The organism is Staphylococcus sp. 231237_7MaSpsaltlick, from assembly GCF_043107035.1.
Map to the genome: position 1 here is coordinate 288358 of NZ_JBICNX010000005.1, position 114447 is coordinate 402804.

At 31.4% G+C, this 114447-nt stretch carries 143 protein-coding genes, 1 tRNA gene, 1 other RNA gene and 3 pseudogenes (1 of these 148 only partly in view); 110 read left to right on the forward strand and 38 right to left on the reverse strand.

Annotation, left to right across the window (positions count from 1 at the left end):
• The 6 genes from ACF91D_RS11985 to ACF91D_RS12010 form a co-directional block, all read left to right on the forward strand.
• Positions 1-1307, forward strand: the 3' portion of a protein-coding gene (locus ACF91D_RS11985) for a tetratricopeptide repeat protein (RefSeq protein WP_069792697.1). The gene continues 130 nt to the left of window position 1, outside the view; 1307 of the gene's 1437 nt are visible here — the last part of the coding sequence; the start codon falls outside the window, past its left edge; it ends in the stop codon at positions 1305-1307.
• Between the two features lie 64 nt (positions 1308-1371).
• The gene (gene trxB / locus ACF91D_RS11990; protein WP_039068634.1) at positions 1372-2316 is read left to right on the forward strand and encodes a thioredoxin-disulfide reductase; all 945 of its coding nucleotides are present in this window, start codon (positions 1372-1374) and stop codon (positions 2314-2316) included.
• A gap of 359 nt (positions 2317-2675) precedes the next feature.
• Positions 2676-3602 carry an RNase adapter RapZ gene (gene rapZ, locus ACF91D_RS11995; protein ID WP_039068635.1) on the forward strand — a complete coding sequence of 309 codons (927 nt, stop codon included), beginning with the start codon at positions 2676-2678 and terminating at the stop codon, positions 3600-3602.
• The gene (locus ACF91D_RS12000) at positions 3589-4593 is read left to right on the forward strand and encodes a gluconeogenesis factor YvcK family protein (protein ID WP_069792696.1); all 1005 of its coding nucleotides are present in this window, start codon (positions 3589-3591) and stop codon (positions 4591-4593) included. The genes rapZ and ACF91D_RS12000 overlap by 14 nt, the downstream gene beginning before the upstream one ends.
• Positions 4594-4627: 34 nt before the next feature.
• Positions 4628-5572, forward strand: coding sequence for a DNA-binding protein WhiA (whiA, locus tag ACF91D_RS12005; RefSeq protein ID WP_039068636.1), 945 nt, complete (start codon positions 4628-4630; stop codon positions 5570-5572).
• A 225-nt stretch (positions 5573-5797) separates the two neighbouring features.
• A complete protein-coding gene (locus tag ACF91D_RS12010; protein ID WP_069792695.1) occupies positions 5798-6643 on the forward strand; it encodes a YitT family protein in 846 nt (281 codons plus the stop codon).
• A gap of 308 nt (positions 6644-6951) precedes the next feature.
• Here the strand turns inward: ACF91D_RS12010 and ACF91D_RS12015 are convergent, their stop codons facing one another.
• The 5 genes from ACF91D_RS12015 to ACF91D_RS12035 all read right to left on the reverse strand — a co-directional run bounded on the left by ACF91D_RS12015 (position 6952) and on the right by ACF91D_RS12035 (position 11214).
• Positions 6952-7989 carry a tyrosine-type recombinase/integrase gene (locus ACF91D_RS12015; protein ID WP_107551300.1) on the reverse strand — a complete coding sequence of 346 codons (1038 nt, stop codon included), beginning with the start codon at positions 7987-7989 and terminating at the stop codon, positions 6952-6954.
• 57 nt (positions 7990-8046) lie between these two features.
• On the reverse strand, positions 8047-8823 hold the full coding sequence (locus ACF91D_RS12020) for a DUF1828 domain-containing protein (protein WP_107551299.1): 777 nt from the start codon (positions 8821-8823) through the stop codon (positions 8047-8049).
• A gap of 20 nt (positions 8824-8843) precedes the next feature.
• Positions 8844-9293, reverse strand: a complete 450-nt coding sequence (locus ACF91D_RS12025; protein ID WP_392437084.1) for a DUF6978 family protein — start codon at positions 9291-9293, stop codon at positions 8844-8846.
• A 116-nt stretch (positions 9294-9409) separates the two neighbouring features.
• A complete protein-coding gene (locus ACF91D_RS12030) occupies positions 9410-10207 on the reverse strand; it encodes an Ltp family lipoprotein (RefSeq protein WP_119584997.1) in 798 nt (265 codons plus the stop codon).
• 275 nt (positions 10208-10482) lie between these two features.
• Positions 10483-11214, reverse strand: coding sequence for an XRE family transcriptional regulator (locus tag ACF91D_RS12035; protein ID WP_107551297.1), 732 nt, complete (start codon positions 11212-11214; stop codon positions 10483-10485).
• A 153-nt stretch (positions 11215-11367) separates the two neighbouring features.
• Here ACF91D_RS12035 and ACF91D_RS12040 point away from each other — a divergent pair, with 153 nt between their 5' ends.
• From ACF91D_RS12040 to ACF91D_RS32455, 19 genes and pseudogenes are all read left to right on the forward strand, one after another.
• Complete coding sequence (locus tag ACF91D_RS12040; protein WP_107551296.1) at positions 11368-11580, forward strand: helix-turn-helix transcriptional regulator; 213 nt, start codon at positions 11368-11370, stop codon at positions 11578-11580.
• Between the two features lie 45 nt (positions 11581-11625).
• Complete coding sequence (locus tag ACF91D_RS12045; RefSeq protein ID WP_107551295.1) at positions 11626-12396, forward strand: phage antirepressor; 771 nt, start codon at positions 11626-11628, stop codon at positions 12394-12396.
• A gap of 149 nt (positions 12397-12545) precedes the next feature.
• A complete protein-coding gene (locus tag ACF91D_RS12050; protein WP_107551294.1) occupies positions 12546-12863 on the forward strand; it encodes a DUF771 domain-containing protein in 318 nt (105 codons plus the stop codon).
• Between the two features lies 1 nt (position 12864).
• Positions 12865-13044, forward strand: coding sequence for a hypothetical protein (locus ACF91D_RS12055; RefSeq protein WP_107551293.1), 180 nt, complete (start codon positions 12865-12867; stop codon positions 13042-13044).
• A 65-nt stretch (positions 13045-13109) separates the two neighbouring features.
• Positions 13110-13373, forward strand: coding sequence for a DUF1108 family protein (locus ACF91D_RS12060; RefSeq protein WP_107551292.1), 264 nt, complete (start codon positions 13110-13112; stop codon positions 13371-13373).
• Positions 13370-13609, forward strand: coding sequence for a hypothetical protein (locus ACF91D_RS12065; RefSeq protein WP_142402560.1), 240 nt, complete (start codon positions 13370-13372; stop codon positions 13607-13609). The genes ACF91D_RS12060 and ACF91D_RS12065 overlap by 4 nt, the downstream gene beginning before the upstream one ends.
• Complete coding sequence (locus tag ACF91D_RS12070) at positions 13602-13856, forward strand: DUF2483 family protein (protein WP_158262915.1); 255 nt, start codon at positions 13602-13604, stop codon at positions 13854-13856. Before ACF91D_RS12065 ends, ACF91D_RS12070 begins: the two co-directional genes overlap by 8 nt.
• The gene (locus ACF91D_RS12075) at positions 13849-14511 is read left to right on the forward strand and encodes an ERF family protein (protein WP_107551290.1); all 663 of its coding nucleotides are present in this window, start codon (positions 13849-13851) and stop codon (positions 14509-14511) included. The genes ACF91D_RS12070 and ACF91D_RS12075 overlap by 8 nt, the downstream gene beginning before the upstream one ends.
• Entirely contained in the window at positions 14508-14984 is a 477-nt protein-coding gene (gene ssb / locus ACF91D_RS12080) for a single-stranded DNA-binding protein (protein WP_107551289.1), read from the forward strand. Before ACF91D_RS12075 ends, ssb begins: the two co-directional genes overlap by 4 nt.
• A 2-nt stretch (positions 14985-14986) precedes the next feature.
• Positions 14987-15541 carry an NUMOD4 domain-containing protein gene (locus tag ACF91D_RS12085; RefSeq protein ID WP_107551288.1) on the forward strand — a complete coding sequence of 185 codons (555 nt, stop codon included), beginning with the start codon at positions 14987-14989 and terminating at the stop codon, positions 15539-15541.
• Positions 15542-16219 (forward strand): putative HNHc nuclease, encoded by a 678-nt coding sequence (locus ACF91D_RS12090; RefSeq protein ID WP_119584999.1) that lies wholly within the window; start codon positions 15542-15544, stop codon positions 16217-16219.
• Positions 16206-16967 carry a DnaD domain protein gene (locus ACF91D_RS12095; protein ID WP_107551286.1) on the forward strand — a complete coding sequence of 254 codons (762 nt, stop codon included), beginning with the start codon at positions 16206-16208 and terminating at the stop codon, positions 16965-16967. Before ACF91D_RS12090 ends, ACF91D_RS12095 begins: the two co-directional genes overlap by 14 nt.
• A 12-nt stretch (positions 16968-16979) precedes the next feature.
• Positions 16980-17762, forward strand: a complete 783-nt coding sequence (locus ACF91D_RS12100; protein ID WP_107551285.1) for an ATP-binding protein — start codon at positions 16980-16982, stop codon at positions 17760-17762.
• Entirely contained in the window at positions 17763-17933 is a 171-nt protein-coding gene (locus ACF91D_RS12105; protein ID WP_158262914.1) for a hypothetical protein, read from the forward strand. It begins immediately after the preceding gene.
• The gene (locus tag ACF91D_RS12110; protein ID WP_058625967.1) at positions 17934-18146 is read left to right on the forward strand and encodes a hypothetical protein; all 213 of its coding nucleotides are present in this window, start codon (positions 17934-17936) and stop codon (positions 18144-18146) included.
• A 10-nt stretch (positions 18147-18156) separates the two neighbouring features.
• Positions 18157-18567, forward strand: coding sequence for a RusA family crossover junction endodeoxyribonuclease (locus ACF91D_RS12115; protein ID WP_107551284.1), 411 nt, complete (start codon positions 18157-18159; stop codon positions 18565-18567).
• Complete coding sequence (locus ACF91D_RS12120) at positions 18560-18757, forward strand: hypothetical protein (protein ID WP_107551283.1); 198 nt, start codon at positions 18560-18562, stop codon at positions 18755-18757. Before ACF91D_RS12115 ends, ACF91D_RS12120 begins: the two co-directional genes overlap by 8 nt.
• Before the next feature lie 12 nt (positions 18758-18769).
• Complete coding sequence (locus ACF91D_RS12125) at positions 18770-19141, forward strand: SA1788 family PVL leukocidin-associated protein (RefSeq protein ID WP_107551282.1); 372 nt, start codon at positions 18770-18772, stop codon at positions 19139-19141.
• 42 nt (positions 19142-19183) lie between these two features.
• Positions 19184-19282: pseudogene (locus tag ACF91D_RS32455) on the forward strand (MazG-like family protein); the annotation flags it as partial.
• A 66-nt stretch (positions 19283-19348) separates the two neighbouring features.
• Here ACF91D_RS32455 and ACF91D_RS12130 read toward each other — a convergent pair.
• Positions 19349-19684, reverse strand: a complete 336-nt coding sequence (locus ACF91D_RS12130) for a magnetosome magnetite crystal formation protein family (protein WP_107551281.1) — start codon at positions 19682-19684, stop codon at positions 19349-19351.
• 118 nt (positions 19685-19802) lie between these two features.
• Between ACF91D_RS12130 and ACF91D_RS12135 the strand changes: the two genes are divergently transcribed.
• The 31 genes from ACF91D_RS12135 to ACF91D_RS12285 all read left to right on the forward strand — a co-directional run bounded on the left by ACF91D_RS12135 (position 19803) and on the right by ACF91D_RS12285 (position 50898).
• Positions 19803-19973 (forward strand): DUF1381 domain-containing protein, encoded by a 171-nt coding sequence (locus tag ACF91D_RS12135; protein WP_392437132.1) that lies wholly within the window; start codon positions 19803-19805, stop codon positions 19971-19973.
• Between the two features lie 29 nt (positions 19974-20002).
• The gene (rinB, locus tag ACF91D_RS12140; protein WP_158262913.1) at positions 20003-20149 is read left to right on the forward strand and encodes a transcriptional activator RinB; all 147 of its coding nucleotides are present in this window, start codon (positions 20003-20005) and stop codon (positions 20147-20149) included.
• 13 nt (positions 20150-20162) lie between these two features.
• The gene (locus ACF91D_RS12145) at positions 20163-20411 is read left to right on the forward strand and encodes a hypothetical protein (RefSeq protein WP_107551279.1); all 249 of its coding nucleotides are present in this window, start codon (positions 20163-20165) and stop codon (positions 20409-20411) included.
• 58 nt (positions 20412-20469) lie between these two features.
• Positions 20470-20868, forward strand: a complete 399-nt coding sequence (locus ACF91D_RS12150) for a hypothetical protein (protein ID WP_107551278.1) — start codon at positions 20470-20472, stop codon at positions 20866-20868.
• A 590-nt stretch (positions 20869-21458) separates the two neighbouring features.
• Positions 21459-21785, forward strand: a complete 327-nt coding sequence (locus tag ACF91D_RS12155) for an HNH endonuclease (protein WP_241962505.1) — start codon at positions 21459-21461, stop codon at positions 21783-21785.
• A gap of 99 nt (positions 21786-21884) precedes the next feature.
• Positions 21885-22193, forward strand: coding sequence for a P27 family phage terminase small subunit (locus ACF91D_RS12160; protein ID WP_017722721.1), 309 nt, complete (start codon positions 21885-21887; stop codon positions 22191-22193).
• Complete coding sequence (locus ACF91D_RS12165; protein ID WP_107551277.1) at positions 22183-23877, forward strand: terminase large subunit; 1695 nt, start codon at positions 22183-22185, stop codon at positions 23875-23877. Before ACF91D_RS12160 ends, ACF91D_RS12165 begins: the two co-directional genes overlap by 11 nt.
• A 3-nt stretch (positions 23878-23880) precedes the next feature.
• A complete protein-coding gene (locus ACF91D_RS12170) occupies positions 23881-25152 on the forward strand; it encodes a phage portal protein (protein WP_107551276.1) in 1272 nt (423 codons plus the stop codon).
• Positions 25103-25873: a head maturation protease, ClpP-related gene (locus ACF91D_RS12175; protein WP_107551275.1), complete on the forward strand. Its 771-nt coding sequence runs from the start codon at positions 25103-25105 to the stop codon at positions 25871-25873. Before ACF91D_RS12170 ends, ACF91D_RS12175 begins: the two co-directional genes overlap by 50 nt.
• A gap of 15 nt (positions 25874-25888) precedes the next feature.
• Positions 25889-27064, forward strand: coding sequence for a phage major capsid protein (locus tag ACF91D_RS12180; protein ID WP_107551274.1), 1176 nt, complete (start codon positions 25889-25891; stop codon positions 27062-27064).
• A gap of 72 nt (positions 27065-27136) precedes the next feature.
• Entirely contained in the window at positions 27137-27424 is a 288-nt protein-coding gene (locus tag ACF91D_RS12185; protein ID WP_107551273.1) for a head-tail connector protein, read from the forward strand.
• A 5-nt stretch (positions 27425-27429) separates the two neighbouring features.
• A complete protein-coding gene (locus tag ACF91D_RS12190; RefSeq protein ID WP_107551272.1) occupies positions 27430-27771 on the forward strand; it encodes a hypothetical protein in 342 nt (113 codons plus the stop codon).
• Positions 27758-28183, forward strand: a complete 426-nt coding sequence (locus tag ACF91D_RS12195; RefSeq protein ID WP_107551271.1) for a hypothetical protein — start codon at positions 27758-27760, stop codon at positions 28181-28183. The genes ACF91D_RS12190 and ACF91D_RS12195 overlap by 14 nt, the downstream gene beginning before the upstream one ends.
• A complete protein-coding gene (locus ACF91D_RS12200) occupies positions 28180-28575 on the forward strand; it encodes a hypothetical protein (RefSeq protein ID WP_107551270.1) in 396 nt (131 codons plus the stop codon). The genes ACF91D_RS12195 and ACF91D_RS12200 overlap by 4 nt, the downstream gene beginning before the upstream one ends.
• A 33-nt stretch (positions 28576-28608) precedes the next feature.
• Positions 28609-29241 (forward strand): major tail protein, encoded by a 633-nt coding sequence (locus ACF91D_RS12205; RefSeq protein ID WP_107551269.1) that lies wholly within the window; start codon positions 28609-28611, stop codon positions 29239-29241.
• Positions 29242-29336: 95 nt separating this feature from the next.
• Positions 29337-29867 carry an Ig-like domain-containing protein gene (locus ACF91D_RS12210; RefSeq protein ID WP_107551268.1) on the forward strand — a complete coding sequence of 177 codons (531 nt, stop codon included), beginning with the start codon at positions 29337-29339 and terminating at the stop codon, positions 29865-29867.
• Between the two features lie 67 nt (positions 29868-29934).
• Entirely contained in the window at positions 29935-30285 is a 351-nt protein-coding gene (gene gpG / locus ACF91D_RS12215; protein WP_107551267.1) for a phage tail assembly chaperone G, read from the forward strand.
• 41 nt (positions 30286-30326) lie between these two features.
• Positions 30327-30491, forward strand: a complete 165-nt coding sequence (locus ACF91D_RS12220) for a hypothetical protein (protein ID WP_182478062.1) — start codon at positions 30327-30329, stop codon at positions 30489-30491.
• A gap of 22 nt (positions 30492-30513) precedes the next feature.
• Positions 30514-36984 carry a phage tail tape measure protein gene (locus ACF91D_RS12225; protein ID WP_327620770.1) on the forward strand — a complete coding sequence of 2157 codons (6471 nt, stop codon included), beginning with the start codon at positions 30514-30516 and terminating at the stop codon, positions 36982-36984.
• Positions 36985-36997: 13 nt separating this feature from the next.
• Positions 36998-37834, forward strand: coding sequence for a phage tail domain-containing protein (locus ACF91D_RS12230; protein WP_119585005.1), 837 nt, complete (start codon positions 36998-37000; stop codon positions 37832-37834).
• A gap of 9 nt (positions 37835-37843) precedes the next feature.
• Positions 37844-39445, forward strand: coding sequence for a phage tail protein (locus tag ACF91D_RS12235; RefSeq protein ID WP_107551264.1), 1602 nt, complete (start codon positions 37844-37846; stop codon positions 39443-39445).
• The gene (locus tag ACF91D_RS12240) at positions 39438-40007 is read left to right on the forward strand and encodes a hypothetical protein (protein ID WP_107551263.1); all 570 of its coding nucleotides are present in this window, start codon (positions 39438-39440) and stop codon (positions 40005-40007) included. Before ACF91D_RS12235 ends, ACF91D_RS12240 begins: the two co-directional genes overlap by 8 nt.
• Before the next feature lie 13 nt (positions 40008-40020).
• A complete protein-coding gene (locus ACF91D_RS12245) occupies positions 40021-42651 on the forward strand; it encodes a peptidase G2 autoproteolytic cleavage domain-containing protein (RefSeq protein WP_327620769.1) in 2631 nt (876 codons plus the stop codon).
• Positions 42652-42662: 11 nt separating this feature from the next.
• A complete protein-coding gene (locus ACF91D_RS12250; RefSeq protein WP_158262912.1) occupies positions 42663-44171 on the forward strand; it encodes a BppU family phage baseplate upper protein in 1509 nt (502 codons plus the stop codon).
• Positions 44172-44182: 11 nt separating this feature from the next.
• Positions 44183-44587, forward strand: coding sequence for a hypothetical protein (locus ACF91D_RS12255; protein WP_107551260.1), 405 nt, complete (start codon positions 44183-44185; stop codon positions 44585-44587).
• A gap of 3 nt (positions 44588-44590) precedes the next feature.
• The gene (locus ACF91D_RS12260; protein WP_107551259.1) at positions 44591-44743 is read left to right on the forward strand and encodes an XkdX family protein; all 153 of its coding nucleotides are present in this window, start codon (positions 44591-44593) and stop codon (positions 44741-44743) included.
• A gap of 37 nt (positions 44744-44780) precedes the next feature.
• Entirely contained in the window at positions 44781-45089 is a 309-nt protein-coding gene (locus ACF91D_RS12265; RefSeq protein ID WP_142382777.1) for a DUF7365 family protein, read from the forward strand.
• Positions 45090-45140: 51 nt separating this feature from the next.
• Positions 45141-45452 carry a holin gene (locus ACF91D_RS12270; protein ID WP_107551258.1) on the forward strand — a complete coding sequence of 104 codons (312 nt, stop codon included), beginning with the start codon at positions 45141-45143 and terminating at the stop codon, positions 45450-45452.
• A 52-nt stretch (positions 45453-45504) separates the two neighbouring features.
• Entirely contained in the window at positions 45505-46872 is a 1368-nt protein-coding gene (locus tag ACF91D_RS12275) for an SH3 domain-containing protein (RefSeq protein WP_107551257.1), read from the forward strand.
• Positions 46873-47792: 920 nt separating this feature from the next.
• Positions 47793-49358, forward strand: coding sequence for a BCCT family transporter (locus tag ACF91D_RS12280; protein ID WP_107551256.1), 1566 nt, complete (start codon positions 47793-47795; stop codon positions 49356-49358).
• Positions 49359-50373: 1015 nt separating this feature from the next.
• The gene (locus tag ACF91D_RS12285; RefSeq protein ID WP_107552588.1) at positions 50374-50898 is read left to right on the forward strand and encodes a hypothetical protein; all 525 of its coding nucleotides are present in this window, start codon (positions 50374-50376) and stop codon (positions 50896-50898) included.
• A 471-nt stretch (positions 50899-51369) separates the two neighbouring features.
• Here the strand turns inward: ACF91D_RS12285 and ACF91D_RS12290 are convergent, their stop codons facing one another.
• A complete protein-coding gene (locus ACF91D_RS12290) occupies positions 51370-51783 on the reverse strand; it encodes an Hsp20/alpha crystallin family protein (RefSeq protein WP_107552586.1) in 414 nt (137 codons plus the stop codon).
• Positions 51784-51926: 143 nt separating this feature from the next.
• A complete protein-coding gene (locus tag ACF91D_RS12295; RefSeq protein WP_158262929.1) occupies positions 51927-52079 on the reverse strand; it encodes a hypothetical protein in 153 nt (50 codons plus the stop codon).
• A gap of 130 nt (positions 52080-52209) precedes the next feature.
• Between ACF91D_RS12295 and ACF91D_RS12300 the strand changes: the two genes are divergently transcribed.
• The 8 genes and pseudogenes from ACF91D_RS12300 (at position 52210) to ACF91D_RS12335 (ending at position 58704) form a co-directional block, all read left to right on the forward strand.
• The gene (locus ACF91D_RS12300) at positions 52210-52587 is read left to right on the forward strand and encodes an Hsp20/alpha crystallin family protein (protein ID WP_182477874.1); all 378 of its coding nucleotides are present in this window, start codon (positions 52210-52212) and stop codon (positions 52585-52587) included.
• Between the two features lie 250 nt (positions 52588-52837).
• Positions 52838-52891, forward strand: coding sequence for an erythromycin resistance leader peptide (locus ACF91D_RS12305; protein WP_107552596.1), 54 nt, complete (start codon positions 52838-52840; stop codon positions 52889-52891).
• A gap of 60 nt (positions 52892-52951) precedes the next feature.
• Positions 52952-53683, forward strand: coding sequence for a 23S rRNA (adenine(2058)-N(6))-methyltransferase Erm(44) (locus ACF91D_RS12310; RefSeq protein WP_063844521.1), 732 nt, complete (start codon positions 52952-52954; stop codon positions 53681-53683).
• Positions 53684-56134: 2451 nt separating this feature from the next.
• Positions 56135-56331: pseudogene (locus ACF91D_RS12315) on the forward strand (helix-turn-helix transcriptional regulator).
• Positions 56303-56893 carry a peptide deformylase gene (gene def / locus ACF91D_RS12320; protein WP_220453423.1) on the forward strand — a complete coding sequence of 197 codons (591 nt, stop codon included), beginning with the start codon at positions 56303-56305 and terminating at the stop codon, positions 56891-56893. The pseudogene ACF91D_RS12315 and the gene def (ACF91D_RS12320) overlap by 29 nt, the downstream one beginning before the upstream one ends.
• A gap of 637 nt (positions 56894-57530) precedes the next feature.
• Positions 57531-57734 (forward strand): hypothetical protein, encoded by a 204-nt coding sequence (locus ACF91D_RS12325; protein ID WP_107552557.1) that lies wholly within the window; start codon positions 57531-57533, stop codon positions 57732-57734.
• A gap of 98 nt (positions 57735-57832) precedes the next feature.
• Entirely contained in the window at positions 57833-58303 is a 471-nt protein-coding gene (locus ACF91D_RS12330) for a MarR family winged helix-turn-helix transcriptional regulator (protein ID WP_107552559.1), read from the forward strand.
• Positions 58300-58704 carry a VOC family protein gene (locus ACF91D_RS12335; RefSeq protein ID WP_107552562.1) on the forward strand — a complete coding sequence of 135 codons (405 nt, stop codon included), beginning with the start codon at positions 58300-58302 and terminating at the stop codon, positions 58702-58704. Before ACF91D_RS12330 ends, ACF91D_RS12335 begins: the two co-directional genes overlap by 4 nt.
• A 1235-nt stretch (positions 58705-59939) precedes the next feature.
• Here ACF91D_RS12335 and ACF91D_RS12340 read toward each other — a convergent pair.
• Positions 59940-60311 (reverse strand): DUF3139 domain-containing protein, encoded by a 372-nt coding sequence (locus ACF91D_RS12340; protein WP_119586307.1) that lies wholly within the window; start codon positions 60309-60311, stop codon positions 59940-59942.
• A gap of 108 nt (positions 60312-60419) precedes the next feature.
• Between ACF91D_RS12340 and ACF91D_RS12345 the strand changes: the two genes are divergently transcribed.
• The 6 genes from ACF91D_RS12345 to ACF91D_RS12370 all read left to right on the forward strand — a co-directional run bounded on the left by ACF91D_RS12345 (position 60420) and on the right by ACF91D_RS12370 (position 63889).
• Positions 60420-61121 (forward strand): hypothetical protein, encoded by a 702-nt coding sequence (locus ACF91D_RS12345; protein WP_119586305.1) that lies wholly within the window; start codon positions 60420-60422, stop codon positions 61119-61121.
• A gap of 867 nt (positions 61122-61988) precedes the next feature.
• Positions 61989-62186: a helix-turn-helix transcriptional regulator gene (locus tag ACF91D_RS12350; RefSeq protein ID WP_318756595.1), complete on the forward strand. Its 198-nt coding sequence runs from the start codon at positions 61989-61991 to the stop codon at positions 62184-62186.
• Positions 62158-62748, forward strand: a complete 591-nt coding sequence (def, locus tag ACF91D_RS12355) for a peptide deformylase (protein WP_220453422.1) — start codon at positions 62158-62160, stop codon at positions 62746-62748. Before ACF91D_RS12350 ends, def (ACF91D_RS12355) begins: the two co-directional genes overlap by 29 nt.
• Before the next feature lie 574 nt (positions 62749-63322).
• A complete protein-coding gene (locus ACF91D_RS12360) occupies positions 63323-63448 on the forward strand; it encodes a hypothetical protein (protein ID WP_259338871.1) in 126 nt (41 codons plus the stop codon).
• A 77-nt stretch (positions 63449-63525) separates the two neighbouring features.
• Positions 63526-63696: a hypothetical protein gene (locus ACF91D_RS12365; protein WP_182477854.1), complete on the forward strand. Its 171-nt coding sequence runs from the start codon at positions 63526-63528 to the stop codon at positions 63694-63696.
• A gap of 1 nt (position 63697) precedes the next feature.
• Positions 63698-63889 (forward strand): helix-turn-helix domain-containing protein, encoded by a 192-nt coding sequence (locus tag ACF91D_RS12370; protein ID WP_107551787.1) that lies wholly within the window; start codon positions 63698-63700, stop codon positions 63887-63889.
• A gap of 73 nt (positions 63890-63962) precedes the next feature.
• Here the strand turns inward: ACF91D_RS12370 and ACF91D_RS12375 are convergent, their stop codons facing one another.
• Together ACF91D_RS12375 and ACF91D_RS12380 are read right to left on the reverse strand one after the other, a co-directional pair.
• On the reverse strand, positions 63963-65159 hold the full coding sequence (locus tag ACF91D_RS12375; RefSeq protein WP_107551786.1) for a cation:proton antiporter: 1197 nt from the start codon (positions 65157-65159) through the stop codon (positions 63963-63965).
• Positions 65160-65404: 245 nt separating this feature from the next.
• A tRNA-Arg gene (locus tag ACF91D_RS12380) sits at positions 65405-65476 on the reverse strand.
• A 154-nt stretch (positions 65477-65630) separates the two neighbouring features.
• On the opposite strand from ACF91D_RS12380, the gene clpP reads away from it, so the two are divergent.
• Positions 65631-66215, forward strand: a complete 585-nt coding sequence (clpP, locus tag ACF91D_RS12385; protein ID WP_017722486.1) for an ATP-dependent Clp endopeptidase proteolytic subunit ClpP — start codon at positions 65631-65633, stop codon at positions 66213-66215.
• 245 nt (positions 66216-66460) lie between these two features.
• Here clpP and ACF91D_RS12390 read toward each other — a convergent pair whose 3' ends face one another.
• From ACF91D_RS12390 to ACF91D_RS12400, 3 genes are all read right to left on the reverse strand, one after another.
• On the reverse strand, positions 66461-66670 hold the full coding sequence (locus ACF91D_RS12390; protein WP_039068638.1) for a hypothetical protein: 210 nt from the start codon (positions 66668-66670) through the stop codon (positions 66461-66463).
• Between the two features lie 23 nt (positions 66671-66693).
• The gene (locus ACF91D_RS12395) at positions 66694-67590 is read right to left on the reverse strand and encodes a TIGR01777 family oxidoreductase (RefSeq protein WP_327621041.1); all 897 of its coding nucleotides are present in this window, start codon (positions 67588-67590) and stop codon (positions 66694-66696) included.
• A gap of 511 nt (positions 67591-68101) precedes the next feature.
• A complete protein-coding gene (locus ACF91D_RS12400; RefSeq protein ID WP_107548598.1) occupies positions 68102-68290 on the reverse strand; it encodes a hypothetical protein in 189 nt (62 codons plus the stop codon).
• Positions 68291-68574: 284 nt separating this feature from the next.
• On the opposite strand from ACF91D_RS12400, the gene ACF91D_RS12405 reads away from it, so the two are divergent.
• Positions 68575-69243, forward strand: a complete 669-nt coding sequence (locus ACF91D_RS12405; RefSeq protein WP_069792692.1) for a DUF4887 domain-containing protein — start codon at positions 68575-68577, stop codon at positions 69241-69243.
• 125 nt (positions 69244-69368) lie between these two features.
• Here the strand turns inward: ACF91D_RS12405 and isaB are convergent, their stop codons facing one another.
• On the reverse strand, positions 69369-69884 hold the full coding sequence (isaB, locus tag ACF91D_RS12410) for an immunodominant staphylococcal antigen IsaB family protein (protein ID WP_327621040.1): 516 nt from the start codon (positions 69882-69884) through the stop codon (positions 69369-69371).
• A 382-nt stretch (positions 69885-70266) separates the two neighbouring features.
• Complete coding sequence (locus ACF91D_RS12415; RefSeq protein ID WP_327621039.1) at positions 70267-70497, reverse strand: hypothetical protein; 231 nt, start codon at positions 70495-70497, stop codon at positions 70267-70269.
• Positions 70498-70867: 370 nt separating this feature from the next.
• On the opposite strand from ACF91D_RS12415, the gene ACF91D_RS12420 reads away from it, so the two are divergent.
• The 16 genes from ACF91D_RS12420 (at position 70868) to ACF91D_RS12495 (ending at position 85577) form a co-directional block, all read left to right on the forward strand.
• The gene (locus tag ACF91D_RS12420; RefSeq protein WP_039068644.1) at positions 70868-71884 is read left to right on the forward strand and encodes a sugar-binding transcriptional regulator; all 1017 of its coding nucleotides are present in this window, start codon (positions 70868-70870) and stop codon (positions 71882-71884) included.
• A gap of 54 nt (positions 71885-71938) precedes the next feature.
• Positions 71939-72946, forward strand: a complete 1008-nt coding sequence (gene gap, locus ACF91D_RS12425) for a type I glyceraldehyde-3-phosphate dehydrogenase (protein ID WP_039068645.1) — start codon at positions 71939-71941, stop codon at positions 72944-72946.
• A gap of 130 nt (positions 72947-73076) precedes the next feature.
• Complete coding sequence (locus ACF91D_RS12430; RefSeq protein ID WP_101050338.1) at positions 73077-74267, forward strand: phosphoglycerate kinase; 1191 nt, start codon at positions 73077-73079, stop codon at positions 74265-74267.
• A 76-nt stretch (positions 74268-74343) separates the two neighbouring features.
• The gene (gene tpiA / locus ACF91D_RS12435) at positions 74344-75105 is read left to right on the forward strand and encodes a triose-phosphate isomerase (RefSeq protein WP_039068647.1); all 762 of its coding nucleotides are present in this window, start codon (positions 74344-74346) and stop codon (positions 75103-75105) included.
• Position 75106: 1 nt separating this feature from the next.
• Positions 75107-76624 carry a 2,3-bisphosphoglycerate-independent phosphoglycerate mutase gene (gene gpmI, locus ACF91D_RS12440; RefSeq protein WP_039068648.1) on the forward strand — a complete coding sequence of 506 codons (1518 nt, stop codon included), beginning with the start codon at positions 75107-75109 and terminating at the stop codon, positions 76622-76624.
• A gap of 193 nt (positions 76625-76817) precedes the next feature.
• Positions 76818-78122, forward strand: a complete 1305-nt coding sequence (eno, locus tag ACF91D_RS12445) for a surface-displayed alpha-enolase (protein WP_101094512.1) — start codon at positions 76818-76820, stop codon at positions 78120-78122.
• Between the two features lie 631 nt (positions 78123-78753).
• Positions 78754-79215, forward strand: coding sequence for a hypothetical protein (locus tag ACF91D_RS12450; protein ID WP_039068651.1), 462 nt, complete (start codon positions 78754-78756; stop codon positions 79213-79215).
• Positions 79216-79283: 68 nt separating this feature from the next.
• On the forward strand, positions 79284-79517 hold the full coding sequence (gene secG / locus ACF91D_RS12455; RefSeq protein ID WP_039068652.1) for a preprotein translocase subunit SecG: 234 nt from the start codon (positions 79284-79286) through the stop codon (positions 79515-79517).
• Between the two features lie 134 nt (positions 79518-79651).
• Positions 79652-80392 carry an alpha/beta hydrolase gene (locus ACF91D_RS12460; protein WP_327621038.1) on the forward strand — a complete coding sequence of 247 codons (741 nt, stop codon included), beginning with the start codon at positions 79652-79654 and terminating at the stop codon, positions 80390-80392.
• A gap of 35 nt (positions 80393-80427) precedes the next feature.
• Complete coding sequence (gene rnr, locus ACF91D_RS12465) at positions 80428-82815, forward strand: ribonuclease R (RefSeq protein ID WP_039068655.1); 2388 nt, start codon at positions 80428-80430, stop codon at positions 82813-82815.
• A gap of 22 nt (positions 82816-82837) precedes the next feature.
• Positions 82838-83302, forward strand: coding sequence for an SsrA-binding protein SmpB (gene smpB, locus ACF91D_RS12470; RefSeq protein ID WP_039068656.1), 465 nt, complete (start codon positions 82838-82840; stop codon positions 83300-83302).
• A 129-nt stretch (positions 83303-83431) separates the two neighbouring features.
• Positions 83432-83792, forward strand: a transfer-messenger RNA (tmRNA) gene (gene ssrA / locus ACF91D_RS12475).
• Positions 83793-84068: 276 nt separating this feature from the next.
• Positions 84069-84356, forward strand: a complete 288-nt coding sequence (locus tag ACF91D_RS12480) for a helix-turn-helix domain-containing protein (protein ID WP_238347215.1) — start codon at positions 84069-84071, stop codon at positions 84354-84356.
• A 254-nt stretch (positions 84357-84610) separates the two neighbouring features.
• Positions 84611-84808, forward strand: coding sequence for a hypothetical protein (locus tag ACF91D_RS12485; protein WP_069792835.1), 198 nt, complete (start codon positions 84611-84613; stop codon positions 84806-84808).
• A 174-nt stretch (positions 84809-84982) separates the two neighbouring features.
• A complete protein-coding gene (locus ACF91D_RS12490; protein ID WP_327621037.1) occupies positions 84983-85411 on the forward strand; it encodes a hypothetical protein in 429 nt (142 codons plus the stop codon).
• On the forward strand, positions 85404-85577 hold the full coding sequence (locus tag ACF91D_RS12495) for a hypothetical protein (RefSeq protein ID WP_369967086.1): 174 nt from the start codon (positions 85404-85406) through the stop codon (positions 85575-85577). The genes ACF91D_RS12490 and ACF91D_RS12495 overlap by 8 nt, the downstream gene beginning before the upstream one ends.
• 711 nt (positions 85578-86288) lie before the next feature.
• Here ACF91D_RS12495 and ACF91D_RS12500 read toward each other — a convergent pair.
• Positions 86289-86750, reverse strand: coding sequence for a hypothetical protein (locus ACF91D_RS12500; RefSeq protein ID WP_107549223.1), 462 nt, complete (start codon positions 86748-86750; stop codon positions 86289-86291).
• Between the two features lie 329 nt (positions 86751-87079).
• Here ACF91D_RS12500 and tnpA point away from each other — a divergent pair.
• The 6 genes and pseudogenes from tnpA to ACF91D_RS12530 all read left to right on the forward strand — a co-directional run bounded on the left by tnpA (position 87080) and on the right by ACF91D_RS12530 (position 91066).
• Positions 87080-87564: pseudogene (tnpA, locus tag ACF91D_RS12505) on the forward strand (IS200/IS605 family transposase).
• Between the two features lie 269 nt (positions 87565-87833).
• Positions 87834-88310 carry a DinB family protein gene (locus tag ACF91D_RS12510; RefSeq protein ID WP_069792504.1) on the forward strand — a complete coding sequence of 159 codons (477 nt, stop codon included), beginning with the start codon at positions 87834-87836 and terminating at the stop codon, positions 88308-88310.
• A gap of 337 nt (positions 88311-88647) precedes the next feature.
• Complete coding sequence (locus ACF91D_RS12515) at positions 88648-89472, forward strand: alpha/beta fold hydrolase (RefSeq protein WP_039068673.1); 825 nt, start codon at positions 88648-88650, stop codon at positions 89470-89472.
• Positions 89473-89645: 173 nt separating this feature from the next.
• Positions 89646-90092: a GNAT family N-acetyltransferase gene (locus ACF91D_RS12520; protein WP_327621034.1), complete on the forward strand. Its 447-nt coding sequence runs from the start codon at positions 89646-89648 to the stop codon at positions 90090-90092.
• Between the two features lie 66 nt (positions 90093-90158).
• The gene (locus ACF91D_RS12525) at positions 90159-90665 is read left to right on the forward strand and encodes a DNA topology modulation protein (protein ID WP_069792503.1); all 507 of its coding nucleotides are present in this window, start codon (positions 90159-90161) and stop codon (positions 90663-90665) included.
• Between the two features lie 191 nt (positions 90666-90856).
• The gene (locus tag ACF91D_RS12530) at positions 90857-91066 is read left to right on the forward strand and encodes a hypothetical protein (protein WP_039068678.1); all 210 of its coding nucleotides are present in this window, start codon (positions 90857-90859) and stop codon (positions 91064-91066) included.
• Positions 91067-91272: 206 nt separating this feature from the next.
• Here ACF91D_RS12530 and ACF91D_RS12535 read toward each other — a convergent pair whose 3' ends face one another.
• A complete protein-coding gene (locus tag ACF91D_RS12535; protein WP_327621033.1) occupies positions 91273-91935 on the reverse strand; it encodes an HAD family hydrolase in 663 nt (220 codons plus the stop codon).
• Positions 91936-92151: 216 nt separating this feature from the next.
• Between ACF91D_RS12535 and ACF91D_RS12540 the strand changes: the two genes are divergently transcribed.
• The gene (locus ACF91D_RS12540; RefSeq protein WP_155278121.1) at positions 92152-92316 is read left to right on the forward strand and encodes a hypothetical protein; all 165 of its coding nucleotides are present in this window, start codon (positions 92152-92154) and stop codon (positions 92314-92316) included.
• 257 nt (positions 92317-92573) lie between these two features.
• The gene (locus tag ACF91D_RS12545) at positions 92574-92957 is read left to right on the forward strand and encodes a YxeA family protein (RefSeq protein ID WP_039068681.1); all 384 of its coding nucleotides are present in this window, start codon (positions 92574-92576) and stop codon (positions 92955-92957) included.
• Positions 92958-93239: 282 nt separating this feature from the next.
• Here the strand turns inward: ACF91D_RS12545 and ACF91D_RS12550 are convergent, their stop codons facing one another.
• The gene (locus ACF91D_RS12550; protein WP_176723090.1) at positions 93240-93413 is read right to left on the reverse strand and encodes a hypothetical protein; all 174 of its coding nucleotides are present in this window, start codon (positions 93411-93413) and stop codon (positions 93240-93242) included.
• 58 nt (positions 93414-93471) lie between these two features.
• Positions 93472-93642, reverse strand: a complete 171-nt coding sequence (locus ACF91D_RS12555; RefSeq protein ID WP_392437115.1) for a hypothetical protein — start codon at positions 93640-93642, stop codon at positions 93472-93474.
• 363 nt (positions 93643-94005) lie between these two features.
• Between ACF91D_RS12555 and ACF91D_RS12560 the strand changes: the two genes are divergently transcribed.
• Entirely contained in the window at positions 94006-94377 is a 372-nt protein-coding gene (locus ACF91D_RS12560) for a VOC family protein (RefSeq protein WP_039068682.1), read from the forward strand.
• 99 nt (positions 94378-94476) lie between these two features.
• Here ACF91D_RS12560 and ACF91D_RS12565 read toward each other — a convergent pair whose 3' ends face one another.
• Positions 94477-94968, reverse strand: a complete 492-nt coding sequence (locus ACF91D_RS12565) for a P-loop nucleotide/nucleoside kinase family protein (RefSeq protein ID WP_101094362.1) — start codon at positions 94966-94968, stop codon at positions 94477-94479.
• A 115-nt stretch (positions 94969-95083) separates the two neighbouring features.
• On the opposite strand from ACF91D_RS12565, the gene ACF91D_RS12570 reads away from it, so the two are divergent.
• The 3 genes from ACF91D_RS12570 (at position 95084) to ACF91D_RS12580 (ending at position 96900) form a co-directional block, all read left to right on the forward strand.
• Complete coding sequence (locus tag ACF91D_RS12570) at positions 95084-95620, forward strand: CHAP domain-containing protein (RefSeq protein WP_101050292.1); 537 nt, start codon at positions 95084-95086, stop codon at positions 95618-95620.
• Between the two features lie 307 nt (positions 95621-95927).
• Positions 95928-96548, forward strand: coding sequence for a CadD family cadmium resistance transporter (locus ACF91D_RS12575; RefSeq protein ID WP_198553045.1), 621 nt, complete (start codon positions 95928-95930; stop codon positions 96546-96548).
• Between the two features lie 13 nt (positions 96549-96561).
• Positions 96562-96900: an ArsR/SmtB family transcription factor gene (locus tag ACF91D_RS12580; RefSeq protein ID WP_101050288.1), complete on the forward strand. Its 339-nt coding sequence runs from the start codon at positions 96562-96564 to the stop codon at positions 96898-96900.
• Positions 96901-97009: 109 nt separating this feature from the next.
• Here the strand turns inward: ACF91D_RS12580 and ACF91D_RS12585 are convergent, their stop codons facing one another.
• From ACF91D_RS12585 to ACF91D_RS12595, 3 genes are all read right to left on the reverse strand, one after another.
• A complete protein-coding gene (locus tag ACF91D_RS12585; RefSeq protein ID WP_327621032.1) occupies positions 97010-97177 on the reverse strand; it encodes a hypothetical protein in 168 nt (55 codons plus the stop codon).
• A gap of 259 nt (positions 97178-97436) precedes the next feature.
• The gene (locus tag ACF91D_RS12590) at positions 97437-97619 is read right to left on the reverse strand and encodes a CsbD family protein (protein WP_069792497.1); all 183 of its coding nucleotides are present in this window, start codon (positions 97617-97619) and stop codon (positions 97437-97439) included.
• Positions 97620-97972: 353 nt separating this feature from the next.
• Positions 97973-98245, reverse strand: coding sequence for a hypothetical protein (locus ACF91D_RS12595; RefSeq protein ID WP_039068691.1), 273 nt, complete (start codon positions 98243-98245; stop codon positions 97973-97975).
• 276 nt (positions 98246-98521) lie between these two features.
• On the opposite strand from ACF91D_RS12595, the gene ACF91D_RS12600 reads away from it, so the two are divergent.
• Positions 98522-98899 (forward strand): DUF1722 domain-containing protein, encoded by a 378-nt coding sequence (locus ACF91D_RS12600; protein ID WP_101050286.1) that lies wholly within the window; start codon positions 98522-98524, stop codon positions 98897-98899.
• Between the two features lie 105 nt (positions 98900-99004).
• On the opposite strand, the gene ACF91D_RS12605 is transcribed toward ACF91D_RS12600, so the two are convergent.
• Complete coding sequence (locus tag ACF91D_RS12605) at positions 99005-99493, reverse strand: MepB family protein (protein WP_069792496.1); 489 nt, start codon at positions 99491-99493, stop codon at positions 99005-99007.
• A 201-nt stretch (positions 99494-99694) separates the two neighbouring features.
• On the opposite strand from ACF91D_RS12605, the gene ACF91D_RS12610 reads away from it, so the two are divergent.
• Together ACF91D_RS12610 and ACF91D_RS12615 are read left to right on the forward strand one after the other, a co-directional pair.
• The gene (locus tag ACF91D_RS12610; RefSeq protein WP_327621031.1) at positions 99695-100516 is read left to right on the forward strand and encodes an alpha/beta hydrolase; all 822 of its coding nucleotides are present in this window, start codon (positions 99695-99697) and stop codon (positions 100514-100516) included.
• A 118-nt stretch (positions 100517-100634) separates the two neighbouring features.
• Entirely contained in the window at positions 100635-100817 is a 183-nt protein-coding gene (locus ACF91D_RS12615; protein ID WP_069792495.1) for a hypothetical protein, read from the forward strand.
• Positions 100818-101031: 214 nt separating this feature from the next.
• Here the strand turns inward: ACF91D_RS12615 and ACF91D_RS12620 are convergent, their stop codons facing one another.
• Positions 101032-101232, reverse strand: a complete 201-nt coding sequence (locus ACF91D_RS12620) for a helix-turn-helix domain-containing protein (protein ID WP_052253447.1) — start codon at positions 101230-101232, stop codon at positions 101032-101034.
• A 242-nt stretch (positions 101233-101474) separates the two neighbouring features.
• Between ACF91D_RS12620 and ACF91D_RS12625 the strand changes: the two genes are divergently transcribed.
• Both ACF91D_RS12625 and ACF91D_RS12630 read left to right on the forward strand, forming a co-directional pair.
• Positions 101475-101861 (forward strand): VOC family protein, encoded by a 387-nt coding sequence (locus ACF91D_RS12625; protein ID WP_039068697.1) that lies wholly within the window; start codon positions 101475-101477, stop codon positions 101859-101861.
• Positions 101862-102076: 215 nt separating this feature from the next.
• Positions 102077-102517, forward strand: coding sequence for a GNAT family N-acetyltransferase (locus tag ACF91D_RS12630; RefSeq protein WP_327621030.1), 441 nt, complete (start codon positions 102077-102079; stop codon positions 102515-102517).
• Positions 102518-102785: 268 nt separating this feature from the next.
• Here the strand turns inward: ACF91D_RS12630 and vraX are convergent, their stop codons facing one another.
• The 7 genes from vraX to tsaT all read right to left on the reverse strand — a co-directional run bounded on the left by vraX (position 102786) and on the right by tsaT (position 106712).
• Complete coding sequence (vraX, locus tag ACF91D_RS12635) at positions 102786-102950, reverse strand: C1q-binding complement inhibitor VraX (protein ID WP_157822551.1); 165 nt, start codon at positions 102948-102950, stop codon at positions 102786-102788.
• A gap of 623 nt (positions 102951-103573) precedes the next feature.
• A complete protein-coding gene (locus tag ACF91D_RS12640) occupies positions 103574-103750 on the reverse strand; it encodes a hypothetical protein (protein WP_172643895.1) in 177 nt (58 codons plus the stop codon).
• 237 nt (positions 103751-103987) lie between these two features.
• A complete protein-coding gene (locus ACF91D_RS12645; RefSeq protein WP_256093178.1) occupies positions 103988-104116 on the reverse strand; it encodes a hypothetical protein in 129 nt (42 codons plus the stop codon).
• 234 nt (positions 104117-104350) lie between these two features.
• A complete protein-coding gene (locus tag ACF91D_RS12650; protein ID WP_327621029.1) occupies positions 104351-105313 on the reverse strand; it encodes an arsenic resistance protein in 963 nt (320 codons plus the stop codon).
• Between the two features lie 99 nt (positions 105314-105412).
• Entirely contained in the window at positions 105413-105544 is a 132-nt protein-coding gene (locus ACF91D_RS12655) for a hypothetical protein (RefSeq protein ID WP_256093177.1), read from the reverse strand.
• A gap of 133 nt (positions 105545-105677) precedes the next feature.
• A complete protein-coding gene (locus ACF91D_RS12660; RefSeq protein WP_039068700.1) occupies positions 105678-105926 on the reverse strand; it encodes a hypothetical protein in 249 nt (82 codons plus the stop codon).
• A gap of 603 nt (positions 105927-106529) precedes the next feature.
• Entirely contained in the window at positions 106530-106712 is a 183-nt protein-coding gene (gene tsaT / locus ACF91D_RS12665; RefSeq protein ID WP_039068703.1) for a type II toxin-antitoxin system toxin TsaT, read from the reverse strand.
• A 228-nt stretch (positions 106713-106940) separates the two neighbouring features.
• On the opposite strand from tsaT, the gene ACF91D_RS12670 reads away from it, so the two are divergent.
• The 3 genes from ACF91D_RS12670 (at position 106941) to ACF91D_RS12680 (ending at position 108681) form a co-directional block, all read left to right on the forward strand.
• On the forward strand, positions 106941-107444 hold the full coding sequence (locus ACF91D_RS12670; RefSeq protein ID WP_327621028.1) for a hypothetical protein: 504 nt from the start codon (positions 106941-106943) through the stop codon (positions 107442-107444).
• A 68-nt stretch (positions 107445-107512) separates the two neighbouring features.
• Positions 107513-107719, forward strand: coding sequence for a TM2 domain-containing protein (locus ACF91D_RS12675; protein ID WP_039068705.1), 207 nt, complete (start codon positions 107513-107515; stop codon positions 107717-107719).
• A 743-nt stretch (positions 107720-108462) separates the two neighbouring features.
• Positions 108463-108681 (forward strand): YozE family protein, encoded by a 219-nt coding sequence (locus ACF91D_RS12680; RefSeq protein WP_039068706.1) that lies wholly within the window; start codon positions 108463-108465, stop codon positions 108679-108681.
• Between the two features lie 4 nt (positions 108682-108685).
• On the opposite strand, the gene ACF91D_RS12685 is transcribed toward ACF91D_RS12680, so the two are convergent.
• The 5 genes from ACF91D_RS12685 to ACF91D_RS12705 form a co-directional block, all read right to left on the reverse strand.
• Entirely contained in the window at positions 108686-108922 is a 237-nt protein-coding gene (locus ACF91D_RS12685) for a hypothetical protein (protein ID WP_039068707.1), read from the reverse strand.
• 353 nt (positions 108923-109275) lie between these two features.
• Positions 109276-110571 carry a CitMHS family transporter gene (locus ACF91D_RS12690; protein WP_039068709.1) on the reverse strand — a complete coding sequence of 432 codons (1296 nt, stop codon included), beginning with the start codon at positions 110569-110571 and terminating at the stop codon, positions 109276-109278.
• A gap of 157 nt (positions 110572-110728) precedes the next feature.
• On the reverse strand, positions 110729-110992 hold the full coding sequence (locus ACF91D_RS12695; RefSeq protein ID WP_039068711.1) for a hypothetical protein: 264 nt from the start codon (positions 110990-110992) through the stop codon (positions 110729-110731).
• A 238-nt stretch (positions 110993-111230) separates the two neighbouring features.
• Complete coding sequence (locus tag ACF91D_RS12700) at positions 111231-111767, reverse strand: GNAT family N-acetyltransferase (protein WP_039068712.1); 537 nt, start codon at positions 111765-111767, stop codon at positions 111231-111233.
• Between the two features lie 490 nt (positions 111768-112257).
• Entirely contained in the window at positions 112258-112683 is a 426-nt protein-coding gene (locus tag ACF91D_RS12705; RefSeq protein WP_039068714.1) for an organic hydroperoxide resistance protein, read from the reverse strand.
• Between the two features lie 152 nt (positions 112684-112835).
• Between ACF91D_RS12705 and aroD the strand changes: the two genes are divergently transcribed.
• Both aroD and ACF91D_RS12715 read left to right on the forward strand, forming a co-directional pair.
• Positions 112836-113555 (forward strand): type I 3-dehydroquinate dehydratase, encoded by a 720-nt coding sequence (gene aroD, locus ACF91D_RS12710; protein ID WP_327621027.1) that lies wholly within the window; start codon positions 112836-112838, stop codon positions 113553-113555.
• A gap of 66 nt (positions 113556-113621) precedes the next feature.
• Complete coding sequence (locus ACF91D_RS12715; RefSeq protein ID WP_069792489.1) at positions 113622-114161, forward strand: nitroreductase family protein; 540 nt, start codon at positions 113622-113624, stop codon at positions 114159-114161.
• The last annotated feature ends 286 nt before the right edge of the window (positions 114162-114447 follow it).

Sequence of the window (114447 nt, forward strand, 5' to 3'; positions counted from 1 at the left end):
CACCTCAAGATTTTGATACAAAAGTAAAATATTCGGAATGTCTAGTAAATATAGGACTAGGTAATAAGGCGGAACATCTTTTTTATGAAAGTATAGCGCAAGATGAATTTGTGGAAGAAAGCTATTTCCAACTTAGCCAACTTAATATTACGATGAATGAAGCCAATAAAGCATTCCTATTTGGAATCAATTATATTACAATGTCTGATGATGAAGATTATAGAGATGAACTTGAAGAGATGTTTGAAGTTTCCTACCATTCTGCTGAAAAAATTGAAACAGAAAGTCAACTATTTGCCATACAACTCATTTTTCAATATTTATTCTCCCAAGGTCGTTTACCAGAAGCAAGGAATTTTATTTTAAATCAAAATGATGACATACAAGCACATCGCGTCGTACGTAATTTGTTAGCAATGTGTTATTTATATTTAAATGAATATGATACGGCAAAAGAGATGTTTGAACGCTTATTGAGTGAAGATAATAGTGATGTACATGCCTTATGTCATTATACGTTATTACTATATAACACAAATGATAAAGAAAAATATCAACGTTACTTAAAAATTTTAGGAAAAGTAATGCCGATGAATGATGACGAATCGTTCAAATTAGGTATCGTTCTATGTTATTTAAGACAATATGAAGCATCACAAAAGATACTACTGCCCCTATATAGAAAAGGAAAATTCCTTTCTATACAAATGTACAATGCACTCAGTTATAATAATTACTATTTAGGAAATTTGGAAGATAGTAAATATTTTTGGTCCAAACTACAAGAGATTACGCAAGTAGACGTTGGGCATGCTCCGTGGGTTATAGAAGAAAGTAAAGCTTACTTTGATCAACAAATCTTACCATTATTATTAAATGACGATAGTCACCATAGATTGTATGGCATTTTTTTACTTAATCAATTAAAGGGAAGAGAAGTATTATTGACCCAAGAAATTTGGGGCGTACTAGAATCTATGAATGATTATGAAAAATTATATTTAACATACCTTATACAAGATTTAAAATTAAATAAGTTAGATTTTATTCATAGAGGTTTGTTAATGCTTTATGATGTGGAATCATTGAAAAATAATGAAGAATTATTTATTATATGGATTGATCAAGCGGAAGCAATTATTTCTGAAAAAGTAGACTTAACTAATGTGGATGATTATGTAGCGGCATTTGTGTATATGTATTTTCGAAACACTGATATTAAAGTGACGAAACAACAAGTGTTAGACTGGTTCAATATCTCAGCATATCGTTTAAATAAAACAATCGATTATTTAGTGAGCATATAAGTTTATAAAATGCAAGAAATCATATATACTGCGCATAATGAATTATTAAATAGGAGGCAATTAAATGGCTGAACAAGTGGATTTTGATATTGCAATTATCGGTGCAGGTCCAGCAGGTATGACTGCTGCAGTTTACGCATCTCGTGCAAATTTAAGCACTGTAATGATAGAACGTGGCATGCCTGGTGGTCAAATGGCGAATACAGAAGAAGTTGAAAACTTCCCAGGATTTGAAATGGTTACAGGTCCAGACTTATCTACAAAAATGTTTGAACACGCAAAAAAATTCGGTGCAAAATATCAATATGGTGATATTAAATCAATTGAAGATAAAGGATCATATAAAGAAATTAATCTTGGTAATAATGTAATTACAGCTCATGCAGTTATCATTTCAACTGGTGCAGAATATAAAAAAATTGGTGTTCCAGGTGAACAAGAACTTGGCGGTCGTGGTGTAAGTTACTGTGCAGTTTGTGACGGCGCATTCTTTAAAGGTAAAAAATTATTTGTTATCGGCGGTGGTGATTCAGCTGTTGAAGAAGGAACATTCCTTACAAAATTTGCTGACAGTGTAACAATCGTTCACCGTAGAGATGAATTACGTGCACAAAAAATACTTCAAGATCGCGCATTTAAAAACGACAAAATTGATTTTATCTGGAGTCATACGTTAAAAACTATTAATGAAAAAGATGGAAAAGTCGGTTCTGTCACTTTAGAATCAACTAAAGATGGTGCAGAACAAACATTTGATGCAGATGGTGTATTCATTTATATCGGTATGAAACCATTAACAGTACCTTTCCAAGATTTAGGTATTACAAACGAAGTTGGTTATATCTTGACTAATGAAGATATGAGTACCAATATTCCTGGTATCTATGCAGCAGGCGATGTTCGTGAAAAAGGCTTACGTCAAATTGTAACTGCAACAGGTGATGGAAGTATTGCAGCACAAAGTGCAATTGCATATATTGAACACCTTAAAGATACAATTGAAGCATAATTTAAAAATTAACTGAGGCATTAGAATTAATGAATGAACCTCAGTTATGCAATTATTGCTAGGATGTCAAACTTACAGTGGATTGTAAGTGAATACATTCTAGCTTTTTTTACATAAAAAATTATACATGTCGAAATGTTGTCATGATTAAATTTTAAAAATTAAAGTCACTCAATATAAATAATCTCATATTGACAAATGCTTAGACTACTACCTCCGACCTTTTTCATGTAAAATGGTATATGATACTATAAGACTATTAGCTATAAATGAATCACTTTAAAGAATGAATATAAAGGCGATTCAACGTAACGATTGGACTATTATTATGATAAATAAACAACGGATGGTGTGAAAAGATGCAACCGGAAGAACAAGATATTGTGAAAAGTGAGTTATTAGTTGTTACAGGTTTGTCAGGTGCCGGAAAGTCTGTAGTTATACAGAGCTTAGAAGACATTGGATATTTTTGTGTAGATAATTTACCACCAATTCTTTTACCAAAATTCGTCGAACTTATGAGACAAGGTAATCCTTCTTTACAAAAAGTAGCGATTGCAATCGATTTAAGAGGTAAAGAATTATTCAAGTCACTTGTTAAAGAAATTGATTTAATCAAAGGTGATTCAGATGTTATCGTTGATATGATGTTTTTAGAAGCATCTGATGAAAAATTGATTTCCAGATACAAAGAAACACGTCGTGCACATCCATTGAACGAAAGAGGACAGCGCTCATTAATTGAATCTATTGAAGAAGAACGTGAACTATTGACTGAGATTAAAAGCTTGGCAAACTATACAATTGATACTTCACAAATGAAACCAAAAGAATTGCGCAAACGTATTGGTGATTATTTCAATCAAAGTAACTATCAAACTTTTAATATAAATGTAACTAGTTTTGGTTTTAAGCATGGTATTCAAATGGACGCTGACTTAGTGTTTGATGTAAGATTTTTACCTAATCCACACTATGTTGATGATTTGAGACCGTTAACTGGTGAAGATGAAGCAGTCTATAAATATGTCATGAAGTGGAAAGAAACAGAAACTTTTTATGAAAAATTAATAGATTTATTAAAATTTATGATTCCAGGTTACAAAAAAGAAGGTAAATCTCAACTTGTTATTGCCATTGGGTGTACTGGTGGACAACATCGTTCTGTCGCATTAGCCAAACGAATCGGAGCAGAACTCAAAGAGAGTTTTGACTATAATGTTTATGTGCATCATAGAGATGCACATGTCGAAAGTGGCGTGAAGCATAAAGATGAGAAGAATTAAACTTGTACTTATAGGTGGAGGTACTGGTTTATCCGTTTTAGCACGAGGTTTAAAAGGCTACCCTATAGATATTACGACAATTGTAACAGTTGCCGATGACGGGGGCAGTACTGGGAAGATAAGAAGCGAAATGGATATACCTGCTCCAGGTGATATACGAAATGTAATTTCAGCATTAAGTGAAACTGAATCGACAATAGAACAATTATTTCAATATCGATTTAAAGAAAATCAAGTTGAAGGACACTCTTTAGGTAATTTATTGATTGCTGCACTTACAAATATTAATAACGATTTTGGACATGCAGTTAAAGAATTGAGTGAAATACTAAATATTAGAGGGCGTGTTATACCTTCAACAAATACAAGTGTAAGATTAAATGCGGTGATGGAAGATGGAGAAATTGTCTATGGCGAATCTAAAATACCTAAAAAAAACAAAAAAATAGAACGTGTATTTTTAGAGCCAGAGGATGTAGAACCAATGGAAGAAGCTGTGGAAGCTATTGAGGAAGCGGATCTAATTGTATTAGGTCCAGGCTCACTATATACGAGTGTTATATCTAATCTGTGTGTTAAAGGTATCTCTGAAGCATTACTTAAAGTTGACGTACCTAAACTATATGTGTCGAATGTTATGACACAACCTGGGGAAACAAATCATTACACAGCACTCGACCACGTCAAAGCAATACATGATCACATAGGAAATAATTGTATTGACTACGCTATTTGTAGTACGCAAGCCTTTCATGGGGATGTAGTAGAACGTTATAGAGAAGATAATGCAGAACCTGTGCAATGTGATATAACTAAAATGGAAGCGCAAGGTATTAAAGTTTTTACACATCCAAACTTGGTTGAAGTTTCTACTGAAAATTATGTACGGCATAATACAGAAGTTCTTTCAAAGATGATATATGAAATTGCTATGCAAGAAACAGAGACAATTGAATTTACACGCAAAAAAGAAAATGAAGAAAAACATTAGGTGAGACTATAAAGTTAAGAAGGGACTGATTGTAATGAGCTTTGCATCTGATATGAAGAATGAACTAACAAGAATAGAAGTAGATGAAGAGAACGCAAAAGCAGAGCTCAGTGCCCTTATTCGAATGAATGGTGCACTCAGTCTATCCAATCAGCAATTTGTTATCAACATACAAACTGAAAATGCTACAACAGCTAGACGTATCTATTCACTAATCAAAAAAGTATTTAATGTTGAAGTAGAATTACTAGTAAGAAAGAAAATGAAGCTTAAAAAGAACAATATATATATTTGTCGCATTAAAGCACGAGCAAGAGAAATTTTAGATGAGTTAGGTATTTTAAAAAATGGTGTTTTCACACATGAAATTGATGAGGGCATGATTTATGAAGACGAAATGAAAAGAAGCTATTTAAGAGGTGCTTTTCTTGCTGGTGGTTCAGTGAATAACCCAGAAACATCTTCTTATCACCTTGAAATATTTTCATTGTACGAAGATCACTCTGAAGGTATCACACAATTGATGAATGAATACGAATTAAACGCCAAACATCTTGAACGGAAAAAGGGGAGTATAGCATATTTAAAAGAAGCAGAAAAAATATCAGACTTTCTTAGTTTGATTGGTGGTTTCCAAGCATTGTTAAAATTCGAAGATGTACGCATTGTACGTGATATGAGAAATTCTGTAAATAGACTAGTTAATTGTGAAACTGCAAATTTAAATAAAACAGTAAGTGCTGCAATGAAGCATGTTGAGAGTATCCATCTCATTGATAAAGAAATAGGATTAGATAATTTACCGGATAGGTTACGTGAAATTGCAAAATTAAGAATAGAACATCAAGAAGTATCGTTAAAAGAACTTGGTGAAATGATGTCGACTGGAAAGATATCTAAATCTGGCGTGAACCATCGTTTGCGCAAATTAAATGAAATGGCGGATAAAATACGTAGTGGCGAATCAATAGAGTTGTAATTTAGTGCAACAACAGGTTGATATACTGTGTGGAAAATTTTTCTATATATAAACAAATTATATCTGGATATTTTTTTAATAATTATGCTAATATATTATAAAAGCAATCATTTCAATTACTGACACCTTGTTTAGGTGTCTTTTTTATATGATTAGAAAATTTGATTCTAAGGTTGAATCGAGGCGAAGTTTAATTAAGTAATTTAGACAATAAGGAGGGCATACATGTTAGATTTTATTAATAAGCATTATAGAAACATTATATTTTGTTTGATCGGTACATTAATTAACGCTATAGGGGTGAATTGCTTTTTACTTGGTTCTAACCTTGGTGATGGTGGGACTGTTGGCATATCACTTTCATTACTGTATGCCTTTGGTTTATCGCCTGCATGGACCTCTCTAATTATAAATACTATTGTTGTTTTTATTGGTTGGAAATTTTTAAGTAAAACAGTTGCTGTTTATACAGTAATATCAAATACTGCTCTGTCCTTCTTTTTACATTTAACTGAAAATATTAATCTTGGTATCGATAACTTTGTTATTAATTCGGTCTTTGGTGGTGCTATTATCGGTATTGGTGCTGGTTTAGTTATCTCAACAGGCAGTACGCTTGGTGGGACATCTGTTATTGCTAAAATAGTAAATAAATATACAGAGATTAAAACATCGCAAGGTATTTTTATACTTGATGCATTAGTAGTACTTTCTTTTTTAATGGTATTACCGTTAGAAAACGTCTTATTTACAATTATTATGCTATTTGTTACTGAACGAGCAACGGCCTTTATTATTGAAGGGTTTAACCCTAAAAAAGCAGTTACTGTAATTTCAAATAAAAGTGAAACAATTAGCGATAAGATTAACGCTTTTACAGGTAGAGGTTCAACAATCCTTACTGGTAAAGGTGGATATGGTAAAAATGAAACACATATGCTTTATGTCGTTGTGCCACAGTCACAAGTGACAAGAGTGAAAAAACTTGTAAATGAAGAAGATGAAAATGCCTTTTTAGTGATACACGATGTTCGAGATGTGTTAGGTAGTACTTTTATTAATATGAGCTAAGTAATAAAACTGAAACTATGGATGCGTTGATTGAACAATGGCCAATTGGCAGATTTGCTAAACCAGAAGAAGTAATATCTGTCGTTCTATGGCTATGCCCTATATGAACGTGTTATATGATTGGAGAGCTGATATTAGAAGTTTGTGGTTTTATCATTCAGTAAGATATAAAAATGGGAATACCGTCGATTTGGTATTCCCATTTTATATGTATATAATTAAAAATTATAAGTCCCCCTCGAAGGAGATTTATAATCTCTATAATATCAGTGGTTATAGGATTTAAAGTCCCTAATGGGTCCCTAAAACTACATACTATCTAAAATATCAATAGCTTTGTCATTTTCTTCTTTGAATTTTTCTTCTAGTAAATGAGAATAAATAGAAGTAGTTATGGATATGTTTTTATGTCCTAATCTTTTAGAGATATAATATATAGATACACCTTTAGCAAGGAGATAAGAGCAGTGCGTATGTCGGATTGCATGTGAAGTTATGCTAGGAATAGCTAATTTGTCACATGCTTTTTTTAATGTCTTGTTTATGGCATTTACTGAAATAAAATAACCAGTATCTTTAAATATATATCCATCATAGCTAATTGCCAGTTCATTAATTATGCTCGTTATATGTTTCATATCAGATTTTGCTATTTCTACATGGCGAGGCGATGAGTCAGTTTTATGTTCATTGATAAACAATTGGTTTTTAAGTTGATCTATATAATCTATCTTCAAGTGTCTTACGCCACTAACACGACAACCCGTGCAAATCATAATATACAAGGCTAATGCTGAACGAGTACGCTTTTGTTTTATATATTCTTTTAAACTTTCATATTCTGTTAAAGATATATATTTTTCTTTTTCACTCTTGGTTGTATTACCAGCTTTATAACTAACTTTATAGGTAGGATTTTTATTTATTAAGCCATCATATACAGCATCTTCTAAAGCTGAACGGATAGCTCCATTAGTTTTGCGTATTGTTTCTTTTGCATGATTTTCTGAAAAATCATTAATGAATTTCTGGTATATTTGTCTGTTTAATTTAGACAATTCAATATTCCCAATTTTATGATTTTGGATGTGTTGTAACGTAAAATAATAATGTCGATAAGTTGATGTAGCAACTACTGATTCTTTATAAGTTTCAATCCAATTTTTAAAATAATCTTGTAAAGTTAAATTATTATCGTAATCAAGGCCATTTTTTAACTCGTTCAATTTATCTAACCCTGCAGAGTTTGCTTCGCGCTTTGTTCTAAATCCTTTTTTACGATAACGTTTACCTTCGTGTTTAAATTCGTATTGCCATTTTTTTTTATCATAACAACGAGTCTGCATACTATCCCTCCTAAAAAAAGATAAAAATATATAGGGCATAGTTAAATGCCCTAAAAATTATTTCTGTAGCGTTTTTAAAATCCCTTTTTTGTTTGACCAATTTAATATTGAAACTCCTTCATAATCTGCTGCTTGTTTAACTCTATTAGATATAGAATTATCAACATCGTTTGCAATTATAACCATTTTAGAATCAAGATTATTTCTACTCGGTCTATTGTGTTTAACATCTCTATATGCAAAGGCATCAGAAGTTATTTTATTGAAATCTAAATTATTAGCGAAATTAAGAAGGATTTCTGGTTTTGTTTTTGTTCCTGGCAAAATAAAATCTATAGTATATTTAATTCCTGATTCTCCAGAAACAGCTACTTTTGCTGTTCCTGTTATTTCTTCATCAAATAGAAAATCATATACTTCTTCGTAAAAAATATTAGATACATTAGATTTAGCAGTTAAAGTTAAGTCGTAGACTTTTAAAATCCCTTGTATTAAATTATGTTTTGACTGAGCAAAACTATCATTTTTTACATCTGCTATGATTTCGTCATTTTCTAATGATAAGTTAAACTGATTTAAAATTGAGTTTACTAATTTATTCCTTGTTTTTGTTTCAACGTCAATGCCATACATTTCTAATTCGCTCATTGTCAAACCATCATCAGATAAGCGAATATTACCATTAGGTAATATATCAAGATATATTCTTATAAAATCATTTAAGTGATTTCTGAAGGGAGTGGTAATTTCAGTAGAACCATCTAACTGTTTATATTTGTAATTTTGCTTAATCCACTTAAAGTACTCGTCCATTTTTTGTTCGATGATCTCCATAGAATATCACTCCTCTTCATTTATAGTAATTTCGGTTTTATTATAACATTTTCACGCTTTATATTAGTATAATTCATAAAAAATTCTAATGAGTCGATAAGTTCATCGGTTAATTCAACATCGTTTAGTTCAGATAATGGTACAGCTATACCTCCGTTGCAATATTCATTTGTAAAGATATGTAAATGAGGAGTTGGTACCCTTTCATAGTTTGGAGGATTAGAATGATCAGAACCATTCACATCAAATCTTATCATGATACCTTTTTGACTAACGCTATTGAGCAGTATCGTTAAATTGTCTGGGTTTCTATGTCCCTTCTTATTAATAATTAATGTGAATTTTTCTGTATCATCTATTATATGAATTAAACCATGTTTAGTTTGTTCTCCTAAACTAGGTATATTAATGGACTGCTTTTCAAAAACTTTGATTTTATTTAATAATTTTTCATATATTTCTTGCTCCAATTCTCTATTTCTCCTTAATCTCCTTTTTTCTTTACTATAACGGAACCTTTCAACGTCTAACTCTGTTAGGCGATTTTTGATAAAAATATATAGGGCAGTAAGGACTGCCCATTGAGTTATTCTTCTACGCCATTTTCATCATATTTAGTAACATTTCCATCATCATCTACAATATATGAACCAGCAAGGTCACCATCTTTAGTATAAAAAGCAAATCCCCAATCTCCATTTTCTCTTTGTTCTGGTTCTTTATATGTGTAGGTACCAGTGTCTAACGTTTCACCTTCGTATGTTTCTACGAAATCCATTACGTTATCTCTTGTAACTGTGTCAGTATCGTCTTCATAATCAGCATCTTGGTTAGATTGATTGTTTTCTATATTATCGATAGCATATTTAGCTTCTTCTTGAGTGTATTTTTCACCGGCATCAGAAGTCAATTGTTTAAATAATTGACTGTTAGACATAGGCATAATATCTTGATAATTTTTAGCGCTTTTTAATGCATTTTCTTTATAATCAGCGTCTAAGTTATCAATTGCATATTGTGCTGCTTCTTCTGGATATTGATCACCAGCACTAGATGTTAGTTGTTCGTATAATCCAGCTTTTGACATAGGCATAGCACGTTGATAGTTTTTAGCGCTGTTTAACGCATTTTTATATTCTCTACTAATATTATTATCTTTTTTGAATTCATTCGATGAATCAGAATTTGATTCACTGTTGTTATCAGTATCTTCTTTATTTAATTCCTCTTTTTTATCGTCATTAGATTGATTGTTTTCTTCTTTCTTCTTATCATTTTTTGACGATGGATTAGTATCTTTCTTATCCTCTGATTTGCTTTCTTCCTGCCCACATGCTCCCAAAACTAAGAAACTGACTAATAATAAAAATAATACTTTCTTCATAATAAAATCGCTCCTAATAATTAATTATGTTATAAAAAAACATTAATATTAGTTTACAAAAACCATATTATCTTTTGTAGTATGTATAACAAAATATTTTTAACATTTTACACAATTTCGTAATTAATATACAGTTTAATTAAATTGTCGTTTAATTATTTAATTCGTATAACTTTGTATTCCGAGCAACTTATTTAAACGCACACGTGTACAAGGACACGTGCATTAATTCGTATAGTATTTTTTATTAATTTTGTAAATCTATGGTTAAAAAATTAGAGGATAACTCTGCCTGCAAATTTAACATCAGAATCTCCATAAAAATTCATATCTCCATATTTAGGATTTAGAGAAACTAAACGAATATGATCTTGGTATATGAAAACTTTTTTAACGTATGCTTCGCCATCTACAACGAATACACCTAATTGCCCACTATTAATACTTGTATTTTCTTCTACAAATATAATTTCTTTGTGTTCAAAAAGTGGTTCCATAGAATCACCATTAACTTGTAAAGCAAAATCATGAGGTGGTACAACGCCAGCGGGGTAGTTCACTGTGAATTCTATATCGTCTACTAAAGTTTCACCGGTACCTGCCGACACATAGCCATTTACATTTATTTCTTCAGTTTTGGAATCTTTATATGATTGTAGGTAAATAATATTCTCACCTTGTTGCTGCACAGAGTAATGATGTTCTGCATAAGCTAAAACGCGTTTTTGCCTCTTTTCTTCTAATTTACTCGAGACTTCGTTGATTTGTGTGAGTATATTAGGTAAACTTTTTTCATCATATAATTCATTTATAGCTACATTAAAATAGTCTGCTATAACTTTAGCTGACGATAACCTAGGTTCTTCTTTTTCGTTTTCCCATTTAGATATTTTTCCTTTTGTTAGTTTTACAACGTCAGGATATTTATTGTTTAAATCATTTACTAATTCTTCCATAGTTAAATTATTTTGTTTACGTAATCGTTTTAGACCTTTTCCAACGCCCATTTTGAATACCTCCTTAATTAACATAAGTTAATTATACATGTTTCGAAATCGAAACACAAGGAATTCCTCACAAAAAGTTATTGACAACGAAACAATAGAAATGTAAACTGTAATTAAGTTATCGGAATCGAAACAAAAAGGAGGTAACTTTTAATGGTGATAAAAACAAAAGTTCAGCCATATAACAAAATAAAAAGTTATATAGCGCTTTATGATTTAACACAAAAGCAAGTGGCTGATGATATAGGAATGAGTAGAAGTTTATTAAACATTAAAATTAACAGAATAGAAGGTAGGGATTTTTCAACATCTGAGGCTAAAATTTTGGCTGATTACTTAGGGATTAAGGTTGATGATTTTTTTTGAATTAAAAGTTTCGAAAGCGATAACTTTTTTAAAGGAGGAAGCAAAATGCAAAATTTACAAGTATTTAAAAATTCACAATTTGGAAATTTAGAAATTTTAACCATTGAAGGTAAGGAATGGTTCCCAGCAATTAAAGTCGCAAAAATTTTAGGATACTCCAACCCTCATAAAGCTGTAAGAGATCATACAAAAGAAAAGGGGGTAACGATTCGTTCAGTCCTTTCAAATGGTGGAAATCAAAACAAGAAATTTATTGATGAAGGTAATTTATACAGATTAATCACTAGGTCAAAATTATCACAAGCAGAAGAATTTGAAGAGTGGGTGTTTGAAGAAGTTTTACCCTCCATTCGCAAACATGGCATCTACGCTACTGAAAGTGTAATAGAACAAACTATGAAAGACCCAGATTACATTATCAATATTCTTATGGAATACAAACAAGAGAAAGAAAATAACTTAATTTTGAAACAAGAAATTGGTGAACTTAAACCTAAAGCTGATTATGTAGACGAAATATTAAAATCGCCAGGAACTATGACGATAACACAAATTGCAGCTGATTACGGTCTGTCTGCTCAAAAATTAAATAAATTACTGCATGAAGCACGTATACAACGTCGTGTAGGTAAACAGTGGGTTTTATACACAGAACATATGAATAAAGGTTACACAAAGTCAGAAACAATTAACATTGTTCGTTCAGATGGCACACCAGATACACAACCACAAACAAAATGGACGCAAAAAGGCAGATTGAAAATACATGAGATTTTAACTGAATTTGGTTATGAAGCTCAAGTATTAGAAGTATAGCGAGTGAATTAAAACGACTTTCAGCGCTCACATAGAGCATTTAAGAGCGAGAGTAGGCGATGATATGAGCCACACCATAATACATGAAAGGTCATTGCGAAAACTAAATGTTGTATGTGGGTGCTGAAAGAGAAATGGAGAGATAGGACATGGGACAAACATTAAATGTTGAAATAACTATACCTAAAGGATATGTACTTGTTGATTCAGTTAGGTTACAAGAATTAGAAGAATCTTCATTAGATCCAGTTTGGGATATGAATGATTTAAAACAAAAATTGAAAATGTCGTCAGTTGACACTATCAAAGATAAATTATTGTATAACCCTAAATTTGAAAAAACTTTGAGAAAAGAAGGCATCGCACATTATCCAAACAGAGAGTTTAATCGTTGGAGATTTAATGCTAGAAAAATGAATAGCTTTATTAACGAAAACTTTGAAGCTATACATGGAAAGGAGAGATAACATGAACGGTATTATATCAGTTTTAACATCGATATTAGCAATGTCACTTTCATTCATATTTACAAATGATTTCATTCATTTAACAGTAATCTACTTTGCAACATTCTTCATAGCATACTGTTGGTTTTGGCCTGAATTTTTCAAGACAATAAAAAAGACTGAAAGCAACGGCAATTGCTAACAGTCGAAATATACTTATGTCATTTATCTATATAAGTATACCACCAAAAATAGGAGGTAGACAAGATGTATTACGAAACAGGTACAAGCAAAAGTAAAAAAATCCAATTATTAGGCTTTGATTTCAAAATTAATTTGTACAAACACGACGATAATATAGAGGTCACATTATTAAATGAAAATAACGATTTTATAGATGGTATTCATATCTATGACGAATATGCAGGTATGGCTACTGCGCAAGAAATATTAGAATACTCTGCTTATATATGGATAGAACAGAACACAGATGAAGCAGACAGAATAATGAATCGAGTGATGCAGTGGTGAAGAAACAAAAATTTAAGCGATTAGCCATTGATCTATTAAAAAAAATAGAATGTGAAGGCATGATTATCGAATATATAGATAATACGATTTGGTTTCATCATTCACATGAAAACTATAAAGAAGGCATGGCGAGTATCTACATGTTTAATAACACACATAAAGATACTGAAATACTAGCACGCTATGAACAAGCAAAGAAAGTTATTTCGGGTGAAAGGTTGGTTTGCGATGAATAAAAGTAAGACTAAATATACAAAAGAATATTGCTATATAGTCCATAAAGACGTTGACCATTATGTAGATAATAGACCGACTGACCGTGCACCTAAAGTTGAATACACCGATGATGTGGAAACAGCAAGAAGATTCTTTGAAGAAGACTTTGAAATATTACAAATTGACTGGTCTAAACACGACAAAATTATATGCGAATCAACTCATATAAGAATACACAGAAGTGAGAGGGTTGAATTAAATGAGTGAAACAAAAAATATACATCAACGTATCAATGAAGCTAAGCATTCGATGGAGGGCTTTATTAAAGATAAAGCAGGTTATCAATATAGTTATGTTTCAGGCTCCCAAGTACTACACAAATTAAATCCAGAATTATATAAGCATGGTATTAACATTACTTTTAAAACATCAGATGCAAAATATGAAACTGTAAATGTAGTCGTTAAAGGTAAAGAGAAAACTGAATATGTGGTATCTCTTAATGTACATTACACAATCACTAATACCGACAATTCAGAAGAGAAAATCGAATCTACGATATTCGCTATTGGTCAACAGGATGACCCAAGTAAATCTTTAGGCACTGCTTTAACTTATTCAGAAAGATATTTTTTAATGAAATTTTTCGGATTACCAACTGATGAAGACGATGCAGACGCAAAAGAAAAACAAGATAAGTATTCAAAAGTAGACCCTAAAAATGTTGAAGAACTCGAAAAAGAAATAGAAAAGTTTAGCGAATTAATGAAGTCATTAGGTACAGATGTTTCTATTGAACAAGTTAAAAACCAATTAGATATCACAAATATAAACCAACTAACAAACAATCAAATAGCTGCGTTAATAACTAAATTAAATAAATGGAGTAAACAAGCAATAGAGAAGGAGAATGACCAATGATTAACAGAGTCATATTAGTAGGACGTTTAACGAAAGACCCAGAATTCAGAACAACACCATCTGGCGTAAGTGTCGCAACTTTCACCCTAGCTGTTAATAGAACATTCACAAATGCACAGGGTGAACGTGAAGCAGATTTTATAAATTGTGTTGTATTTAAAAAGCAAGCAGAGAACGTAAATAAATATTTATCTAAAGGTAAGTTAGCTGGTGTTGAAGGTCGTATTCAATCACGTAGCTATGAAAATAAAGAAGGTCAGCGTGTGTTCGTTACGGAAGTTGTCACAGACAGTGTTCAATTCTTGGAACCTAAAAACAACGGACAGGCAAACAACGTTTCTAAAGGACAACAAACAGGCACGAATAATCAACGTTCAAGCAATGATAACCCATTCGCTAATAACAATGGACCTATTGATATTAAAGATGATGACCTCCCTTTTGATTTAGCCTCCATTAAGGAGGCCTGCTAAAAATGAAAGAAGTATGGCGCGATGTATTAGGTTATGAAAATCTTTACGAAGTTAGTAATTACGGAAGAGTTAGAACACATAAAAATAAACAAACATGGTCTAAGCAACATCAATGTTGGCGCAAATGGAAACAGCGTTATTTAAAAAATAAAACACCTAAAGGCAGAGATGTAAGAGTTTCGTTATGGAAGAACGGAGAACACAAAGACTTTCTGGTTCATAGGTTAGTTGCATTTGCATTTATTCCGATAATTCAAGGTAAAGAATGCGTTAATCATATTGATGGTAATCCTAGAAATAACCGAGTGGACAACCTTGAATGGTGTAATTATAAAGAAAATCAAAATCACGCTTTTGAAAATGATTTAGCACACACGAATTTAAAAGTTAAGTTAATTCAAATGAACACAGGTATACAACTAGAGTTTATAAGTATGGCTAGAGCTGATAAATGGTTAGAAAGGTCTACAGGTTATACAAGTGGTCGTATACAAACAGGACATAATACTTTGAACGCAAAAGATAATACTAAATACAAGGTAGAGAAGTTGATTTAAATGGCAATAATTAAAAGTTACATCCAACAAGATGACGGCACAATAACTGCTGTCATCGAGGGTGTAGAACTAACTAATAAAGATTTCCTACTACTTGATAATGGATTAGAAGTTGAATGTGATGTAGATGTGATTGATCCATACAAGATAACAGGTGAACAACGTCGTAAAGTGTTCGCGATGATAAGAGATATATTCGACCACTACGGGCAACCGATGGACTATTTAAGGTATATGTTTCAAAAACAGTTGGAGTTTTTACATGGTTATGAACCGATGTCATTAAGTAATTGTAGTCGAAGACAAGCAAGTGAGTTAATCGAACTTATATTAGATTTTATATGCCAATATGACATACCTATGAGAAAGCAAACGAGCGACCTCATGAGCAATGATAAATACTTTCTATACAAATCTACCATTAACCGAACTTGTGTTATATGTGGCGCTGTAAATGCTGATTTAACACATTATCAAACCGTAGGTAGTGGAAGAAATAGAAACAAAATAAATCATACAAATAATAAAGTATTAGCCTTATGCAGAAAGCACCATACAGAACAACATCAAATAGGCATGAACACATTTAATAGTAAATACCACTTACAAGATAGTTGGGTGGATGTAGACGAAAAATTGAATAAGATGTTGAGAGGTGAGAAACATGGCAACATTTAGAGCGATAAAAGAAAGTGGGAATTTTGTAACTGTCCATAAAAACTTTATCCATGATAATAATCTTACATTTAAAGCGAAAGGAATTTTACTTTATTTATTAAGTAGGCCAGACGATTGGCAAATATACGAGTCGGAAATACTTAAACATACTAAGGACGGCAAAGATAGTTTGAAATCGGGCATTAAGGAACTAGAAGAAGTAGGTTACGTAGCAAGAACTAGAAAACGTAATGACAAAGGACATCTTAATGGATACGAATACTTAGTTTACGAGCATCCTATCCAGAACGGAAATTCCTACCTAGGAAAATCCGACGACGGAAAATCCAACATCGGAGAATCCAACGTCGGAAAAACCGTTAACGGAGAATCCGTCCCTACTAATAATAATAGAACTAATAATGGTTTAACTAATAATAACAATACTAAGAATGACAGTAGTAGTGCACAGCTATCGCCGTTTGATTTCTATCAAGAAAATGGGTTTGGAATGCTTAAACCATATGTAGCGGAACAAATCGGTTATTGGATAGACGACTTTAAAGATAACGGTAACGAAATAGTTATTGAAGCAATGAAAGAATCAGTTAACAACAATGTAACTAGATGGAGTTATGTGAATTCGATATTAAAAGCTTGGTACAACGATGGTGTGATAACTACAGAAGATATACAAGCGAGAAATAATAAGAGAAACAGTAAACAAGATAGCGATTACGACAACAGTCAATACAACGACATATTTTAGGTGGTGTTTGATATGAACGGCTTAGAAAAATCTATTAAACAATCAGGGTTCAGAAATGAATTAATAGAAAATGAATTCGGTTTGATTTGTAACGAATGCAAGAAAAAGTATGACTATTATAAATTTGATAACGGACAAATCGTAAGAGACGGTTGCAATTGTGATAATTATGAATTTCAAAGAGAGCAAAGAAAGGCATTCGCTAAAAAGAAACAAAGAAGAAAAATCGAAAAAATTTATCGAAAGTCTATTATTCCTTATGACTTACAAGAAGCAACGTTTGAAAGTTATGAACCACAAAATGAGAGTCAGGAAAAGTTATTTAATATATGTAAAAGATACGCTGATAAATTCGATATAAACAATAAACAATCTTTATTACTGCAAGGAGATTTCGGTTTAGGAAAATCTCACTTAGCAATGGCAGCACTTAAAGTGATTAAAGCAAATGATCACAGTGTACTTTTTATGGACGTACCACAGCTTCTAACAGCTTATAAAGATACCTATAACAAAGATAGTGAAATGACTGAAAAAGAGTTAGATAAGGTTATTGATGAAGTAGATTTGCTTGTTTTAGACGATTATGGAACAACGGTGAATGATTTTGGTAACCAGAAATTATTTAACTTAATGAATATGCGTAAAGGTAAGCACAATATCATTACAACGAACAACACAGCTAAAGAGTTAACGAAAAATAAAGACTTAGCAAAACAATTTAGCAGAATGATGATGAACGCAACACCGATAAAAGTAGATGGTGATGATTACAGACTGAAAGGATTGGTTTAAATGTTAAAAATACAATACGTAAAAGACTTTTTAGAAGCTCCAAACTTAAGTGATATGTACGCACAGAAGTTCATAGATGGGGCACATGGAGACGAAACAATGTTAAATGAACTTTTATTCTCAGAGAAAGCAAAACGCGCTACAACAGACGCTATTCGTGAGGTGTGCTAAATGGGATTGAGTACAGAATATAGATTAAAACAAAGCAACAGTAATATAACTATCGATGTTATCCCACTAGATAATAATAGAAATCGTGTATTTGGATTGCATAAGTATTTTGGCATAGATGAATACATTATTAGTAACGAGAGATTAGAAGAAATCAAACGCACTTATAGATTAGAGCGTGCAGATCAAACAAGCATATTTGATTATCTATAGGAGTGAATAAATGAAACGTATAGAGCTAATAGTAGATGCACCTATGGCATCACCTAGGCCAAGGTTTAGAAATGTAGGCACATACGTTCAAACTTATATGCCTGCTAAGTATACAAACCATAAGAGAATGTTAAGACAACAGATGCCTTACATGATGATAGATAAACCAATCCGATTAACAATTGAGTTTCATTTTCCATTGCTTAAGTCATGGAGTAAAAAGAAACATGTAGCGATGGTAGGTCAATACAAGAGAACCAAACCAGATATAGATAATCTAATTAAAACTGTATTAGACGCTGCAAATGGTCGTATATGGCAAGACGATAATCAAATAGTAGAGATAAGAAGTTTTAAGAAGTATGCAGAAACTCCAAAAGTGATTATGGAGTTAGAGTATTGGAGTGATTTAAATGAGTGAAGAAACATTCAAGATTAAGTACACAATAGAATATGAAAGGCAGTATACATTTCCTGCAATTGTAGATGAAGAAAATGAAGATATAGAACTTAGAATGGCGAATCATATGTTCACAAACTTAGATGAGTATACAAGTTCGGAATTATTTAAAGATATAGATGAAGTTAGGATTACAGACAGAGGATATTAGGAGGATAAATAAATGGCGTTAAAACGTACGAAAGATAAACATGGAGAAGTGTGTTTTGTACTTAAGTTTGGGAATAATGAAAACTTAATACAAGTAGAAGATTATCAACTAGCTAAAGACTTAGGTATGGCTCATACAACTATTAGAAAACATATTAAACAAGGGCCTGAAAATTTTAAGAAATATATTGAGAAATACGACCGTGCAAAAGGATTACAACGTTTAGCTGTTAAAGACAGAGAACGAGAAGAACGCAGACTAGCAAGAATAGAAGCTAAACAACGTAAGGAACAGAAACGATTGAAGATGATTGAGGATGCGAAGTGTAGAGACCCATACTGGTTTGACATAACTTTGAATCAAATGTTTAAGGGGTGGAGTTAATGAAGATAAGAGACTTAAATTTAGATGATTACGTTATTGTGTATGACATTAGAGGAGTGTTTACAGTACGCGTATGACGAAATCAAAGGAAGAAAAGGAAAGACAATCAATGGAACGTTCATCAAAGAATCAGACTTGTAAGAAAGACATAGTACAGAGGGTTAAGGAAGTGTTGAGGAAATAAAAAAGCCCCAAAAAAGGGACTATTTAATATAAATTATCTTTCAATAAAACTTTGATACCACAGTATAAATTATATATTACGTAATAAACTGCGCCTATAAAGGCAATTACAGCAATAACAATTAAAGTGATTCCTAATGCGTTGTTAGAATTAGATTCACTTAAACCAATTAAACCTACACCTACAAAAATTAGGATATAAGGCAAGATGTGATAAGCTAAAGACTTTTTAGCGTGAGTAGAAACAGGTTTGTTGGCTAAGATCCATACAATAATAGGGAATAGGATTGGCGCAAAAAACACACTAAAATATGATAATGCAGCTAGTATTTTTTCTGATTGTGTTGATTGATTGTTCATATAAATGTCTCCTTGTTAGTTATTAATAAGAACAATATCAAATAAATGTATTTTCGTAAATATTAATTAAATAATATAACAAATTTGTTATAAGGACGGTGATACCATTCAATACCTAATACGCACACTAACAGATTCAACTGGTCACACTTTCACTCACGTTACACAAGCACGAGAAAACGAAACGTTTACTTTGGTTGAGGCAGATAGTAAGGAAGAGGCTGAGGAAATAATTAAGAGTAAAGAAGAACTTGAATTACGTATGGTTACAAGATGGGATACAGATTAAATGCATATATAAGAAAGGACAGTGAGTTAATGAAACGTATATTTAAAACATTATTAATCTTAGCGCTATACGAACTAAGTAAAGCAATCACATATGAACTCGTTGTAAGAAAACAGGCAAACGATATCGTAGTACAACCTGGTTACGATGAAGTAGATGCATGGAAGAAATATTAAGGAGGATAATAATATGTGGGTAATTCTAACCTTTGTATTCAGTATAGTAATCATAGCGTTAATTATTAGTTTAATTGTATTGAATGACAGAAAGAACGAGAAGATATTTAACCTATCTAAACAAAATATATTACTACAACAAGAGATTAAGAGAGAGCTTAATAGTAAGACATATAAAGAACCTAAAAAATTAAGTAAGTCATTACGAGAGAGATCACAAATGAAAAAGTATAACACTGATAACATACATACTCATGAATAATATGTAGATGAATCAGATGTACACAATAACCTGAATAGATAGCAAATGGAGGAATTGGATGTATAGTGAATCAGAGGTAAGAGAATTAATTACAGGGTACTATTGGAGAACTAATCTAATTGAAGACCAAGTGTATGAGTATGATAGTACATCTACTGCACAATATGGTATTGAATCTGTTATGCCTAAAGCACAAGGAGGAACTGGAGATAAGGTTTTGATTAGAGTAATGATGAATGACAAGAACAATAGGCAACTTAAGAAATTGATATCAGAAACTTCTTTTGTGGATGAGCATGAACATAAGGTTAGTAATCCTAAGAATTACCATTTGCTTCAGTTATTAAAGAGAGGGGAAAAGGTAAGTACGATTGAAAGGCTATTAGATATTAGCGAACGTAATATATATAACCGTATTAAACAGATAGTTAAAGTTTATATGGAAGCACAATTATAGTATGCAGAAAATGCAGAGATTGCAGGCTTTGCAGGTAATTATGTATTACACTGAATCATGATATATAATATCAATATACGCTAAGTTCCAGTGATTTATTATAACTAAACAATACTATATTATATCGAGACACATCCATTCCGCGGGTGTGTCTCTTTTTGTTGTAGAGATTAATAGTAAGGGAGTGAATAAGTATGAGGATAGTAGTTGTGTACGGTGCACCAATGAGTGGTAAGACGACATACGTTAATGAAGTTATGCAGGATACCGATTTAGTATTCGATTATGATGCATTAACGCAAGCAATAACGAATAGTCAGTATCAACAACATAATGATAGTGCACATAAGTTAGTCATGGACATAAGAAACAAGATGATAGACCACGCTAAACAAATAACAGAGGGTACACTTTACCTTATTACGACTTACTTATCTTACATGCTACAAGACAAGGTGGAGACACACTTTAATACACAGTACAAACAAATGGATACATCTCTAGAAGCGTGTAAGCGAAGGTTAAGCGTTAGTGGTAGACACAATAAGCAACACGTTATGCAAGTGATACATGAATGGTATGGCAAGTATATATACAACAAAGGATTAATAGATAGTGATGAGCTAACAAAGGAAACCAAGAGTTTATACAAGTCTAAAGACTGGCATACATTGAGATACATGGCATTAGAAAGAGACAATCATTTGTGTCAAATGTGTTTAAGGAAACATAAATATACAGATGCTGAGTTAGTTCATCATATCATTTATGTTAAAAGTGATTTTCAAAAAGCTCTAGATTTAGATAATCTCATGTGTGTTTGTTCGAAGTGTCACAATAGAATTCATGCGAAAGATGAAGAGGAAGTTTTTACAACAGAAAATGCAGAAAGAAAAGTGCGAACGATAAAACTTTAATGCCCCCTGGTTTTTGTTTTGAGAAAAAGAAATAAAGAGACCGCGGACAGTTGAAGCGTTCGCAACACAAACGATTTTTTCATGAAAGGGGGGTAAAGGTTGGAATTAACAAAAAAGCAATTAGTCAGTTATATCGATGGTTATCAAACTTCAGATGATATCTTAATAGATCTCTATTTAGAGACTTATAAATTTTATTGTCGATTAAGAGATGAACTCGAAGAGTCTCAGCTTATGTATGAACATACGAATAAAGCAGGCGCTACGAATTTAGTTAAAAACCCATTAAGTATTGAATTAACGAAAACGGTTCAAACGCTAAATAATTTATTAAAGTCATTAGGATTAACCGCAGCACAAAGAGAAAAAATTGTTGAATCAGAGGAGGACGGTTTTGGTGACTATTAAAGTATTGAATAAACCTTCACCTAAATTGCTCACCACATGGTATGCGCAACAAGTCGTTAGAGGTAATATTACGGCGAATGAATACGTTAGAAAAGAATGCCAAAGGCATTTAAATTACCTCAAAAATGATAATCATCGGTGGGAATTTGATGAAGAAAAAGGACATAAACCAATAAGATTTATCGAAAAGTTCTGTAAACCTTCGAAAGGCGAATACGGACAACTCATATTACAACCATGGCAACATTTTATTATTGGTTCTTTGTTTGGTTGGGTAGATAAAGAAACACGTTTACGACGCTTTAAAGAAGGCGTCGTTTTTGTTGGGCGTAAAAATGGTAAAACGACTTTGATATCAGGTTTAACAACTTATGGTGCTTCAGAAGATGGCGAACCCGGGGCAGATGTTGTTCTACTAGCTAATGGTATGAAACAAGCTCGATTATTATTTGATGAATCAACCAAGATGATAAAAGCTTCACCTAAATTAAATAAAAATTTCAGACCAAGAAGAGATGCCATATATTACGATAAAACAAATTCGAAAATCGAACCCCAAGCAGCAGATAGTGAGAAGTTAGATGGTTTAAATACACATATTGGTGTGTTTGATGAAATCCATGAATACAAAGATTATAAATTGATTTCTGTTATAAAAAACTCTCGACAATCAAGAAAGCAGCCTTTACTAGTTTATATTACAACGGCGGGTTATCAGTTAGATGGTCCTTTAGTTGATATGGTTGGTGCGGGTGAAGATACTTTAAATGGTGTGGTTGAAGATGAACGTACCTTTTATTTCTTAGCTTCTTTAGACAAAGAAGATGATTTAGATAATCCAGAAAATTGGGCGAAAGCAAATCCCAATTTGGGTGTATCGATTGATTTAGAAACGATGAAAGAGGATTGGGAAAAAGCGAAGCGCGTTCCAGCGGAACGTGGGGATTTTATAACGAAACGCTTTAATATATTTGCGAACGATGATGAAATGAGTTTCTTAGACTATGAAACACTTAAGAAAAATAATAAAGTCATTGATTTAGAAGAACTCAAAGGGAAACCTTGTACGATTGGTTATGATTTATCTGAAACACAAGATTTCACTGCGGCTTGCGCTACTTTTGCCTTAGATGATGGTAATATTGCGGTTATTTCACATTCATGGGTACCAGAAGAGCGCGTTAAATACGCTAATGAAAAAATACCCTTTAGAGAATGGCAAGAGGAAGGTTACTTAACAATAACACCTGGACAATACGTTGATTACCAACAAGTTTATGATTGGATTACAGAAATGAATCAATATTATCCTGTTGAAAAGATAACGTATGACCGTGCGAATGCTTTTAAACTCAATCAAGAATTAAAAAACTATGGTTTTGAAACAGAAGAAACAAGACAAGGCGCGATTACTTTAAGTCCAGCTTTAAAAGACCTAAATGAGTTGTTTTTAGATGGCAAAGTTATTTTTAATAATAACCCAATGATGCGTTGGTATATCAATAATGTTCAGTTAACTAAAGATCGTAATGATAATTGGTTACCAACGAAACAAAATCGTTATCGTAAAATTGATGGTTTTGCAGCGTTATTAAATACTTACACTGACATTATGAATAAAGTGGTTACAGACACAGGTAATGGCAATATTGAGTTTATTAGTATGAAAGAATTACTGAGTTAGGAGGTGAAGGCAATCGCTAAACAAAATTTACTCAGTAAGATGAAACAAAAATTGATAGATAATTGGGTAGACCAAAGCAGGCAAAAGCTTTACGACTTTTCGCCTTGGCGTAATAAAAACTTTTGGGGTGTTATTAATAACACTTTAGAAACCAATGAAACGATATTTGCGGCTATTACTAAATTATCTAATTCAATGGCTAGTATTCCTATCAAGCTTTATAAAAATTATGAATCAGTAACCAATGATATTTCTTTACTCATTACAGATACGCCGAATGGCTCAATTAGTAGTTTTGATTTCATTAATCAAATTGAAACATGTCGAAATGAAAAAGGGAATGCTTATGTATTAATCGAACGTGATATTTATCATCAACCTAATAAATTGTATTTAATTAATCCAGATGTCGTTGAAATACTAATTGAAAATACCTCAAAAGATGTTTATTACAGTATCCACGCAGCTACAGATAATAAATTAATCATTCACAATACAGATATGATGCATTTCAAACACATTGTTGGTTCCAATATGGTTCAAGGTATTAGTCCCGTTGATGTATTAAAGAATACAACTGATTTTGATAATGCTATTCGAAATTTCAATCTAAAAGAGATGGAGAAACCTGAATCATTTGTACTTAAATATGGAACTAATGTTTCACCTGAGAAAAGAAAAGAAGCTGTTGATAATTTTAAAGAGTTTTATAAAGAAAATGGCGGGGTTTTATTCCAAGAACCCGGGGTTGAAATTGATCCATTAAATAAAAATTATGTATCTGAAGATATTGTAGCTACTGAAAATTTGACCAGGGAACGTATTGCGAATGTATTTCAGATACCATCGGTATTTTTAAATGCGAATAATGCGATGACCTTTAAATCAAATGAAGAACTCGACCGTTATTATTTACAACACACGTTACTACCTATCATTAAGCAGTATGAGGAAGAATTTAATCGAAAATTATTAACTAAATATCGCCGAACAATGGGTTACTACTTCAAATTTAACGTTAAATCGTTCTTGCGTGCAGATAGTAAAACACAAGCTGAGGTTTATTTTAAAGCTGTACGTAGTGGCTATTATACGGTTAACGATATTAGGTCATGGGAAGATTTACCACCTGTTGAAGGTGGCGATGTTCCGTTAATCAGTGGTGACTTATATCCAATTGATACACCACCAGAACAAAGACACACATCGAAAGGGGGTGATAATCATGAACAAGACAAAAACTTACTTTCAGATGAACAAAAAGACCCAGAATAAAGGTGAAATTTATATTTATGGTGATATTGTTTCAAGTAAATGGGATGAAACAGATGTAACCGCTGTCGATTTTAAAAACGAACTCAATCAACTTGGTGATGTATCTGAGATAGATGTGCATATCAATTCAGCAGGTGGTAATGTTTTTGAAGGTCATGCGATATACAACATGTTAAAAATGCATAAAGCCAAAGTGAATATTTATGTCGATGCCTTAGCGGCATCCATCGCAAGTGTTATCGCAATGAGCGGTGACACTATTTTTATGCACAAAAATAGCTTTATGATGATTCATAACTCTTGGATTATGACCTTAGGTAATTCGAAAGACTTACGACAAACGGCAGATTTATTAGATAAAACAGACCAATCAAGTAATAACGCTTATTTAGATAAAGCGACGAACTTATCTGAAGAAGAACTTAAACAATTGCTTGAAGCTGAAACTTGGTTAACGGCAGATGAAGCATTAGAAAAAGGACTAGCAGATGAAATATTAGGCGCAAGTGAAATAGCTGCCAGTATTTCAAAAGATAGTTATCAAATGTTTAAACACGCGCCTGAAAACATTGAAAAAGATGTTGATAAAATTACAACTGTTTCAGATATTCAGGCAGATAATACGGTTGAAACACCTCGAGAAACGATGACACAAGTGGAAAAAGAATCAAGAGAAATAATAAAACAAAATGCAGAAAATTTAAAATTACTTTATAAATAGAAAGGAGACATATTTATGTCTACATTATACGAGTTAAAACAATCTCTAGGAGAAGTAGGAGAACAATTAAAAAATAAAAATAACGAGTTATCTCAAAAAGCTGGTGACCCAAATGTGGAGTTTGAACATATCAAACAATTAGAAAAAGACGTAGGTATTCTACAACAAAGATACGATATTCTTGAGAAACGTAAAGATGAGGTGCAACAAAAACAGTCAGAAAAAGCACAAAAAGATATGGAAAAAACTTCAGTTTATCAAACCTTAAGTGAAGATGATAAAAAAGTTAAAGCAAAAGCTGAGTTTTATCGTCATGCTTTATTACCAAATGACTTTGAAAAACCATCTCAAGAAGCACAACGTTTATTACATGCTTTACCGACAGGTAATGATACAGGTGGAGACAAATTCTTACCAACGACATTGTCTAATGAATTAGTCTCTGAACCATTTGCGCGTAACCAATTACGTGAAAAAGCACGTTTAACTAACATTAAAGGATTAGAAATCCCACGTATTTCATATACGTTAGATGATGATGAATTTATTACAGATGAAGAAACTGCCAAAGAAATGGCGTTAAAAGGCGATACAGTGAAATTTAGCCCACATAAATTTAAAGTCTTTGCTGCTGTTTCAGATACCGTTATTCATGGCTCAGATATCGATTTAGTTAATTGGGTAGAAAATGCGTTACGTTCAGGATTAGCTGACAAAGAACGTAAAGATGCCTTTGCCCTAAGTCCTAAAAATAGTATCGAACACATGTCATTCTATAATACGGGCGTGAAAGAAGTGCCTGGTGAAGATATATACGAAGCTATTGTTAATGCAATTGCTGACTTACATGAAGATTATCGCAGTAACGCTACAATCTATATGAGATATATTGATTATGTAAAAATTATCAAAATCTTATCAAATGGCACAACAAATTTCTTCGACACACCAGCTGAAAAAGTGTTTGGTAAACCTGTCGTGTTTACAGATAGCGCAGTTAACCCAGTCGTGGGTGATTTCAATTACTTCGGCATTAACTATGATAATACGACATTTGATACGGACAAAGATGTTAAAAAAGGTGAATACTTATTCGTCTTAACTGCTTGGTATGACCAACAACGTACATTAGATAGTGCGTTCCGTATCGCTAAAGTTGATGGTGGTTCTGAAGACACGAATACACCCTAACAAGCCCCAAAAGGTAGAAGTAGAGACGAGAGCAAAATCCGTCTCTATTTCTGCTGAATAGGGGTGGTTTTGATGAATCAAAATGAATTATTACGCATCAAAAGATGGTTAAACATAGATTATGACATCGAAAATGATACGTTAGAAGATATGATTCTAAGCGCTAAGTCTGAATTAAGTTTAAGTGGTGTGCCTCAGTACGATCATAGTGATGAGGCATATCCTTTATATTGCCAAGCGATTAATTATATTGTTTCGCGTGATTATGAGACTCGTGGCTTTGTTGAGTATGAACGCGATAATAAAGGATTTAATGACAGAACCTTACAATCATTTATTCTTAAGTTGAAAGTTTGGTGATTTAAGTGCAATTTAAAAACTTTAATACGTATTTAACTTTTTATGACATGGTTAAAACAGGCCCTTACCCTGATGATTTAGAAGAAAAAGAGGTTTATAGTTGTAAAGTTGAAAAATATGATAATTCCATTAAAGACAGACAAGTTCTAACGACAAACGGTAAAACCCAAGGTTTTACATTTATAATGAGAGACGCTCAACGACAATTTATCCCGAGTTATCAACATACAATTAAAGTGAAAGATTATCGATTTGAAACACAACTATTTAACATATACGACATTCGATTTGATAAACCAAAAGCAGGTTATATTACGGTGGTGGTAGCTGAAAATGAGCAAACCTAAAATTAATGGTATATACGATATAAAGCTTGAAGGTGAAAAAGAGATAATGAAAAAGATGGAAGCAAAATTTGGTGAAAAAGCGATGCAAACAAAGAATGATAAAGCTTTAATTGAAGCATCTGAATTTTTAAAACAAGAGTTGAAACATCAATTTGAAGATTTTAAAGATACAGGGGCGACCATACAAGAAATGAAACGAGGTAATCCTGAAACGGTTGCTGGTCAAAGACGGATTATGATTCATTGGGAAGGCCCTAAGGAAAGAAAAAATATCATTCATCTTAATGAACATGGCTATACACGTAATGGTAAAAAGTATACACCTCAAGGTTACGGTGTCATTGCCAAAACATTAGATGCATCACAAACCAAATACCGTGGCATCATTCGAAGAGAGTTGAACAAAAAGTGAATATACTCAATTATATTAAGAATATCATTATTAACGACCCTATACTTGCATCAGAAGTAAACAACCGCATTTATTATTACGAAGTAACAGAAGTGGATGATACGAGTGATGCGTTTGTCGTTTTAACCCCGATATTAGATCGCCCGAGCACATATGTTTCTGATAAATATCTATCGGAAACTTATTTTTTTCAAGTCGATGTTGAAGCCTATAATCATCAACAAACGATAGACATAACCAAACGGATTCGTTATTTACTATCAAATGAAAATTTAAATCAAGCATCATCACAATTAGATGACTATTTTAAATCAACACAAAGGTATGTGATGTCACGAAGATATCGTGGCATACCTAAAAATCAATATTACAAAGGTGAACGTGTCGAATAGATGCGTTCTTTTTAATTCAAGGAGGAAAAAATTATGGCAGTAGTAGGATTTGAAAAAGTACACGTAGGTATTTTTGATGAAGATGAAAAAATTAAGAAATTAATGACATGGAAAGATGAACACGGTGGTACAGTTAATCTTAATATTTCAGGATTAGCCCCTGAAAAAGTTGAAATGCGTGCTTCGAATAAGACCGTATGGTCTAAAAAACAAGGAACAGGCGAAGTTCAATCAGAACTTGATTTATTTAATGTGCCAGATAAAGATTTAGACGCCGTTTTAGGTCGTGATATGGACGATAATGGCACTTCATGGGTTGGTGAAGATTCCCGTGCACCATATGTCGCATTAATTGGAGAGTCTGCCGATTTACTATCAGGCGAACCTGTTTATTGTGCATTAACTAAAGGAACAATGAGTCTTGAATCTATTGAATGGAAAACAACAGCGAAAGAAGAAGAAGAGCCAGAACCACAACAGCTGACAGGTGATTGGATTGCGCGCACAATTGACGGTAATTCACGTATTTATGGTTACCACGTTGGTAAAAAAGGTGCAGATGAATTATTCAAAAGTGTGTTCCCTGGTTATGAAGACGTTAAAGATGATGATTCGGACAATAGTAATGAAGATTCAAACGATAACGAAGCAACAGAAACACCCTAAGGCTCCCCAAAATGTAGGGGTAACAGCTAAAAGTAAGTCGGCTGTTATTTCTGCAGAATAGGGGTTTTTATATTAAATTACTAGGAGGCTATTAAATGGCAGATATTTTAAAAATTTATAAAGATGATGAAGTAGTCGCAAGTGCTGAACGTGTTGAAGATGGCAAGGCTAACGTTACGATTGAAGGTCTGGACGCAGACACAGCATATGAAGCAGGCACGTATCAAGCTGCTTTTAGTAACGATAACGGCGAATCTGATAAAACAGAGGTACCAGGATTTAAAACAAATCCAATTAAAGTAACAGGTGTTTCCCTTGATAAAGAAAGTTTAACGCTAAATGTCGGAGATACAGAAACCATTCGACCAACGGTTGCGCCATCGACTGCGACTAATAAAGGTGTAGCTTATGCATCATCCAATAGAGATGTAGCTACAGTAAATGAAGACGGTACAATTACAGCGATTGCAGATGGTACTGCTAACATTGAAGTTACTACCGAGGATGGCAATAAAAAAGCGACATGTGCCGTCACAGTAGAAACTGAAGAAGAACCTGCACCAGAAGAACCCGATAATGTAGAAGTAGAAGCAAATGAAAACGATGCAGATGTATCAGCAGAATAGATAAACAAGGCGACTTCGGTCGCCTATTTTTGTATACAAAAATAATTAACTTTAAGGAGACAATAACATGATCAAATTTGAAATTAAAAACCAAGAAACAGGTAAAGTAGAAAGCTATTCCAAAGACGTTATTACGATGGGAGAAGCAGAGCGTTTTTATGAATGGATGGAAATCCGCGAAAAAGAAGTGAATAAAGAAAAACCGGATATGAAAAAAGTGAGAAAAATGGAACGTGATTACTTAGTTAGTTTGTTTGAAAAACAAGGATTAACAGAGGAGGACGTTTTAAACAACATGGGTACAAAAACATATTCTCATGTATTAGGTGAAATATTTCGAGAAATCAGCGGCGAAGATGAAGCAGATTCAGAAGATGAAACAAGCCAAGAGGGAAAGACAGAAGAACAAGCTCAATAAAAGAAATTTTATCCTGGTTTAGAAAGGCTTATGAATTTTGTATGAAAAACTTTGGCTGGACTTTAACAGAAGTTAAAGAACAACCTTACTTAGAATTATTTGCGTTTCTAACTGGCAATGATAACCAAGATAAGCAAAAAAACAAATCTAAAAAAGAACAAGAAGTTATTAAAGGTAAGGACTTAATCAAACTATTCGGTGGATAGGTAAGAAGGGAGGTACATATAATTGGAAAATATTCAAGGTTACGCGATAAAGAACACCATGGATAATACGGGCGTGGAACAAGGCATGAAAGGTCTTAAACGCCAAATGGGTGTACTGAGTTCAGAAGTTAAAGCAAATATGTCTAGTTTTGGGAAAGGTGAGAAGTCTGTACAAAAGTACCAGACGCGTATTGAAGGACTTAACAATAAAATGAAAGTCCAAAAGAAAATGTACGATCAATCTAAAACCAATTTAAATGACGTTAAAAGCGCTTATGAAAAAGCATCGAACAGTATTAAACAACAAGAACAAAAAGTTAAAGCGCTTGCCGAAGCACATAAGAAACAAGATGATGCGATGCGCAAATCTAATCAAGAAATGAAAAAATCTAATAAGGAATTAGATAATGCTAAAGCTAAACAATCTGTATTAAGTGCTGAAAAGGCTAAAGCTAAAACCAAATTAGATGAGTTACGTTCGGCAGAAAGACGCTTAAAAGAATCAGGTAAGGCTTCTACGGAGCAGATTAAGCAAGCATCTAATGCGACGAAACAACAACGTGAAGTCCATCAAAAATTAATTGCGAGTCATAAAGAAGAAACGTCTAATGTTAAGAAGTTAACACAGTCTCATAAAGGCATTACAGAAGAAAATAAAAAGGTTAAAGCTTCTTATAAACAGTCTAATGACGCAGTAAAAACAGCTGAAAAAGAATATGACAAACTTTCTAAAACGATTAAAGATTATCCGAAAGATTTAGCCAAAGCTGAAAAAGCTGTGAATAATGAAAAAGCTTCGATGAACGGCTTACAAAAAAATATTAATAAAGCTGAACAAGAACTAAAGCAAATGAACAAACAACAAATGGTCGCTAATAGCTCATTCACAAAACAAGCTGACCATTTAGATAAAATGTCAGAGAAGTATGGCAAAATGTCCCAAAACATGCGTTCAGTGGGACGTAATATGTCTATGTATGTAACAACGCCGATTGCTGGCGCTATGGGTTATGCTGGTAAATTAGGTGTTGAATTTGATGACGGTATGCGTAAAGTACAAGCCGTCTCAGGCGCTTCGGGTAAAGATTTAGACGCGTTGAAAGCGAAAGCACGTGAAATGGGCGCAACAACTAAATTTAGTGCGACAGATAGTGCAGAAGCTATGAACTACATGGCTATGGCTGGTTGGAAAACGCAAGATATGATGGGTGGCTTGCCTGGTATTATGGATTTAGCTGCTGCATCAGGTGAAGAATTAGGCACTGTTTCTGATATTGTTACCGATGGTTTAACGGCATTTGGACTAGAAGCTAAAGATAGTGGTCATTTTGCGGATGTTCTAGCGTCAGCTAGTGCGAATGCCAATACAAATGTTCAAATGATGGGTGAAGGTTTTAAATATGCGGCTCCCGTAGCAGGTGCCTTAGGTTATAGTATCGAAGATACTTCAACAGCAATTGGATTAATGAGTAATGCAGGTATTAAAGGCGAAAAAGCTGGTACAGCATTACGTACGATGTTTACGAATCTTTCAAAACCAACTGCAGCTATGAAAACGAAGATGGATGAACTTGGTTTATCTATCACAGATAGTAACGGTGAAATGTTACCAATGCGTGATGTTATAGATCAGTTGAGAGATAAATTTAGTGGTTTATCTAAAGACCAACAAGCTGCAACTGCAAGTACAATATTCGGTAAAGAAGCAATGAGTGGTGCATTAGCTGTTATTAATGCTTCTCAAGAAGACTATGACAAACTAGCTAATTCTATTGATAACAGTGAAGGTTCAGCTAAAAAAATGGGTGACACAATGGAAAAAGGCTTAGGTGGTAGTTTAAGAGAATTAAAGTCAGCTGCCGAAGAGCTTGGGTTATCTGTTTTTGAAACTATTCAACCTGCTTTATCTGGCATGGTTGGTGGTTTGAAATCAACGGTCGATTTCTTAAATGATTTACCTAAAGGCGCAAAAATAGCTAGTGTCGCTATTGCAGGTGTTGCAGCAGCGATTGGTCCCGTAACGTTAGGCGTGGGGCTATTATTAAGAGCAGTTCAAGCAGCAGCTGGAGGCTATGCACAACTTAACAGACGTATGGCTGAAAATTCTGCAGAAGCTGTGATTAACGCTGGGGCAACAAAAGCGAATGCAGGCGCAATTGCTGCGTCAGGCAAGAGCGCTAAAGGTTCTGCAGGTTTATTTGGACGTTTTGGTAAATCAACAGGTAAAGCAGCTGGAAAAGTTAGTTTATTAGGTCAAGCGAGTAAAGTTTTAGGTAATGGTATTAAAATTTTGGGCGGTCCCATTGGCTGGATTATTACAGGTGTTACGTTATTAGGTGGCGCGTTTACTAAAGCTTATAATAATGTGGATTGGTTTAAAAAGGGCATTGATGGGTTACTTGATGTTGTTAGAACATTTGGTGGCGGTGCTATTGATCAACTTAAAAACTTAGGTGGTTGGTTCTCGAAAACAGGAAGTAAAATCAAAGAAACTTTCTTCGATGAAATGAAACAAGGCTATAAAGACCTTGACGATGACGATTTATTAAAACAAGCTGGCGATGGCTTTAAAAAATTCATGGATAAAGTTGGTACAGCATCAGATAAAGCAACCGATACAACTAAAGTTTTAGGCAAAGGCGTTTCTAAAGAAACTGAAAAAGCGTTAGACAAATATGTGAAGTATTCAGAAGAAACGACACGCATTTTATCAGATATTAAATTAAATCACGGTAAAATCACAGATGATATGCGTGAACAACTTGAAACATCCGTACGTAAAGGCGGAGAAGAAGCCTTAAAACAAACGAAAAAGCATAACCAAAAAATGACTGATGAATTGAAAGATATGCTTGAAAATAGCGAAGCTTTTACGGCTCAAGAAAAGCAAGATATGATTCAAAAGAATCAAGAAGCATCTAATGAAAAAGTTAGACGACTTGAACAGCTTAACCAAGAAATCGAAGAATTAGAATTAAAACAGTTTAATGATGGTAAACTTACAGCGCAAGAAGAAAAAGATTTAAAAGCTAAATTAGATGAACGTAATAATATTACGACGGAAGCTTTAATTAAAGGTCAAAAAGAACAACAAGCGATATTATCAAGAATGAATGCGAATACTGGTGCTATTGATACGCAAGAAGCAAGTGACGCTATTAAAGATTCTGTTAAGGCTGAGAAAAAAGCAAAAAAAGAGGCTAAAAAACAACGTGATAAAGATGTCATTCAAGCTGATGATTTACTTGCTTATGGCGAAATTGATCAAAAAGAACATGATAAGCGTATTGGAGAAATTAAAGATGCTTATGATGAAGCTATAGAAACTGCTGAGGGAAAAACGGAAGAGATACGCAAGTCTGTTAAAAAGAACAATAAAGATATAACAGATGATATGGATATGACAACAGGCAAGGTTTATTCTAATTCTGAAAAACAATGGAATAAATTTACTGGTGATATGTCAGATGCGTTTTCTGAAATGGGCAAGAACTACAACAAATTCAAAGAAAACATGAGTGATGTAGGTGGTTCTATTTCAAGCTTTTTTACTGATGATAGTATTTGGCAAGGAATTAAAAATGGCGTTTCTGGTTTAGGAGAATGGTTCTCTGAACAAGGCCAAGAATTTGGGGGCGCACTTCATGATGGTTGGAACATTGCCATAGAAAACGGTGGCGATTTATGGAAGTCTTTAACTAGCTGGCTTGGTGAAAAATGGGAGGATACGAAAACATGGTTTTCTCAAAAAGGTCAGAGTATCTGGTCAAATATCAAAATAGGTTGGAATAACGGACTAGAAACAGGTGGTGATCTCTGGTCATCAATTACTAATAAACTCGGTGAAAGTTGGGAAAATACCAAAGGCTGGTTTAGTGAAAAAGGCCGAAATATTCAACAATCATTCAAAAATGGTTGGAATTCTGCTTGGGACACAGCAGGTGATATTTGGGGCAAAGTAACGAAAGGCGTATCTGATACCTGGGAAAATGTGAAGACATCAACCCGTGACAAACTCGAAGAAGCTAAAGAAACAGCGACGACTAAAACACGTGGTATTTGGAAAAATACATCTAAATGGTTTGGCGATACTTATAATTCAGCGAAAGACAAAGTCACAGGGGTTTATACTAAAACTCGTGATAAATTTACAGACGCTGCAGATAAAGTGTGGGATAAATCCAAATCAGCATATGATGGCACGAAAAAATGGTTTGGTGAAACTTATGAGAAAGCCAAAACCAAAGTGACAGGTGTATATAACCAAGCGAAAGGTAAATTTAGCGATACCGCTAGTACAGCTTGGGATAAGTCGAAATCAACGTGGAAAGGCACAAGCAAATATTTCGGTCAAACTTATGGTTCTGTTAAAACAAATGTAAGTAATATGTGGGGTAAAGCCAAAACAAGTTTCGGTAATATTGCTGGTGAAGGCTGGAAAAAAGCGAAGTCTGTTTATAAAGGTTTCAAAAAATGGTTAGGTGATACACTACAATGGATTAAAGATGTCGGCGCCGATATGGGTAAAGCTGCAGGCGATTTAGGAAAAAAAGTTGCTAACAAAGCTATTGGCGGTTTAAATGGCATGATTGGCGGCGTGAACAAAATATCTAAAGCGATTACGGGTAAAGATAAACTCATTAATACGATTAAACCTTTATCAACTGGAACTTATGATGGGTCATCACTTACAACTGATTCGAATGGTGGTTTAAGACAACCAATGGTTGCGATGGTTAACGATAAAGGACCAGGTAATGGACCAGGTGGACGTACACAAGAGCTCATTCAACGTAAAGATGGTTCAATCGATGCCCCACAAGGCAAAAATACGGTTGTTGGGCTAGGCAAAGGTGACGGTGTTATTAATGCTAGACATACGCACAAACTTCAAGAACAAGGGATAATACCTAAACGCTTATCAACGGGTACAGGAACTAAAATACCTCGTTTCTCTAAAGAAAACAAAAAAGATTGGTACGAAGATATTATCGATGGTGCAGCTAATATAAGTAAAAAGGTGAGCGGTAAAATATCTGATGGTTATCACAGTGCGAAAAAAGCAGGTAGTGATGCCAAAGATACTGTTGAAGATTTAGGAAGTAAAGGTTTAGAAAAAGTTAAAGATGGTGCATCATGGCTTGGCGATAAAATCGGAGATGTTTGGAAATATGTTAAACATCCTAGTAAATTAGTGAATAAAGTTATGGATAGTATAGGCATCAACTTCGGGGGCGGCGATAACGCTACCGTTAATTTAGTTAAAGCTGCCTATAAAAACTTAAAAACTTCATTGGTAGATAAAGTGAAAGACTGGTTTACAGAAGCTGAAGGTGGCGATGGTGACGCTAGTTGGTTGCCATGGAACAATATCTTGCAAACATTTGGACACTACACTAGTGGACTTATGTTCAATGGTGGTCGACACTATGGTGTTGACTTCGGTATGCCAACGGGTACTAAAATTAAGGCTTTAACCGACGGTAAGATATCACAAGCAGGTGCAGTTGCTGGTGGCGGTGGTAATCAAATCACACTTGATGAGCCTGGTGGCAAATGGTATCAGTGGTACATGCATATGAGTAAAATCATTGCTAAAAAAGGACAAAAAGTAAGCGCTGGTGATGTCATTGGCTTATCAGGGAATACAGGTAACTCAACAACACCACACTTACACATCCAACGTATGAAAGGTTATCCTTCTAATGAGACAGCTGTTGACCCAATGGGCTGGTTAAAATCACTTAAAAGTGGTGGTCAAAATAAATCAGCTAAAAAATGGTCAGGTGATATTAAAAAGGCTGCTAATCGCATGGGTGTATCTTTAAGTGGTAGCGATTTAAATGATATTATTTCGTTGATTAATACTGAATCTAATGGGAACGCAGGTGTTACACAACAAGTTCAAGACCAAAACAGTGGTGGTAATGAAGCCCAAGGCTTACTACAGTATACGCCAGGTACTTTTAGTTCTTATGCAGTTAAAGGGCACAAAAATATCAAAAACGGTTACGATCAACTATTAGCATTCTTCAACAATAAATCCTGGCGAGGTAATTTGAGCGCTTGGAAATCAAGAATGGCAAGTGGTTTAACTGGCTGGGGACCAACAGGCGCAAGAAAATATGAAAATGGTGGCATCTCTACAACACATAAACTAGCTGAAATCAGTGAACGTAATAGAGCAGAAGCTATCATTCCACTTCATAAATCTAAACGTAATCGTGCAGTTGGCTTGATGGAAAAAGCAATGACAGCGATTGGCATGGATAATGGTTCCGCAAATGTCACAGTGAACAACGATAATTCAACGATGGAAAAACTACTACAACAAGTTGTTCAATTGAATGACACCAACAATCGTATGCAACAAACAATCATTAAGTTGTTAAGTGGCAATAATAATAACATGAGTAAAAATGATGTTATGAATATCTTTAGTCAATTGTTAGGTAGTAAAGCTAATTTAGACAATTTTAACCAAGGTTTTTAAATAGGAGGTTTATATGATAGACGGCAAATGGATGAAAATCATAACCCAAGAAGGCACTTATGATATCAACGATATCTTATCTAATTTCATTTTCTTAGAAGCTAAAGCTTCATATCCAAATGAAAATAATGAAAGTAACGCATTTCAAGGTGTGGACGGCGAGCTACCAACAGTAGCCACGTTCGCACCTTTTAATTTAGAAGTAAGTTGCGGTTTTGATGGTATTGATGAAAATGACCGTAATTTAGCAGAATTAAAATTAAGACAACTGTTTTTTAGACGACAACCCTATTACATTATTACATCAGACAATCCAGGATTGAAATATTGTGCAAATAACCCAGATGTGAATCCTGATTATTTAGATTTCTCGGCTATTAAGTTCGATATGACTTTTAGTTGTCGAGATGGCTATGCCGAAACGGTCAAAGAAACAGATGAGTACAGTTTATCAAATGGTAATTGGCAATTCGGTGTCGATTTATTGGCAGATGATGAAATTAAATATAAACACGATACCACAAGCTTTCGGATTTACAATGGTTCTTCAGATACAATCAATCCTTTATTAAGACATAAATTTAATTTATTGATTAATATTGATGCACCTAAAGGCTTTAAAATTATTAATCATACAACAGGTAATACATTTCAATATAAAAAAGGGATTAAGCAAAACCAACAACTTATATTAAAAGGTGTACACCCAATACTTGATAACCAACGTGTAGGCATTGATACAAATCGACAGTGGTTAACACTTAAAGAAGGTTTTAATGATATTGAAATTACAGGCGAGAATATTGGTAAAACAACAACTCAATGGATATTCCCGTTTATATTTAAGTAGGTGAATAACTTGGATGCATTAGTTTTAAAAAATAAAAAAGGCACGTTTGCGGAGATAATCACAGATTTTGATTTCGGTTCTTTTAAATATGAATATGAAAAGAATAATGAGCGTTCGATTAGTTTCACTTTATATAAAACGTCTAATAACGCAGATATATTTGATCATTTAGTTAATGAAGCTTTTATAGAGTGGCAAGGGCAATTATACGTCATTAAATCAACATCTATAAAATACGATGGCCTTAAACTTACGAATGAAGTTGTAGCTAAACATATTTTTATGGAATTTCAAAAACACTATATTCAAAAACACTATATTCAAAAAGATATGGATGTCGAAAGTGAAAGTAGTGATGAAGATGAAGACGATAGTACACCGACCATGACTTTAGAACAATATCTTGATTTTGGTTTTAAAGACAATAAATTGGGTTTTGAGTATGAAATTAGAGGTCAATTTCAAAAACGTGTACCTGTCGATGATTTAGGCGATAAAAATGGTGTTGAACATGTATCAGAAGGTGCAGATTTATTTAACTATATTTATTTTGCTGATAATAAAAAATATTATATTTATGATGAAGCAACCTTTTATGAAATGTCCGATATTCCTTTAATCTACTTATACAATTCAAGTGAAGCCACAGTAACAACGACGACCACGGATATATTTAATTATATTCAAGGCTACGGTAAGAAAAAGACTAAAAAAGAAACACAAAATTATAACCCTATTAAACCTAAAGACTTAAATTACTCAGGTAGCTTTATTAAAGAAGGTACTTGGCGTACAGAAAAAGTAGGCGCAAGTTATACGAAAACATTCGAGTGTAAACATGGTAATGAAACGCTTGAATGGACATTAAAGAAAATGTCTAAAGGCGGTATGCTTGATGTTTATTTAGATGGTGAAATGGTTGATACTTATGAGTGTTATAGTAAAAACGCAAAAAGTGAAAAAATTGTAATTGCGCAAAATCTAGCGACAGGCAAACACACATTTAAAGCCATATTTAGAGGTGCGAAAAAGGGTATTGATTACAAAAAATCTGAGCCATGTATGTATGTCGGTACTGAGAAATCCACTGTATTAAATTTAACAGCTAAACTTAAAGGTAAAGACGCTTATCATACGTATGCCGATTACACATCACCTAATTATGATGGTGGCGACATTGCAGAAGCACCTACCATATTTGATGATAATATCACAAATAAAGATGAATTACGTGAAAGGCTTAAAGAAGAACTTAACGATCAACCAACGGTTGAAGTTTCTACGAACTATCTCGGCAGTGTAGAAGACAAACAATACATTACAAACGATGATATTAAAGAAAATAATAAGATACGTTTTATTCATCAACCATTAGGTTTTAATTTAGATTTAAAAGTCGTGAAAATTACTGTGTCACATCCACTACTTGATGAACCAGTAGAAGTCGATTTTAGTAATTCACCTAAGGATATTTTGAAAATGCAGCAACAAACAACCAAGGCTATTAGAAAATTTAATAAGCAAGGCATAGGCGGGTCAAATGTTGATTCGTCTTTTTCTATGCCTCAATTAGCTTCAGATTCAATAGGGAGCGTGTTAATCGATGAATGAACCAACCGAAATTAAATACCCATTAGATGAAAATGGCGAACCTTATTATGCCGCAACGCATATAAGCGGAGTTCAAGGGATAGATAAAGATAGCATAGATACTGATTTAACAGAACTCGACCATAAGATAGCAGAACTTAAAAATTTGATTCAAGAGCAAGATAAAGCTTTGAAACTACTTAATAAGAGATTATCGGACGTGATAGGTGATACAGGTTGGATTGAATATCAAGTACCACCAGACATGAAAAATAAAGCTGTTAGCTCAGGGTTTAAATGTGCCATTCGTGAAGTAAGAGCTGGTAACGACCTTATCGGCAAACATTTTGTGGTGCGTTCAATCAGGTTGAATGTGTCAGAAATAACAGGGGGATCTATGCAGATTGCACAACTACCTACAGGCTTTGTCACGGATAATCAATCCTTTATCGCAAGACAAAATGGCTATCGTCACCCAATTACAATTGAATGCTTAAAAAATGGCAAGGTTATGGCTTTCGTACATCCAGATGACCAAAACAAAACGAATTGGGTGTATCAGGAATTCACATGGTTAGAATAGGAAGGGTGAAAAGATGAAATTAAAGAAAATGAAATTAAAAATTAATTTTCCAATTGATCTAGGTCAAAAGTTTAGACAAATGGTCATTGAAAACTTTAAAGATGTGCAATATTTTTATGGTCAAGTCATAGATATTATTAAAGACCATCAAACCACTGATAAACACGCACATAATGCAAAACAAATTGATTATAAATCAACCAATGTTCATAACGAACTACGCTATCAAGACGGACGTATTGAAACATTACTTGTAGGTCATAACGGTGATGGGATAGAAGAAGTTAAGGATAGTAGAACGGCTTTAGATGGTACTAATCAAAATCTATTATCTAAGCGTTTAAAATATGATTTTGAAATCATTAAAAACAAGATGGAAGAAAACTTTAATTACCTTAATAAAAAGATAGAACGTATTGTAAACGTCAATGATTACGGGGCAGACCCTACAGGAGAACAAGACTCAACTCAAGCATTTAAAGAGGCTGTAAATGGTGGCAATGTACATGTTCATATGACTGCAGGGATTTATAAAGTAACAGGAATTAAATTACCTAATAACACTGTTTTGTCTGGCGAAGGTAAAGATATCACGACAATTAAATTTGCAGATGAAACACCCGCCGAAAATATCGTAATTACTAACGAAGATATGACTGGTGACGCAAAAAACATTGGAATTAAAGATTTTACAGTTAACGGCAATAAATGGAGACAAGATAAAAAATTCAAAGCTGCAGGTGGCTCACGTTCTTCTAATGTGAGATTTGCAGGTGTTAAACATGCTTTTGCGAGTAACATAAAATCAGTTGATGCCTTACTACATGGTATTGATGTTACTTACGCTAGTGATACTTATTTCTATGAAGGTGATGGTGTAAGAGTAAATGAAGATTTAGAAAGTAGATACATTCATATTGATAACTGTGAAGCGAGTGGCTTTGGTGATGATGGTATTACGACTCACCATTCAAGATACTTAGTTATTACTAACAACTATTGTCATCATGCTACAGGTGGCGGTAATAATAACGGTATTGAAATTGATGACGGTTCACAACACATCATGTTAGATAATAACATTACTGAAATGAACTATGGCGGTATAGAGGTTAAAGCCCATGCTCCTACATCAGCTCCTAATAACATTTTAATTAGTAATCACATGAGTATTCACGATTCACGTGCTTACAACTTAAGACATATCGGACATCATAGAGCAGGAGACCCTAAATCTAAAACAGCGCATAGTTTACTATTAAGCAATTGTACAGCTCTAGAGCCTTATGATAATAAAGTTTATCCTAATACAACACCAAGAGCATTAGTTATTTCCGCATATAGAAATGTACAAGTGAATAATTTTTCAGCAATCGGTGATGGGAGATATGTTTCAAACCAACCTGTTATAGCTGTTCAATTTATGAGTGAAAACGTCATGCTAAATGGTATTAATGTGACTGGATTTAAGAATGCTTCGTGTGATGTTAAAGTCTTTGGCGGCGCAAATAGAGGTAAGAAAATAACCTTAAGCAATATTAACATTTGGAATTCTTCTGCAAATAGAGGTATTGCAGGCGGTGGCGGCATATATGATTTACGTATTATTAACGCTAACCTGCAAGGTCAAGGCACAGGAAACGGTTTAGAACTATATAATAATACCGCTGAAATCGTTGGCGTTAATGCTGATAACTATAAAAATGCCGCATATATTACAGAAAAAGCTTACAAAGTTGTTCCGACGGTAGTCAAAGGTGGATTCAGTGCAGGTTCTACAGGTTCAGCAGCTATTGCACAACGTTCAGCTGTTATTGCTTCTACAGGTAATTCGTATGCTTACAGTGACAGAAGTTGGCTTGCAGGTGTAGGGATGAATTCTAAAGCCTACGGTTCACGTAGTGCAGTCATCAATTCGCTTGAATCTGAAACTTCTCAAAGTAATCATACGCAAACCATCTTTAACTCGCGTAATGTCAAGACAAATAAAAATTATTCATGGGTAATGGGTTATGGTACAGATAAACCATCAACTGAAAACGTAAGCATTGAAATGCGAAGTATTAGTGGCAACATCAACACTAAAGGTAAAATCACTTCTGGGCAAGACTTCGGTGACTATGCAGAGTATTTTGAATCACAATCAGGACAAGAAATACTCAATGGCTACATGGTTACACTTGATGGCAGATATATTAGAAAAGCTAACTCTAATGATATACCACTAGGCGTTATCTCTGGTACTGCTGGCGTCATATTAGGCGATCAAATGTTTCATCATAAAGAGAAGTTTTTAAAGGATGAATTCGGTGTAACACAAACCGAATGGGTTACTAAAGAATGGCTAGATGATGATGGAGAAACCTATACAGAAGAAGTAGAGGTACCAATTCCAAACCCTGATTATAAAGAGTCAGATAACGAGTATTATTCACGTTCTGAACGTCCTGAATGGAATGTAGTGGGACTTATGGGACAAGTTTATACGCGTATTGATTCAACAGTATCTGCTAACGACTATATAAAAGCTAACAAAGGTATTGGAACCAAAGATAACAATAACGGTTTCTATAGAGTTTTAGAAGTAACAACACCTTATGATAGTGAAAAAGGTTACGGCGTGGCTGTCGTATTAGTAAAATAAGGAGTGATATTGTGACGAATGGTATAGATAAAAAGGCATTATTTAAATTAAAATCCGAACCTTATTTAAAACCAATCTCTGATTTAGGGGTTGGTTTTTATAATTTAGATGAAAATACAGCAATATTAAGCTTTCAATTAAGCAATACTAAAGGTCCTTTGTTAATTCACAAAAATAACTTAACAGCTTATGCTTATTTTGAATCTAGCAATGGTAGTGTATCGGATGTAATCGAATTAGAAGTCGAAGATTCAAACAAAGGTCTAGTAACCATTACCTTAGATAAAGACTTTCTGCAAGCGAGTACATCTACTAAGGTAAAGGGTCAAGTTTATATTGGCGTGAATAACGTTGATAATAAACCAGAATACAATGAAGTTGCCGTATTTAGAGAATTTAGCTTTGAAGTCAAAGATGCGCTTATCAATAAAATCTCTTCGTTTACTAAGATGGAATATATTCGCATGTTTGACCAACTTAAGACAAGAATTAAGCAACGTGTTTTAGATATTGAAGAAGCAATAGCCAACGGTGAAGATTATGTAGCTGAAATGAAATCCGTATTACAAAAAGGTATCGAAACACTTAATCAAATTGTGAGTGATGGCAAGCAAGATATACAGTCCTATATTAAGGAAGCAAAATCAACTTTAGATACGATAAAAAATGATGCCGTGAATACGATTGAAAAGCTATCTAAAGACACAAAATCTAGTGTGGATTCGAAAGTTAATAAAGTAGTTGAAACGATAGAATCGACATCAAGTGAGGCTACAGAGCATATAGATGATAAAATGTCAGAATTTAAGCAAACAGTTGAAGATAATGATCTTATTACTAACGAGTTGTTGGATGAACAATTTGATAATTTAGATTGGCAGAAGTATGAATTAACCAATGATGACGGAACTATAAAAATAATGAATTTAGAATCAAACGTTGAAAAGCTTAACAAAATGACAGAAACAGGTTTTTTCTACACAACTAATACGCCTGATTTGCCTAGCGATGTGAGTTCTGATGGTTTTTTAATAGTATATGCGAGAAAGGGGAATTCTCCGATTAAGCATGTATATCAACCGTATTCCCAAAATAAAATAGTAGTTAGGAATTACTACAATGAATGGTCTGAGTGGCAAAAAATATCTCAAACTCAATCCGATACAGGTTGGGTGCCTTTCAAAATTATAAATGGTGGGCGTATGAATACAGCATACGGATATGGAGGGGACAGAAATGGTTATGGTTGTTCATATAGAGCGATTACTAACGGTTCTGTAACACAAAAATTTGTCAGGGTGAATGCAGATAATGTTGAACATAGTCAAGTCATTGCTCAATTGCCTTCTAACTTTGCGAAGAGTCCACAAGTTGGATTTATAAGAGCGCCTTTAATTCATAATGGAACAAGTCTTATTGTTGAAAATGATGGAACTGTCAAAGTTTTTATAGCGAATGAACCTGAATGGGAGAAATCTAACAACAAATACATTTATGGCACGGTTAGTTGGATAGAATAGGAGGAAAGTTAATGTTCAAACAAGTATTTTTATATGATGGCATACCCTATTTAGCCTATAAAGGTGAAGATGGAGAATATCAATATCCCGAAGAAGCATGGACTGAAACACCTCCGCCAGAAGGTATTTACAGTCCGTTTTTCTTTAATGGTAACGAATGGATAGGTGTGACTAAAGAGGAATGGGAGTCTAATAAAGTTGATGAAAATGAAGAACCACGTGTTCCTTCTGACAATGAATACATGTTAGCACAAGCACAAATGCAGGTGACTAAAACAGCTAATCAATTAGTAAAAACCCAAAATGAACAAGCAGAAACATTAAAGGAAGTAACTAAAAAAGAACAACGTATGCAAGTGTTAGAAGAACAACAAGCCAACACGATGCTTGAACTTGCCAAATTGAAAGGAGAATAAATTATGTATCCAGGATTTGAATCTATTAAATACTTTTATGACATCAATTGTTACACAAATGAGGATATACAAACGTATGTGGAGTTAGATGCTATAGATAAAGAACAATATGAAGAAATTACAGGTGAGAAATATCCAGAGTCACAGGCTGAATAGCTTGTGACTTTTATTATAGAAAGTGGGAGGTTCAATGTTGAATGAAAGCGAACTAACTTATTGGATTGTCTTTACAGTTATACCCATGATAGTAACAGTTGTGGGGTTATTTCTTAAAGTAAGTAAAGACAAGAAAGATAATGAAAATAGAATTACACGCATAGAATCAGAGGTAGAAGATCATAATGCTTCATTAAAAGATATCAAAGAAGAACAAAAACAACAACGTGAAGATACAAAGGTTATCTTAGAAGTTAGTTCAAAGATTGATAGTTTGAATAGTCGTTTTGATAAATTCGAAGACCGATTTTATACACATCAAAATAATCAATTAACTAAAAAGTAAGGTCGTCACAGAGCAGTGACGGCTTTTTATATTAATTAGGAGGAATTATAAATGGAACAAATTATCGCATTCGCTGCAGTCATTGCAGTTATTACAGGAGCACTAACGGAAGTTATCAAACGAACAAAAAAAGTGCCTAAGAACTTTATACCATTAGTATCAATGGTCATTGGTTTAGTTACTGGTGGCATTACGATATTCATTCCAGAAATTGTAAGTGAGTTATCGGTAGCTGGGAGATTACTAGCAGGGTTAATAAGTGGTCTTATGGCCACAGGTATTTGGGAAACGTTCAAGAATAAGAATGGTAAAAATCCAAATAAACTCGGTGGAGGAGCTGAAGCAAAACAACCTAAAAAATAAAACTAATTAAGTCGACTTAATGGTCGGCTTTTTATTATGGAGGTATTTTTAAATGAAAAAACAAGAAGCCGTTAACTGGGCAGTAAAAAACATCGGTAAAAGTTTAACAGCTGGACAATCAAATGGGGCTCAATGCGCAACGTTTATCATAGAATTCTTAAAAGCACATTTTGATGTACACCCAACGGGTAATGCAGTTGATTTTATTGATTATAAATATCCGGAAGGATTCCAAGTCATTAAAAACACAAAAAAATTCATCCCACAAAAAGGAGATGTTTTTGTATTAGATGATGGAAGTTATGGACATACAGGCATGATTACTAATGCGAATCAATACTTATTTGATAGTATTGACCAAAATTGGTATAACGCTTCAAATAATGGAAGTCCTGCAGCATTTATTCAAGATCATGTATATGATGATTTTGTAGGTGTCATTCGTCCACCTTATAAAGACGCAGAAAAGGGCGTTACTACAGAATCAACAAAAATTGAAACAATCAATCATTCTATTAATTATACAATGAATGAACGTGTTGGTTCTATTGATGGTGTTGTTATTCACAATACAGCTGATAGTATTTCTGCAAAAGAGCAATATAACCGTTTAAGTAATGCATCTGTAGCTCGTTATGAGGGAGGCGTTGCACATTATTATGGAGATAGAAAGACAATGTGGCGAGCTATTGATACATTTCGTATCGCGTGGCATGTGGCTGATAATTATGGCAATAGTCATTATTTAGGTTATGAAGTTTGTGAGTCAATGAGTGCTAACAATAAAGACTTTGTGAAAAACGAACAAACTATATTTAAACAAGCAGCCATTGATATGTTGTATTACGGTTTAAAACCTAATAGAAAAACTGTGAAGCTGCACAATCAATTTGTAGCGACGGCATGTCCACATAGAAGTATGGCATTGCATGTGGATTTTGACCCTATTATTAGTGGTGCGCCATCGACAGCAAAACAACATGAGATGCAAGATTACTTCATTAAAGAAATCACTAAATATTATAAAAATCCAACTTTAGATGTTGGTGTACCAGATAATTTTACAGATGGTGTAACAATACCTACTGATGAACAAAAGAAAAACCCAGTCAAAGATAAAGGTGAAAAAGTCGGTAATAAATGGCGTAGAAATCAACATAATATTTTGTGGAAACCTGAAAAGGGAACATTTACAGCAAATTCTAATATCTATACAAGATATAATGGACCATGGACAGGTTGGGGAATTGCAGGCATGTTATATGCAGGTCAATCCGTAAATTATAACGAAATATATGATTTTGATGGTTATATTTGGATTGCATGGACTGTAGACAGTGGTGCACGTGTTTATATGCCAATCGGTGACTCAAACGGAAATGGTAGCAGAATAGGAGATGCGTGGGGGACCTTTAGTTAAAGATTATATTACAGAAAGTTTATAAGATTAAAAGGAAATACATGGGGTAAGTAAATAGTGGGTATACTCCAATTTACCTTAAGGTAGTAAAATTATATTGGCACCTCTTTACGGGGTGTCTTTTTATTATAATATAAATTATGCGTATGTTGCATGTGCGACCTTCTATGAAATTATTTCAATTTCAACGTAACTCTTTAGAAGTGTCTTTTTTTTATGTTAAAATACATTTACGCCATAACCTATTATCCTTGAAAAGCAGTTACAAACTGACAATAGGTATTTATTTAAAATTATTCAGGTCGCTACTCAATAATTTAAAAAAATGAATAAGCTTAAATAATCACCTATACTAGTTACTAGGTGATTATTTTTATGTTAATATTGAAATTAAATAAATCTTTTGATAAATTAAATTTAGGCTCTTGAAGGAGCCCCGTATCCTAATAAATCAACACTTTTATGCTCACTTATATTAGTGGGCATAAAAGTGTTTATTAAATAATTACAAGGGTATCTTACATCTATAACTCTTTTGCCAGATTAGTTATTGTATTCCATAAGTTAAAGGCAGTCGTTAAGTCGGCTTTTTTTTGTGCTATAATATATTTCTTAGAATTTATTTCACTTATTTATTGACAATTAAATTTTTAACAAATAAGAAATCGTAGTTCCTTCTACAAAACTTCCTGGAAAGGCACAATTATAGTATTCAAACGCATATTATAAATGTTTTCAACCTCTTATAACTTATCATTAACATATACCTTTTCTAACTTTAGCTGTTTTTTTAAAAATGAATTTACTGTATTATAGAATTTGTCGTTTCAAACCAGTAAGTTTAAAGGAGAGTTATAAATTTGAAACAAAAATATTTGAATACTAACAATAAAAAATTATCTTCAGTTTTTACTTTTAGTATGATTATAACTGCACTTGTAGTAATACTTGGCGCAATATTTCCGAACCAATTTAATAGTATTGGATCAAGTGTTACACATTGGATAACTGAACATTTTGGTTGGTATTATATGATTATAACTGCAGTAATGATATTCTTCTGTATATTCTTAATTTTTAGCCCGATTGGAAAATTAAAATTAGGAAAACCAAGTGATAAGCCAGCATTTAATACTATCTCATGGTTTGCAATGTTATTTAGTGCAGGAATGGGTATCGGACTTGTTTTCTATGGTGCAGCAGAACCAATCAGTCATTTTGCTAGCCCAGCTACAGGTGACCCTAAAACCACACACGCCTATACCGAAGCATTGAGAGGTGCTTTTATGCAATGGGGATTCCATGCATGGGGAGTTTACGGTATAGTTGCGCTTGCTTTAGCTTATTTTCAATTTAGAAAGGGAGAACCTGGACTCATTTCAAGAACTTTAAGACCTATTTTGGGTGATAAAGTAGAGGGTGGAATAGGTACATTGGTTGATGTAATCGCTGTATTTGCAACTATAGGTGGTGTAGCAGTTTCATTAGGTTTAGGAGCTTTACAAATATCTGGAGGGCTCAGTTATTTATTTGATATCCCTAATAATATTACTACACAAGGTATTGTAATTATCATAGTTACAATTTTGTTCCTTGCTAGCGCATGGTCAGGTCTAGATAAAGGAATGCAATATATTAGTAATATAAATATCGGATTAGCAGGGATGATACTTATAATTGTAATGATTATTGGGCCTACTGTATTAATTTTAAACATGTTAACTACTTCAACAGGAGAATATTTAGGTACTTTTTTATATAATATGTTTGATACCGCTCCTTTAAATGAGCAGAAACATCAATGGATGTCACAATGGACATTCTTTCAGTTAGCATGGTGGATTAGTTGGAGTCCTTTTGTAGGTATATTTATAGCACGTGTATCTAAAGGCCGTTCAATAAGAGAATTTGTTTTAGGTGTTTTATTAGCTCCGGTATTAGTGAGTATTGTTTGGTTTTCTGCTTTTGGAGTGCTAGGAATTGAAACAGCCAAAAGTCATCCAAAAATATTTGATATGCCTTCTGAAACAATGTTATTTGGAGTGTTTGATCAAATTCCGTTAGGTTTTATTTTATCCATTATTACATTAGTCTTAATTGTCACATTTTTTATCACGTCAGCTGATTCAGCAACATTTGTTCTAGGTATGCAAACTACATTTGGGTCATTGAATCCATCAGTGACAATCAAATTTATCTGGGGCATAGCTCAAGCGTTAATTGCTTTTGTATTACTTTTTTCAGGTGGGAATGATGGTTTAAGTGCGTTACAAAATATGGCTATTATGACCGCCTTACCATTCTCTGTGATTATTTTATGTATGATGATTAGCTTTTATAAAGATGCGAATGAAGAACGTAAATTTTTAGGACTAACATTAACACCAAATAAACATAGAATGAAAGAATATATAGCATCACAAAGAGAGCAGTTTCACGATGAAATTATTGCCGAGAGGAAAAGAAATAGAAATTTGAAAAAGTAATTGACCTCTAATATTTTAGCGTGTTAAATTTTAAGCATACTCTTTTTCAAGGTGTATTATTTTCAAGCCAAAACCGCTAGGCATCTCTTTACGAGATGTCTTTTTTAATGTATTATAATATCAGTTACAACACTTATAGGCTTAGAGTAGACACCATTTCCCGTGTTTGCTCTTTTTATTTATGTGTTAAAATATATTTGTAGGTTGCCCCTTTGTTAACCTATTATCTAAAAAGTTTATTCCATTGCCACCCTTCGGGGTGGTTTTTGTATCATATTAAGTTATGTTGTAAAGGGTTCCAAATTTTACTATTAAATTATATTTAATTGTCTTGCGCGTGTTTTATTTGTATGCTAAATTTATGATAGTAACCATTCGGTTATAAAATAAATATATAATATATAGTACAGCCACCTTTTTAGGTGGCCATTTTTTATTTATATGATACAATTGTATTGTTTCTTGAAAATATAGAAACTTCCTTTAAGAAGGCAGTCGTTAATTCAGCTGTCTTTTTTGTTTATTAATATTTTAAGTGGGTATTTAGCTAATAGAAATTCCAAAGTAAAATTATATTTTTCACTTATTCAACTCTGCTAATAGTTGATGTCATCCAGCTACCTACTGGATGGCTGTTTTTTTATTTTATGGTAATTTAGGTGTTGCACATGTATGCTGTGCACCAACTCTAAATGTTTAACCTCTTAAACGTATGACCTTTTAGCTACCTTTATAGGTGGCCATTTTTATGTTGGTTAATTTTAAATAAAAGTGTATAATAATAATGGACGTATCAATCGTCTATATTAAGGAATCATCTTATGTGGCAGGCGCTTATGTGTCTGTCTTTTTATTTATATGATATAATTTATTAATAGGTTACCCCTTGGTAATCTATTACCCAGAATTTACTTTTCACAGCCACCCTTATGGGTGGTTTTTGCAATTTTACATATGAAATAGTATTATTGAATTCCTACTTCTGTCTCCCAAAAATAAGAAAAGGGGATTTAATATGATAAATATTATTTCAGCAATCGGATCATTAGGTACTTTTATTATGGCATTGTTTTATTTTGTTTCTGTATCAGTGCAACTTTATCAAATGAAAATTAGTTTTATCCCGGCTTTAGGATTTAATCAAATCCTTTTAGAAAAAGACAGAAATAAAAAATTAAATTTAAGAAATACTACTTCTGAAAATGAGGAACACGAAGATTATTTAAAGTTATATAATCTGGGTGGAGGAGCTGCTAAAAACATAACTGTTGAAGTTATGTTGGGTAAAGACAATGTAATTCAAAAGAAATACATTAATATGCTACCTAGTAAAGAAAGTTATATGTTGCCTATTAATAAAACTGTATTCGATGAACTAGATGACACTATTCAAAATAATGGTTACGAATCAGATATGAATATTAGGCTAACATATTATCACAATGTGAGTAGAAAAAAACAAGAAGTATTATTAAAAGGTCATATTGATAATTTTAATACTTATGAAAATAAAGAAATATACGAACTACAATTTATTTAAGATTTTTGTTATATATGAGTGTAAAACTATTGAGCGATATCTATGTTTAACAAACTTCCTTTTCAAGATAATCTAATTTCTTTAAATTAGGTTGTTTTCTATTTATATGATATAATTGCATTGTTTCTTGAAATATAGAAACTTCCTTAATTTTTAGGCAGTCGTTAATTCGGCTGTCTTTTTTTTGTGTATGAATATTTTAAGCGGGTATTTAATTAATAGAATCTCTATAGTAAATTATATTTTTTAAGTTTTAAATCTGCTAATAGTTGATGCCATCCAGCTACCTACTGGATGGTAATTTTTTGCTAGTATTTAAGAAGTAGATTATGTATGTTTTTAATACAGTTTAACCAGTATATTATATTTCATCTTTGATTGATAAAAATCAATATACAAAGAAAGACTACAATTCTAAAGATAGAATTGTAGTCACAGAGGTCATCCTACAAAGTTTTAAATGATATCTCTTTATTCAATCTCTATGCGTTTAGTAGGTTTTACATATTGCTCATCTTTTTTCAAATTTAAGTGTAATACGCCGTTATTATATTTTGCATTAATATTATTTTCGTCTACATTTGGCAATGTGTAAGTTCGATTTATATATGATGCATTTCTTTCTTGTCTAATAATATTGCCTTCTTGATCTGTTTCATTGTTTTCATTAGATTGTTTAACTTCTAAATATAAAGTTTCCCCTTGATAATCCAAGTTGATATTTTCTTTTTGAATACCAGGTAACTCGATATCAAGAATATATTCTGAATCTGTTTCTTTAATGTCAGTGTTTGGAAAATTAGGAAAAATTGGTCTCGTAAAGTTTTCAAAAAATTTTGAAGGTGATAAATCAAAAAAGTTATTATTTGGTAATAGGTTACTCATAATAAAATTCCTCCTCTGATTTTGCAATTCTTAATTTTAGTATGGAAATTAAATTAAAGATTTAAATATCACAATTAAACTAAGAATATCGCCTCCTATAAATATTTTTATCATATGGTAATCAGAATGCTATATGATAAGTTTTAGCTAACTTTCCTTTTATTGTCGTTTAATGAATTTTTGAAAGTTTCATAGTTTCCAAGATTCATATACTTATATAAATCAAAGTATTTATTGTCTAATAGATTAGGTAATTTACTATATTTTAATTGTTGAACTACTTGATGTAAAATCATAATTATCACACTCCCACAAAGATTAAAAGTCTGTATCTTTGATTACCATATGATAATTTACAATTATTATATATCATGTTATAGTTTGTTTGTCAATAATAAATAAAGAATTTTGTGAAGGATGATTATTATGACAAATAAACGATTTAATTTAGAGACTTTTAATCATTACTTTAAAAACTTTCAAGAAAAATTGGCCAGTGAAATATTTAATGTTTCTATTGATAGTGACATTAAAGAAGAATATGATCAGTACATTTTGATATCTAAAATACCTAATTCATCAAAAAATCTTTTGAACTTAAAATTTTTTAATAATATATTAACGCTTAGAGGAGAAAAATACGATCATTTAGAAAAAGAGAAAGTCCCTATATTTGAACAATTTACTTTTAACAATGTTGATGTGCACAATATTTACGCTGAATACAGCAATGGTATTTTAGAAGTTAGATTACCTAAATTAACACCTGGTAAAAATGTTGTTCAAAGTATAGATGTGCATTAAATAAAGCCTTCCCTTTATTAAGGGAGGGCTTTAAGCATGAAGTAAATTAAAAATATTTTGATATTATGTATTTATCCATATTCTAATGTTTTAGATTAGTATGAAAAAACTAATTTTATACTCATTCAATTGTTTTTTATGTTATTATACTGTAAATTTGAAGGAGGTATTGTTTATGTGTACGAGTATCGCTGTGGTAGACCATAGTTCTTTTCATTCATAATAAGTAAGGGTGAAAGGAGATAAAGGTATGGGTATTGTTTCAATTTTTGTTATTAACCAAGTTCATTATATTTCAGACTAATCTACTGATCATAATGAACTTTGAAATCTGTTCGTTATGATAAATAAGGAGCAGAATATAATGAATAACAAAAATCCTAAAAACTCACAAAATTTTATAACATCTCAAAAGCATATTAACGAGATATTAAATGAAACAAACATAGGCATTGATGATAATATAATTGAAATTGGAACTGGAAAAGGACACTTTACAAAATACATGTCCAATATAGCTAGATTTATAACTAGTATAGAAATTGACAAGGCTTTATATTGTAATTTGAAAAATGATATTAGTTTGTCAACTAATATTGAATTAGTGAATAAAGATATACTGATATATGAGTTTCCTAAATACAAGCAGTATAAAGTTTTTGGTAGCATCCCATATAATATAAGTACTGAAATAGTCAAAAAAATCTTATATGAAAGTAATGCTGAATATAACTATCTTATTGTAGAATTCGGATTTGCTAAACGAATTATGGATAAAAAAAGAGCGTTAGCCTTATTACTTTTACCTAAAATTGATATTGAAATTTTAAAAGTAATTCCCAACTCTTATTTTCATCCTAAACCTAAAGTAGATTCAGCGTTAATCTTACTAAAGCAGCACAAATCTTTAATCTCAAAAAATGATGAAAATGCATATCATTTTTTTGTATATAAATGGATAAACAAAGAATATAAACAGCTATTTACAAAGAATCAGTTTAATAAAGCGTTAAAACATGCAAAGGTACAGAATATAAATGAAATATCAAAAGAACAATTTATATCAATTTTTCATAGTTATAAATTGTTTAATTAAATTCAAAGAATATTTTATAAGCTTCCGCGCTCCACTATATATTTTACTGGGCGAATATTATTTTATATTAGCATTAAACGAAAAGAATGTGTTAAAATACACTTGTGATTGGTAAACAATCGTTCTATTTACACATGTTGAGGCCTTCATTGAGGCACCTCTTTACAGGGGTGTCTTTTTTATACTAGAATCCAAACAGGTTTTAATTAAACCTAATAAGCATATTAAGTTGTATTATATAGTTAACACATACTCCGGTTATAACACATCCACCTCCACTAGTCATGGGGTGGGTTTTTTTTATTGAAAAGAATTTTCTGATAAATTTAAATCATCCTTTTTAACAACCTATTAATTAAGAGATTATTTAGCATATTTAAGTGTCATTTCGGTGGCGCTTTTTTTATTTAATCATTGTAACAGTGAGAAAATTCTGATAACATGTAATTACTCTCTCACTAAGAGTAATTATTCTTTATAGTTTTTAATATTTGTATTTAAATCTATATGCCACTCTTTGGAGTGGTTTTTTATTTATTCTTGAAAAAAGCTAAATATTCTGATAAAATTAATTTTCCTTTCCCATATGATTTTCAATCAAATAGAATTACATATTTAAGTGTCACTTCGGTGGCACTTTTTTGTATTTGCAAATAATAGAATATTCTGATAATATTACATTAGCCTAATTTTAATTCCTTTCAACGCAACAAATTCTCGTATGCTTTAGTACCACCTTTTGGGGTGGTTTTTTGTTTATAATGAATAATGAAAGTGTTGGTATTTGTTGATAACAAACATTTCATTAAAAACAATATTTTGATAATATAAAGTTGCTCTTCTATAGAGAGTACAATTCCTGTTTTTACAATTTCTTATATTTATGTGCCACTCTTCGGAGTGGATTTTTAATTCTTGCAAAAAACTAAAAATTCTGATAAATTTAACTAACTCATATAAATATACTTTATTTTTATGAGCGCTAGAGCATGTTTTGCACAAAATACACACTTCCCCACCTTTAGGGTGGGTTTTTAATTTATCTATTGAATTAGAACGAATATTCTGATAAATTAATGTTAGTTCATGCCAGAAATGTACTCCTTTTCAAAAATTATAAAATTTGTTAACGCCCATCATAAAGGTGGGTGTTTTTTTATTGAAAAGAAAAGAATATTCTGTTAAATTTAAATTATCCTTTTTTAACAACCTATTAATTAAGAGATTATTTAGCATATTTAAGTGTCACTTCGGTGGCACTTTTTAAATTTTTATGATAATTTGTAATTGCACATATTCATTATGTGTACATACTCATAAGCTATCACCTTACTAAAAGAAGTAGACACATTGTCCCGTGTCTGCTTTTTTATTTATCCATTGTAATATATAGAATATTCTGATAATATAAACGTTGTGAACTTCATACCTTTCAAAAAATATCTCTATATTATATCTATTTGACAGGCACTTATGTGTCTGTCTTTTTTATGTTATATTGTATGTATAGGTTGCTTCCTTGTAACCTATACATCTAAAATTTTATTCCATTACCAGCCTTATGGGTGGTTTTTTTACTTTAATATGATATAGTTTTATTAGTTTCTTTTTTAGACAGAGAAACTTCCTTTAGTATTTAGGCAGTCGTTAATTCGGCTGTCTTTTTTACTTTACAATATATACCTATACAGGGTATAATAGCTATATGAAATAGTTGTTCTATGAAACGACTAAATACACGAGAGATACCGCGTATTGCCTGGCAGAGGCTTTATATCTGACTGTTGGTCTCGGCTGGTGACATCCTTCCAGTTCAGTATCTATAATTCACCCCGCCATAGTGGGCTTGCTTCTTGTCTGAAGGTTGTATAAGACTATGACTTTGGCAGTAAGATAGAAACTGCAAATATGGCACACAACCGTATAAGCTACGCTTTGTAGTCGCGAATATAAAGTGTAGTAGTGGTTGTGATACATAATGATCTGTTGGAACAACTCTTTTGAGAATGTTCCCGCATGTCCTGAGTACGCAAAACTTATGTACTGACCTAGGCAGTATTCATAAGCTATCTAAGTTGCAGGTTAGAAGATAGCATATCGGGAGGTCACCAGTAATCTGCGGAGCTGGTCGGCGTGACTGTTGCGACGGATAGCGCGTTAACCTCCAATGCATAATGATTAAATAGAGAATTCTAGTGTATCTTGAATATATGAGGGATTCTTTCAACCACCCACAAATGTCACTGAGTGGTTATTTTTTATGTTATAATTTAATTGTATTCATACTATAAGGGTAGGCACTTATGTGCTTGCCCTATTTTTTATAGGATATTATATATGAATTTTGGTATTATTAAGGGTTCCAAGGCTCAACAGAAAAAAATTGGAATAAAATATAAAAATATGTTATTTTAAATGTAAAGTAAGTTTTACATTTAAGGAGTTTAAAGTATGAAAAATAGAATAAAGGAATTTAGAAAGAAATTTGCTATTAGTCAAGATTATTTGGCAAAGAAATGTGATGTTAGTAGACAGACAATAAATGCTATTGAAAATGATAGTATGATCCTGAATTGAAATTAGCATTTAAAATATCTAAAATTTTTAAGAAGAAAGTTGATGATATATTTGAATACAAAGCTTTATAAGAGTAATTATATAATTAATATGAAAGATATTGTAAAAGAAGATAACGAGATGCTTTATAAAAAGACAAAGCCTTTAGAAATGCCACTAAGTGATAGTGATTTTACGCTTTTGAACAACATGATGCTTTTTTTAAAAAATAGTCAAAATGAGCAAAAAAGTAAAAAGTATAATTTAAGACCTGGAGTAGGTCTATCAGCTAATCAGTTGGGGTTAGATAAAAAAATGTGTGTTATATATTTAGTTGATGAACATGGTATAGAGCATGAAAATTTTTTTATAAACCCAAAAATTATACGGGAATCTGTTCATAAAATTTACCTTCTACAAGGTGAAGGGTGTTTGTCGGTAGATAGACCTATTTACGGAATAGTGCCTAGAAATGAACGTATAACTGTTAAATATAAAAATTTATATGGGGAAGAAAAAATATTGAAGCTTAAAGGACATGCTTCAATTGTAGCTCAGCATGAAATAGATCATTTGAATGGAGTAATGTTTTTTGAACATATTGATAAGGTAAGTCCTTTAAGCCCGCCTAATAATGCAACATCAATTTATTAATGGAGCAAACTTCCTGTCCTTATGCATAGTCTACCCACACATGTCACTGGGTAGTTATTTATATTTACATGTAAAAAATAAATAAATTATATATTTTAGGTTTGAAATTAATTGATATGGGATATATTAAAGTATACTCCTGAATGTTTATTTCAAACACACTTTTATGTCCCTTTTATCGTTTTAAGTCCCCAGCTTTTAATGATAAAAGGGATTTTTGCGTTTATTATGGAGAGGCTGGATTAAGTAAAGTGAATTTGTTAGATATTGTGGAGATGAAATAAATTGAAAAAAATTTAAGAAAACACTTGATTATATAACTCAAATGAGCTATAATATAATTAGGAGGTGAGGGAATGAGGCGAAAAGAAAGAACAAAAAAAGAACATCGCGAAGACGTTGAGTATTACTTGAAAATTGCAACCTTCTCAATACTACTCATCGAATTTCTTCGCAAGATGTTCTAAGGTAAGACCCCGAAAGGGGTTCCTTACCTCTTATTATAATAGGAGGGGATAAAAATGAAAAGAGAAACAAAACAAAAGATTTCATTCGGTTTATCAATAGGAATATTAATCTTAGTTATATTACTGTTAATATTTTAAATAAATTTAAAAATTCGCCTCATTCTTAATAAATGAATTGTTATGATGAATTGTTTAACACAATTAAGAAATTGATAGAAACAAAAGAAATATCAAGCTATCAAATCAATAAAGATACTGGTGTAAGCTATGGAAATATAAATGCTATGCGTCGTGGAGAAAGAAGTATAGAAAATTTAAGCTTAAAGAATGCTAAAGTTTTATACGAATATGCAAAAGCCCACCTAAATGAATAGGTGGGTATTTTTGTCATTGATTCGATTTTATTGTAAGTGAAAAATAGATGTGCTAATATATTTGGATAATCAAGTATTTTGATAATCAAGGTAATGAGGTGATTAGAATAGAAAAAGAGTATGAAGAAATAACCTCTCTTGTAAGAAGTTTAGGAACTCGTGTAGTGTTATACCAACAATATATTTCTGAACTTTTAAATGTTTATAGTCATGATTTTACTACTATAGATATATTAAAAGAAACGGGGCCTATTACTGCTGGTGAATTGGCTCAAAGAGTAGGATTAACCACAGGTAGTGTAACCTCTTTAGTAGACAGATTAGAAAAAAGAGGGTATGTAACTAGAGAAAGACATCCAAGAGATAGAAGAAAAGTTATTATAGTTCCACATTACGAAGAGAAAACAGAAGTTCAAAATGTATTTTCAAATTTAAATGAAAATATGTTGAGTTTAAGTGCACAATACACTGAAAAAGAATTATTGATTATTAAAAGGTTTTTAAATGAGGCAACAAGTGTCATAGAAAATCAAATTATACGTTCGCATAGTGAGGGAGATAAAAAATGAAACTTAATCATATAAATATAGCTGTTAAAGATGTTATTATTACAAAAGAATTTTTAGAGAATTATTTTGAACTGGTATGTATTGGTTCTGCAGGAAATAAATTTGCAGCATTGAACGATGATGATGGATTATTATTCAATTTAATACAAGATGAAAATGCTGTTTATCCAGAAACATTCCATATAGGTTTTCCTCAAAAAGATGAAAATAGCGTAGATAAAATATATGAAAGATTAAAAATAGATGGATTCAAAGTTTGGGAACCTTCATTAGCTCATGGATCATATACGTTTTATTTTAAAGCCCCAGGAGATTTTACAATTGAAGTTTATACTCAAGTCGAAAAGAAAACTAAAACAGTAGTACATCCATATTTTAATGATTTCTCACATGGAAAATAGATAAATAAAAGCCCTGAAATTTTTCGTAAACGCCAAACCTTATAAGATGCCTCTTTACAGAGGTGTCTTATTACTGTATTATAATATCAGTTACAACACTTATAGTCTTGGAGTAGGCACCATTTCCCGTGTCTGCTCTTTTTATTTATTACTTGTAATATATAGAATTTTCTGATAATCTGTATTTAGAATCCTTTATTCTCTAATTAAATTTCAAATCAATATATTTTTAGATGTCACTTCGGTGGCATCTTTTTTGTTTATTAAATAGAAATATGTGGTAATTTAAGATTATAATTGTTTTTAGACATATTGTCGCTTCTCAATGATATGTTTTTAGTAGCTACTGTATGTGGCTACTTTTTTATGTTAGTATATATTTGTAAGCATAATCCTTGTCTTACGTTATTAAATATATTTTTCACAGCCACCCTACGGGGTGGTTTTTATTTATCGAATTAAGTTATAAATATATACGATTATTAGATATATTGTACGGAATTTTGAAATATTACTGTTGAATTCTGTTTAATGTCCTTGCATGCATTTTATTTATGTGCTAAATTAATGACAATAACCATTCGGTTATAAAATAAATATATAATATATAGTACAGCCACCTTTATAGGTGGTTATTTTTATGTTGGTTAATATTAAATAAAAGTATATAATAATGATAGACGTATCAATCGTCTATATTAAGGAATCATCTTATGTGGCAGGCGCTTACGTGTCTGTCTTTTAATTTATGTGTTAAAATATATTTGTAGGTTGCCCCCTTGGTAACCTATTATCTAAAAAGTTTATCCCATTGCCGCCCTAAAGGGCGGTTATTCTTTATTTTTAATGGAGACGTTTACATTATATATTATATTGATTTAATGTTAATTTTATATTAATCTAATATTAGACATATTTTTACAGTTTTCTATCTATTTTGGGGTAAGCATATACAGTTGCTTACTCCTTTTTTAATGTTGTAATAAACACGATATTCTGATAATATAAAATTACTTTACTTTGTGTGGGAAACCAAATCCGAAAAGACACCTCTTTACAGGGGTGTCTTTTTTATGATATAAGTAATTTTAGCAATACTATTGCTAACCAACGCAAGTATACCTTACTAATGGAAGCAGACACATTGTCCCGTGTCTGTTTCTTTTTACTTAATCATGAAGTAATTATATAACAATTAAATCCACCTATATGATAAAAAGGTGGATTATTGAGTGCTAATCTATTTGGTATTTAGTATGTCTTTGTATTTCATTACCGTGTTTATCAACAGGGTATGAATAGATTTCATGGCTTTTATTTTTGAAACTTATTATATTCATTACGGTAGGATCTTCATCTAATTCTGTTATGTAGGTAATATTGTTTTCCTTTTTATATACTATGGAATAGTAATATACTCCTCTTTTAGAATCATATTGTTCTTTTTTCTTTACTATATCCTCCTCAAAGTTCTTTTTTTCTAATTGAAGATTGATTACTTCAAAAGTTACCTTTTTTTGATAGTGCTTAAATCCTTTGTAAAAACCAAAAATCAATAAAATTAATATTAAAATAATTAATATTGTAATTACATATTTCTTTTTCATAATTTATATAGCTCCTTTTATTTACTCGTGTTTTATTATAGTATATATAAAGTAATATATTAACCCTATAATAATATATTTCTATAAAAATAAAAGGTGGTACATATTTTGAAGAAGTTTTTATATTTATTTGTCGTATTATTGTTTTTTGTTTCGGCGCTTTCTAGTACATTCGTAGATATAGCTAAAGCAGAAGAAGAACAAGAAAACGAACAAAATTATAACCAATTAAAGAGCGAGAATATTATCGATGATTCTGTTTCTGAAGAAGAATGGAATGAATATTTAAAAGAGGACAAAACTGAAAAAGAGAACATTGAAAGTGAAAAAGAAATAACATCTTATGCTAAGTCATCATTTAAATTAAAAAAAGGAGATGTATTAATAACAAATGGTACGAGTTCTAAAGGTTTAACAGGTCATGCTGCTATTGCTATTAGCAGTAAGACAGTTTTACATATATCTGGTTCCGGTGCACATCCTAGCACTAAGTCTTTCGCCTCTTTCAAAAAAGATTACGGGAAAGGCAAAAAATGGGTGAAAGTTTATCGGTCTAAAAAAGCAGGGGCAGGAACAAAAGCTGGAAATTGGGCTATCAAAAACTATAAGGGAAAAAAATACAAATATGGAATAAACACAAAATTATCTAAGAAAAATCCAACATATTGTTCTAAAATAATCTATCAAGCTTATAAATATGGAGCGAGTAAAAAATCTATTTATGATCCTGGTTCTCATATAATCTCACCGTACGCATTGCCTAATATTTCTTCTAATGCTTATAAATTGAAAAAGGTTAAAACATTTTAGTATATTATAATATCAGTTACAACACTTATAGGCATAAAGTAGAAACCATTTCCCGTGTCTGCTCTTTTTGTTTATCATTTGTCATATATAGAATATTCTGATAATATGAACTTATCCTTTCATTATATATATATATATAAATTTCTATTAAGTATGAAATTATATTAGTAATTACTTCAGCTCAGGGCAGGCACTTATGTGTCTGTCTTTTAATTTATGTGTTAAAATATATTTGTAGGTTGCCCCCTTGGTAACCTATTATCTAAAAAGTTTATTCCATTGCCACCCCTCGGGGTGGTTTTTGTATCATATTAAGTAATGTTGTAAAGGGCTCCAAATTTTACTATTAAATTATATTTAATTGTCTTGCGAGTGTTTTATTTGTATGCTAAATTAATGATAATAACCATTCGGTTATAAAATAAATATATAATATATAGTACAGCCACCTTTATAGGTGGCCATTTTCTATTTATATGATATAATTGTATTGTTTCTTGAAAATATAGAAACTTCCTTTAAGAAGGCAGTCGTTAATTCGGCTGTCTTTTTTGTTTATGAAAATTTTAAGTGGGTATTTAATTAATAGAATCTCCTTAATAGTATTCATATTGATTGTATGATTACTCTGCTAATAGTTGATGCCATCCAGCTTCCTACTGGGTGGTTTTTTATACTATAATTTAATTTTATTCATACTATAAGGGTAGTCACTTTGTGCTTGCCCTATTTTTTATAGAATATCATATATGAATTTTGTGATTATTAAGGGTTCCAAGGCTCAGCGGCAATAAAACAATTGGAATAAAATATAAAAATATGTTATATTAAATGTAAAATAAGTTTTACGTTTAAGGAGCATAAAGTATGAAAAATAGAATAAAGGAATTTAGAAAGAAATTTGCTATTAGTCAAGATTATTTGGCAAAGAAATGTGATGTTAGTAGACAGACAATAAATGCTATTGAAAATGATAGGTATGACCCTGAATTGAAATTAGCGTTTAAAATATCTAAAGTTTTTAAGAAGAAAGTTGATGATATATTTGAATACAAAGCTTTATAAGAGTAATTATACAATTAATATGAAAGATATTGTAAAAGAAGATAACGAGATGCTTTATAAAAAGACAAAGCCTTTAGAAATGCCACTAAGTGACAATGATTTTACGCTTTTGAATAATATGATGCTTTTTTTAAAAAATAGTCAAAATAAGCAAAAAAGTAAAAAGTATAATTTAAGACCTGGAGTAGGTCTATCAGCTAATCAATTGGGGTTAGATAAAAAAATGTGTGTTATATATTTAGTGGATGAACATGGTAAAGAGCATGAATACTTTTTTATAAACCCAAAAATTATACGGGAATCTGTTCATAAAATTTATCTTCCACAAGGTGAGGGATGTTTATCGGTAGATAGACCTATTTATGGGATAGTGCCTAGAAATGAACGTATAACTGTTAAATATAAAAATTTATATGGGGAAGAAAAAATATTAAAGCTTAAAGGACATGCTTCAATTGTAGCTCAACATGAAATAGATCATTTGAATGGAATAATGTTTTTTGAGCATATTGATAAGGTAAATCCTTTAACCCCGCCTAGTAATGCAACATCAATTTATTAATGGAGTAACGAAGGACTTTCTGTTCTGATGCATAATTAACCACCCACACATGTCACTGGGTGGTTTTACATAATCTTAATAAAAGGATCACATTGAATTTACAATTTTGCTGTATGCTTAAGTAAAATTATGTTAGTAGGTGTAAGTATTATAAAACATAGAATAAAGAAATATGTGGAGAATGGAAAGCTTGAAAAAATACTTCATAAAATAAATAGTAAAGTTAAAGAGAAAAGGGGTAAAGATTATTCTAAACACATAGATAAACTAATAATTAAATTAAAAAAATGGTAGCTTGAATATAGCCCATTTTTTTGGTAAATTACTAAGTAGCTCTGAAAACGAGCAAAAATCAAATTTGTAAACTCCCTACCGTTATGGCGGGGAATTTTTTTATGCCTACATTTATATGAAGAAAGTGGTTTGAGTAAAGTTAATTTATTAGATATTGTGGAGATAAAATAAATTGCAGAAATAAGAAGAAAACACTTGATTATATACCGTTTGGGTGATATAATTGCATATGTAAGGTTGAGATATACCTTACTGACACTCTTGAAAAGGGGGTGTTAAGATGGACGAAAGCACAAAAATGCTGATAGCCTTGTTTATATACAGACTACCAGCACTTGTGAAACAACTAAGAGTATTGCTTTTCGGTGTGATAGACCGAATAGCAAACAGCAAAGAAGATGAGTAATTCATTAACATTACCCCGTTAATTCGGGGCACCCTTTTCAACTATTATAATAATACAATGTAGGAGGTAATGCAAATATGAATAATTATTTAACTGTAGCAGTAATTTTATTTATACTTTTAATACCTGAATTTATACGTATTATGAGAATCTTACATTTAAAACGTAATGGAATTAAATATATTGGAAATGGTCAATACGAAAAAATTGGTGATAAAAAATATAAATGGTATGAATGGATGAGGTAATATGAGTGAATATAAAAAAACAATACAAAAATTGATAGATAGTGATATTTCATCATATCAAATTCATAAAGATATTGGAGTAGCAACTAGTAGGATTTCAGATTTACGAACAGGTAAAAGAGACCTTGGGGGTATATCGTTAGATACTGCAGAAAAGCTATACGAATATGCAAAAGCCCACCTAAATGAATAGGTGGGTTTTAATTACATGGCTTATATTAATTTATAGATTTATAATCATCTGTAGTAATAATCGATAAGTTGATTTAATTGTTTTGTCTTAGAATAAGGTTAGCTATAAGTGGAAAGATTAATACAGTTAGTGCACCGCTCATAACCAATACTCCTGACATCGCAGGGGTAATGATGTTTGAAGTTTCGGCTATTCCAGCTACAGCTACAATAATTGGCAAACCAGTAGCAGAGTATAAACTTAAGGCTAACTGTTCTTTTTTATTATTTAGATTAGAATGTGTATTTGTAAATCTTTCTCTAAGATAAACAATTACTCCACGTATGATGGCGATGAAAGCAAATAGAACAAGAACTAATTGCCAATTTTCAAGTACTTTTAATAAGTTAATATTCATGCCACTTGTAATGAAAAAAACTGGTATTAGAAAACTAAAGCCTACTATTTCAACTTTATGTGCAATTTCTTCACCTTGTTTAGGAGAAAACGCCTTTAAGATTACATTAAGTAAAATTCCTGCTAAAAATGCACCTAGAGCTATATCTAATTTTAGAACCGCAGTAAGTAACATTAAAGTTATTAAACTAAAAACTGTCATTCTTAATGTAGTTTGCATAGTTGTATTTGATGCTGATAAAATTGCTTTTCCCAATAAAGGAGTTTTACGAATAAATCTAATAGGCAATGTAACGACTATTATTGATATAATTGAGAATGATATTAAAATAATTGAAGCTTGCCAGGTTGCAAATGTTGAAAGTAATAACGACATAGCGATAATTGGTAAAAGTTCACCGTAGGCACCATGTGTTATTGTAGCTTTTCCTAAATTAGAATTTATTATTTTAGAGTCTTTTAATATTGGTAACAACGTACCTAATGCAGTTGATGTACAGGCTATAGCAATAACTATAGAAATATTAATGTTCCCATTAGTGAATAAAAAACTAATAACTATTGCAGATAAAAAACTAATAAACCAAGTAAGCAAAGCTTGTTTTCCTTGCTTATTTCGCATATCTGAAGTATTAACTTCAAAACCTGCTAGCAAAAATAGAAAGCCCATGCCGAGTTCACGTATTATTTCTATTGATTCTGTGAGTTCTGACAAGCCTAGTATATGAGGACCTATTACTATTCCAAATATTAAAAGCCAAATGACATCAGGTATAAATCTACGTGTTATAAGAGCGAAAATTGGCGCAATCATTGCTGATAAAATAATCCACCACAAGGAATATAAATTTTCTACCAAAAAACTATGAGACATATAATTCCTCCGTATTAATTTAATTTACAGACCTATAAAATAGACCTTGTTTATACCTACTATATAATACCACTTCGAATAAAAATAACCCACCTAAAATAATAGGAGGGTTGTTTTGTCATTCGGGTCCCTTAAAAGTCCCTGGAATTTAGTTTTATATAGTTAGTAATGTTAATGCCATGTTGAAAGGGTGCCGTCATTACAACATTCTTAATTTTGAAAATTGCATAATTATATCTTATAAGTCCCCTCGAAGGGAATCGAACCCCTATCTTAAGAACCGGAATCTTACGTGTTATCCATTACACTACGAGGGGATAAAAAACACATTAATCTTAGTGTACAAATCAAAATGGCTCCGGTCAATAAGAATAATTTAACTTTCATAAAAAAAGTGAGCGTTATTCTTTGACCATGTTTGACTTTTGAGTTAAAATAAGTTTATCAATTAGAAATAAGGAGGCAATATTAATGAATTTAATACCTACAGTAATTGAAACAACAAACCGTGGGGAACGTGCCTATGACATTTACTCACGTTTATTAAAAGATCGTATTATTATGTTAGGTTCACAAATCGATGATAATGTAGCAAACTCTATTGTTTCTCAATTATTATTCTTACAAGCGCAAGATGCTGAAAAAGATATCTATCTTTACATTAACTCACCAGGTGGTAGTGTAACTGCTGGTTTCGCAATTTATGATACAATCCAACACATCAAACCAGACGTACAAACAATTTGTATTGGTATGGCTGCGTCAATGGGTTCATTCTTACTTGCAGCTGGAGCAAAAGGTAAACGTTTTGCACTTCCAAACGCAGAAGTAATGATTCACCAACCATTAGGTGGCGCACAAGGTCAAGCTACAGAAATTGAAATTGCTGCTAACCACATTCTTAAAACACGTGCTAAATTAAATCAAATTTTAGCAGAACGTACAGGTCAATCAATCGAAAAAATTGAAAAAGATACTGATAGAGATAACTTCTTGTCTGCTGAAGAAGCAAAAGAATACGGTTTAGTTGACCAAGTAATGGTTCCTGAATCATAAAATTACAAGTTGGTAGATAAGCCACAAATAGAATTATGGCTTATTTCATACAATCCGGGACATAAATAGGTGTTCCGGATTTTTTATGCGCATTGTAATCTTGAACACTATAAATTTAACCGTTGCAAGATTGATTATCTTTCTTTAAGAATTAATAGTAATCAAATCCAAACATAATAATTAAGTAAATAAAAAACCAATCAAATGCAAAGATAGCACTTGGTTGGTTTTAGTTAAAAAGTATATTAAGAATCTTGGAATGTATTACTTTTTGAAGTGCTTTTACTGTTAAAGAAGAGTTTTAGTGCAAACACAGTAATAATTACTCCGGAAATGATTAAAAAGGATGAAACAACGAGCATCGGTATAGATTTCTCAAATGCAAAGCCACCATTTAACAATAGTAATAAACCAGAGATTAAAAGTAATACATGTGATAAACGATCATGTTTCATTTTTTAAATTCAGTCCTGTTCAATTAGTGTACTAAATCTTCTAAAGCTATTTTTAAATCTGGATATTTGAATTTAAAGTCAATTGCCTGTAGTTTATTAGGGATAACTTTTTGCGTATCAAGAATAACTGTAGACATTTGACCTAAGATAATTCGTAGTGCTAATGATGGTACCCATGTGTAATGAGGGCGATGGGTTGCGCGCGCCAGTGTGTAACCAAATAAATTTTGGTGTTCTACAATAGGCGCAGTAAAATTAAATACGCCTTGTGCTTCTTCTGTGTTAATAGTGTGAAGAATTGCTCTTGTTAAATCGTCAATGTGTATCCAAGAATACCACTGTCTTCCAGAGCCAATCTTACCACCAACGTATAATTCATATGGCAGTTTCATCATTGGTAAGGCACCGCCTTCTTTAGATAGTACCATACCAAATCTACCTATAACTACACGTGTACCTAATGATTCGAATTGACGAGCAAGACGCTCCCATTGATAGACTACTTCTGATAAGAAATCAAATGGTAACGTTTTGTATAATTCAGTATATGTGCGATATAAATCGGGTTTGTAATAACCGACAGCACTTGCGTTGAAGAATACTGAGGGTTTCTGCTCGCGCTCTTCAAACAATTCAAATAAGGCTTGCGTTGATTGTAATCGACTCACCATAATTTTTTGTTTATAGCTTTTAGTCCAACGCTTATTTAAACTTGCACCCGCAAGATTGATAACGATATCTATGTCAGGTACTCGTGCTTCCCAATCAGATTTTGACCAATTTACATAAGTGATTTTGGGATGTGATGTTGTTTTATCTTGTCTTGTTAAAATTGTAATATGTGCGTCACTTTGGACAATGGCTTCTACTAATTGTGTACCAACCATGCCTGTGCCACCTGTAATTAAATAGTTTTTCATTTTATCACCTCATAAATAGTAATGCCTAATGTTGCAATGGTTTTAAATGAAACAATCGCATCGCATTTGAAGGTCATAATTTTTTCAAAGATTGTTCAAGAATATGTCATTTACTTACCTTAAGAAGTATTTAAAACAAAGGAGTTTCGATTTATAATAAAAGTACCTTCGATATTAATTAATCATCTCTTAATTATTTCGAGTATACCCCATAATATACTAACGAAGGTAAAATTTTGACTCCCTTTAGTAGCGAGGCTGGGACATAACTGTGTGTCTCGGCCTTAAGTACGTTATTAGCAGAAGTTAATTAGATTTTATCTATTTTATAATTCTATTTCGTTGCTAGTCATTTTATCGGTATGGGGTTATAACAAAAGCGTTTTGAAAAAGCATCTTTCATTTATACCTTCCTCTAAATCTATGTTAACGCAATTAATGGCATGTAACTATCTTTTTACGTATTTACGCTTTTACAAAGGATTAATACGTTAGAAAGTTATATTTGTATCTACAGAAATAATAAAATAAAGCCTAAAAGACTAATTAATATTAAACTAATAAAAATTGTGAATGCAAAACGTGATTTTGAATGTTCTCTAGTCTTATGATTATCATTTTCCAACATAATTTGTCTAAGACCAGTGTTCGTATTTTTTGAGTGTTGATCTAAGTCATCAAAGAGTTCATGTTTTTTCAATTTAGAACACATCCTGTTATGATAATAGATATAAGCTAATCTTTTGAATTACTTTCTCTAAAGTATTGAAAGTGCAAATAAAATTAGATTAGTATTAAAGTAAATCATAAAATTTTATCATACACATGTATTTTACTATATATATGACTTTAAGATAACAACTAGATTAAAAAATTAGTTAATAAGTTTAATTAGCATATGAAATAGTGTAAAATATATATTTGATATTGAACGTATACACAGTAATTTTAAATGTATGATATAAATTGAAGTGAGGGGAGCATATGCCAAAGCATAATCAAAATAATAACTTTGATGACCAAGATAACAAGAAAATGAGTGGTTTTGCGAAAATAGTTAGTGGAGTAATTGTATTACTATTAGTAGGTGGACTCATATTTGCTATTTTTGCATTTGTAGATCATTCCAATAAAGCTAACGAACGTTTAGCGGATCAGAAACAAGAAGAAAAAGAGAAACAAAAAGAGAAAACAAAAGAAGAAAAAGAGAAGAAAAAGAAAGAGAAATCTACTGAAGAATCTCAACAAACACAACAGACGCAGCAAACACAACAAGCTCCTCAGACGCAGCAAACACAACAGACGCAACAAACGCAACAAAGAACTCAACAACCTGCTACTGCTGAACGCACAACTGAAGAAAAGAAAAAACCAGAAAAAACAAAAGAAGCAACAACTGAGGAAGCAACAACTGAAGAAAGAACAACTGAAGAGCGTACGACAGAAGAAAAAACGACAGAAGAAAAAACACCGGAGCCTTCTACTGAAGAAAGAACAAGAGAACCATCAACAGAAGAAAAAACATCTGAGCCTACTACAGAGCAAAAAACAAGTCAAAGAAGCGCACAAAACAGCTCTCAAAATAGTACCCAAGAAAGATCGTCACAAAATAGCACTTCAAATAGAAGCGCACAAACATCTGAAGAAGACTAAAATACAGTTGAACAAGGATGCATCAATGCATTTGTTAATACTGAAAAGCCGGGCTGATAAGTAATCAGTCCGGCTTTATTTGTGTAAAATCATTTCAGAAATTAATGTTAGTTAGAGTTTTTAAATTATTTAGAAATAACTGTTCCTAAAGTCACTTCTGTCACGTAACCATTTTGGATATCAAATTTAATATTGTTACCATTTAAAATATATGAAATAGATTGACCTTTTGCTGTATTAACAACTTTACCTTCTCCCCATACTTTAACCAATTGTTCTTGAGAAATATGGTTTTTCTTAACAGGGAATTTAGCTTGGATTGCTTTGTTAGAAGCAAATTTCATTACTTTTTGGTCATGTACTTTAACTTCTTTTGAATATTTTTGGTAACTTAAAGCGCTTTGAGTATCAGCGTATATATTGTAACCATTAAGCTTAACATTATTATGCTTTACAGCATTTTTAAAATTAGTATCTAATATGAAGTTACCATTTTGACCAGTCATACCAGAGTATGCGTACCAAGGTTTTGTCGCTGCCTCAGCAATATTATTTTGTGATGCAAATTGTGTTACTGTAGTCCCTAATAATGTGCTCAATGCGATACTGCCAGCTAAAATAACTTTTGTGAACTTTTTCATTTTTTAAAACTCCTTTTAATAATTTTGTAATTGAGTTGTTTGTAATCTTATTGCTATAAATATATTACTATAAGATTACAAATATTACAAGTGTGTTACGGTATTTTTTGATTAGTTAGTAAAATTTTGCCTAAGAGCGGGGAATATTCAAAGAAGTTAAGTTGTTTTGAGAGGATAAAGAATAAACTGTCGCATAGCTTAAGTTACTATACAACAGTTATGAATATATAAGCATTATAATGAATTGAGAAGTTAGAATATAGATAGAAGCGTTTATTATTAAAAGGTAGATTCTATGTGGAAAGCATGTAATCAGGACTCAATAGTATAGTAGTTGAACGATGAAACATAACTTATAATCATCATTTTTGAAAATATAATTTTAAAATAAAAAACTGAGTAAGTAAGACACTAACGAAAATATAATGATTAAAGTAAAACAACCACCAAAACACCCTAAGGGGCCACAACCACAGCCGAAACGTTTTGTGTAATTTAAAGAGTGATGTTGATTGTTTGTAGGGATGTCTTGATTTTTTTTATTAAAGTAATCCTTATCCTTATAACGTTGATCATCTGGGTCAATAACTTCTGGATTATTATTGTTAGACATGCGTTTCTCTCCTCGACTTGTTTAATATATATTTATTTTAAAGATTTAATACATAGTATTCAATTAGAGTTGCTCAGTGTAGTGGTCGGATTTAGAGAAAATGTGACAAACTCATTGATCCAATTAATTTAAGTATTGATGATTAACAAATTATATAGCGGGTAAATTGTTACTGTACGCAGATAAAAAATATTTGATTTTAATAGTAAATGTAGTTGATAAGATAAGGACTATTTTTGCTTGCAATTTCAAAACGATAGTAGTATTATTGCAAATATAAGAGGTTATATTTTTTTGTCCCGCTAGGGACGAAAAAAGTCAATCTATGGTTAGAACTTGACCCTTTATAAAGAAACGGAGGAGGATAGTAGTGAAGGATTTGATAAAAGTTCAACAAAAGCTTGTGCCAGAAATTGTTGAAAAAATGTATCGTCGTTTCTCGATTCTCACTACTATTTCAAAGCATCAACCCGTAGGTAGACGTAGTTTAAGTGAATATATGGATTTGACTGAACGTGTGCTTCGTTCTGAAACGGACATACTAAAGAAACAGGATTTGATTAAAGTTAAACCCACAGGTATGGAAATAACAGAAGCAGGTGAATTAACGGTCAGACAATTGAATGGTTATTTTAATGTCTATTCTGATGACCATCATCTTGCTCAAGTTATTAAAGAACAGTATGGAATCAAAGAAGTCTATGTCATTCCAGGGGATTCAGACGCTGATCAAACAGTTAAGATTGAATTATCCCGTCAGGCAGGACAACTCGTTGAAGATGTACTTTATGAAAATGCAATTGTTGCAGTAACAGGTGGTTCAACAATGGCCTACGTTAGTGAAGCAATGCATCATCAACCATACAATGCGTTTTTCGTTCCTGCGAGAGGCGGACTTGGTGAAAATGTTGTTTATCAAGCAAACACAATTGCAGCTAGTATGGCACAGCAAACAAATGGTGATTACACAACGTTATATGTACCAGATAATGTAAGCGAAACGACGTATAATACGCTTATGTTAGAACCCTCCGTAATCCAGACGCTAGAAAAAATCAAACAATCCAATATTACAATCCATGGCATTGGTGATGCGCTGAAGATGGCGCGAAGACGTCAATCACCTAATGAAGTTATAGAAAAACTTCAACATCACAATGCCTCGGGAGAAGCATTTGGATATTATTTCGATGATCAAGGCGATATCGTACACAAGGTAAAAACGATAGGACTTCAATTAGAAGATCTTGAGTCGAAAAAGTTTATTTTTGCTGTAGCAGGGGGTAAATCAAAAGGAGAAGCAATTAAAGCTTACCTTTCAATTGCTCCTAAAAACACTGTATTAATTACAGATGAAGGTGCAGCAAAAGCAATCGTAAACATATAGTAATAAAAAGTGATAACACTTTTTAAATATCATTTATTAAAGGAGGCCATTATAATGGCAGTAAAAGTAGCAATTAATGGTTTTGGTAGAATTGGTCGTTTAGCATTCAGAAGAATTCAAAACGTTGATGGAATTGACGTAGTAGCAGTAAATGATTTAACAGATGACGAAATGTTAGCACATTTATTAAAATATGACACTATGCAAGGACGCTTCACAGGAGAAGTTGAAGTTGAAAATGACGGTTTCCGTGTTAACGGACAAGAAGTAAAATCATTCTCTGAGCCAGAACCAAGTAAATTACCTTGGAAAGACTTAGACATTGATGTTGTATTAGAATGTACTGGTTTCTTCGCTGATAAAGAAAAAGCAGAAGCTCATATTGAAGCAGGTGCTAAAAAAGTATTAATCTCTGCTCCAGCTACTGGTGACTTAAAAACAATCGTTTATAACACAAACCACCAAGAATTAGATGGTTCAGAAACAGTAGTTTCAGGTGCTTCATGTACTACTAACTCATTAGCTCCAGTTGCAAAAGTATTAAACGATGACTTCGGTTTAGTAGAAGGTTTCATGACTACAATCCATGCTTACACTGGTGACCAAAGCACACAAGATGCTCCACACAGAAAAGGCGACAAACGTCGTGCGCGTGCAGCAGCTGAAAACATTATTCCTAACTCAACTGGTGCTGCTAAAGCAATTGGCCTAGTAATCCCTGAAATCGATGGTAAATTAGACGGTGGAGCGCAACGTGTTCCTGTAGCTACTGGTTCTTTAACTGAATTAACAGTTGTATTAGAGAAAAATGTAAGTATTGAAGACGTTAATGCTTCAATGAAAAATGCATCAAACGAATCATTCGGTTACACTGAAGATGAAATCGTTTCTTCTGACGTAATTGGTATGACTTACGGTTCATTATTCGATGCAACACAAACACGTGTAATGACAGTTGGCGACCGTCAATTAGTTAAAGTAGCAGCTTGGTACGATAACGAAATGTCTTACACTTCACAATTAGTTCGTACATTAGAACACTTAGCAACTCAAGCTAAATAATTCGATGTAAAATTAATTTAGCAAGCGCATTGTGCTGTTAAATTTAAACAATATGCTTAGGAGTAAGCGGGGAGCACAACGCTTCTCCGCTTATTTTAATTTATTGTTCCATTCAGAGGAGGAAGCTTACATGGCTAAAAAAATTGTAACTGACTTAGAATTAAAAGGTAAAACTGTACTTGTTCGTGCTGATTTTAACGTACCGATGAAAGATGGAGAAATCACTGACGATAACCGTATCGTTCAAGCATTACCAACAATTCAATATATTATTGAACAAGGTGGAAAAGTCGTATTATTCTCTCATTTAGGTAAAGTGAAAGAAGAAAGCGACAAAGCAGAATTAACTTTAAAACCAGTAGCTGATGCATTAACAGAAAAATTAGGTAAAACAGTTACTTTTGTACCTGAAACACGTGGTGAAACGTTAGAACAATCTGTTAAAGACCTTAATGAAGGTGATGTACTGTTAGTCGAAAATACACGTTTTGAAGATGTAGATGGCAAAAAAGAATCTAAAAACGATTCTGAATTAGGTAAATACTGGGCTTCACTTGGTGATGTATTCGTAAATGATGCTTTTGGTACAGCGCACCGTGAACATGCATCAAATGTAGGTATTGCAGCTAACTTAGAAACAGTAGCAGGATTCTTAATGGAAAAAGAAATAAAATATATTGGTGGCGTAGTTGAAAACCCAGATAAACCAGTAGTTGCAATCCTTGGTGGCGCAAAAGTTTCTGACAAGATTGGCGTTATTACAAATTTATTGAAAATTGCAGATAAAGTACTTATCGGTGGCGGTATGTCATACACATTCTTTAAAGCACAAGGTAAAGAAATTGGCTTATCTTTATTAGAAAAAGACAAAGTTGATTTTGCTAAAGAATTATTAGACCGCGCCGGCGATCAAATCGTATTACCAGTTGATTGTAAAGTCGCTAAAGAATTTTCAAATGATGCAGAAATTACTGAAGTAACAGTAGATAATATCCCAGCTGACCAAGAAGCAATGGATGTTGGACCGAAAACGGTTGAATTATTCAAAGAACATTTACAAGGTGCACATACAGTAGTATGGAATGGACCAATGGGTGTGTTTGAATTAAGCAACTTTGCTAAAGGTACGATTGGCGTTTGTGAAGCAATCGCTGAATTGAAAGATGCTAATACTATTATTGGCGGCGGCGATTCAGCAGCTGCAGCAATTTCATTAGGTTATGCGGATGACTTTAGCCATATCTCAACTGGTGGTGGCGCATCATTAGAATATCTTGAAGGCAAAGAACTACCAGGCGTAGTTGCAATTGCTAACAAATAATCGCACGACTAAAAACAGCAACCCATGATTATATAGACAATATTTAATCATAATTTACTAATAGGAGTGTAATATAATGAGAAAACCAATTATCGCAGGTAACTGGAAAATGAACAAAACTGTTCAAGAAGCTAAAGATTTTGTAAATGAATTACCAACATTACCAGATACTAAAGAAGTAGAATCTGTTATTTGTGCACCAACAATCCAATTGGATGCATTAGTAACGTTAGTTAATGAAGGTAAAGCACAAGGCTTACAAATTGGTGCACAAAATGCATATTTCGAAGATAACGGTGCTTTCACTGGTGAAACTTCTCCAGTAGCGTTAGCTGACTTAGGTGTTAAATATGTTGTTATCGGTCACTCAGAACGCCGTGAAATCTTCCATGAAACAGATGAAGAAATTAACAAGAAAGCACATGCAATCTTTAATCATGGCATGACTCCAATCATTTGTGTTGGTGAAACTGACGAAGAACGCGAAAGCGGAAAAGCAAATGAAGTTGTTGGAAACCAAGTTAAGAAAGCAGTAGAAGGTTTATCTGAAGAACAACTACAACAAGTTGTTATCGCATATGAACCAATTTGGGCTATTGGTACTGGTAAATCATCAACTGCTAAAGATGCAAATGAAATGTGTGCATTTGTAAGACAAACAGTTTCAGAATTATCTAGCCAAACTGTAGCAGAAGCAACACGTATTCAATATGGTGGTAGTGTTAAACCTAACAACATTGAAGAATACATGGCAGAATCAGACATCGATGGTGCTTTAGTAGGCGGCGCATCACTTAAAGTGGATGATTTTGTACAATTGTTAGAAGGTGCAAAATAATATGGCGAAACAACCAACTGCATTAATTATTTTAGATGGTTTTGCAAACAGAGAGAGCGAGCACGGTAATGCTGTAAAACTAGCTAACAAACCTAATTTTGATCGTTATTATAGTAACTATCCAACTACACAAATCGAAGCAAGTGGTTTAGATGTGGGACTACCTGACGGTCAAATGGGTAATTCAGAAGTTGGGCATATGAATATTGGTGCTGGTCGTATTGTTTATCAAAGTTTGACGCGTATCAATAAATCAATTGAAGATGGAGATTTCTTTGAAAATGATGTGTTAAACAACGCTATGAAACATGTTAGAGATAATGATTCAGTACTACATGTTTTTGGTCTGTTATCAGACGGCGGTGTACACAGCCATTACCAACACCTTTTTGCTTTATTAGAATTAGCTAAAAAGCAAGGTCTTGAAAAAGTGTACGTCCATGCATTTTTAGATGGACGTGACGTTGATCAAAAATCAGCATTAAAATATATAGAAGAAACTGAAGCTAAATTTAATGAACTAGGCATCGGTCAATTCGCTTCTGTATCTGGACGTTATTATGCAATGGACCGTGATAAACGTTGGGATAGAGAAGAAAAAGCATATAATGCTATCCGTAATTTTGGTGGAGAGACATTTGAATCAGCAAAAGCTGGCGTTGAAGCTAACTATGCTAAAGATTTAACAGATGAATTTGTAGAACCATTTATCATTGAAGACCAAAATGAAGGTGTTAATGATGGCGATGCAGTAATCTTCTATAACTTCCGTCCAGATAGAGCCGGGCAACTTTCTGAAGTGTTTACAGATAAAGCATTTGACGGGTTTAAAGTAGAACAAGTCAAAGATTTATTCTATGCAACATTTACAAAATACAATGACAACGTAGATGCTGAAATTGTTTTTGAAAAAGTCGATTTAACTAATACAATCGGTGAAGTTGCACAAGATAACGGTTTGAAGCAATTACGTATTGCTGAGACAGAAAAATTCCCACATGTAACTTATTTCATGAGTGGCGGTCGCAATGATGAATTCGAAGGTGAACGTCGTCGTTTAATTGATTCACCTAAAGTCGCAACTTATGACCTTAAACCAGAAATGAGCGCATATGAGGTAAAAGATGCTTTAATCGAAGAACTAAATAAAGGTGACCTAGATTTAATCTTATTAAACTTTGCGAACCCTGATATGGTTGGACATAGTGGTATGTTAGAACCGACGATTAAAGCGATTGAAGCCGTAGATGAATGTTTAGGTGAAGTTGTTGATAAAATAACTGAAATGGGTGGCCATGCGATTATCACTGCTGACCACGGCAATTCAGATATGGTATTAACAGATAAAGATGAACCTATGACTACGCATACAACTAATCCAGTTCCAGTAATTGTTACAAAAGATGGTGTGACATTACGTGAAACAGGTCGTCTTGGTGATTTAGCGCCAACACTATTAGATTTATTAAATGTTAATCAACCTGAAGATATGACTGGTGAATCATTAATAAACCGCTAATATAATGAATTAAAATTTTGAGTGAAAACTGGTGCTACAGATATAAATAGAAAGGTTTCTTATTCTGACAATTTGTAGCATCTTATAAACAACACAAGAGAATTAAATTACTTTGTATTTATAGTATTTAAAGCTATAATGAAGATGAAATTTAATATTTCTAAACTACTTATTTATAAAGGAGATTATAAACATGCCAATTATTACAGATGTTTACGCTCGCGAAGTCCTTGACTCACGTGGTAACCCAACAGTTGAAGTAGAAGTATTAACAGAAAGCGGCGCTTTTGGTCGCGCATTAGTTCCATCAGGTGCGTCTACTGGTGAACATGAAGCAGTAGAATTACGTGACGGTGATAAATCACGTTACTTAGGTAAAGGTGTTACTAAAGCAGTTGACAATGTTAACGAAATTATCGCACCAGAACTTATCGAAGGTGAATTTTCAGTATTAGAACAAGTATCAATCGATAAAATGATGATCCAATTAGACGGTACTGAAAACAAAGGTAAATTAGGTGCTAACGCTATTCTTGGTGTTTCTATTGCAGTAGCACGTGCAGCAGCTGATTTACTTGGACAACCACTTTACAAATATTTAGGTGGATTTAATGGTAAACAATTACCAGTACCAATGATGAACATCGTTAATGGTGGTTCTCACTCAGACGCTCCTATCGCATTCCAAGAGTTTATGGTATTGCCTGTAGGTGCAGATACATTTAAAGAATCATTACGTTGGGGAACTGAAATCTTCCACAACTTAAAATCAATCCTTAAAGACCGTGGTTTAGAAACAGCAGTAGGCGACGAAGGTGGCTTTGCTCCTAAATTTGAAGGTACTGAAGATGCTGTGGAAACAATCTTAGAAGCGATTAAAGCAGTTGGTTTAGAGCCAGGTAAAGATGTATTCTTAGGCTTTGACTGTGCTTCTTCAGAATTCTTTGAAGATGGCGTTTATAATTACGCTAAATTCGAAGGTGAAAATGGTGCCAAACGTACTGCTGAAGAACAAGTTGACTACTTAGAGGAATTAGTTAATAAATATCCAATTATCACTATTGAAGATGGTATGGATGAAAATGACTGGGACGGCTGGAAAGTATTAACAGATCGTATCGGTGACAAAGTACAATTAGTTGGTGACGATTTATTTGTTACTAACACAGTTAAATTATCTGAAGGTATCGAAAAAGGTATCGGTAACTCAATCTTAATCAAAGTTAACCAAATTGGTACATTAACAGAAACATTTGACGCTATTGAAATGGCTCAAAAAGCTGGTTACACTGCAGTTGTATCTCACCGTTCAGGTGAAACAGAAGATACTACAATTTCTGACATCGCTGTTGCAACTAACGCTGGCCAAATCAAAACTGGTTCATTATCAAGAACTGATCGTATTGCTAAATACAACCAATTATTACGTATTGAAGATGAATTATACGAAACAGGTAAGTTTGACGGACTTAAATCTTTCTATAACTTATCTAAATAATACAGCTTTAAAATTTAAGAGTTCACGCGCTAACACGCAAGTCATAATGACTTGCGTGTTTTTTTAAAGTCTTACTTGTTCAATTGAAAATTGAGCAAGTAGGACTTATGCAATAGCAAGCCTATTGTAAACAGTGGAAGGATTTGTTTTGATCTAAATCTTAATTATTAATATGGGCAGTAGCTGACTGGATTGAAAATTAGAACTGTCCTTCTCGTGTATTTAGTAAATGTTATTTAAGTATGAGCTTAGCTCTTTCAATCCTAGTCATCCTTGCCGGGGTGGGACGACGAAATCACTTAAAAACAAATTAGATTTCTGTCCCACTCCCTAGTAGGACTTATGCAATAGCAAGCCTATTGTAAACACTGGAAGGACTTGTTTTTGATCTAAATCTTAATTATTAATATAGTATAAGCTCAAAGCCTCAGACACTCAGGCCCTTTTGTGCGTAATGTTTACAGATATAAATAGATGAACGTTTGTCTATTTATATCTATGTGATATCAAAAGTAAAAAAGTATTACTAGTGCTTATTATTTTAGTTTACTTATTTACTTAAATTGTTCATCTTTCACTATGAAACTGATATAATTGTAAGTGTAAATTATAGAAGGAGTCTTAACTCATTATGGATGTAAAACCGAAGTCAAAAGAAATTAAGACGGCACACCTGATAGCATATAGTTCGTTAATCATTGCTATACTTTATGCTATACATTTATTTTTAGTGTTAGATGATAGTGTTATAAAACAATTGCTATCTAATAGTGGTCAAAAAACATCAGAAAACGCTGTTGGTACAATTAAAAATAGTTTTCAGTTTACAGGTATTATGTATATCTTAGCTAACTTAGCTGGTATTTTTGCAATTTGGAATCGACACAGCTATTTATGGTGGTTCATGTTTGCAGTCTTTGCATCACAAATTTTATATAATATAATTAATATTAGTGCAGTTTATCGTGCAATTTTAGATGTGAAAACTAGTTTAAACTTATTGCCACTAACATTAGTATTAGTGATGTCATTTGTACTCGGCGTATATATGTTAATCGTTTCAATAGTACGTAAGAGTACGTTCAATAGATAGAAGTTTGCTAAAGACAACGTACGTATGATATAATGCGTTTCGTATATGATGAATGGAGGACAATTTTCATGCATACATTAGTAATAGTACTTTTGATTTTAGATTGTATTGCATTAGTAACTGTTGTGTTACTCCAAGAAGGTAAAAGTAATGGACTATCAGGTGCAATCAGTGGTGGCGCCGAACAGTTATTTGGTAAACAAAAGCAACGCGGTATTGATTTATTCTTGCATAGATTAACAATTGTATTGTCTATCATTTTCTTCTTATTAATGTTAGGCATAAGTTATTTTGGTTTATAAGGTCCGACAATGTTAAAGTCGGGCTTTTTTATTTATAATAGATATGTTGGATATTAAATGAATAGTAAATTATTCAAGCATAGATAAATATAGTAATATTGTAATTAAAAGCATAAACGAAAGGATTGAATACAATGCAGATGAAACTACCAGAGCCATTCTTTTTTGAAGAAGGGAATAGAGCAGTGTTGTTGTTGCATGGTTTTACAGGAAATTCCTCAGATGTAAGACAATTAGGTCGTTTCTTACAGAAAAAAGGTTATACATCTTACGCACCTCAATATGAAGGTCATGCAGCACCACCAGAAGAAATTTTAAAATCAAGTCCTTTTGTATGGTTAAAAGATGCCTTAGATGGCTATGATTTTTTAGTGGAAAAAGGTTATGATGAAATAGTTGTAGCTGGTTTGTCACTCGGTGGCTGCTATGCTTTAAAATTAAGCTTAAACAGAGATGTAAAGGGTATTATAACTATGTGCTCTCCTATGTATATTAAGACTGAGGGCGCTATGTTTGAAGGTGTTTTAGAATATGCCCGTAATTTTAAAAAGTATGAAGGTAAAGATGAAGTAACAATTCAAAAAGAAATGGATAATTTCAAACCCACAGATACTTTAAAAGAGTTACAAGGTCAAATTGAAGATGTAAGAGAACACATTGATGAAGTGATGGATCCGTTATTGGTTATTCAAGCAGAACAAGACCAAATGATTAATACAGATTCTGCAAACATTATATACAATGAGAGCGAATCTGATGATAAAGATATTAAATGGTATGCAAATTCTGGACATGTCATTACGATAGACAAAGAGAAAGAATTAGTATTCGAAGACGTCTATAATTTTCTAGAATCATTAGATTGGTCTAATTAAAAAATAAATATTTAAAAATAGAAAGGAGGGGCATAATGAATTTAAAGCAATCCATTGAAGAAATTATTAAACAACCAGATTATGAACCAATGTCTGTGTCTGATTTTCAAGATGCATTAGGTTTAAATAGTGCCGACTCATTTAGAGACTTAATTAAGGTGCTTGTTGAATTAGAACAAACAGGTTTAATTCAACGTACAAAAACAGATAGATATCAACGCAAGGAATCACAAAAGTCCAAACAACCAAAATTGATAAAAGGTAAACTTAGCCAGAATAAGAAAGGCTTTGCATTCTTACGTCCAGAAGTAGAGGATATGGATGACATCTTTATCCCACCTACGAAAATAAACAGAGCTATGGACGGTGATACAGTCCTAGTTGAAATACACCAATCTAAAGGGGACCACAAAGGGAAGGTTGAAGGCGAAGTTAAAACTATAGAAACACATTCAGTTACTCAAGTGGTTGGTACCTATAGTGAAGCACGACATTTCGGTTTTGTACTACCAGACGATAAACGAATTATGCAAGATATCTTTATACCAAAAGGTCAAAACCTTGGAGCTGTTGACGGTCACAAAGTGCTCGTACAAATTACGAAATATGCTGATGGTACAGATAATCCAGAAGGTATCGTTTCAGCAATCTTAGGCCACAAGAATGATCCAGGTGTAGATATCTTATCAATTATTTATCAACATGGAATCGAGATTGAATTTCCTGATAATGTTTTAGCAGAAGCTGAAGCAGTGCCAGATCATATCGAACCATCAGAAATTGCAGGACGTCATGATTTACGTGACGAATTGACAATTACTATCGATGGCGCAGATGCGAAAGATTTAGATGATGCTATTAGTGTTAAAAAATTAAGTAACGGTAATACACAACTAACAGTAAGTATCGCAGATGTAAGTTACTATGTAACTGAAGGTTCAGCGTTAAATGAAGAAGCCTATAGCCGTGCAACAAGTGTGTATTTAGTTGACCGTGTAATTCCAATGATTCCACACCGTTTAAGTAACGGTATCTGTTCATTAAATCCTAAAGTAGATAGATTGACCTTAAGTTGTCAAATGGAGCTTAATGAGCGTGGTGAAGTTGTTAAACATGAAATTTTTGATAGTGTAATTCATTCAAATTATCGTATGACTTATGATGAAGTAAATGAAATTATAACGGATCAAAATGCAGAAACTCGTAATAAATATAGCGAAGTTACACCGATGCTTGACTTAGCACAAGACTTGTCTCAACGTTTAATTAATATGAGAAGACGTCGTGGTGAAATTGATTTCGACATTGATGAAGCCAAAGTACTCGTCAATGAAGAAGGTATCCCAACTGATGTTCAATTAAGAAAACGTGGCGAAGGTGAACGTTTAATCGAATCATTTATGCTAGCAGCTAACGAAACAATTGCTGAACACTTTGATCGTTTAGAAGTACCATTTATTTATCGTGTCCATGAGCAACCTAAATCAGAACGTCTACGTCAATTCTTTGACTTTGTAACTAATTTTGGTTTAATGATTAAAGGGACAGGCGAAGATATTCACCCATCCACTTTACAGAAAATCCAACAAGAAGTTGAAGGTCAACCAGAACAAATGGTTATTTCAACGATGATGTTACGTTCAATGCAACAAGCACGTTATGATGATGTAAACTTGGGCCACTTTGGTTTATCAGCAGAGTATTATACCCATTTCACATCACCGATACGTAGATATCCTGATTTAATTGTGCATAGATTAATTCGCAAGTACATTGTAGAACAGTCTATGGATAGAAAAGAAAAAAATAAATGGGAAGAAGCACTCCCTGAAATTGCTGAACATACGTCACAAAGAGAACGTAGAGCGATTGAAGCGGAACGTGATACAGATGAACTGAAAAAAGCCGAATACATGGTACAACATATTGGCGAAGAATTCGAAGGTATCATTAGTTCAGTGGCAAACTTTGGTATGTTTATTGAATTACCAAATACAATTGAAGGTATGGTTCATGTTTCCAACATGACAGATGACTATTATCACTTTGATGAACGTCAAATGGCTATGATTGGTGAACGCCAAGCAAAAGTATTCCGTATAGGTGACCCTGTAGAAATTAAAGTAATCAATGTTGATGTTGATGAACGCATGATCGACTTTCAAATTGTAGGTATGCCATTACCTAAAAATGAACGCGGCCAAAGACCTTCTCGTGGTAAGACGATTCAAGCTAATCCACGCGGTAAATCATCAGACAAATCAAAAGATGATAGAAATAGTAAAGGTAACCGTACGAAACAGAAACAGCGTAAAGGTAAAAACAAACGTAATAATGGGAAACAAGAACAAGGTAATACGAAACACAAACCATTTTACAAAGATAAAAAAGTGAAAAATAAAGCGCGCAAGAAGAAAAAATAACTCAACAAAGAGGTGAAACTCAATGCCAAAGAAAAAATCACCAGGAACACTAGCAGAAAATCGTAAAGCAAGACATGATTATAATATTGAAGATACGATTGAAGCGGGCATTGTGTTACAGGGAACAGAAATTAAATCGATTCGCCGAGGCAGTGCAAATCTTAAAGATAGTTACGCACAAGTCAACCGTGGTGAAATGTATTTAAATAATATGCATATTGCACCGTATGAAGAAGGTAACCGATTTAACCATGATCCACGTCGTTCACGTAAGTTATTATTGCACAAACGTGAAATTGAAAAACTTGGTGAACGTACACGTGAAGTTGGTTATTCAATTGTTCCATTGAAACTCTATCTCAAACACGGTCACTGCAAAGTCTTATTAGGTGTTGCTCGTGGTAAGAAGAAATATGATAAACGCCAAGCATTAAAAGAAAAAGCAGTACAACGTGATGTAGCTAGAGAGATGAAAGCCCGTTATTAAGCGGATATATTGCCAAAGACGATAATCTTTGGTAATATAATATGTGCTTTCTGAAAAAGCTTAGTAGTTACTATATAGTCGTTATAAAGTGGTTACGAAGTTAGCAGAAAGTACATTTAATATTATTCTGGGGGCGTTTTTGGATTCGACAGGGGTCCCATGAGCTAGTTAAGCGTGTCGGAGGGTTGTCTCCGTCACCAACACACACAGTTATAATAACTGGCAAAGAAAACAATAATTTCGCAGTAGCTGCGTAATAGCACTCTGCATCGCCTAACGGTATCTCCTATGTACCGTTAACGCGATTCAACCTATAGTAGGATACGCTAGGCACTGCCGTTTGAAGTCTGCCTAGAAGAGATGAATCAAACTAGCATAATGACGGATGTCTATCACCTCCCATTATGCGAAACCTATTGATAGACTACGCACGTAGAAGTGCTAGTATCAGAACCTCTGGACGCGGGTTCGAATCCCGCCGTCTCCATATAAGGAAAGCCTATGACTGAATTGGTCATAGGCTTTTTATTTTTGAGTGCACATTAAATTAATACAAAACAAGAGTAAAAAGAAGTGATGGATTTTATGCATTCTAATGGACGTATAAAGGCTTATGAGACGATTGACAAACTACAAAAAGATTTAAGTATTTTAACCGTAATAACAGTGCTAAGAAGCATAGAAGAGCAACTGTAGTGTGAGGATTGTGATAAATATATGAATTATGATAAAGCTATATTAAAGAAATTTATACTTAACTATCATAGTGTACAGAAAAAAAGATGATGTAAACGCATGTAATAATGATTTAAGAGATTTCTTTAAACTTAATAATCCAGTGGAAACAGACTTTTATGACGATAATAATATAGAAGATGTGATACTTTATAATGAATTAGAAGCGATTGTAGAAAAAGTTGGGACAGATAAAGAGCATTATATATTTTGGTTGTTAAGTGAAGGATATTCATACAAAGAAATTGGGAAGGTTTTTTATATAACTGAGGCCAGAGTAAAGCAAATATTTGATGGATTGTTGAGCAAATTAGCTTAAGTAATAGAATGTGAATTTATATGATACGTGAGAATTCTTGATATTTTGAAAAGTGAGTACGCATTCTATTGTGCGATTATTAGAATAACTGATAAATAAGAATGAATTAAATACGAAAAAGTACTGTTGACACGATTAAATAACAATAAATTGATGCAATATAATTGCACCAAGTAATCATATTACTAGGGGAGGCACTGTCATGTGCTTGCCCTATTTTTATGTTAAAATTGCTTAAAAAAAGGAGTGATTTTTTGAATAAAAACACAGTGTTAGATAAAGGATACGTTATAGCAACTATTTTAAATATTTTCTTTTTAATTGGATTAATTTTTATATCTGGTTTGGAAAATTTATACATATTAATTCCATATGTTATTTTGATGGGAATAAATGCTGTTTATTTATTTGTTAAAGCGATTAAGATTAATAAGAATAAGTCGGAGATTTAAAGGTATTTGAAACGAGTGAAAATGAGTTTCTTCTTGACTTCATATTACATATTTAAACCACCCACACATGTCACTGGGTGGTTGTTTTTTATGTTCGCTTTTATGTTCTGTCTATTCCTTTTTTTAATAAGTTGTGTATTATATATTTAATTATGTTTAAAAGGAGTAGATTTAATGGCAAGAGTAGCTTGGATAGTACCATCTAACGAAGTATTTAATAATAATGAAAAAAAACTTGTAATAGATGCGCCATTTGCAGAAGTTAATTTAATTAATATACCAAGTCAATATTCATTTACTGTTTCATTTGGTATAATTGGTTTAGATATAAATAAAGATAATATTATTAAGTTTGAAATTGGGTTTTTTAAGGACGATGATGATAAGAAAATTTTATTAGAAGCGCCTTTACACATAGGAAATCCTAAAAGTGATGAAATTAATGAAATAGGCAACCTAGGACTCGCTGAGTTCATATCAAATATATCTTTGAAAAACTTTATTTTCGAGGCTACAGGATTACATTACGTGAAAATGGAAATTGATGATAATACACAAATTAATTATTTTAATGTGAATGTATCAGGTGAAGTCAATGAGTGATGATAAAAATTTATTGCAATTTCCCAACGACAGAAAGCCGATAGATTTAAGCGGATACAAACAAGCTATAGGTCTTGAATTTTCGTCTGACTTTACTGATAAAAAAGAGGTGTCTAATATGAGTGAATTTATCGAACGAAAAGAATTTGAACAGTTTGAAAAATGAATTGATGATAATTTTAAAAACCTTAATTCTAAGATAGATAGCCTACCTGATACATTTGAAGATAAGATTGAGAAACATGTAAGTAATGCTAAGTTTCAATTGGTCATGTGGATTATAGGCACTAGTATTACAACTGGTAGCTTATTAATTGGTGCAATAGGATTAGGGGCAAAATTATTAGGATTGTACTAACACTCACCAACTGGTGGGTGTTTTTTACGTTGTTTTACATGTAATATACATCTTTACATATGCGAACAAGTGTTCTATTATGTTCATGAGGTGATAATATGAAAGTAATAAATCCAGACGCACCAGATGAATATAAATACGAAACTTGAAAATGCAAGGTTACACACAGTAAGGAAATTATACGAATACGCAAAAGCCCACCTAAATGAATAGGTAGATTTTCTGAGGTTCAAAGTCAATAAAGCAATTGAATAAAGTTGAAATTTTTAATAGACTAAAAAAAGGAGGTGTTTAAATGCTTAATGTGGTATTAAGCGTACTATTTATAGTAGCATTCATTATTATATGTTTGTTATTTCAAGTATCTGTAGGTAAGTTTCAACAAAAAAGGAAAAGTTTTTCAGATAAAGAAGTAAAGATTGATAATAAAAGCCTATGGGTAGGCTTTTATTTTTATTTGTTTCTAGGTATATTAATAGTAATAGTCCATGTATTTAATTAAATACATGGACTATTACATTATTTATGACCTGCTTCTTTATTTCCATTTGGATAAGTTGTAGAAGTTATCCATTTTGCAGTTCCTGCTTTTTTAGTTTTACTTTTGTTTTTATATAATGTTGCATGATGTTCTATTTGACCTGCTTTATTAATGTATTGTTTATCTGTTATGTATACAGTTTTTATACCACTTAGACCTGCAGACAGGTGTCCACCGACAGTTCCTGCAACTATTGCACCTGCTCCTCCGGTTGCTAAGTATCCTAAACCTCCGGCAGCTGCATATCCAACTGACTTAGTTGCAAAATCACTTGCAGCAGTAGATCCATTAACTGTAGTGAAATATTTAAATCCTTTACTGGCAGCTTGAGCTTCATGATTAGATGGAGTTATAGGGTTTGCTGGTGTTTCCGGCATAGCAATTGCTACTGAAGACAATAAAATCACACCACTAATAGTACTTATAAATTTCTTTTTCATAATTCCAACTCCATTCTTCCTTGTGTTATTTAGATTTATTTAACATAATCTTTTGTGAGTTTAACAAAACAACATATTACTTTCAATATTTAAAATAATAAATTGAGATTTTTAAGTGTTTTTTAGGAGTGTGGAAGAAGTTCTTTTTGTCTTGATTCTATTATAAATACACAAGCCCACCTAAATGAATAGGTGGGCTTGTTTTTTTATATAAAAAAACCATACGCTATGCGTATGGTGCAGTATGGTTATACCGTTGTATTAAAAATTGCATCTCTACATGCTAAAATAATATTTGGTCAGCCAACCAAAATTAACAACATGAGGAGATGCAATTTATGTCATCAGATACAAATAGTTTAGCACATACAAAATGGAATTGTAAGTATCACATTGTCTTCGCTCCTAAATATAGAAGGCAAATTATTTATGGAAAAATAAAGAAAGATATTGGATTAATATTGCGACAGTTGTGTGAAAGAAAAGGTGTAGAAATTATTGAAGCTGAAGCATGTAAAGATCATATTCATATGTTAGTTAGTATTCCACCAAAATTAAGTGTTTCCAATTTGTAGGATATTTAAAAGGGAAGAGTAGTTTTTTGATTTTTGATAGACATGCACATTTAAAATATAGATATGGAAATAGAAAATTTTGGTGTAAAAGCTTTTACGTTGATACAGTTGGAAGAAATAAAAAAGTTATAGAAAATTATATTCGTAATCAATTACAAGAGGATATCGTTTTAGAGCAATTAACGCTTGTCGAATATATAGACCCATTTACTGGCGAAGAAACTAGAAAGAAAAAATAAACAACCCTTTTAAGGGTTGCTGGGAAAGTAGTACATATGGTTGATCTTCTCAGAGCCCTTATCAGGGCTGGTCAGTAACAAAGGCTTATAGCCGCAGAACAAACCACCCGTTATACGGGTGGTTTTGATTACCTTAATTTATATTCGTATAGATAAAAATTAAAATTAACATATATTAGTTTTTTGCAATAAATAAAAATAAATGCTAGTGTTTTAACACTAAGAAGTTTATAGTAAATCCAATAATTTTCTAAGTGAGGGATTATAAAATGATTAAAGAACAATTTCAAGCATCGTATAAATTATTAAAAAAACATTTAAAAGATATTGATGAAGATAAAGCTACTTTTCAACCGAGCGTCGCTAATAATAATATTAAATGGCAATTAGGTCATTTAATTTTGTTAAATGATTTTTTAGTATTTGAAACTATTAATGGGGAAAATGCATTAAAGCAAACTGCTGCAAAATATTTTCTATGGGGTACATCGCCAACAGATTTTGATGGGAATGAGCCTTCTTTTAAGGAACTGAATTTATTGTTGGACGAACAATTTGATAGAATATTTAATAGATTAGAAGAGCAATTAATGAAAGATAGAAAGGAAGCAATTGTTCTTAAAGATGCAGACATAGTTATGGAAAATTTTAATGAATCTATTCATTTTGCTATTCTTCATACTAATCGACATTTTGGACAAATTGTATTATTAAAATCTATAATTAATAAATTATCATTGGATTAGCACCATAATTGACTAATATTAATACAGAGCTGTGTCTAATTTCACATATAAGCACAAGTGAAATGTTTGATCATTTAGTAGATTATCGTTTCATACGTTTTAATGTATAGTAAACTAAAAATCAATTGTTGTTTCACTGAGCACTTCAAAAAATAATTCGGACAATATATATTCATGTTTATATTAGTTATTATTTTTTGAAAAATAAATATTTTGATAATTCAGTGAATTATTAATCTCCAGTATACTTTTGATATATTACTAGAAATGTGCCTACCTTATTAATGTTTTAAGTGTTACTCATTATTTATGAATATAAATCGGAGGTTAGTATTTCATGCAAATAAATGAATTTAAAGGTATTTTTAACGCTACAGGAGCTAATATATATTTTGAATCAAAAGGTAATGGTGAAAATGTATTATTAATTCATGCCGGGATTGCAGATTCACGTATGTGGGATAAAGAATTTCACTTATTATCAGAAAAATATCGAGTAGTTAGGTTTGACCTTCCTGGTTTCGGTTTAAGTGATTTCACTGGAGGAAATTACTCTTATTATAAAATTATAAATGAACTGCTTATATATTTAGACATCAATCACACCCATATTTTAGCTGCTTCATTCGGCGGAAAAATAGCTATTGATTTTTATCTAGAATACTCAGAAAAATGTCTGAGTTTAGCGCTTTTGTCTCCTGCTTTAAGTGGATGGAATGACTCTACTTTCTTACAAAAATATGAAGAAAAAGAAGAAAGATTATTACAAGAAGATAAAATAGAAGAAACAGCACAGTTTAACTATACGACTTGGATACAAAGAAATAGAGCACCAGAGCTTATCAACCCAGATGTGAAACAATTAATCATTGATATGCAGGTGAAATTTTTAACTAAACCTGAGCCAGATTTTCTATGCGTGGAAATAGAAACAGAAGATAATATATTACAGATAAAAAATATTCAAATCCCTGTATTAATTATTAATGGCGAATGCGATGTTCAAGACTTTCATGATATATCTAAACTAATGATTAAAGAAATTCCTTATGTAAAAAATAGTACAATACCTGATACAGCGCATTTAGCTAACCTAGAATCTCCAAAGCATTTTTTTAAATTGATTTCGAAATTTTTTTCGGATAACTCTAATAATTCATGAAAATAGTATTTAAAACCATTTTAGATATATAATTAGTCAAAACCTACAGTTTATTATAAATTAAGCGCCATATAAAAAATTTCCAGTATACTTTTGATATATTACTAGGTTGATTCGGCTACTATAACCTAGATAAGTCGCATATAAAATTTTACGAGTAAGTAGGTTAGATTATGACATTAAAGACAAGATTATTTGTAGAAAAAGATATTAACCATATGGATGATTTGTTAGATTTATATAAAGAGTTAGGCTATCCAACAACAAAAGAAAAGTTGGCCAGTCGTTTAAAAAAGATATGTAACCATAAAGATTATTATTTGTTACTTTTAATTAAAAATGATGTGATAATTGGTTTGAGTGGTATGTGCAAAATGCTTTTTTATGAAAAAGAAGGAGAATATATGCGTTTACTAGCTTTCGTTATTAATTCCAATTATAGAGGAAAAGGCTATGGAACATTTTTGTTAAAAGAGTCGGAAGCATTAGCAACCCAAGTAGTGTGTAAAGTAATCACTTTAAATAGTGGTAATAGATTAGAAAGAGATAATGCACATAGTTTTTATTATAATAATGGATTTGAAAAGAAGTCTTCTGGATTTTCGAAAACGCTATTGTAATATCAGTTTATATAGTTCTGGGCATGCATAATTAGGGGAATATTCAAACTGAAAGGTAATTAAAATATGAGTAAAATAATAGTTATTGGATCATCGGGTTCTGGTAAATCAACATTATCAAGAGAACTTTCACATATGTTAGAAATTCCTGTTTATCATTTAGATAAATTATTTTGGAAACCTAATTGGGTTATGACTACAAAAGACGAACAATTCAAAATTCAAAATTCCTTACTAGATAAAAATGAATGGATTATTGATGGCAATTATACTGGTATTTTGGAAGAAAGATTACTGTCAGCTGATACTATTATATTTTTAAATTTACCTAGAAGAATTTGTTATTACAGGGTTTTTAAAAGATTATTGAAAAACTTCGGCAAAACTCGAATTGATATGGGAAAAGATTGTAAAGAAAGAATAAATCTTACATTTTTAAAATATATTTGGAATTATCCTAAATATCGTAAGCCATTTTTATTAAAGAAATTTAGGAAATTAGAGAATGAAAAGAAAATATTTGTTTTGAATAGTAAGAAAGAAATTAAAGAATTTAAAATACAATTAAGATAGTGGACAAGAACAAATTAACAATTATACGTAATTTTAATTTTTAGGGGAATATAGAATGGACACTAGAGAACACTATAGCATTACAGGTATAATACGTTTAAATATCTAAGTATATATTTTTTATAGGATCAAGTGGCTAATATAGGATTAAATAAATTCTGTAAAATCAGAATAAAAAAGGAGGGGAAATTATGGGACTAGATGTCATTAAACACTACTTGAATAACGATAAAAACAATGGTGTATTCTTATATATACATGATAATTATAAAAGTGGAAGTATTACCGTAAGCCAGATAGATGAAACATTATCAAACGAAAATATTTTAGTGGTTATAGCGCCGTTTGAAAAAGCTGTTAATTTAAATTATGTTACATTAATTGAACCTTATGAAAATTAGTTTCTAAAAATAATAACTAAAGTAAAAGAGAAAATATGAATTTAAGAAAAGCCTATAATCAACTTGTTATAGGTTTTTCATTATGATGAAAAATCATTCTATTCCCTATATTTTTTCAATCAGATATCAAATAAATCTCCAGATATTTCTTCATTTCAACAGTATATTTGTAGAATTTAGCACTAAATATTTTTGAAATAGAGTAGTTAGTTGTAGTTATTAATAATACAAGGTATTTCAAATAAATCTTTAATTGTAGGTATTATATTAATTGAATTTTGATTTTTGTTTGATTTGTATATCGCATACATTCCAGCTGACATAGATGCTTTATAATCATTTTCTAGGCTATCACCGACAAAAATACATTCATTTAGTTTTACTCCTAATTTCTTAGCAGCTCTTTCAAAAATAAGGGGGTTAGGTTTTTTGACCTCTTCTTTTTCAGAAACTAAGATTACTTCCATATATTTATCGACTTTTAAAGCTTTAATATTATTATATTGGAAAGGGGATTTCCCATTAGTAATGATAGCTAATTTATAATTATTTTCGGTGAGTAGCTTTAAAGTTTTATATAAATTAGGGTAAGGCAAACAGTGTTTCCAGAAGTTTGTTGTATAGTCATTTAGAAAAATATTAGGCGTTAAGTGACTAATATTAAAATAATCTATTAATTGTGTATAAACTTTATCTTTCCAAACATACCCATTTTGGTCTAATTCTATAAATTTATTTTTGAAAGTAATCTTTTCAATATGTTTTAAGTAATTAGAAAATTTGTCATATTGGACATCAATAAAATTTTTTAATGAGGTTTCCCTATCTAAAATTGTTCCATCTAAATCGAATAAAATTGCTTTTATCATAAAATCACCCCAATATATTAAGTATACTTAATAAATTAAATCAATGTTATCATAAAATTAAAGTACAAAGTATCTTAAGGTATACAATAATTGTCAAAGTAAAATTGGAAATATTTATAGGTATATTATAAAACAATAATTCTTTCCAATTGGAATTGCATAGGGCAAAATTTAGTAATAGGGTTTTATCAAAATTTCGTCTACTAAAGGAGATTTATGAGAACTTTTTTAATTGTTGTAGTAGCTCTAATTTTAATGTTTACGATTTCATTCTGTATATTTAATTATTTAGATAATACACTTGGTAGTATTTTAGCAGGAATCTCAAATGGGCTAATTATTGTTGTAGCAATGCAATTAAAAGATAAACTTTTAAAATAAATATTTATGATTAAACAAACCACTCAATATCTATGGGCGGTTTGTTATTTTTTGAGTATTAAATTTTTCTATTTTAACAATAGTTATTTGAAGTTAATTAGAAAGTGACTATATGTAACTAAAGAAACCTTTATAGAATATAGGATAACCTCTTTCTTTCAAAATTGTCACATTTGGTGGGTATTTTGTAATGATTTTCGAACGATTCAATAATAATGAAATGTTAGTATTGAATTAAAAATTAGGAGGTTTAAATAATGAAAATTATTTTTAAAATATTTATATTTATAGTGGTAATAATTTTAGCGCTATTCTTTTGGAAGTTATATGCTGAATCTCATACAGATAGTAAAAACGTTAGAAGTCTTGCTAACTTAAATCCTTTAATTACAAGTGAAAAGTATTATATACAAACTAATGAACCTAGAAGTGTAAAAGATTCTGGTAAAGGTACTAAACAATATGAATATACGAATAAAGCATATGATAAGGACGGTAATGAAAAAGAGATTACTTATACAGCAATTAAAAAATTAAAGACAAATCATTATTTAGAGTTAAATTATAAAGTTGGAGAAGTGAAAGGATATAGTGAAGTGAAAGAAAAAGACATACCTAAGAAAGCAAGAATTAAACTATAGAATCTAAATCTCATCGTTATCGATGAGATTTTTTAGGTTTTTGTATAATAACATAGCTAAAAATTCAAACATTTGTTTTAAAATATAATAAGTAACCAAATTTGTTTTCACTTACAAATGGTAAACATAAGTCAGTGTATTGACCGAATATTTTAGTTTAAATAATTGAATAAAAAAATCACTGCCTTACTTATGGCAGTGATTGCAATTTCGTAGCTCATAATTTAGTTTAGGTAATTACCAGGAGTGTCATTCTTTAATACTATTTTCAGGCGATTTAAATTATTTATTGTTGTCTAATGTATCAGCAAGTTCTTCTAATTTAATTTTTACTTCTTTAAGTGTGTGACTATCTGAAAAAGTAAAACTAAATTGTTTTCCTTTGGTTGTTTCTGCCACAATAGTAACAAGTTCACTAAAAACATCATGTTCTATACTATAATTTAATATTTTCATATTAACTCCCCTTAGTTTTGATTTCCCATTTTTGCTAAGTGTAATAAGTTGATTATTATTATTCAAGTTTTCTTTCTCTTTGAAGTAATTCATAGGTAACTTTATGTGGTAACATATCTTTGTTGACTGAATGAGAAAATAAGACACCTGACATAGTTTTTACAATATAAGTATAATTTTCGTGGTTTTCGTGGTTTTCGTGGTCATAATTAAAATCTACAACTTCCATAAATATGCTCCTTTAAATAAAATTCTAAAGATCTTTCTGATATCTTTAATTTTGTACTAATAATTTTTTAGATACTCCCAATACTAAAATTTATTAGTAACAAGCATATGGAATTTTCTGTACACCTACGCAAAATAATTATATTAGTTTATTGTACTATATATAAATAAGTTTTGTGATAATAAAATCTTATGTTTTGCAATATAATTACTTATAATTAAATAGGTTCTTAATGTTAGCTATTTAATATTGTTAAATTTAATATATTTTGATAAATCAATGATTTGAAGTAATTATTACTAATGATGTTTCTAAACGATAATATAAAGGGTAAGTATATACAAAACAAGTGGGGGGTTTTGAATGGAAAAGTTAAATCAAGTGATGTTATATGTTGATGATCAAGCAAAATCAGTTGAATTTTGGACAGATATTTTAGGATTTGTTGTAGTTTCTGAAGAAGAAATGGCAGAAGGTTTTAAGGCTGTAGAAGTAGCGCCAAAGAATGATGTTGAAACATCAATTTCAATTATTGAAAAAGAGTTCATGAAAAAATATAGTCCAGAAATAAGCGTTACTACTCCATCTTTAATGTTCAAAGAGAAAGAACTTGATGCATTGTATGAAAAATTAAAAGAAAAAGGCTTAACTGGTCATGAAATCATTGAAATGTCAGGTAGACGAGTATTTAATTTTCAAGACGGACAAGGTAATTATTTTGCAGTAAGTGAGTAATTGAAGTTATGCAGGTTTTTCAGAAAAAGAGCGCTTTTTATGAATTTAAAAAATCATAAGAAGTGCTCTTTAATTTTATATGAAAATGTTAGTGAATGTTTACTGCGTTATTTCTAATATATTTAGTCCTTCAAATTCATTAGGTTCTTCAAAATACTGGCTAATATAATTAAACGTTTCTAATGTGTCAAAATTAGCTCTTTCAGGATTTTCTATATTTCGTTGTTTTAACCTTTCTAAACATGTTTCGTCTGATATATTTAGATAAATGAGTTTATGACTAACATTGATTTCTGAAGTAATATTGCTTAACCACTTTCGTTGTTTTTGAGTGTTTCCTGGAAAATCCATGACCACATTTGTACCAACACTTAATAAATTTTGAACGTGATTTTTAATAAAAGGTTTAATACGATTTGAATAAGTTAAGTAATCATCAAATGTCTTTATTTGATTTGGATAAAATTGTTCAAGCATTTCATCTTCTGATAATAGTACGGCATTTTTATCTTTAGTTAATTTTTTAGCAGTTGTTGATTTACCAGCACCCATTTTACCGGTGAAAAAATATAATGTACCATTGTATTCCATTACATTACCTCCGTTTATATTTTTGTGACAATAGTTTTAGTATAAAGAATTAATGAAATAAGTTATAGTGAAAATTAAAGTTACATCAAAATTTTAATAAACAAAGGGGCTTTTTATGTTTAAGTATATTTTAAAAATCAGTGTGCTTTTAATATCGGCAACATTATACATATTTGTAATAAATCAATCTAGTAATGCTTCAGCTGCTACAAATGCAACACAGCAAGATGCAATTAATCATGTTGAAACTTTAAACGGTAAAGGTTGGGACTATGATTCAGAGTATGGATGGCAATGCTTCGATCTTGTAAATGAACAGTGGGATTATTTATACGGGCATGGATTAAAGGGTGATTATGCAAAAGATATTCCAGCAGAAAATAATTTTATAGGTGAAGCAACAGTTTATGAAAATACATCTGATTTCAAAGCCACAGCAGGTGATATTGTAGTGTTTAATGAAAATTATGGGGAAGGTGCTGGTCATACTGCGATTGTAACTAACGGCAATTATGATGGCAATTATCTTCAATTTCAATCCTTAGACCAAAACTGGGAAGGCGGTGGTGCAAATAAAACCGAAGTCGCGCATAAGGTGGTTCATGACTATGAATCAGAGATGGTATTTATTCGCCCACATTACAGTAAATAAATGAATAACTAAAAATTAATATTAAGTGAAAAACTGAAGCATAACTTTCAATTTCAGTTTTTTAATGAATATAAAGCATACTAATATAAAACCTATATTTTATAGGGATAGATTTGCTTCTTATTTTGACGGGACATTAAAACCTTAAATTTTTAATTTGGAGGTGGGTCCCGTTTTTTGATTTTAACTGAATATTTTTGATTTGCGACCAGTGCATAAAGACTAAATTATATAGTGAATTTTCTATTTAATTAGGGTATTGAATACTATATAATACATTCAAAAGTATTTTTGAATGAGGTGTGTCATGTTACAAACTATTATTACAGCAATTATTCTGTACACAGCTACAGCAGTAGATTTATTAGTAATTTTATTAATATTTTTTGCTAAAGCTAATACAAGAAAAGAATATCGAGATATTTATATAGGTCAATATTTAGGTTCATTAGCATTAATTGTCATAAGTCTATTTTTAGCATTTGTATTAAACTATGTTCCTGAAAAATGGATTTTAGGATTATTGGGATTAATACCAATTTATTTAGGTATTCGTGTAGCTATTTCTGATGATTGTGGTGGTGAAAAGAGAGCTAAAAGAGAATTAAATGAAAAAGGGTTAAGTAAGCTTGTTGGTATCGTTGCGTTAGTTACCATTGCTAGTTGTGGTGCAGACAATATTGGTTTATTTGTGCCGTACTTTGTAACTTTAAATATTGTAGAATTGATAACTACATTAATTACATTTGTTATTTTAATTCTACTATTAGTATTTTCAGCGCAAATTTTATCAAAAATTCCAGGTATTGGAGAAGTAATTGAGAGATTTAATCGTTGGATAATATTTGTAATATATATTGGATTAGGATTATTTATTATAATTGAAAATGAAACAGTACAAACTATTTATAATTTAATTATGAATTAAGGGAGTGGAAGAAATGGCTAACGATTATACTTGTGAAGTGCAATTTATACATAAACAGAAAATTGAAAATGCACAGAATTTTATAGAGGAAAATGCATCTAAATCACTATTAAGTATTTTTAGCAAGATCTCTGATGATACTAAAGTCAAAATTATACTTGGTTTATTAAAAGAAAGTGAAATGTGTGTGTGTGATATATCTGTATTACTAAATATGAGTATCGCAACAACGTCACATCATTTAAGATTATTATATAAAAAAGGGGTACTTGATAAATACAAAGAAGGAAAAATGTCTTATTACTTTATAAAAGATGAACAAATAAAATCATTTTTCATGGATAATTTGTAATGTTAGGTAACTAATAAATAATATGAATAAGTAAAAAGGAGTGAATCAGCCAACTTATTGCTTTAATAAGTTGGCTGATTCACTCCTTTGTTATACAAATTAAAAATGTTTATTTAACTTTTCTTTCATCCACAATATTTGATAACAACATCAAATAACGTTGAACATTATCTGACGGTGTATCTTTAGGGAATGCATGCGTAAACACATGACCTTTAAGTGTCTCGACTGTGTAACTAATATCTATATTACCAATTTCATATTTTATAATTTTCATAATGTCCCCTTAAAATTGCCTTTTAAAAATTTAAATTCACTATATAAACATGAATCTAATATTCCTATAGAAATAGTATGTTTTATTCAATTGTACTACATATAAACGTTTTTGCAACTATAAAGCGTGCTACGTTTATATGTAGACTGATAAGGTTTAATTTTAAAGAAATCTGTTTTGATCTATTTAATGAATTGTTGTAAATTTAGTTATAAAAAAGACCACAATAATTAGTATTGTGATCTTACATAAATTATTTTTACTTATTTAATTTATCGATAACACCATTGATTTTGTCTTTAACATTTTCAGTTACTTCTTTTGCTTTACCAGAAGCCTTATCTTCTTTACCTTCTTTTTCTAATTCTTTATTATCCATAACATTGCCTGCTGTCTCTTTTATGTTTCCCTTAACTTGTTCAAATTTACTTTCATCTGCCATGTTATTCACCTCAAAAATATTTTTAGACCATTCTATAAATAATATACAAAATGCTAAAATTTAAAACAAACAAAATGTATGTAACTTGGTATATTTGTATTTAAAATGAATTATATATGTCAGAAATAACAAAGTTTATAAGAAAGAGAAAAAGCGATGGTGAGCTGTCATACGTTACTCTAATGAACATTCATTGTTCCGCTGTGGAAAAGTGAGTTATGCATAAAAAAGTATTTCTCTAAGATAGAAAGTGACAATAATTCAATATGTGTTATAAACGCATTTTTGAGTAGTAAACCTTTATAAGATGTCTTATTAAGAAATATTAGACATTATCTAAATAAATCAAAATTTTATGCATCTAGTAGTTTTTGAATTTCAGAATATTTTTGTGCGTTTAATGTACCCAAAGGGCTCTGTTCAATTTCAAAAATTAGAAAGTCATCAGTATCATTAAAAGATGTTTTGATGCTTTCACAAATTGTATTTTTATCTAAGTCACTTTGTAAAAACCACAAGCCACTGTAAATATATAGCGCATTACCTAGAGACTTTAATTGTGCAGGTAATTTTTCATATCCATATGAAATTGAGTTTAAATTATAAGACAATATATATTTTGACACTTATATCACGCTCCCATATAAGCATATCATTAACTGTAATTAAAAAGTTGTAAGAACATAGTATTAGCTTTGTTTTTTAGTTTAATAGCTTTAATTATAATAACAGCAATACTGATAATGTTCTGGTTTGTGATAATGAAAATAAGGTAATACTATCTATACAGACAATAGAAATAAGCATATATTACGTCGTAAATGTATTATACTTAATACCAAAAATATAATCTTTTATTAAAATATATCTTTTAATTGGAGAGGCGAAAAGGATACATAACAATGAGCAAACAATACCAAATTGAGCAATTATGGAAACAACATAAGTATGAGGTACTATGGCATGATCAAAATAAATATCGATTAATTAGAGAACAATTGAAAATTGATACAACGATTGAAGAAGTTGAAAATTTAATTAACGATGCATTAAATACGAAACCAAATAGTGGATCAATAATTAATGCGTACGACCACATGTGGGGGTATTTTAAAAATAAATGTAGTTCATCAGAAAAGAACTTGCATAATTATTTAAAAGAAGCATTTAAACGTGAAGAAATAGACGAAATATATCTATTACAATTTTTAAAAAGTATGGCGGATTATTATGATATAAGCTATATCAAAACTTCATCAATAATACAAAAATTAAACTGATTATGTGTAGAGATGGTAATTATTTTTCAGTTTTAAGAGTGTAAAACGCAGAGAATTGATTTAGTTACGTTTTTATAATATTGCTTGAATTTGGTAGGTGAGGTTTTAATTTAATAAATTGTTTAATAAAACTTTATCAACATTACCAGTTAAATCAATAAAATAGTTTAATTGCCATTTTTGAGTTTTAAATGCAGTTTGATTTAAATTGTATTCCCAAGATGGATAAATCCTCATTGCCATTTTCCCCTTTTTGTCTTTATTAGCTATAATATTCTTTTTAGCTAATACATCTTTTGGGAATATGAATAAACCTTTTTGACTTTCATCAATTACTGCAATAATTAATTTGTCGCAAGATTCATCAAATGTAAAGGGTCTGTTTTTATTAGCGTTATCTTTAGTCCAAAATACTACAAAATAGCCTAGCTTATTTGGTGTTTTTTTAGCGATTCTACTTCTGAAAGTTTGTTTATTAGTTTGAAAAGTACAACTTTCATATTCCTCATTAAAAATTTCTGTTTCCAAAGTTTTAATATTAATGTCATTTGTAAATTTAAATACTGAATTTATTAAGTCTACTGATTTGTACATAAGAAAATTATCCTTCTTTATTGAGATTTGCTTGTTTTGAGTATAACAAATTAATTAGACTGAAACTATTTTTATATGCGCTATCAAAATAAAATTTGCAACGAGCAGATAAGTAATAACATAAAAACGTGAGTGTAAATTGATACAATAAGGGTAGACATAATTGCGAGTATAGAATTTAAAAATTGAGGAGTGAACGAGATGCATTATATTAAATATTTAACTTCATCAGATAATACGAAACTATACACTAAAATTAATGATTGTCCAGAAGCGAAGGCAAATATAATCATAGCACATGGGTTAGCGGAACATTTAGATCGTTACGATGTTTTAACAACATATTTAAACGAAAACGAGTTTAATGTAATAAGATATGACCAAAGAGGACATGGGAGATCTGGAGGAGCGAAAACTTATTATAGTAATATGTATGAAATTGTCGAAGATTTAACGGCGATAATAGAATATGTGAAAAATACTTTTGAAGGTAAAGTATACCTCATTGGACATAGCATGGGTGGTTATACTGTCACTCTATTTGAAACGCTTTATCCTGGTACTGTAGATGGAGTAGTTACATCTGGTGCCTTAACACGCTATAACAATAAACTATTCGGTAATCCTAATCGAAACATTTCATCAGATACTTATATCAAAAATGAATTAGGAGAGGGGCTATGCTCTGATGCTGAAGTTATTAGAAAATATGAAATAGACCAATTAAATGCTCAACACATATCCATGGGATTAATTTTTACATTAATGGATGGCATAACATATTTGAATAATAATGCGCAGCGATTTACGAATAATATTTTGATATTACATGGAAAAGAAGATGGTTTAGTAAGTTATCATGACTCATTACAATTATACCAAGAAATTGGATCCGAACATAAATCCATCCATATTTATGATAGATTACAACATGAAATATTAAATGAATCATCTTATAATTTAAGTATTTTCAAAGAAATTGTTGATTGGTTAGAAAATGAAATACGTATTTCTAAAATTTAAAAAGTATCCTTACAATAAAAGTGTTTAATCAAACTAAGTAAGTCTCGTAATGTTTGTTACGGGAAATTCATAGATTTATAATTAGTTATGAAAAAAATTGTGGAAAGGAAAGATTACTATGAAGATAAAAACATTGCATATGCAATATGAAGAAAGTTTTGAAGAATTTGATGAACGTGTCAACGAATTCTTAAAAAACGTGGATGAGAAACAGCATTGGGAATTAGTGAGTGTCACGCCATCAGTAACAAATAGCATTGAAGGTGTTGACTACTTTATTACTGTTGTTTACAAAAAATAAAGTGACTGGAAAATTTGAAAAATAAGAGTTGAAATGGAATAGTAATAGAGAAAAATCAAGCAGTATAAAAAAAGTGTTTTGTATAATAGAGTTTATTGTTAGGGGAATTTTATATAATCATTCTCAAGATTAAAGGCTATGACATTTGCTATGTCATAGCCTTTAGTAACAATTTATTGTCCCTTAATTTATTATTACATTCCGTTGGATGCAATTATGAAATAAATGTTTCTCCTGAAACATTAAAATAGTCTGCTAACATTGCAGCGTCTTTTTCTGAAATTGTGCGATAGCCATTTTCCCAATCCCATATTTGGCAATTTCTGATATCTGTACCATAGCCATTATTCAAATTAATAGCTAGTTTGGATATGCTTAAATTTGATTTTTCGCGTAATTCGTTAAGAATTTTCACAACCATTCACTCCTAAAAAATAGATAATACTACTACCACTATTAATTGTAATATATAGGTATTAGTATTACAAAATTTATGTTTTTTTATTTTAGTAAATTAAATAAAAAATTGTATATTTACATTAATTTTTATTGTGATATAGAAAAGTGTAATTTATATAGTTAATTGTAAGTATGTGTCAAAATAATTTAATTAGGGCATATGTATAAAATAATAAATTATGACAAAGGAGATCAATAATGAAAATAATTGCTATGAGTATTTTTGTTAATAGTCAAGATAAAGCACAACAAGTTTATACCGAAAAATTAGGCTTTAAATTAAAGCATAATGTTGAAATAGGCGGTGATTTTAGATGGTTAACAGTTACTGAAGAGAATTCTAATAACCCTGTTGAAATTGTTTTGGAGCCTAATGAAAGTCCAATTGCTAAAAACTATCAAGATGGATTATATGCAGCGGGTATACCGGTAACTATGTTTGGTGTAGATAACTTGGAAAAAGAATATGAAATATTATTAAATAAAGGGATTGAATTTTATACAAAACCTAAAGAGGTAGAAGGTGTAAAATATGCTATATTTGATGATACATGCGGTAATTTAATTCAAATTGTTGAGCAATAGAAAATATAAATTTTAAGATACAATAAACTGGCTAAAATGAGTGAATAACTATAAAGTAAATGAGTTTTTTACTTGGCTACGAATTAAATCGTTAACTCTTTTATGTTTTTCTTTTCATGGATTAATTTTGTTGATAGTGCTAGATTTATTCTTAGTATCCTCGTTTTTAGTAGGGAAGGATAGAGCTAGTACTTTTTTAATTGGAGGAATAGGGGTTGGAATTAGTTATAAAGCACACAAAAGAAATGTCGAATTTGGAATTGATTAAAGTGTTCCAAGTTAGGGTCAATGTATTCATAGTTGAGCAAAATTGTGTTTATCAAGAAGTAGATGAATTTGATTTAAATACTTTGCATATAATGCTCAAAAATGGGGAAGAAATCGTTGCATATACTCGTATTATTGAACATCCATCTTATATCACTTTCGGTAGGGTGCTAGTAGTAGAAAAATATAGAAAATCTCGCTATGGTAGGGAAATTGTAAAAGCCACACTTGAAGAGATAAAAAAGAGATACAAACAAACGCTTGTTAGAATATCTGGTCAAGCATATCTTAAGTCATTCTATGAGTCATTTGGCTTTGAAAGCGTTTCAGATGTTTATTTAGAAGATAATATCCCTCACATAACTTTTCAAATTGATTTAGACTATTAATAATCTGAAAATATAATTTAAAAATACGTGAATTCGAAATCTAAAACTTTGTTTAGGTTTCACATTCACGCATTTCGTATGTGTTACTATATCGGAATTATTTATTCGAAAGATAATATTAACCTTTTATCTCAGTATATTACTACAGTTAATGTATTTTTTATCTTATACAGGTGTTTTACTGCTTAATTGCCCCTTTATTTAAACATGCACCTAATAATTAGATTATGTATTATACATTTTGTAGTATTTTATAAAATATAATCGTTTATTTTTTCATTTTATCAATATCTTGAGATACGAGTGTTAATAGTTCTTCAGTTTCTTGTTCTGTTAGTTCGTCAGAACCTTTGATCCGAATGACTGATCCTTTGTCAGTTTTGACATGATAGATTGGTTCATCGTCCTTATAAACTTTACGTAGTACTTCCATTTCATCACCCTTTTTATTGAAAACAGTTCTATTATTAAGTTAATACATAACTAAATAGAATTGCGTTGTAAATTATTACTACGAATAACGATTATTTAATTACTCATTTCATTTAATGCTTTATCTATAGGATAACTTTTTATTAAATTGTTTTCCAACAGTATGATTGGATTCATTTAATTTTTTTCTTAAACATCAAAATATATATTAGCAAAAATGCTAAAATGAATATATTGAATTAATAAATAAAATTAAGGGATTTAAAAATAATTAAGTTATTCATGTTTTTATTAAATAATTTAAGGGTAGATATAAATAAGCACAAGAAGTCCTCCAAACTCTAGTGTGGATTATATTTTCGAGATTTGCGCCATCCTTAGAGATGGCGCTTTTTTCTTGTTATTTAATCTCTAAGTATTTTTGGATTAATTCAGTACATAATTATAAAAACTGCGAAAAAATCTTTAACTACAGATCTTTTCACAGTTCATCTAAATAGGATTGTCATATAGATACCTAAAGAAGTGAATAGTTTTTAAAATTGTTATTAAACAACAGTAATGAAGGAAGCCTTTACAAACCGTCATTAAATTTTTGAATATAAAGAATATAGAAACTGTTATTTATTCTATATTACTCCTCAATTTATCATCCATTTCCTTTGCTACGTCAATCAACATTTGTTTTGTTTCGGCATTGTTTAAAGAAGGATTAGATTTAATTTTAATGATTAAACCTAGATCAGTTTTTATATAATATACAAGGGCGTCATTGTCAGTCACTTTTCTTAGTATTTGCATCAAATCACCTCAAATTTAGAAATTTCACATGTATAGAGGACTTAAAGGTATAATGGATTAAATTGGTACATAATCATTATAAATTAAAAACTATATATCTATTTTATAGTAAATTTACACAAAATAACAATAATTGAATTGTGACTAGAAATATCAAAAAAACCAACAAAATCTTAAAAGTTTGTTGGTGCTTTTGAAAATACTCATAATTGACCTATCGTATTTACATACAGTAGTTTAAAATTGTTCGTTTGTTCGATCCTCGTCAACACTTTCATCTTCGTCATCGATTACAACTGTTAACAAAGGTTTGATTAAAAATGCAGTACCTAGTGCCCCTAATAAAACTAAAATAAATTTTTTCAAAACATCCAACTCCTCAGTTTAATAGTTTAAATCCAATATGAAACTTAATGAATTTATGCTCAAACGTATTAAAGTATTAACTTATATGAAGACTTTAAATCAAAAGGTAATATTCTACGATTGATATCTATTATAGCAAATGTTTTAGTTGCATGATATGTAATTATGATATAATAAAAAACTTTTTTTATATCAGAAAAAGGGGTGTTGATTATAAAAACTTTATAGTAAGCATTATTTAATTAATTTTGGTATTACTTTTATATAGAAAATCTCTCCTGTTAACTCAACCAGCGTTTGTGTGATAATCACAGTTGTTGTGATTGTGACCAATCTATCTGGTAATGAAAGAGCTAAAGGTAATACAACCAAAGCATTTCTTGTACTTGAACTAAAAGCTAATGTTCGTAAAGTCTCAGTTTCTAACGCAAATAATTTCCCTGACATATATCCAATATAAGGAGCGATAATCATAAATATAATATAGATTGGGACGACAGTAGCTAAGATATTTAAATCATGAGTGATTTTATGTATTTGAGAACCAACCACTGAAAAAAGTACAAATGACATAAATATTTCTGGTAACCATTCAGTGATATTCAAAGTTTTCGCTATAATCAAAGTACGCTTACTAAAATATTGTAATAGCATAGCAATCACTAGTGGTAATACGATAAAAATGATAAATGATTGAACAAAGGGCGCTAAATCTATAGAAGTAAATAAATTTTCTTTATTAAAAATAGCGAAGTATAAGGGCAATAAGATAATTTGTAAAATAAACAAAATAGGCGTAGAAAACAACATATATTGAGCATTGCCTTTGCCCAATGAGGTAAAGACAACCACATAATCAATACAGGGCGTTAACAATACGAGCATTATACCTATCAATATAGCAGTGGAAGTGATATTGAATATAGAGATTAGACAAAACACCAAAATAGGGATAAGTACGAAATTTGATAGAACTAAAGCTATAATATATTTAACACTTAGAACGTTTTTACGTAAGTTAAAAAAAGGAATTTGTGAAAACATGCTAAGCATTAAAATTCCAATAAAGATAGGGATTAATGATTCAAGTAATGTAGATGTATAATCTAATGTTAATCCCACAATTACACCAATCAATATGGCAGCAAAATATATATAGATTTGATAATTTTCAATTTTAGTTTTTAATTGTTGCATATTTACCTCTCTTTGAAATATAAACTAAAGTCAGAAATATAACACTAACAATCATTAAAATTCAAAATAATGATTGTTAGTTAAATTAATATTAATTTATTATTTTTGTTTATCTTGAACACTCACTTTGTTTTCTATTTTATTATTAGTTGAATTATCAACACTTAATAAAAGCGCGCGGACGACTAATACACCAGATACGAGTAACAATAAATTTCTGAAAAATTTCATACAAATCACTCACCTATCTTATTTTAGATAAAATAAATAACACATGCTATAAATAGTATACCCATTAATTGCTTTAATAAGTGAAAATCTATATCTAATATTTATTCTGAATTATTGTTTAGAATGTAGCGTTTTAAATATCTTTAATTATTAACCGTTTCTTTGATTCATCGATTTCAATAATTAAAGATTTGCTGTTATTTTCTATTTTATAGTTTGTTATTACTCCTCCATCGACATCAAAATACACCTGGCTTAAAATCCCCATGGCATAATCATTTATAGGGCTAACAATTGATAGCGATGTGTTATCTTCTTGTATAACAAATTGTTTTTGACTTTGGTTAATAACAGCCCATTGTGGTAAATAAGTTAAATTCATAATAGTTCCTCCTTTAAAAGTTTTTATCCGAGCTAAATCCAATTTAATTTAATTATAAATCAAAAAGTTGTAGTACTGCTGCTAATATTCAATCAATCCTTCATTAAAATCCAAAATACAGGGAATAAGAATTAAGAAAAACAATGTTTTTTAGAGGTGAGCTTATGAACATAGTTATTATTATAATATTAAGTCTTATTTTTGCATTTTTAGCTACAATGCCGTTTTTGTTTATTAACACTAGGTTACATGAAAATAAAAATTATGCCAAAGATGAAATACGGCATGAAAAGAAACGTACTTTTCAACGTTTTATTTATTTTTTTGTTTTAGCAATAGTAATATTAATCATTTACACTTTTCTGCTAGATTAAAGGATGTAGTTTAATTTTAGTAAAAAAGAACAGGGCAACAATCAAAATTAAAAATTGATTTCTGCCTTGTTCCTACTTAAAAGCATTATTAATTTGTTTTTCCAAAATCACCTATAGGGACGTGTTAAGTATTTTGTGTTGTTTGGTTTACGTTAAGAAATAAGATATAACGTATTTTGGATTATAGATCTATAGATTCTTGTAAAAACTTTAAGTTAACATTTATTTTTTAACTAAATATCAATGAGAATAGTATACCTACAATACCAAAAACAAGAAGCATGACAGTAACGCCAAGTAAAGATTCTTTAGCTTGTTGTGAACCTCTTACTTTGTATGCAATAAGGGCGCCTATACCGCAAATTAAGAAAATTACTGATAACCAAAAAACAACCATGAAATGTAGACTCAAAATACCACACCTCCTTTTTCTGTGTATGCACTCAAGAAACTATTAACTTTGTGCAAAATTTATGTAAATCTTAAAAAATTTAACTGTAGTAACATTTAATCTTATAACATTATCATCTTATCATTAATTTGCACTCTCATATAGGATGAATTTTAAGGTTTCACTCGGTAAAGATAGGATAAAAAATAGTAAGCTTTAATTATTCGAAGTGGGAAAGAGGGAGAAATAATGAAAGAATATGATAGTAATTTGAAAAAGATTGAGCAAAAAGTTGAAACATTGAAGTCGAAAAGTGTTAGCGATTATGTAGAGTCATATAATCAAATAGAAAATGATATTGTTGAACAAAAAAACTTGATTCGCAATGATTTAATGCCTAAAAATAGACAAGAAGATGAAAGAATTAGAGAAATCGCCGACAAAATTCATTTGCATATCCGTACTGGCCTTGAAACATATAGTAATGTAGACGATATACTTAGTTATTTAGAGCCTGCTTTTCAAAGAAGTAAAGTAGATAAAACTTATGGGCGTGCACTTGTGCTCTTAGAAGAAAATATGGTTATTGAACAAATCAAACACAAGTTTAAAGATGCTAAGTATAATGCTCACTTGATAATTTTAATTTTAGATAAGTTTATCGAATTAAGTACTGAAATTATGCCTAATAGCTATACAAATATTTTGAAATCAGAGCAATCATATTTCAAAATATATTATGATAACATGTAATATTATTTAATTTATTAAGTAGTTTGATGTATAATGGAGTTAATATAAATAAGTAAGGAGATAAAAATATGAATGAAGTAAATAAAGTTATTTACATTGTTTTAGCCGTTTTTTTAGGTAGCTTTGGTATTCATAAATTTTATGCTAGAAAAACAGGAATGGGATTATTATTCTTAGTATTTTGTTGGACTGGTGTTCCACAAATTTTAGCTATCATAGGCGCAGTATTAACATTGTTCAAACCAGCAGATCAAAATGGTAACGTGTTAGTATAATCACAATTAAAAAATATACTCATAATAGCTGTAAAGTAATCTATCATTTTGGATTGCTTTATAGCTTTTTTAGTTAAAAGGCAAAATTTTACGTTCAAAATAAGAAGTTTTAATAAATAAAAAGGGAGCGTTTCATATATTGATTAGCTTAAAAATATATTCGTAAACAATTGTTTTATACATATAATTTCATTTTTTAGTATAAGAATGGTTATTTAATTTAAAGGTGGTTTTGTTTTGAATTTATTGAGTTTTGTAATTGTTATGTTTGTTTGATCAATTAAGTTGGCTACATTGAAAAAGTAGGACTTTAATTTTCAAAGCATTTTAACATAAAATTATATATGATTGCGCCGTATTTTGGCGAGACTCTTGGGGAACAGGACAAGCTGAAGACTACAGGCTGAAGCTGTCCTCTAAGAAAGCGAGCTAACAATACGAAGTATTGAATAAAAAAGAAGCACTTAGAGGATTGAATTGAATCATCTAAGTGCTATTTATCTAGGATTTATGTCCCAGGCTCTATCTATAGTTTAATTTATGAAATTAACATTAAATTAAAAAAACTTTGTAAATTTTACAATTCAAATTAAATATTGTCATAGCAGTATTTAATTTATAAACATTTAAATTTATAAATGTATCGTGATAGACAAAACATTATTATTTGTTATGATTAAACAAACGCTCACATAATTGAAAACACTGTAACGATTAAAATATTGATAATCGAGGTAATGCTTATGACATTTTATAATTTTGTAATCGGTTTTATAGAAGATGATACACCGCTCGGGCAACTTGCGCATAATATTATTGGCGACAAAAATTTTCCGAAAAATGAAACAAGCTTTATTGCATTAAATTCGTATTTCTATAGTAACTATTTTGATCATGAAGTTTTAGCTTCTGCCAAGCGAGCATTAAGTTTATATCGACATAACGTAGAGTTAGCTAATTAATAATTTAATTGTCATAATACCAATTTTGTTTTTCTAAGGCAGCTTTTATATCTGTTGTTTTAAAATTAATTTCGTTGTTTCTAATAGAAAAAGGTTCAATGATATTTTGTGCCATCCAAGAATTAATGAGTTCCTTTGGCAATCCATCTAGTTCCATGTCACTTTTGCTTAGTACAAAGCATTCCCAATCAAGTGAAATATTAGAAGGATTGATATAATTACATTCATTAATTTGATTCATAAAAACACTCCTCAATATTGTAAATCCGACGTTAACTTTTACCCATGTAAAACATAAATAAAACGGTTTGTATGATACAAATTTATTTCTTCTAATATTTCTTGTTTACTACCTACGTTTATGTTGAAATATGAACGCTAAAATACTGCAATGGGGCATATGAGATGTATCAATATATGAACAGACAAAAGTGGGACCTTGTATAATGATTACTATCTCCAGGTTGGAGCAATAAATCATAAATGCTACAATGCTTGCCATAAGTATATAGAAATGGGGCTATGCCACCTATCTTTTTAGATAAGTTGCATAGCCCCATATTTTATAATTTATTTTAAAAGTTTACTTTGAAGTTACCACGGTATAATTCCTAAAATACACGCAACAAGTATCATAAATAAACTAGATCCAACTGCCCATTTTATTACAATTCTTTGATTTTGTCCGTATTCTATATCAAGCATACCAACTAGTAAATAACCAGCGGCATATAAAGGACTTAGTACATGTAATGGTTGGCCTAATACAGAAGCTCTTGCCATATCAACTTTTGAAATACCGAATTGATGTGCAGATTCAGCAAGAATTGGTAGTACACCATAATAGAATGGGTCGTTTGCCATGAAGTATGTAAAAGGCCCACTTAATATCGCAGTTATCAATGCAAAATGATTACCCATAGCATCTGGAATGATATTTACTAAGGCATTTGCCATTTCATTAACCATTTTTGTACCGTTCATCACACCTGTAAAAATACCAGAGGCAAATACTAAACTAATAACTGATAATACATCGCCTGCATGTTTTTTAACCACTGAATTTTGAATACTAAGATTTGGATAATTTAATAAAATTGCGATTCCAAACCAAAGCATAAACATTACTGGGATTGGTAGTATACCTATTACCAAACAGACAATTAGTGAAATTGTAAGTATTGCATTTGGTATCAACATTTTTGGTCTTTTCAGCAATGAGTCTTCAGTTGAAATTTCTGGTTTAATGTCATTTAAATCTATATCGGTATAAGATGTAATATGTCTTTTAGCTCGTTTTCCTAGTATGAACGCAACACCGAAAGCAAAAACAATACCTGCGATCATTGCAGGTATTATAGGAATAAATACTTCTTCGGTTGTTACTTGCAAAGAAGAAATAGCTCGAGCTGTCGGGCCGCCCCAAGGTAACATATTCATAACACCAATAGATAATAATGCAAGCGTTGACAGTGTGTATAAACTCATACCAATTTTTTTATAAAGTGGCATCATTGCTGTGACAGTGATAATAAATGTAGTTGTGCCATCTCCATCCAATGCCACCATTGAAGCTAATATTACAGTACCAAATGCAATTTTAACGGGATCCCCTTTGACCACTTTAATGATTTGGTTAATTACAGGTTCAAATAGACCCGCATCTATCATAACTCCGAAATAAAGAATTGCGAATGTAAGCATAATTCCTGTCGGTGCAACTGTTTCTATTCCTTCGAGCATAAATTTACCTAACCCAGCATAGAACCCACCAAGCAAAGCGAAAATTGTTGGTAAAACAATTAAAGCTGTTAATGCTGACATTTTACGCGTCATGATTAATATCATAAAAATAATTATCATGATAAAACCTAATAATGCTAAATTCATAATGTTCTCCCCCTTATTTTTTATATTATAGCGTTTTCAGAAAATTTGTAAATTTATATTTACAGCATAATAATATATATAAAATCATAAAAAGCTTCATAGTTACAGATATAGTAACCACAAAGCTTTTATAAATAAGTTGAGATATTTATTAGTATTATAAAAAACCAATTACAAAAGGTTTCCATAATGGATAGCTTAATAAAACGAATGAAAATATGGAAACACATAGTGCGAATAAATTAGCAATACGGTCGCCACGTATTGCTGCATATATATTAATTAATATAACGCCTAAGATAAATAGTCCGCCTGCTAATATCGGCAGTTTGCCTTCTAAAACTTCGTTTACTACTAACAATGGAGTAGCAAGTGTGATTAATGACAAGAACAGTGATAATAATGTTGTAGCATATTTCAAAATGTTCAGCCCTCTCTTAAATAATAAGATGAATAGAATATTTATTGATACAATAGCACTTAACAAAAATAATATTTGTTAAGCAATATAATTGCAAGTTATTTTTAAGATTAGTTGGACAGGATTATAGTAAGCAAACTGTTTAAAATTAAAAACAATCTATCAACTTGCACGTAAAATTAATTATGAAATAGGGGGATTTGGTCTCCTGTTGTCAACGATTTATCAATCACTGTTATTAAGCAAATAAATCATCGTCATCACCGTTAAAGTAATATATAAGCCAGTGTTCATCTACATAATAATTATCATACTTTCTAGCGTGCTGTTCTAAAACAAGTGTTTCAAAATTTAAGTTACTAAAAAAGACTTTGCCACTGATATTATTTGAAATAAGTGAAGTCATCAATATTTCAATTTCTTTTTCATGACATATTTCAAATATTTGACGCATAAGCATTTTTGAAATAAGTTCTTTGGAAATTTGACTTTCATCTTTAATGCACATATTTTCTAAGGTTGCTTTATGAGATAAACTATAGGTTTGGTGATGGATTAGTGTAACAGCGCCAATAAGAACATCTTGTTCGAAAGCTCCAAGAACGATACAATCTGTTGAATCTGCAGATAATAGTTTGTGTAAATCTGTATCATTTAAGCACTTCTCATTTTGTAATTTCCAGGCTAATACTTCGAGTTCTTTATGAATGCCTTGTAGTAATAAGGATTTATAAATAGAAAAATCTTCAGTAGTTAAATAACGAATTTGCGTCATTCAATGCCTCCTAACTTCTGCAAAGTGTTTTTTATAATGTATGAATAATTCTCGTTTACCAATTTAATTATAATATTAAAGGAAATAATTTATTTGAGCAATACTATCTTTAATGTTTTACAAAAATATGTGGACATTTACAATTCAAGATACAAAAGAATGGGTTTTTATAAAGTTTTAAATTTATTTTAATATGTATTTTAAGTAAATAAGAGAAATATGATAATTATGGTATAATGTAGTGAGACGCATAAATGTGAATGGAGGCATAAATTGTGGGAGCTTTAATAACTATTATAGTTTCACTAGCAGTGCTAATCCTGATTTCTTTTGCTGTATTAATTGCTTATATCTTTTCTCAAAGTAAAGATGAAGGGAACAAGTGATTAAATTTTATGTAAGCATTAAAGCATCTAGATTTTACATCAGGAATAAAAAGACAAAAAACCCCTCAAAAATTTCAAATAAGAAATTTTCGAGGGGAAATAAATTAGTCAACTACTGATACATTTAAGTCAACTTCGATGTTGCCACGTGTAGCTTTTGAATATGGACAAAATTCATGCGCGTCTTGTAAATATTTCTCAGCTTCTTCTTGAGATAATACATTTTTAACTTTTGCATCAATTGAGACGCTTAATTTAGGGCTTTCAGCGTCTGGGTCATCTTCTAAACGTACTGTTAAAGTAACTTCTGGCTCAGCGCCTCTAACTTTGTTTTGTTTTAAGATTAAATCAAATGCGCCATTAAAACATGAAGCATATCCGGCTGCAAACAATTGCTCTGGGTTCGTACCTTTTTCAGCATCAGCTTGAGCTGGTGGCACAATTGCTACATCAATTGCTTTATCATCAGTTTGAACGTGACCATTACGTCCACCTGTATTTGTTGCTTTTGTTTCATAATTTACTGCCATTTTATGACCTCCTTAAAAACTTCTAATTCATGTTTACCCAAGAAAAATTATTTAAATCATTTCAACGAGTAATTTATATGTTTTTTAATTGTATTATTTTTAGAAATTGTTATACAATTATTTAAATATTACTTATAAAAGGAAGTTTAAACATGGCAAAAGTTGATATAGCTGTAACAATTGCACCTGAACATGAATTACTACAAACTACAATTGAAGATTTGAAACAATATCAATCATCTATAGATATTATAGAACTAAGAATAGATCAATGGTCAGTTTTTGATGAAACATATCTGGCGAAAATTGCTGAAGATATCTACAATTTAAACTTAAATAAAAAATTATTAGTAACCTATCGAACGAAGACACAAGGTGGAGAAGGTCTACTAGAAAACGACGCATACTTAAACGTGCTAAAGAGGATAATTCCATTAAACTACATCGATATGATAGATATTGAATATGAAGAAGCTATGCCAATAGAAAAATATCATACAGTAATAGATTTAGCGCATCGTGAAAATCTAGAAGTTGTCTTATCACAACATAATTTCAAAAAGACACCTAAATTGGAAATTTTAAAACGTTTATATTATAAAATGCATCAGCTTGAGCCAGATTATTTAAAAGTAGCTGTTATGCCTCATGATAAACAAGATGTCTTAAACTTATTAAATGCAATGTCTGAGACAGTAGACACGGTTTCACAAAACGTTGTTGGTATAGCGATGTCTAAGTTAGGGTTAATTTCAAGAACTGCTCAGGGATTGTTCGGAGGTTCAGTTTCATACGGTTGTTTAGATGCACCTAAAGCGCCTGGTCAAATTCATGTTGAAAAATTAAAAGAACAAATTAAATTATACGAGTAGTTTGAAAATAGTGGTCGCCTGATTTATAATTGAAAATAATTATCATTAACGAAAGGGCGATAATCAATGGAACTACAAGATGCAATTGCACATCGTAGAAGTATTAAGGTTTTTAAAAGAGACATGACGATAGATGATAACGCATTATATCAAGCAATACAGCAAGCGACAGACGCGCCCAATCATGGTATGAGAGAGCCTTGGAGAGTGGTTCATATCGCTAAAGATCGTTTAGGTCCGATGAGTAAACAACTCTCAGAAGTTGCCTTTCCTAATTTAGATAAAAAACAAGAAAATCATTATAATACCGTTACGAATCTTGGTGGCATGCTTGCCTTAATTCTAAAAAGGGATCCGAGACAACGAGAAGATTTAGAGAATAACATGGCATTTGGCGCTTTCGCACAAAACCTAATGTTATTGTTGTATGAAGCTGGTATTGGCACATGTTGGAAATCACCGACATATATATTTACGCCTGAAATAAGATCAATATTTAATGTAAAGGATGATGAACAACTTGTAGGTTTCTTATATCTTACAGATTTACAAGATGAGATGCCACATAGAAAACGTCATGCGGAGCAGGTAATAGAAAAGTTTTAAAGCAAATTTTAGGGAGTGAGATAAGAATCAAATTTTGCGTTAGATTCTTATCCCACTCCCAATTGTTATAGCTATTCACTCAAAATTTAAAAATAATGTTTATATAAAAAATGAGAGAGTGAGACAAAAATCTAATTCATTTAAAAAGATTTCGACGGCCTGTTAGTAAGGGCGAGTAGGGTTGAGAGGGACAAAAGGCCTACTTAAGTCTAAGGTTATTATAAGGTCCCACTAATTTAAAACTGGTTACAAGAGCTGGTGCTCATGCATAAGAACCACTAACTTT

Coding starts and splice junctions, on each gene's coding strand:
- ACF91D_RS12325 (WP_107552557.1), top strand. CDS start 57,531: ATGAATTGTTATGATGAATTGTTTAACACAATTAAGAAATTGATAGAA.
- ACF91D_RS12680 (WP_039068706.1), top strand. CDS start 108,463: ATGACATTTTATAATTTTGTAATCGGTTTTATAGAAGATGATACACCG.
- ACF91D_RS12085 (WP_107551288.1), top strand. CDS start 14,987: ATGAAAGAAGTATGGCGCGATGTATTAGGTTATGAAAATCTTTACGAA.
- ACF91D_RS12070 (WP_158262915.1), top strand. CDS start 13,602: ATGAATAAAAGTAAGACTAAATATACAAAAGAATATTGCTATATAGTC.
- ACF91D_RS12675 (WP_039068705.1), top strand. CDS start 107,513: ATGAATGAAGTAAATAAAGTTATTTACATTGTTTTAGCCGTTTTTTTA.
- ACF91D_RS12375 (WP_107551786.1), bottom strand. CDS start 65,159: ATGTCTCATAGTTTTTTGGTAGAAAATTTATATTCCTTGTGGTGGATT.
- ACF91D_RS12575 (WP_198553045.1), top strand. CDS start 95,928: ATGTTACAAACTATTATTACAGCAATTATTCTGTACACAGCTACAGCA.
- ACF91D_RS12290 (WP_107552586.1), bottom strand. CDS start 51,783: ATGAGTAACCTATTACCAAATAATAACTTTTTTGATTTATCACCTTCA.
- ACF91D_RS12460 (WP_327621038.1), top strand. CDS start 79,652: ATGCAGATGAAACTACCAGAGCCATTCTTTTTTGAAGAAGGGAATAGA.
- ACF91D_RS12495 (WP_369967086.1), top strand. CDS start 85,404: ATGAGTGATGATAAAAATTTATTGCAATTTCCCAACGACAGAAAGCCG.
- ACF91D_RS12365 (WP_182477854.1), top strand. CDS start 63,526: ATGAATAATTATTTAACTGTAGCAGTAATTTTATTTATACTTTTAATA.
- ACF91D_RS12500 (WP_107549223.1), bottom strand. CDS start 86,750: ATGAAAAAGAAATTTATAAGTACTATTAGTGGTGTGATTTTATTGTCT.
- ACF91D_RS12255 (WP_107551260.1), top strand. CDS start 44,183: ATGTTCAAACAAGTATTTTTATATGATGGCATACCCTATTTAGCCTAT.
- secG (WP_039068652.1), top strand. CDS start 79,284: ATGCATACATTAGTAATAGTACTTTTGATTTTAGATTGTATTGCATTA.
- ACF91D_RS12035 (WP_107551297.1), bottom strand. CDS start 11,214: ATGGGCGTTGGAAAAGGTCTAAAACGATTACGTAAACAAAATAATTTA.
- ACF91D_RS12185 (WP_107551273.1), top strand. CDS start 27,137: ATGAATCAAAATGAATTATTACGCATCAAAAGATGGTTAAACATAGAT.
- ACF91D_RS12055 (WP_107551293.1), top strand. CDS start 12,865: ATGAACGGTATTATATCAGTTTTAACATCGATATTAGCAATGTCACTT.
- ACF91D_RS12560 (WP_039068682.1), top strand. CDS start 94,006: ATGGAAAAGTTAAATCAAGTGATGTTATATGTTGATGATCAAGCAAAA.
- ACF91D_RS12105 (WP_158262914.1), top strand. CDS start 17,763: ATGTTAAAAATACAATACGTAAAAGACTTTTTAGAAGCTCCAAACTTA.
- ACF91D_RS12580 (WP_101050288.1), top strand. CDS start 96,562: ATGGCTAACGATTATACTTGTGAAGTGCAATTTATACATAAACAGAAA.
- ACF91D_RS12230 (WP_119585005.1), top strand. CDS start 36,998: ATGATAGACGGCAAATGGATGAAAATCATAACCCAAGAAGGCACTTAT.
- ACF91D_RS12050 (WP_107551294.1), top strand. CDS start 12,546: ATGGGACAAACATTAAATGTTGAAATAACTATACCTAAAGGATATGTA.
- ACF91D_RS12095 (WP_107551286.1), top strand. CDS start 16,206: ATGGCAACATTTAGAGCGATAAAAGAAAGTGGGAATTTTGTAACTGTC.
- ACF91D_RS12515 (WP_039068673.1), top strand. CDS start 88,648: ATGCAAATAAATGAATTTAAAGGTATTTTTAACGCTACAGGAGCTAAT.
- ACF91D_RS12210 (WP_107551268.1), top strand. CDS start 29,337: ATGGCAGATATTTTAAAAATTTATAAAGATGATGAAGTAGTCGCAAGT.
- ACF91D_RS12370 (WP_107551787.1), top strand. CDS start 63,698: ATGAGTGAATATAAAAAAACAATACAAAAATTGATAGATAGTGATATT.
- ACF91D_RS12295 (WP_158262929.1), bottom strand. CDS start 52,079: ATGATTTTACATCAAGTAGTTCAACAATTAAAATATAGTAAATTACCT.
- ACF91D_RS12360 (WP_259338871.1), top strand. CDS start 63,323: ATGGACGAAAGCACAAAAATGCTGATAGCCTTGTTTATATACAGACTA.
- ACF91D_RS12030 (WP_119584997.1), bottom strand. CDS start 10,207: ATGAAGAAAGTATTATTTTTATTATTAGTCAGTTTCTTAGTTTTGGGA.
- ACF91D_RS12020 (WP_107551299.1), bottom strand. CDS start 8,823: ATGGAGATCATCGAACAAAAAATGGACGAGTACTTTAAGTGGATTAAG.
- ACF91D_RS12205 (WP_107551269.1), top strand. CDS start 28,609: ATGGCAGTAGTAGGATTTGAAAAAGTACACGTAGGTATTTTTGATGAA.
- ACF91D_RS12260 (WP_107551259.1), top strand. CDS start 44,591: ATGTATCCAGGATTTGAATCTATTAAATACTTTTATGACATCAATTGT.
- ACF91D_RS12180 (WP_107551274.1), top strand. CDS start 25,889: ATGTCTACATTATACGAGTTAAAACAATCTCTAGGAGAAGTAGGAGAA.
- ACF91D_RS12650 (WP_327621029.1), bottom strand. CDS start 105,313: ATGCAACAATTAAAAACTAAAATTGAAAATTATCAAATCTATATATAT.
- ACF91D_RS12340 (WP_119586307.1), bottom strand. CDS start 60,311: ATGAAAAAGAAATATGTAATTACAATATTAATTATTTTAATATTAATT.
- ACF91D_RS12195 (WP_107551271.1), top strand. CDS start 27,758: ATGAGCAAACCTAAAATTAATGGTATATACGATATAAAGCTTGAAGGT.
- ACF91D_RS12240 (WP_107551263.1), top strand. CDS start 39,438: ATGAATGAACCAACCGAAATTAAATACCCATTAGATGAAAATGGCGAA.
- gap (WP_039068645.1), top strand. CDS start 71,939: ATGGCAGTAAAAGTAGCAATTAATGGTTTTGGTAGAATTGGTCGTTTA.
- ACF91D_RS12220 (WP_182478062.1), top strand. CDS start 30,327: ATGAAAAACTTTGGCTGGACTTTAACAGAAGTTAAAGAACAACCTTAC.
- ssb (WP_107551289.1), top strand. CDS start 14,508: ATGATTAACAGAGTCATATTAGTAGGACGTTTAACGAAAGACCCAGAA.
- ACF91D_RS12525 (WP_069792503.1), top strand. CDS start 90,159: ATGAGTAAAATAATAGTTATTGGATCATCGGGTTCTGGTAAATCAACA.
- ACF91D_RS12590 (WP_069792497.1), bottom strand. CDS start 97,619: ATGGCAGATGAAAGTAAATTTGAACAAGTTAAGGGAAACATAAAAGAG.
- ACF91D_RS12545 (WP_039068681.1), top strand. CDS start 92,574: ATGAAAATTATTTTTAAAATATTTATATTTATAGTGGTAATAATTTTA.
- ACF91D_RS12530 (WP_039068678.1), top strand. CDS start 90,857: ATGGGACTAGATGTCATTAAACACTACTTGAATAACGATAAAAACAAT.
- ACF91D_RS12300 (WP_182477874.1), top strand. CDS start 52,210: ATGACAAATAAACGATTTAATTTAGAGACTTTTAATCATTACTTTAAA.
- rapZ (WP_039068635.1), top strand. CDS start 2,676: ATGCAACCGGAAGAACAAGATATTGTGAAAAGTGAGTTATTAGTTGTT.
- ACF91D_RS12510 (WP_069792504.1), top strand. CDS start 87,834: ATGATTAAAGAACAATTTCAAGCATCGTATAAATTATTAAAAAAACAT.
- ACF91D_RS12700 (WP_039068712.1), bottom strand. CDS start 111,767: ATGACGCAAATTCGTTATTTAACTACTGAAGATTTTTCTATTTATAAA.
- ACF91D_RS12270 (WP_107551258.1), top strand. CDS start 45,141: ATGGAACAAATTATCGCATTCGCTGCAGTCATTGCAGTTATTACAGGA.
- ACF91D_RS12280 (WP_107551256.1), top strand. CDS start 47,793: ATGATTATAACTGCACTTGTAGTAATACTTGGCGCAATATTTCCGAAC.
- ACF91D_RS12310 (WP_063844521.1), top strand. CDS start 52,952: ATGAATAACAAAAATCCTAAAAACTCACAAAATTTTATAACATCTCAA.
- ACF91D_RS12540 (WP_155278121.1), top strand. CDS start 92,152: ATGAGAACTTTTTTAATTGTTGTAGTAGCTCTAATTTTAATGTTTACG.
- ACF91D_RS12430 (WP_101050338.1), top strand. CDS start 73,077: ATGGCTAAAAAAATTGTAACTGACTTAGAATTAAAAGGTAAAACTGTA.
- ACF91D_RS12535 (WP_327621033.1), bottom strand. CDS start 91,935: ATGATAAAAGCAATTTTATTCGATTTAGATGGAACAATTTTAGATAGG.
- ACF91D_RS12175 (WP_107551275.1), top strand. CDS start 25,103: ATGAACAAGACAAAAACTTACTTTCAGATGAACAAAAAGACCCAGAAT.
- ACF91D_RS12520 (WP_327621034.1), top strand. CDS start 89,646: ATGACATTAAAGACAAGATTATTTGTAGAAAAAGATATTAACCATATG.
- ACF91D_RS12145 (WP_107551279.1), top strand. CDS start 20,163: ATGTGGGTAATTCTAACCTTTGTATTCAGTATAGTAATCATAGCGTTA.
- ACF91D_RS12245 (WP_327620769.1), top strand. CDS start 40,021: ATGAAATTAAAGAAAATGAAATTAAAAATTAATTTTCCAATTGATCTA.
- ACF91D_RS12285 (WP_107552588.1), top strand. CDS start 50,374: ATGATAAATATTATTTCAGCAATCGGATCATTAGGTACTTTTATTATG.
- ACF91D_RS12555 (WP_392437115.1), bottom strand. CDS start 93,642: ATGGAAGTTGTAGATTTTAATTATGACCACGAAAACCACGAAAACCAC.
- ACF91D_RS12690 (WP_039068709.1), bottom strand. CDS start 110,571: ATGAATTTAGCATTATTAGGTTTTATCATGATAATTATTTTTATGATA.
- ACF91D_RS12565 (WP_101094362.1), bottom strand. CDS start 94,968: ATGGAATACAATGGTACATTATATTTTTTCACCGGTAAAATGGGTGCT.
- ACF91D_RS12335 (WP_107552562.1), top strand. CDS start 58,300: ATGAAACTTAATCATATAAATATAGCTGTTAAAGATGTTATTATTACA.
- ACF91D_RS12715 (WP_069792489.1), top strand. CDS start 113,622: ATGGAACTACAAGATGCAATTGCACATCGTAGAAGTATTAAGGTTTTT.
- ACF91D_RS12010 (WP_069792695.1), top strand. CDS start 5,798: ATGTTAGATTTTATTAATAAGCATTATAGAAACATTATATTTTGTTTG.
- ACF91D_RS12640 (WP_172643895.1), bottom strand. CDS start 103,750: ATGCAAATACTAAGAAAAGTGACTGACAATGACGCCCTTGTATATTAT.
- ACF91D_RS12405 (WP_069792692.1), top strand. CDS start 68,575: ATGCCAAAGCATAATCAAAATAATAACTTTGATGACCAAGATAACAAG.
- ACF91D_RS12350 (WP_318756595.1), top strand. CDS start 61,989: ATGAAAAATAGAATAAAGGAATTTAGAAAGAAATTTGCTATTAGTCAA.
- ACF91D_RS12120 (WP_107551283.1), top strand. CDS start 18,560: ATGAGTGAAGAAACATTCAAGATTAAGTACACAATAGAATATGAAAGG.
- ACF91D_RS12060 (WP_107551292.1), top strand. CDS start 13,110: ATGTATTACGAAACAGGTACAAGCAAAAGTAAAAAAATCCAATTATTA.
- ACF91D_RS12655 (WP_256093177.1), bottom strand. CDS start 105,544: ATGAAATTTTTCAGAAATTTATTGTTACTCGTATCTGGTGTATTAGTC.
- isaB (WP_327621040.1), bottom strand. CDS start 69,884: ATGAAAAAGTTCACAAAAGTTATTTTAGCTGGCAGTATCGCATTGAGC.
- ACF91D_RS12040 (WP_107551296.1), top strand. CDS start 11,368: ATGGTGATAAAAACAAAAGTTCAGCCATATAACAAAATAAAAAGTTAT.
- rinB (WP_158262913.1), top strand. CDS start 20,003: ATGAAACGTATATTTAAAACATTATTAATCTTAGCGCTATACGAACTA.
- vraX (WP_157822551.1), bottom strand. CDS start 102,950: ATGGAAGTACTACGTAAAGTTTATAAGGACGATGAACCAATCTATCAT.
- smpB (WP_039068656.1), top strand. CDS start 82,838: ATGCCAAAGAAAAAATCACCAGGAACACTAGCAGAAAATCGTAAAGCA.
- trxB (WP_039068634.1), top strand. CDS start 1,372: ATGGCTGAACAAGTGGATTTTGATATTGCAATTATCGGTGCAGGTCCA.
- ACF91D_RS12275 (WP_107551257.1), top strand. CDS start 45,505: ATGAAAAAACAAGAAGCCGTTAACTGGGCAGTAAAAAACATCGGTAAA.
- ACF91D_RS12615 (WP_069792495.1), top strand. CDS start 100,635: ATGAAGATAAAAACATTGCATATGCAATATGAAGAAAGTTTTGAAGAA.
- ACF91D_RS12125 (WP_107551282.1), top strand. CDS start 18,770: ATGGCGTTAAAACGTACGAAAGATAAACATGGAGAAGTGTGTTTTGTA.
- ACF91D_RS12585 (WP_327621032.1), bottom strand. CDS start 97,177: ATGAAAATTATAAAATATGAAATTGGTAATATAGATATTAGTTACACA.
- def (WP_220453422.1), top strand. CDS start 62,158: ATGATATATTTGAATACAAAGCTTTATAAGAGTAATTATACAATTAAT.
- ACF91D_RS12115 (WP_107551284.1), top strand. CDS start 18,157: ATGAAACGTATAGAGCTAATAGTAGATGCACCTATGGCATCACCTAGG.
- ACF91D_RS12045 (WP_107551295.1), top strand. CDS start 11,626: ATGCAAAATTTACAAGTATTTAAAAATTCACAATTTGGAAATTTAGAA.
- ACF91D_RS12490 (WP_327621037.1), top strand. CDS start 84,983: ATGGCAAGAGTAGCTTGGATAGTACCATCTAACGAAGTATTTAATAAT.
- clpP (WP_017722486.1), top strand. CDS start 65,631: ATGAATTTAATACCTACAGTAATTGAAACAACAAACCGTGGGGAACGT.
- ACF91D_RS12600 (WP_101050286.1), top strand. CDS start 98,522: ATGAGCAAACAATACCAAATTGAGCAATTATGGAAACAACATAAGTAT.
- ACF91D_RS12605 (WP_069792496.1), bottom strand. CDS start 99,493: ATGTACAAATCAGTAGACTTAATAAATTCAGTATTTAAATTTACAAAT.
- ACF91D_RS12570 (WP_101050292.1), top strand. CDS start 95,084: ATGTTTAAGTATATTTTAAAAATCAGTGTGCTTTTAATATCGGCAACA.
- ACF91D_RS12550 (WP_176723090.1), bottom strand. CDS start 93,413: ATGAAAATATTAAATTATAGTATAGAACATGATGTTTTTAGTGAACTT.
- ACF91D_RS12705 (WP_039068714.1), bottom strand. CDS start 112,683: ATGGCAGTAAATTATGAAACAAAAGCAACAAATACAGGTGGACGTAAT.
- whiA (WP_039068636.1), top strand. CDS start 4,628: ATGAGCTTTGCATCTGATATGAAGAATGAACTAACAAGAATAGAAGTA.
- tpiA (WP_039068647.1), top strand. CDS start 74,344: ATGAGAAAACCAATTATCGCAGGTAACTGGAAAATGAACAAAACTGTT.
- ACF91D_RS12670 (WP_327621028.1), top strand. CDS start 106,941: ATGAAAGAATATGATAGTAATTTGAAAAAGATTGAGCAAAAAGTTGAA.
- eno (WP_101094512.1), top strand. CDS start 76,818: ATGCCAATTATTACAGATGTTTACGCTCGCGAAGTCCTTGACTCACGT.
- ACF91D_RS12000 (WP_069792696.1), top strand. CDS start 3,589: ATGAGAAGAATTAAACTTGTACTTATAGGTGGAGGTACTGGTTTATCC.
- ACF91D_RS12090 (WP_119584999.1), top strand. CDS start 15,542: ATGGCAATAATTAAAAGTTACATCCAACAAGATGACGGCACAATAACT.
- ACF91D_RS12150 (WP_107551278.1), top strand. CDS start 20,470: ATGTATAGTGAATCAGAGGTAAGAGAATTAATTACAGGGTACTATTGG.
- ACF91D_RS12395 (WP_327621041.1), bottom strand. CDS start 67,590: ATGAAAAACTATTTAATTACAGGTGGCACAGGCATGGTTGGTACACAA.
- rnr (WP_039068655.1), top strand. CDS start 80,428: ATGAATTTAAAGCAATCCATTGAAGAAATTATTAAACAACCAGATTAT.
- ACF91D_RS12015 (WP_107551300.1), bottom strand. CDS start 7,989: ATGCAGACTCGTTGTTATGATAAAAAAAAATGGCAATACGAATTTAAA.
- ACF91D_RS12130 (WP_107551281.1), bottom strand. CDS start 19,684: ATGAACAATCAATCAACACAATCAGAAAAAATACTAGCTGCATTATCA.
- ACF91D_RS12625 (WP_039068697.1), top strand. CDS start 101,475: ATGAAAATAATTGCTATGAGTATTTTTGTTAATAGTCAAGATAAAGCA.
- ACF91D_RS12075 (WP_107551290.1), top strand. CDS start 13,849: ATGAGTGAAACAAAAAATATACATCAACGTATCAATGAAGCTAAGCAT.
- ACF91D_RS12610 (WP_327621031.1), top strand. CDS start 99,695: ATGCATTATATTAAATATTTAACTTCATCAGATAATACGAAACTATAC.
- ACF91D_RS12415 (WP_327621039.1), bottom strand. CDS start 70,497: ATGTCTAACAATAATAATCCAGAAGTTATTGACCCAGATGATCAACGT.
- def (WP_220453423.1), top strand. CDS start 56,303: ATGATATATTTGAATACAAAGCTTTATAAGAGTAATTATATAATTAAT.
- ACF91D_RS12390 (WP_039068638.1), bottom strand. CDS start 66,670: ATGAAACATGATCGTTTATCACATGTATTACTTTTAATCTCTGGTTTA.
- gpmI (WP_039068648.1), top strand. CDS start 75,107: ATGGCGAAACAACCAACTGCATTAATTATTTTAGATGGTTTTGCAAAC.
- ACF91D_RS12660 (WP_039068700.1), bottom strand. CDS start 105,926: ATGAATTTAACTTATTTACCACAATGGGCTGTTATTAACCAAAGTCAA.
- aroD (WP_327621027.1), top strand. CDS start 112,836: ATGGCAAAAGTTGATATAGCTGTAACAATTGCACCTGAACATGAATTA.
- gpG (WP_107551267.1), top strand. CDS start 29,935: ATGATCAAATTTGAAATTAAAAACCAAGAAACAGGTAAAGTAGAAAGC.
- ACF91D_RS12100 (WP_107551285.1), top strand. CDS start 16,980: ATGAACGGCTTAGAAAAATCTATTAAACAATCAGGGTTCAGAAATGAA.
- ACF91D_RS12685 (WP_039068707.1), bottom strand. CDS start 108,922: ATGAATCAAATTAATGAATGTAATTATATCAATCCTTCTAATATTTCA.
- ACF91D_RS12450 (WP_039068651.1), top strand. CDS start 78,754: ATGGATGTAAAACCGAAGTCAAAAGAAATTAAGACGGCACACCTGATA.
- ACF91D_RS12110 (WP_058625967.1), top strand. CDS start 17,934: ATGGGATTGAGTACAGAATATAGATTAAAACAAAGCAACAGTAATATA.